Raw genomic sequence first — 115,343 nt, 5'->3', positions numbered from 1 at the left:
TACCAATCGATTTCATATATTCATGAAAACCGCCTTTTTTTACTTTTCTAATCACCATCGTTCTCAATACTTTACCTGCAATTAAATCTTGATAATAGATATTTTGTGCTTGCATAGAAGCATCCACTTTTGCTGTAAAATCTTCTAAACTTTTTGGTTCGTTTTCAAATTCTATAAACCACTCGTGATACGGCAAACCGCTTTCTGGATTTACTTGCGGAGCAACGGTAAACTCACTAATATTTATTTCGGTTCCCTTGATGGAATCGTTCAATGCTTTTTCTACTTCTTTACCGATAACGTGTTCGCCAAAAGCAGAAATAAAATGTTTGATTCTTCCTGTAACTTTAATTCTGTAAGGTTTTGTTGATGTAAACTCAACAGTGTCACCAATATTATACCCCCAAAGTCCGGCGTTTGTATTTAAAATAATGACATAATTCACGCCCATTTCCACCTCTTTTAATGAAATTCTTGTTGGATGTTCATCATAAAATTCTGTTGCAGGAATAAACTCATAAAAAATTCCTGAGTTTAATTGCAACAACATTCCTGGTTCTGTTTGCGAATCTTGATAGGCGATAAATCCTTCTGAAGCTGGATACAATTCTACGTAATCAATTTTTTTACCAATCAAACTTTCAAACTTGTTTTTATACGGCTCAAAATTTACGCCGCCATACACAAAGAAGTTAAAATTTGGAAAAATCTCTGCAATAGGTTTTCCTGTTTTTTCGATGAGTTTTTCAAAATACATTTGTACCCAAGACGGAATTCCACTAATAACCGTCATATTTTCATCAACCGTTTCTTCTACAATGGCATTTACTTTGGTTTCCCAGTCTTCAATACAATTGGTTTCCCAACTTGGCAATCTGTTTTTCAATAAATATTGCGGAATATAATGCGCTACAATTCCGCTTAATCTTCCTAATTGAATTCCGTTTTTGGTTTCTAAAACTGGACTTCCTTGTAAGAAAATCATTTTTCCGTTTACAAAACTTGCATCCTTTTTTTCTGCGATATAAAACAGCAACGCATTTTTTGCCGCTTTGATATGTGTTGGCATTGATTCTTTGGTAATCGGAATGTATTTTGCGCCAGAAGTTGTGCCAGAAGTTTTGGCAAAATAAATTGGTTTTCCTTTCCAAAGAACATCTTTTTCACCGGCAACAATTCTATCAACATATGCTCTTAAACCTTCGTAATCTTGAACTTTTACTCGGTTTTTAAAATCCTCGTAATTTTTAATGGAAGAGAAGTCATGATCTTTCCCAAAAGCAGTATTTTTTGCTGATGAAATTAATTTTTTAAATACTTTTTCTTGAGTTTTATGTGGTTTTTTTGCCCATTTATAAACTTGCTTTGTAGCTTGTTTGGCAAAGGGTATTGCAAAAATAGATTTGAGGCTCATTTATTTAAAATCTATATAATTCAACGGATTTACTGGATATCCATTATACCATAATTCAAAATGTAAATGCGGTCCGGTTGTTAGTTCCCCGGTAGAACCAACTGTTGCAATTGCTTCTCCAGACTTTACAAAATCGCCTTGTTGTTTTAACAGAGTTCCGTTGTGTTTGTACACAGAAATAAATCCTGTTCCGTGTTCAATTATAAGAACATAACCTGTTTCTGCAGTCCATTCAGAAAAGATAACTCTACCATTTTCAACAGCTTTTACTGGTGTACCGGTAGCCGCGACAATATCCATTGCAAAATGTTTGTCAGTAATATTAAAATCTTGTGTAACATTTCCTTTTAAAGGTGCAAAAAACACCATGTCTATTTTATTTTCTGCTTTATCAAACAAAGGAAAACGATCTTTACTTTCTATCTTTTCTCTAAACAAAGAATCTGTTTTAGAAGCGTCTAATTTTTTTTCATCAATTGAAGAAATGCTTACTTTTTTTAATGAATCAAAATCTATTTCTGTGATTGGGTCATCACCAGATAGAATCGGAATTAAAATTTTGGTGTAATTTTCTATTAATTGCAGTCTGTTTTTTATAGAATCTGTTTCGTATAAAAGTCTTGAAGCATCTTTTTTTAACTGTGTAGAAGCATATCCAGGAATGTATTCTCTAATTGGTGTATATGCAATTAAAACAGTGGTTAATGCGATTAAAACTATAGAAAAAACACCGCTTAACACAAAGATATTTAAGATCGTTAGCTTAAAAGACAAGCGCTCTTCAAAAGTGTCTTCGTTTAAAACAACCAATCTAAATTTATTGGTTATTCGTTGTCTAAACTTGCTTTTCTTTTTGTTATTTTTTGCCACAGATTTATTTCTTTGAATTACAAATATACAACGAAAAAATAGGGAAACTATTTTCTGTAAAAATTCATCTCATCAATATACTTCCAAACAGCTTCAGTTAACATTGGTTGTATGTTTTTTTTCTCTTTGATTCCGTTTCTAATATGTGTTGATGAAATTTCGATTATTGGTGAATCAATTTTATGAATTTTTGGGTGATTATCAAACTGCGTTTCTACGGTTCCAGCAGAGATTCTTGGATACACATACAAATGATGATGTTCTAAAATGATTTCATAATTTTTCCATTTATGAAAACTTTTTAAATTGTCTTCGCCCATAATCAAACTAAAAGAATGTTGCGGATATGTATCTGAAATGTGCGCTAAGGTATGTACTGTATAGTTTGGCTGAGGCAAACTAAACTCAATATCAGTTGGTTTAATTTTATCGTAGTCTTTTGTTGCTAAATGTGCCAATTCTAACCGATGATGGTTGTCTAACAACGTACTTTTTTTCTTAAAAGGATTGTGTGGCGTAACCACCAACCAAATTTGGTCTAAATCAGAATTTTCTACCAAATGATTGGCAATAATTAAATGTCCAACATGAATTGGATTGAATGTTCCAAAGTATAAACCTATATTCATTTTTAAAATGATTTGTCACCTTGAGCGGAGTCGAAAGATCTCGACTCCGCTCGACCTGACATTAAATTTTATTTTATTCTTGTATTCCTAAATACTCACTCATTAAATCTTCTGCTTCTTTAAAAGCAACATCTAAATCGTAGTTTTTAATAATTTTATCAAACTGAGGTGCGGTTGCTAACTCTATAGATGCTTTTGCAATTCGCATATTAATTTTATCGTCGCTTTCTGTTTTACGTTTTTTTAAACGTATTTTCAACTCATCAATACTTGGTGGTTTTACAAAAACAGCTAAAGTTTTCTCTGGAAATTTCTTTTTTATTCGCAATCCACCAGCAACATCAATATCAAAAATTACGTGTTTTCCTTTTGCCCAAATTCGTTCTACTTCACTTTTTAAGGTTCCGTAAAAATTATCTCTATAGACCTCTTCCCATTCTAAAAAATCTTCATTTTTTATATGTTGTTTAAAATCCTTTAGAGACATAAAATAATAATCTTTTTCGTGTACTTCTTCGCCTCTTGGTTCTCTAGAGGTTGCCGAAATAGAAAATTCTAAATTGAATTTTTCTTGTGCTAATAAATGACGAACAATGGTTGTTTTACCAGAACCTGATGGTGCAGAAAAAACAAATAATTTACCTTCAAAATCTGACATATAATTTATTATTTGTCGTGCTGAACCTGATTCAGCATCTTTTTTTTATTAATAATGAGAAGCTGAAACAAGTTCAGCTTACTTAAAGCTTTGCTTAAAGTACGTTTAAGATTTGCTCTTTAATTTTTTCCAACTCGTTTTTCATTTGAATCACCGATTTTTGCATCGAAGCAAAATTTGCTTTAGATCCTGTGGTATTGATTTCTCTTCCAATCTCTTGAATGATAAATCCTAATTTTTTTCCGTTAGAATCCTCGCTATCTAACTCTTGTAAAAAGTACTCTAAATGATTTCCTAAACGAACTTTTTCTTCATTAATATCTAATTTTTCTAGATAATAAATCAACTCTTGTTCAAAACGATTTTCATCGATTTCTACTTTTAAATCTGCAATCGATTTTTGCAATTTCTCTCTTACATTTTTGATACGTTCTTCATCTAAAGCGTGTACTTCATCCAGATATTTTTTGATGTTTAAAATTCGTAATTTAAAATCTTCCTCTAAAGAAGCAGCTTCATCTATTCTGTATTGAATTGTTTCTTTGAGCGCTTCATCAATACTTGTGTTGATTAATTCCCACTCATTTTCGTCTAATTCTTCGCGTTCTGTTTTTAACGCATCTGGCATTCTTACTGCCATTTTTAGCAATTCAACATCTTCTTTATCATTTGTAAACAACACGTTTCTTAATTGCTGAATATAATCTGAAACTACATTTTTATTGATGACTGTTGTGGTTTCATCCGAAGTCATTTCTACATAAATAGAAAAATCTATTTTACCTCTTACCAAACCAGAAGCTAATTTTTTTCTAACTGCTAGTTCTTTTTCTTTGTAATACGACGGAATTCTAACGTTTAAATCTAAATTTTTGCTGTTTAGCGTTTTAATTTCTATCGTCACTTTTTTTGTTGGCAATTGTAATACGGATTTCCCGTAACCAGTCATAGATTGAATCATTCAATGCTTTTTTAAAATATTGCAGCAAAGGTACATAAATATTTAAGGAATCATTCTTGCTAAAAATGTAAATAAGCTAGGTAAATTCATACTTTTATTTTATCCACAAATACACGGATTTTTAGTTTTATTTGTGAATTCGTAGCTAAAACCACAGAACTTATTTTGTTTTCGTTATTTTTACATTTTAGAAATTATAGCAACAGAATTTGCAAACAAACACACATATTTTAGTTATCAGATTATCTGCAATGGGCGATGTTGCCATGACAATTCCTGTAATTAGAGCTTTGGTTGCACAATACCCAGAAATTAAAATTACGTTTTTATCTAAATCTTTTTTAAAACCGTTGTTTGATGACATTCCGAATGTACATTTTTACGCAGCTGATGTAACAAACACCCACAAAGGCATTTTAGGTTTGCACAAATTATATAAAGAATTAAAGCAATTAAACATTACACATATTGCGGATGTACACAATGTGTTGCGTTCTAAAATTTTGCGTAGTTTTTTTAAATTTTCTACAAATAAAATTGCTGTAATTAATAAAGGAAGAAGCGAGAAAAAAGCCTTAACAAGAGTAACAAATAAAGTTTTTAAACAGTTAAAAACATCGCACGAACGTTCTGCGGATGTTTTTAGAAAACTCGATTTTCCGGTTGATATTTCAAGTCCAACCAAATTAGAAAAACCGAATTTGAAAAATTCTGTTCTCAATTTAATCGGAGAAAAGAAAAATAAGTGGTTAGGAATTGCGCCTTTTGCAGCATATGATGCTAAAATGTATCCGTTAGATTTAATGGAAAAAGTAATTACTGAATTATCTAAAAATTATACCATTTTACTTTTTGGTGGCGGAGAAAAAGAAGTTGCTCTTTTATCAAAAATTGAAGAAAAATTTCCAAATTGCATTTCTCTTGCTGGCAAATTAAATTTAAGTGAAGAATTAAATGCAATTGCACATTTAGATTGCATGTTGGCAATGGATTCTGGAAATGCTCATTTTGCAGCAATGTTACAAATTCCGACGATTACACTTTGGGGAGCAACGCATCCTTTTGCAGGTTTTGCACCTTTTAATCAACCAAAAGAAAATTGCATGTTACCAAATTTAGAGAAATACCCGAACATTCCGTGTTCTATTTATGGAAATAAAATTTGCGACGGATACGAAGATGTAATGCGAACCATTTTGCCAGAAAATGTGATTAAAAAAATAGAAACCATATTAAATTAAAATTCTTAAAAAAATACTTATGATACTTCATTACTTGGAAGAAACCAATTCTATTTTAAATACTTTTATTGCAGAAATTAGAGATGTTACTATTCAAAAAGATTCGCTTCGTTTTAGAAGAAATATTGAAAGAATTGGAGAAATTTTAGGATATGAATTAAGTAAAAATTTAAAGTATTCATCAAAAAATATTACCACTCCGTTAGGCACAAAAGATAGTTTTTTACCTACAAACGATATTGTTTTAGGTTCTATTTTACGAGCTGGTTTGCCTTTACATCAAGGATTGTTGAATTATTTTGATGACGCAGAAAATGCGTTTATATCGGCTTATAGAAATCACCCAAATAACGATGCAGAATTTGAAATTGTTGTAGAATATTTTGCAGCTCCATCAATTGATGATAAAACCTTGATTTTAGCCGATCCAATGTTGGCAACTGGTCAATCTTTAGTTTCTGTTTATGAAGCTATACAGAAATATGGAAACCCAAAAGAATTGCATCTCGTTTGTGTAATTGGCGCTACAGAAGGCATTGAATTTATCAAAAATCATTTTCCAGAAAACACGCATTTATGGATTGCTGCTATTGATAATGAATTAAATGACAAAGGATATATAGTTCCTGGTTTAGGTGATGCTGGCGATTTGTCGTTTGGATCTAAACTATAAAATGTATTGCAAAAGAAAGTAGTAAAAACAACACCAAAACACTGTTTACTATTGATTTCTTTTGAACGGATTGCACCCAATTTGCTATGATAATTGTAGACGGAATTAAAAATGAAATGATTTCTACTCCGTTCTTTTTTTCTACCAAGGAAACAAATACGATAGCAATTACTAAATGGAGTAACAACAACACCCAACTTCTTTTAAACCTATTGCTTACTGAAAGTATTTTTCCTGTTCTTAACACTATTGAAACACTTGTAAAAACAGCGAATAATAATAAAAACAATTCGTAATAATTGGTTTGGTAAAAACTAAAATCAATCGTAAAAACAACATCAAATAATTGATAAAAAGTTGTTAGATCTTCCGTCCAAAAAAGATAGGTAAAAAACAGAAAAAGGGGTGTTACAAATCCCAATATCGGAATAAAAATAGTTCTAATAGTGATTTTAACAAACAAAAAAACTGCTGCATAAAGCAAGATAAAATAGATACTATATAATGGGGAAAATATAAATAAAACACCTAACCAGAGTCCGCTATCAAATAATTTCTGAAACACAAACTTTAAGGTTCGTAAACTATACACTCTTCTAAAAAACAAAAACAATAATACGTAAACAATAAGAATCGAATATTCTAATATTAAAGATTCTAGAAAGCCTAAACTAATTACAAAAAGCAAAAAAGCATACGAGTTATCTTTTGTTAATTTATTTTTAGAAACGATAAAGTTAAACATAATGAAGAACACCAAAAACAAAGGGAAAGTTAACAAAAAACTGAAAAAATCATTTAAGTTTAACTCAACGTTTTTAGCCACAATAAAATCTAAAATATAGTAACTTAAAAAAAGCACTATAATTAAGATGAAATTTACTGGTTTTGATTTGCCGAAAAAATTGGCTAACATAATTAGTTTTTATATTTTTGCAATGTAAAGATACTTAAGTTATGATAGCAAGCAATATTTTTAGATTAATTGGTGATTTTTTTAATTGGGCTTTTGCTCCTTTTGAAGCATTGCGTTTAAACGATCTAAGTTGGTGGGTTTCGAACGTAGTAAACTGGCTGTTTATGATTGTTTTACTAGTATTGTTCGCATACTGGATGAAAGAATCTGCTCGCTTTAAAAGAGAAGGAATCGAAGATTCTGAAGAATAACTAGTTACTTTGGGAAGCAAAAACAAACTAAAACGTTTTCATGAAAATGAAACGTTCTCTAATGTTGTTCAGCCAAAAAGAGAAGAAATCTTAAATGGTTTTTCTCTAAAAGGCAAATGGAAAACATTTTTTAAAAACGATAATCCTATTGTTTTAGAACTTGGTTGTGGTAAAGGAGAATATACAATTGCTTTAGCACAGAAAGATGCAACTAAAAATTTTATCGGAATTGATATTAAAGGTGCGCGTTTTTGGCGTGGCGCAAAAACTGCATTAGAAGAAAATTTAACCAATGTTGGTTTTATTAGAACGCAAATAGAATTGATAAACGAACTATTTGCAGAAAATGAAGTTGATGAAATTTGGATTACTTTTCCAGATCCACAGATTAAATACAAACGTACAAAACACCGTTTAACAAACTCAGCCTTTTTAAAAAAATACCATCATATTTTAAAAGAAAATGGCGTGGTAAATTTAAAAACCGATAGCGAGTTTATGCACGGCTATACCTTAGGTTTATTACATGGCGAAGGGCATGAAATTTTACATGCAAATCACGATGTGTATAAAAACACGTATTCTCCAGAAGAAGTAATTGGCACACAAACCTTTTACGAAAAACAATATTTAGAAAAAGGAAAACCAATCACTTTTATTCAATTTAAAATTAATTATTCATAATTCTAGTCGTTAGCACAGTATTAAGTAGATTCAATTTATTTGATTGAAATTCCTATCTTCACGGTGTGAACAAAACAGATAATTTTTTTGAAAAAGTATATAAAACCGCTCGGTTAATTCCGTACGGAAGAGTTACAAGTTACGGAGCAATTGCAACCTATTTAGGCGCAGCAAGATCTGCAAGGATGGTTGGCTGGGCAATGAACAATGCCCACAATCAGAAGGAAGAAGTTCCAGCACATCGAGTGGTAAACCGAAAAGGATTGTTGACCGGAAAACATCATTTTGATGGCACAAACTTAATGCAACAATTACTAGAAAACGAAGGAATTGTTGTTGTTGACAATCAAATTCAAGAGTTTACAAAAGTGTTTTGGAACCCAAATGAAGAGTTATAGAAAAGCTTTATCAAACTTATCCCCTTTCCAATAATTAAAACTTTTTTTGTTGATTGGCACTTTCTTTAAAAAGCCTTTTTCAACTAACATTTCAATATCTGTCCTTGCCGTTTGATTGGTAACCGAAAATATATTTTCAACCTCTTTAATTGTAAAAAACTTATTTCCTTTTTTCTCAATTCTATATAAAATTTCAGCCTGACGTTCGTTAATCCCTTCAAATTGTAAAAATTTAGACAATTTATTTTCTTCTTTTTTCTTTTTTGCAACATATTTTTTCAAATCTTCAAACGCCGTCATTAACACTTTTACTTGATAGTGAATAAAATACGTCACATCCATATCATCAATTTCTGTGTACAAATATGCTTTTTCATATTGCGTTTTTGTTTTCATTATTACTCTAGAAATTGATAAATATTCTGTTAACCAATAGCCATTTTTTAATAAATACCAATAAAAAATAGCTCTTGCTGTTCTTCCGTTTCCATCTACAAAAGGATGAATATAACCAATTAAGAAATGTAAAATACTAGCTTTTACGATGGGATGAATAAAATCTTCTTTGGGATTATTATTGAAAAAACTTACAAACGATTTCATTAAATCCTTTAACTCTTCAAAGTTTGGGGGTGTATGTACAATTTCTCCTGTAATTTCATTCACCACATTTACATCGTTACTTTTTCTAAAAACACCTACATTTTCTTCTTCTAACGTATTTTCTGTGACTAAACGATGTAATTCAAACAATTTTTCAATAGAAATTTCATCTTCTTTATGATCACTAATGAATTGAATAGTTTTAAAATTATTCAATATCATTTGTTCAGAATGCGTTTTTGGCTTTCTGTTTTTACGCAACATTTCTTTCGCTTTCACACGCGTTGTGGTAGCTCCCTCTATCATTGAAGAAAACACTGCTTCTTCCATCAAAGCATTTTTTAAATATTGTTGTTTTTCTAAATCAGATAATAATTGTTCTTTTTGTAAGCCTGCTCCAAAATTGAAATCTAAATAATGGAGTTTTTGCTGGAGAAAGTCATTAATATTATAAAAATAAAGTGTAGATTTTATGTTTGTTCCTATGCTTAATATTTTCTTATTTAGCCCTCTTACCAATTTTGCCGTTCCCCAGAGTATTCTTGAGGTTAAATTTCCTTGATTTAAGTATTTAACTTTATCCCAATATAAATATTCACTTTGAATTTTTTTAAAAGTACTTGATGTTGAAGACATTATTCTTATAACATCTAATTCTTTCATTTCTTTTGATTGACTAACTCTAGGTCCCTTCTCTAACATATTTCCTAATTTTTATAAAATTTACAAATAACTACAAATATACGTTTTATTCTAGTATTTCCTAATTTTTTAAAAACTAGGAAATAATTACAAATAAGTTTCTTTGATTCTTCCATCAATAAACACATTACAACTTCTTTATTATCTGAACTCTAAACACTATATTTGTAGTTTAGAATTAATCCTAATTAATATTTCAAAATGAGCTTTAAAAAGCAAGATATATACAAGGTATTAGAAACAATAACAGCACCCGGAGAAGGAAAAAGTTTAGTTGAAAATGAAAACATTACAAATGTTGTAACTTTCGGAAACGAAGTACTTGTTGATGTAACAATCAGCAATCCGTCTTTACAAGCTAAAAAAAGAGTAGAAAGCGAAATTATAAACGTGTTACGCTCAAAAGTTAGCAAAGATATTGTTGTAAAAGTAACCGTAAAAGCAGTAGTTCCTAAGAAAGAAAATCCAAATCAAATCAAAGGAAAAGAAATTCCGAATATTAAAAACATTATTGCTGTTGCTTCCGGAAAAGGGGGTGTTGGAAAATCAACCATAACCGCAAATACTGCAATTACATTAGCAAAAATGGGATTTAGCGTGGGTGTTTTAGACGCTGATGTTTATGGCCCATCAATGCACTTAATGTTTGATGTTGAAAAAGAAAAACCACTTTCAGTAAACGTAAATGGTCGTTCTAAAATGAAACCGGTAGAAAATTATGGCGTAAAATTATTGTCTTTAGGATTTTTTACAAATCCAGATCAAGCAGTAATTTGGCGTGGGCCAATGGCTTCAAAAGCACTAAATCAATTAATTTTTGATGCAGATTGGGGAGAATTAGATTTCTTATTGATTGATTTACCTCCAGGAACCGGAGATGTACATTTATCAATCGTACAAGCATTGCCAATAAATGGGGCGATAATTGTAAGTACGCCGCAAAATATCGCTTTAGCTGATGCTAAAAAAGGAGTGGCGATGTTTCAACAAGAAAGCATCAATGTTCCTGTATTAGGAATCATAGAAAACATGGCGTATTTTACTCCAGATGAATTACCAAATAATAAATATTATATTTTTGGAAATGGCGGAGCAAAAAACTTAGCTGAAGATATTAACACACAATTTTTAGGAGAAATTCCTTTGGTACAAAGTATTCGAGAATCTGGTGATGTTGGTCATCCAGTTGCATTGCAAACAAACACACCATTAGAAAAAGCTTTTTCTGACACTACTAAAGAAATGCTATCTCAATTAGTAAAACGAAATGAAAATTTACCACCAACAGAAGTTGTAAGAATTACAACGATGAGTGGTTGTAGCACAAAATAAAAAATTATGACAGCACAAGAAACGCTTACAAATGTGGAGAAAGCTCTAGAAGAAATTCGCCCTTTTTTATTAAGTGATGGCGGAAATATAAAATTATTATCTATCGAAAATTCAATTGTAAAAGTGCAATTAGAAGGCGCTTGTAATGGCTGTTCTGTCAATCAAATGACGTTGAAAAATGGTGTTGAAGCAACCATCAAAAAATATGCTCCACAAATACTAGAAGTAGTGAATGTAAGCTAACTGATAAAAATCAGCTTTTAGAGTTTTTACAAGCATTATTTTTACACGATTTTTTTAAAGAAATGATTACAACAGATATATTAATTATTGGTGCTGGACCAACTGGATTGTTTACAGTTTTTGAAGCTGGATTGTTAAAACTAAGATGTCATTTAATTGACGCATTACCGCAACCTGGCGGACAATGTTCAGAGATTTACCCCAAGAAACCTATTTACGATATTCCGGGTTTTCCAGAAATTTTAGCTGGCGATTTAACAGATAATTTACTAGAACAATGCAAGCAGTTTGAACCAGGTTTTACACTTGGAGAACGCGCTGAAACAATTGAAAAAAAAGAAGATGGTTCTTTTATTGTTACTACAAATAAAGGAACAAAACACAAAGCACCTATTGTAGCAATCGCTGGTGGTTTAGGAAGCTTTGAACCAAGAAAACCTCCAATTCCAAATATTGCAAACTTCGAAGATAAAGGAGTCGAATATATGGTTCGTGAACCAGAATTATACAGAGATAAAAATGTGGTAATTGCTGGTGGTGGAGATTCTGCTTTAGATTGGAGTATCTTTTTAACAGATGTTGCAAAATCTGTAACTTTAGTGCATAGAAGAAACGAATTTAGAGGTGCATTAGACTCTGTTGACAAAGTACAAGAATTAAAAGATGCTGGGAAAATTAATTTAATTACTCCAGCAGAAATAACAGGAATTACCGGAGAAAACCATGTAACTGGAGTTGTTATTTCTAAAAAAGACGAAGAAGATACTGTTTTAGAAGTCGATCATTTTATTCCGCTTTTTGGATTAGCTCCAAAACTAGGTCCAATTGCAAATTGGGGATTAGAAATAGAAAAAAATGCGATTAAAGTTAATAACGCGTTAGATTATCAAACAAATATTCCTGGTATTTATGCAATTGGTGATGTAAACACCTATCCTGGAAAATTGAAATTGATTTTATGCGGATTCCATGAAGCAACCTTAATGTGTCAAAGCGCCTATCAACGTATCTTTCCTGATAAAAAATATGTAATGAAATACACCACTGTTGGCGGTGTTGATGGTTTTGACGGAACGAGAAAAGAAGCTCCTAAAGCGGTTGTAAAGAAAATAAATTAAGAAATAGCAAGAATGATTTTTGGCTTCATAAAATCCTTAAAATAAACTTGACTAATACCTAATCCCTATGAAAGACGTTACAATTAAAATTACTGATAGAGAAGGAATCCTTCACGAAATTATTGCTCCAACCGATATGGCGATGAATTTAATGGAAGTGGTTCGTTCTTATGAATTAGCTCCAGAAGGAACCATTGGTGTTTGTGGCGGAATGGCAATGTGTGCATCATGTCAGTGTTATGTGAACTCAGATCATGAATTACCAGAAATAGGAATTGACGAAGATATGATGTTGGCAGAAGCTTTTCATGTTCAAGAAAATAGCCGATTGGGTTGTCAAATTCAAATCACTCCAGAAATGGATGGCTTAGAAGTAGAATTAGCTCCAGAAAGTTAAAACTTCAAAGACTTTCTGTATATTTGTAAAGCAATCAATTTAAAAGCTCTAAAAAAATGTATTTAAACTTATTGTCACACTTAAAGCATTTGATAAAACGCAATCCTGAATGAGTATTAAATGTATAAATTTTTAAATGTAACAATTCGGCGAACGAAAATTGCTACATTGTATTTATTAACTCACTAATACATTAACAAAATGCCGTTTTATCATAAATTAGGGAAAATTCCACCAAAAAGACATACGCAGTTTCGCAAAAAAGATGGAAGCTTATATTACGAGCAGCTATTTGGAACCATTGGTTTCGACGGAATGTCTACCAACAGTTATCACGAACATAGACCTACAATGGTCAAAGAAATTCGCAAGCAATATTCTGTTGCACCAAAAATTGCAAAAGCAAATAACATTCAATCATACAGATTTAGAGGTTTTCAAGTAAAACCAGAAAACGATTATTTAGAAAGCAGAAAAGTTGTGTTAACAAATGCTGATTGTAACATTATTTTATCTGCCCCAAAAAAATCAACCAAGGAGTATTTTTATAAAAATACAGATGCCGACGAAGTAATTTTCATTCATAAAGGAACTGGAAAACTAAGAACACATCTTGGAAACATCGATTTTAAATACGGAGATTATTTAGTAATTCCGCGTGGAATTATTTACAAACTAGATTTTGATGATGAAAATAATAGACTTTTTATTGTAGAATCTTATCACCCTATTTATACTCCAAAACGCTATAGAAATTGGTTTGGTCAGCTGTTAGAACATTCGCCTTTTTGCGAACGTGATTTAAGACGTCCAGAAGAATTAGAAACCCATAATGAGTTAGGCGATTTTTTAATCAAAGTAAAAAAACAAGGCGAAATTATTGAAATGGTTTATGCCTCACATCCTTTTGATGTGGTTGGTTACGATGGCTATAATTTTCCGTATGCGTTTTCAATTCACGATTTTGAACCAATTACAGGTAGAATTCATCAACCACCACCAGTACATCAAACATTTGAAACCAATGCATTTGTGATTTGCAGTTTTGTACCACGTTTGTATGATTATCATCCAGATTCAATTCCTGCACCATACAATCACAGCAATATTGATTCAGATGAAGTTTTGTATTATGTAGATGGCGATTTTATGAGCAGAAACGATATTGATCAAGGTCATATTTCTTTGCATCCAGCCGGAATTCCACATGGTCCGCATCCAGGTGCAACAGAAAGAAGTATTGGTCATACAAAAACAGAAGAGTTAGCGGTTATGGTTGACACTTTTAAACCATTACAAGTTACTGAAGAAGCAATGAAGATTGCAGATGAAGATTATTTTAAATCCTGGCTCGAATAGACGAAGATAGAATCAAGAAAAGAGATTATGAGCGTTAGAAAAAGACATAATTACAAGAATCTTAAAGTTTGGAATTTAGGGATTGAGATTGTAGATGATGTTTTTAAAATTACGAGTGATTTCCCGAAGAAAGAAAAATTTGGATTAATTTCTCAAATTAATAGATGCTCTATTTCTACTCCAAGTAATATTGCAGAAGGCTCTTCAAGAACAGATAAATCTTTTTCTCATTTTATTGACATTGCTTTAAATTCTTCATTCTAACTTAAAACACAATTAATAATAGCATTTAAAAGAAAATATATTTCAAAAGAAAATTTAACAACATTGAAAAAGGTTCAAGAATTTCAAAAAATGACCATGAGTTTTCAAAACAAACTCTAATCAGTCTTTTTTCTATTTTCTAACCCCTCTTCTCTAATATAAAACAACATGAGCAAAAAAGAAGTAAAATCAGTAAACTACGGTTTAGAAAAAATATTTGAAGGAGCACAAGATTTCCTTCCATTGTTAGGAACAGATTATGTAGAGTTTTATGTAGGAAACGCAAAACAAGCTGCGCACTTTTACAAAACCGCTTTCGGGTTTCAATCATTAGCGTACAAAGGACTAGAAACCGGATCTAGAGATTCGGTAAGTTATGTGTTGGTACAAGACAAAATTCGTTTGGTTTTAACGACTCCGTTGAACAGTAAATCGATTATTAACGATCATATTGTAAAACATGGAGACGGAGTAAAAGTAATTGCGCTTTGGGTTGATGATGCAAGATCTGCGTATGAAGAAACTACAAAACGTGGCGCAAAATCGTATTTAGAACCAACGGTAGAAACGGATGAACATGGAGAAATTGTAAAAGCAGGAATTTACACGTACGGAGAAACAGTACACATGTTTGTAGAACGCAAAAACTACAATGGAACATTTATGCCTGGTTTTAGAAAATGGGAATCTGACTACAATCCGACACCAGTTGGATTAAAATACATTGATCATATGGTTGGTAATGTGGGTTGGAATCAAATGGATGTTTGGGTAAAATGGTACGAAGATGTAATGGGATTCGAAAACTTTTTATCCTTTGATGACAAACAAATTCATACAGAATATTCTGCTTTGATGAGTAAAGTGATGTCTAACGGAAACGGAAGAATAAAATTTCCAATTAACGAACCAGCAAAAGCAGCAAAAAAATCTCAAATTGAAGAATATTTAGATTTTTATGAAGGAGCTGGTGTACAACATATTGCCGTTGCAACAGATGACATCATCAAAACTGTGAGTCAGTTAAAAGCACGCGGAATTGAGTTTTTACCACCACCACCACAGGCTTATTATGACGATATTCCAAATAGATTAGGAGCGCACAGAGATATGATGAAAGAAGATATCGGCGAATTGCAAAAATTATCGATCATGATTGACGCTGACGAAGAAGGGTATTTATTGCAAATTTTTACAAAACCTTTAGAAGACAGACCTACATTGTTTTTTGAAATCATTCAAAGAATGGGAGCTCGTGGATTTGGAGCAGGTAATTTTAAAGCATTGTTCGAATCTATTGAAAGAGAACAAGCAAACAGAGGAACGCTGTAAACCTTCTAATATCCTGCAAGGTTTTTAAAACCTTGCAGGAAAACAAGAATAACATGAAAAAAGACGATTTATTAAAAGCCATAGAGCAGAAATACGAAAAGCTTGGCGTTCCTTTAGAAACCATGTTGGAGGGTTTGTTACACAGCACACCAATTACCTATTGGGATTATATACAAACTGATGCTTTATTGGGATTGCAAATTCCGAGAACCACAGAAAAAGATGAAATGGTTTTTATTATGTATCATCAAGTAAATGAATTGTTGTTTAAAATGGTTTTGTGGGAAATTGACCAAATATCATTATCAAAAAAACCAATTACAGCAGAAAAATTCTCAAAACACCTAATGCGGATTAGCAGGTATTTTGACATGCTATGTAATTCGTTTAGCGTGATGGGAGAAGGAATGGACGTTGAGCAATATTTAAAATTTAGAAATACATTGGCGCCTGCAAGCGGATTTCAAAGTGCGCAATACCGTAAAATTGAATTTGCTTCTACAGAACTCATCAATTTAATTGATGTACGATACAGAGATACCATTGATCGGAATTCCTCTTTTAGAAATGCTTTTGAACATTTGTATTGGCAAGCTGCAGGGAAAAATCATCAAACCGGAGAAAAATCAATCTTGATAAAACTGTTTGAAAAAAAATACATGGGAGATTTTATCGATTTTATGGAAGATTATAACGAATGTAATTTGTCTAAAAAGTTCAAACAACTTCCTGAAGATGTGCAAAAAAAACCAGAATTGATAAAAGCAATGCGTCATTATGATTATACTGTTAATGTTAAATGGGTTTTAGCTCATTACAATGCGGCAGGAAAGTATTTAGGCGGTGGCGATAAAGATTTGGAAGCTACTGGCGGAAGTAATTGGCGAAAATACATGCATCCAAAATATCAACGAAGAATCTTTTTCCCTTATTTATGGTCTGAAGAGGAGCTTAAAAACTGGGGAACTTTATAAAAATTATGAACTATTTAACGGAAGCTGTAAGAGAAATCAAGCAGCTTTTTTGTTTTTGGAATAGCTATTGTCATTCCTTTTTTATATGTTTGAGAATATGAAAAAAATTACTTTCCTTTTTATTGCATTTTTTATTGTACTTAATTCCTCTTCCCAAGAAAAAACCACCGTTTTTAAAAAAGGAGAATGGCTTCGTTATAAAATGAGTTATAGCGGTTTTTTGAAAGCTGGAAATGCAACATTAACTGTAGACACAGATACAATTAAAGGCAAAGAAGTGTTTCATGTTACTGGAAAAGGTTGGACAACCGGAGTTATAAAATGGTTTTTTGATGTTGATGACACCTACCAATCTTATTTTGATAAAGAAACTATTAAACCTTATGTTTTTAAACGGAATATTAACGAAGGTGGTTATGTAATAAACAGAGAAATTAAATTTAATTACGAAACCAAAAAAGCTACTGTTTTAGATTTTAAATTACAAACGACTGAGACTTTTGATATCAACAACGTACAAGACATGATGTCTTCATTTTACTATCTAAGAAATCAAGATGTTAGTGACTTAAAAGTTGGTGATGAAATTGCTTTAGATATGTTTATGGATTCTCAAATTTATCCTTTTAAATTACTCTATTTAGGGGAAGAAATATTAAAAACAAGTTTTGGAAAAATTAAGAGTTTAAAATTTAGACCAATGGTACAAGCTGGTAGGGTTTTTAAAGAAAACGAAAGCCTTACGATTTGGATTACTGCAGATGAAAACAAAATACCTATAAAACTAAAAGCTTCTTTAGCAGTTGGGTCTTTAAGAGCAGAATTAGATGCCTATAAAGGTCTTGCAAATTCTTTTAAAATTATATACGATTAAATTGTATTTTTGCGTTTAAGTCTCGTATAAAATTTACTTCTTTTGAAAAAAATACTATTTCTTTTAATAACACTCATCGTCTTTAATTCTTGTAAAGAGGACACTCCTGAAAATATTGAGGAAATTAAAACAATACCCGAACCAAAAGTAGTTTATGAATATGGTTATAAGCTAAACGATTATAAAGTAATAAATGACACCATTAAAAAAGGGGAAAGTTTTGGAGTAATTTTAGACCGACATCACGTAGATTACCCAATAATTAATAAAATTGCATCAAAAATTAAAGATACTTTTGATGTTAGACGTGTAAGAGCAGGAAAACCATATACTATTTTAGCCGCTAAAGACTCAACAGAAAAAGCGCAAATTTTTATTTACAAAAACAACAAATCGGTAGCAACTATTGTAGAATTTAACGACTCTATCATCCATAGTTTTAAATACAGAAAAGAAATTAAAACAATAGAAAAAGAAGTACACGGTAAAATTTACTCTAGTTTTTCTCAATCTATGGATAGTTTGCATCTAACCCCAAATTTAACAAATAAAGTTGCAGACATTTATGCCTGGACATTAGACTTTTTTAAACTTCAAAAAGGAGATACATTTAAACTTATTTATGAAGAAAAATTTATAGATGATTCGACTTTTGTTGGATATGGAGAAATCAAAGCAGCTCTTTTTACGCATAACAATAGAGATTTATATGCTTATAGATTTGTACCTGATGAAAAAAAAGGACTTGTAGAATATTATGATGAAGAAGGAAATATGTTGCGAAGACAATTTCTAAAATCGCCTATTAAGTTTCAGTACAGAATATCATCAAGATATAATCTAAAAAGAAAAATTGCACTATACGGAAGAGTAAAAGCGCATAAAGGAACAGATTTTGCCGCTAATTATGGCACACCAATTATGGCAACAGCTAGCGGAGTAGTAACTGAATCTGCATATAGAAAAAGAGGAAACGGACATTACGTTAAAGTAAAACACAACAACACATACACCACTCAGTATTTACACATGAGTCGTAGAAATGTAAAAAGAGGGCAATTTGTAAAACAAGGAGACATTATTGGCTTTGTTGGTTCAACCGGAAGCAGTAGTGGAAATCATGTTTGTTACCGATTCTGGAAACACGGAAAACAAGTAGACCCTTTTAAACAAAAATTACCTGCAGCGGCACCTTTAAAAGAAAGTTTAAAACCAACTTTTTTAACACATATCATTCCTTTAAAAGAACAATTAGAAAACATTAATAATTATAATTCTTTAGATTTAAAAATGGATTCTAACAACATCACTTCTAAAGATTAACAATAAATCAAATGGCATTAAAAAATACGAACCCAACTAAAACCAATGCTTGGAGAAAGTTAACTTCGCATTTTGCTGATATAAAAGACATTCACCTAAAAGAATTCTTTAAAAAAAATGCCACAAGAACTTCTGATCTTTCACTTTCTTTTGATGATTTTAATGTAGACTATTCTAAAAACAGAATTACACAAGAAACCTTAGATTTGTTAATAGAGTTGGCCAATGAAGTTAATTTAAAAGATGCCATAGAAAAATATTTCTCTGGCGACATTATAAATACCACAGAGAAAAGAGCCGTTTCACATACAGCATTAAGAAATAATTCAGCTAAAGAAATTCTAGTTGAAAACAGAAACATTCAATCAGAAATTAAGACTGCATTAAATAAAATGAGTCTTTTTACTGACAAGGTCGTTTCGGGCAAATGGAAAGGTTTCACAGGTAAACCTATTACAGATGTTGTTAATGTCGGAATTGGCGGTTCTGATTTAGGTCCAGATATGATTGTTGAGGCTTTACAGTTTTACAAAAACCATCTGAATATGCATTTTGTTTCTAATGTTGATGGAGATCATATTTCTGAAGTTATCAAAAAACTACACCCAGAAACAACATTGTTTGTAATAGTTTCTAAAACATTTACCACGCAAGAAACCCTTACAAATGCAACTACACTAAAAGAATGGTTTTTAACATCAGCAACCAATAAAGACATTGCAAAACATTTTGTAGCTGTTTCATCAAACATAAAAAAGGCCACTGAATTTGAAATAGACACCAAGAATATTTTTCCTATGTGGAATTGGGTTGGAGGTAGATTTTCTTTATGGAGCCCTGTTGGTTTATCAATAAGTCTCTCAGTTGGATTTCAAAATTTCAAAGCTTTGCTTAACGGAGCATCAGAAATGGATGCACATTTTAAAAACACAGCGTTTGAACAAAACATTCCAGTAACCTCTTCTTTAATTAGCATTTGGTACAATAATTTCTTTGGATGCGAAACCGAAGCTATTTTACCCTATTCTCATTATTTAAAAAAACTTCCTGAATATCTACAACAAACAAGCATGGAAAGTAATGGGAAAAGTGTAGATAGAGACGGAAATAAAATTGAGTATCAAACAGGTGCAATCATTTGGGGAAATGTAGGCACGAATATGCAACATGCTTTTATGCAGTTAATACACCAAGGTACAAAGTTAATTCCGACAGAATTTATAGGTTTTAAAGAATCAGTATCGGATTTAACAGAACATCACAAAAAGTTAATGGCCAACTTTTATGCACAAACTGAAGCATTGGCTTTTGGTAAAACGGCAGAAGAAGTGCATTTAGATTTAAAGTTCAATAACCACCTTAACGAAATCTCTACATTGCTTCCTTATAAAACTTTTCATGGCAACAAACCTAGTACTGCTATTTTAATTGAAAAATTAACTCCAAATTCTTTAGGTAAATTAATAGCACTGTATGAACATAAAGTTTTTGTTCTAGGGGTTATTTGGAACATCTTTAGTTTTGATCAATTCGGAGTAGAGTTGGGCAAAGAATTAGCTAACAAACACCTAAATAAAATTTAATTTTTTATTCAAAAAGAGTCAATCTAGAATTTTTAACATTTACGTTCCTTATTGTTAACAACCTTGTTGATATTTAATAAGCTATTTTACAAGCTGTTTTACATTATTTCACTAATTTGTACCGTCTTAATTTTATGTTAATACTTAACATTAAATTAACATTACAACTGTAAAAATTCAGGATTTTTGCAAAACATTTAATAACTTAAAATTTCAAAATGAAAAATTTTAAAAATTTATTATTAGTAGTGTTGTTTTTTGCAACAGCTGCTGTTTTTGGTCAAACCAAAATAACTGGGAAAGTAGTTGATGAAACCAACCAACCTTTGCCAAGTGCAAGTGTTATGGTAAAAGGAACACAAAATGGTACTTCTACCGATTTTGATGGAAACTTTACGCTAACTGCAGATTCAAATTCTGGAGTAATTATAGTTTCTTTTGTTGGTTACAACAAAAAGGAAATATCTTTCTCTTCAGCTAAATCAAATTTAGGAACAATCCAATTAACTGAAGACAGTTCTGTTTTAGATGAGATTGTTGTTACTGCAACATCTTTCGCTATTGATAGAAAAACTCCAGTTGCGGTTTCTACAATTAAAGCTGCGGATATTGAAAGAAAATTAGGAACTCAAGAATTTCCTGAAATTTTAAAATCAACTCCAGGAGTTTATGCTACAAAAAGTGGTGGTGGATTTGGAGATTCAAGAATTTCTTTAAGAGGGTTTAACTCAGAAAACGTAGCTGTATTAATTAACGGTGTACCTGTTAACGATATGGAAAACGGTAGAGTTTATTGGTCTAACTGGGCTGGGCTTTCTGACGTAACTTCTGCAATGCAGGTTCAAAGAGGGTTAGGAGCTTCTAAAGTTGCGGTACCATCTATTGGTGGAACAATCAACATTGTTTCTAAAACAACAGATATTAATAAAGGAGGAAGTATCTCTATGACACATGGAAACGATGGTTACCAAAAAGTTGGAGCTACTGTTTCTACAGGATTGATGGATAGTGGTTTTGCTGCTACTGTTTCTTTATCTAAAACTTCAGGTGAAGGATATGTTGATGGAACACAATTTGACGGATACAATTACTTTGTAAACTTTTCTAAGCAATTTAACGACAAACATAAATTAGCATTCACAACTTTTGGGTCTCCACAAAGACACGGACAAAGACAAAACAGAAGTACAATTTCTACTTATAGAAATGCTCAAAGCGGAATCAAATTTAACCCAGATTGGGGGTATAAAAATGGTCAAGTAACTCATATTGAAGACAACTTTTACAATAAGTCTCAAACATCTTTAAACCATTACTGGACAATTAGTGATGACACAAGTTTATCTACTGCAATGTACGTATCATTTGGTACTGGTGGTGGTGGTGGAACTGCTGGAACAAACACTGATTTATTCAATGTTCGTTTAGGTGGTAATGACCAACCTGTAAACTTAGACAATATTGTTAACATTAATAAAGGAAACGGAGCTTTAGGTTCTGAGGCAATTTTAAGAGCTTCAAGAAACGACCATAACTGGTACGGAATATTATCTACTTTTAAAACAAAATTATCTAGTAGTTTAGATTTTGTTGCTGGTATAGATCTTAGATCTTACACAGGAAAACACTTTAGAGAGGTTACAGATTTATTAGGAGGTCAGTATTTCTTTGACAACAGCGACATTAATAACCCAAACGCAGCATTAAAAGTTGGAGACAAGTACTCTTACTTTAATGATGGTGAAGTAGGATGGCAAGGTTTCTTTACTCAATTAGAGTATGACCAAGATAATATTTCTGCATTTATTTCTGTTTCTGGATCTAATACATCTTATAGAAGAGTAGATTATTTTCAATACACACCTGCAAACAACGCAACAGATAAGTATAACTTTTTCGGATACGGTGTAAAAGGAGGTTTGAACTACAGATTAAACGATACACATAACGTATTTGCTAACATTGGTTACTTTGAAAAAGCAGCTGGTTTTGATGCGGTATTCCAAGGATTTGATAATGATCACATTAATGCTGATGCTGAAAATCAAAAAATCTTTAGTGTTGAGTTAGGATACGGAATTAGAACTGAAAAACTTAGAGCTAACGTAAACGTTTATAGAACTGAGTGGAACGATAGAACATTTACAAGAACTGTTCAAGGAATTGGTACAAGTCCAGATTTTATTGCAAACTTATTAGGAGTTAATGCATTACACCAAGGGTTAGAAATTGATTATACTTACAGATATTCTGACAATTTAACATTCACAGGAATGGCATCTTTAGGTAACTGGAAATGGAATAATGACTTAGATAATGTTCCAATTTTTGATGACAACCAAAATCAAGTAGATACTGTTAATTTACCAATTAAAGGATTGCGTGTTTCTGATGCGGCTCAAACTACTGCTGCATTAGGTTTAAATTACAAATTCTGGGACAAAACAAGTTTGACATTTGATTATAACTATTTTGGAGACATGTATGCTCAAGTAAATGTTTTAAACTACATCGGAGCAACAACAACTCCTTCTGATACTTGGAAAGCACCAGACTATCACTTATTTGATGCAAGTTTACGTCATGGTATCAAGATTGGTGATTTTGACACAACTTTTACAGCACGTGTAAACAACTTATTCAATACAGAATATATTTCTGATGCTTTAGATGCTTCTGATCCATTAGTGTGGTATGGAGCTGGTAGAACTTTTAGCCTTAGTGCAAAAATTAAATTTTAAAAAACAGAATCATGAAAAAAATATTTTTATTATTAACAGTATTTTCAATGGTATTTACTTCTTGTAACCCATTGGAAGATATCTATGAAGAATTAGATGCTAATGCAACCGTTATTTCTGGTGAAGCAGTTTTCACGTTAACAGACGCAGATTATACTGATTTAGGTTTAAGTTTTGGGAATTTTAGTTCATTAGATGATGCTAAAACTAAATTACCTAGCTTTTTGTCAAAAAAATTCCCTGTTTGGGGTAAAGAATCTTTAGCGGCTGTAACTTTTAAGTTATACAACCCTAAAAGAACTGAAAAAAGTTTAAAAATATATGAAGTTACCCCTGCAGATTATGTCGCTGGTGGACATACATATGGAAACTTTGATAGTTATTCTGATATTTCTGATTTTTTAGACTCAAAATATCCTGCAGCACCAGATAGAATGTTGGTTAATCTAACCTATGAATATTACGCTGGCACAACAAAAACCTTAGAAAATGGGTTTATAATTGTAAATGGGAAATGGGAAATGGCTACCGGAATTACGGATGCTGAATACACTGCAATGGGAGAAGCTAGAGCTCAATTTGATAGTGAAACAGAAGCATTACAAAAAATTCCAGTGTATGCAGGTACTAAATTTCAATATGAAAACAAAAAAGCTGGAGATATTGAAGGCATTATGTACAAATTATATGTGACAGATACTCAAGATGTTGATGAGGATGGTAGAACAGACGACAAAACTGTATACAGTTTTGTAACCTACGTAATCTTTGACGGTGTAAACTGGTCTAATTATGATAACATCATTAATGAAACAATTAAGTTTGGACATAATGGTACAAACTGGGTTCCAGATAATACAATTAAATATACTTTAACTGGCGCAGATTATACTTTAGTTGGTAATGGTCGTTACGGAAATTTTGATGTTAGAGCTGGTAAAGATGAAGAAGATGAAAGTGTACGTATTAGTAAAATAAATACCATCTTATTAAACAACTTTCCAAATGATGCTGAAGGACAAAAATATATTGTTTCTTACAACATTTATAATGGAGCTAACGGAGTATGGCAATTAGCTGTTATTAAAACTAACGGAGCTTACGTTAAACAATAATATCAAAATAATTTTACTATTTTAAAAAACCACCTCAATTGAGGTGGTTTTTTTTTGATTAAAATTAGTACATTTACATAAACTAAAAACGAAGTAATCATGATGAAAGAAATTCACTCATATTGGGCATATTTAGTACTATTAATGTTGTTATTAGCGGTTGTAAATGCTTTTATAGGATTATCCCAAAAGAAAAAATTTACAGATAAAGATGTTCGTGTTGGCTTATTCACATTAATTATCTCTCATATTCAATTATTAATAGGTTTAGGTTGGTACTTTATGAGCCCTGCATATAAAGCATTAAAAGCAGATAGTTCTATTGTAATGGGAGACTCAACTTCAAGATTATTAGCTATAGAACACCCTTTAATAATGGTAATCGCTATTGTGTTGATTACGATTGGTTGGTCTAAACATAAAAAAAAATCAGAAGACGCTGCTAAATTTAAAACCTTTACCATCTTTTACGGACTTGCCCTAATATTAATCTTAGCAAGAATCCCTTGGAATCAATGGTTTCAATTTTAAAAATAAATCATCCTAAGTTTTCTTAGGTTTTTTTTTAAAATAATAAAAATGAAATTACTAAGTCATCTTTTATCTCCAATTTTTGCATTAGCATTTTTTGGATTATTAATAACCTTTCATCCTTTACAATGGATTGGGTTGCGTTTATTTGGATACAAAGGACATAAATTTGTTGTTGATGTATTGAACTTTTTTCTAGTAAAATCATTATTAATACTAGGCATTGTAGTTCGCATAAAGAATGTATACAAAATTCCAGAAAACACATCTGTTATTTTTGTATCTAATCATCAAAGTACATTTGACATCCCTCCTTTTGGATGGTTTTTTAGAAAAAATCACCCAAAATTTGTGGCTAAAATTGAATTAGGAAAAGGAATTCCGAGTGTGTCCTTTAATTTACGAAACGGAGGAGCTGCTTTAATCAATAGAAAGGATGCAAAACAAGCATTAACAGAACTTGGAAGGTTTTCTAAAAACATCAACAAAAATAAATGGGGAGCAATTATTTTCCCAGAAGGAACAAGAAGTAGAACTGGAAAACCAAAACCATTTTCTACAAACGGCTTAAAAATGATTACCAAATACAATAAAGATGGCTATATTGTTCCGGTTACCATAAACAATTCTTGGAAAGTTTTTAAATATGGAAAGTATCCTTTTGGATTAGGAAGTCCGATTACTTTTACAATTCACAAACCTATAAAAATAGATTCTTTGCCTTTTGAAGACTTAATAAAAGAAACAGAATCACAAATAATTTCACATATAAAATAACAATATGTCTATACATAATATTAGAAGAGAAGTAATGCTTACTCTAGAAAAAAACATTGATACTTTTGTAGATAAATTTTTAATAACACCAGAAAAAATTTGGCAACCAACAGATTTTTTACCCAATTCTCAAAAAGACACTTTTATCGATGAAGTAAAAGAAATTCAAGAAATTTCTAAAGAATTAGATGATGATTTTTGGGTGGTTTTAGTTGGAGACACTATTACTGAAGAAGCATTGCCAACCTACGAATCTTGGTTATTAGATTTAGACGGTGTTTCTCAACAACCTGATAATGGTTGGGCAAAGTGGATTAGAGCTTGGACTTCTGAAGAGAATAGACACGGAGATGTATTGAATAAATACTTGTATTTATCGGGAAGAGTAAATATGCGAGAAGTAGAAATTACTACGCAACATTTAATCGCTGATGGATTTGATATTGGAACTGCGACAGATCCATATAAAAACTTCATTTACACAAGTTTTCAAGAATTAGCTACGTATATTTCACATAATAATGTGGCTAAAATTGCACGTAAAAAAGGACATAAAGCGTTGGCTAAAATGTCTAAAATTATTGCTGGTGATGAGATGCGCCATCATATTGCATATGCAGAGTTTGTTAAAGAAATTTTTAAAATAGATCCTAGTGAAATGATGTTGGCTTTTCAACACATGATGAAGCACAAGATTGTAATGCCTGCAATGCATTTAAGAGAATCTTTCGGAGAAAAAGGAAGTGTTTTTGATCAATTCTCAACGGTAGCACAAAGAGTTGGTGTATATACAGGTTTTGATTATGTAGATATTTTAAAGAAGCTAAATACTACTTGGGAAATTGACAAAATAACTGATTTAACTCCAGAAGCAGAAAAAGCAAGAGATTGGTTGTTAAAACTACCCGAAAGAATGTATCGAATTACAGAAAGAATTGTTGTTCCAGATACAAAATACAACTTTAAATGGATGAATCCAGTAGTATAAAAAAAAGAGCCTTTTTAAGGCTCTTTTTTTAGTTGATAGCAAACTGATCTTTATCATCTAAGAAAGGTAATTTTGTTCTAAGGTGTATCAATTCATTTTTACTTAATGTTGCGTAGATAATTTTCTCTTCATTTTCTACAACTTCGGTAATTTCATTCCCTAAGAAATCAACTGCCATAGAATCACCATTGTATTCATATGCATTTGCATCTACACCAACTCTATTTACACCAACACAATAACTCATGTTTTCAATTGCACGTGCCTTAAGAAGTGTTTGCCAAGCGTTAATTCTTGGCTTTGGCCAACTTGCAACATAAATTAATAAATCATAACTTTCTACATTTCTAGACCAAACCGGAAAACGCAAATCGTAACAAATTAAAGGGCAAATTTTCCAGTCTTTATAAGTAACAATCAATTTAGAAACCCCAGAAGCATATTCTTTATGCTCTCCTGCCAAGGTAAACGTGTGTCGTTTATCATAATGTTCAATGTTACCATTTGGATGCACAAATAACATTCTATTATAGTATCTTCCTTTTTCATTTATGATGATACTTCCAACAATTGCTGCATCAAAATATGCTGCTTTTTGTTGCATCCAACCAACAGTTTCTCCATTCATTTTTTCTGCCAAAGGTTTTGGTTTCATAGAAAAACCCGTTGTAAACATTTCTGGTAAAATTATGACATCAACATTCTGAAGATCTCCCAATAAAACATCTAGTTTAGCCTTGTTTTCCTTGACGTTTTCCCAAACTAAATCTTTCTGAATAATGGCTATTTGTAAATCGGTTTGCATAAAAATAATTTTCTAACAATATAATAAAAATAATAGGTTCTTTTTGTACATTGTTTGTTCTAAAAATTGGCTTCCTAAAAATGCAGACTTTTATTACAGAAACATTACACTCCGTTTTAACGAAACAAAAATCGTTTGAAAACACCATTTTTGTGTTACCGTCGCAAAGAGCAGGCGTTTTTGTAAAAGAAGCTTTAAAGGAAACTATTAATGTCGGTTTTTTACCAACTATCTTTAATATAGAACAATTTATTGAAGAAGTTTCTGGATTGCATAAAGTGGATTCTATTCAGTTATTATTTCATTTTTATGCTGTGTATAAAAAAATAGAAGCTGAGCCAGAAGATTTTGAGACTTTTATTTCTTGGGCATTTACAGTTGTGCAGGATTTTAACGAAGTAGATCAACATTTAATCAATCCTAAAGAGATATTTCCGTATTTAAGAGATATTCAGCGTTTAAAAAATTGGTCTGTTAAAAAGCCTTTTGAAGAAACAAAAATGGTGAAAAATCATTTTTCTTTTTTAGAAAAATTAGAAGTTTACTACACCGAATTTTATACATTTTTACTGGAAAAGAAAATTGGTTATCAAGGTTTAATTTACAGAGAAGCCACTAAAAACATTGAAACTTATATCGAAAAAAACAAACATAAAAAGTATGTTTTTATGGGTTTTAATGCGCTAAACAAATCCGAAGAATATTTATTTCAAGAATTGTTGTCTGCAGGAAATATGGATGTGTATTGGGATATTGATAGTGCTTTTTTAAAAAACAAACATCAAGCAGGAACATTCATCAGGAAATATAAATCTGAATGGAAATATTACATCAACAACCCGATTGCTACAGTCTCATCGAATTTTGAATTGGAAAAAAACATTGAAGTTATTGGCGCTTCAAAAAACACCACTCAAATTAAATATGCTGGAGAACTTATCAATAAATTACCAAATCACAACAAAACTGCCTATGTTTTGGCTGACGAAAGTTTGTTACCAATCACATTAAATTCATTGCCAATAAAGGTTGAAGCGGTAAATATTACCATGGGTTATCCGCTAAAAGATATTCCGACTACTTCGTTATTTTTAGCTATTTTCCAGTTGTTTTTAACGCAAGAAAAATTGAATAGAACACAAGCAGCACAGTTTTATTACAAAGATGTATTGCAATTTTTTAAACATGCTGCCATTCAGCCTTTATTAATTGAAAACGGAAAAAATCTATTAGACAAAATTTCTCTAAAAATAGCAGAAGACAACGATGCATTTATCAGTAAAAATCAAATTGAATCTTTTTTATTGCCTTTAGAAAAATCTACAAAAGATGTTGTAGTTGATGTTTTTAACCAGATTGAAAACAGCCAAGATTTTATCAACCGAATTTTGAATTTAATTGTCCTTTTAAAAGAAAAAGCAGCGCCTTTAGAAAAAGAATATTTATTTCGATTTTATACTATTTTTTCGCAATTGCAAACCTTTCAAAACGAATATCATTTTCTAAAAACATTTAAAACCATTCATCAATTATTCAATCAATTATTAAACACAGAATCTATTTCTTTTAAAGGTGAACCACTACAAGGATTGCAGTTAATGGGAATGTTAGAAACGCGCGTATTGGATTTTGAAAATGTAATTATAACGTCTGTAAATGAAAATATTTTACCAAAAAACAGTTCGCAAAACACCTTTATTCCGTTTGATGTAAAAATCGAATTTGGTTTGCCAACATACAGAGAAAAAGATGCTATTTTTTCGTATCATTTCTTTAGATTATTGCAACGTGCAAAAAATATATACTTATTATACAATTCTGAAAGTGACACTTTTGGAAGCGGAGAAAAAAGCAGGTTTATTACACAATTATTGCATCTAAAAAACGGAATTAAAGAACATCAAATAAGTCCGAAAGTAACCACAGAAAAAACCGAACTTAAAGTAATAGAAAAGACACCTGAAATAATTTCTACGCTAGAAGAAGTTGCAAAAAATGGGTTTTCTCCTTCTGCATTGACTGGATATTTATACAATCCATATCAGTTTTACACACAAAAAATATTAAAACTAAAAGAATATAACGAAGTCGAAGAAACTGTTGCTTCTAACACCATGGGGACAATTATTCACGATACGTTAGACGCTTTGTATCAACCCTATATTAACAATTATCTTAAGTTAGAAAACTTTAAAGACATGTTTGCTAAAGTAGATGATTTGGTTTCGTTTTACTTTAAAAAACACTTTCATAATTCTGATATTTTCACTGGAAAAAATAGGTTGATTTTTGAAGTTTCTAAAGATTATGTCAACCGGTTTTTAGAAAACGAAAAGCAATTGGTTTCAGAAAAAAATCAATTAAAAATTATTGCCACCGAAGAAAATCTAGAAACCTCTTTAGAAATTGATGGTTTTGACTTTCCAATTAAAATTAAAGGACAAGTTGACCGAATTGATGAGTTAAATGGCGTTACAAGAATTATCGATTACAAAACTGGTAAAGTAGAAGCTGCCAATTTAAAAGTAAAAGATGTTTCTACTATTGCAGACGAAAAATATAGCAAAGCAATTCAGGTGTTGTTGTACGGTTATATGTATTCTAAAAGCAATGCAACGCACGCAAAAATTGAAAGCGGAATCATTTCTTTTAAGAACCTTAAAAGCGGATTGATAAAAGTTGATTTTGGTAAAAAAGACTACGAAATTACAGAAGAAAGAATTGCTGATTTTATGATTTCAATCAAAGAAATCATCAAAGAAATTTTTGATATTTCAATTCCGTTTATCGAAAAGGTACATGAAAAACACAGTGTGTAAAGTTATTGCTTCCCTCCTAAAACTAATAAAGGAACATTACAATGAAACTCTTCTTTTAGAATTGTATTCTTTTCCCACAGCTTTGTGAAAAATCCCCTTTTACGTCTAAAAACACACAACATATCTGGTTGATGAGATTGAAAATGTTCTAAAACTCCTTGAAAAGTAGTGGCGTTTTCTGTAATTGTTAACGAAGATTGTAAACTCTCTAATGCTGAATCTAAAATCAAATCTTCATCTGTATAACTTGGTGTTTTAACCAACAATAAATTAATCACGGGATTGAATTTATCCTTTATAAATTGTAAAGGTTTTAAAACATCCTTTTTGTTTACAATACCTGTTTTAAAAGCTGTTAAAACAGAGTTAACTGGTTTAAAAACATAAGCTTCTGGAATAATTAAAACAGGAATATTAGATTGTTTTACAACACTACCAGAAGTGCTTCCTAAAAAAACTTCTTCTTTTATAGAATTGCTTTTTGGCCCCATTACAATTAAATCGACTCCTATTTCTTTTTGTACAGATTCTATAGAATCTAACACATTTCCTTTCGCAGTAATTAATTGAATATCTTTTCCTTTTCTATTTGCAGCATTAATTATAGAACGCATGTACAAATTAGATTCACGCTCTAAAATTCCATCAATATTTATAATTGTTCCTGCTTTTGGTTGTACATTATATGCCCTAAGCACAAAAATATTTGCATCTATTTCGCAAGCTAAATCAATGGCATATTGCAAGGTGTTTATTGAGTTTTCTGAAGAACCGATTGGAACAAGTATATTTTTCATGTAAGGTTTTTTATGATTAGAGAAAATTACACAAAATAAATGAACTGCAAAAGCACTTTCTTAAATCTCTCTTTTTTATCATTTATAAGAACATTAATAGTAGTATTTTTGAAGCGATTTTGAAAACAGATATTAGCTTAAAAAAAATAAATAAATTGGCTTTTCCTGCTTTGGTTGCCGGAATTGCAGAACCACTACTTTCTATTACCGATACGGCAATCATTGGAAATATAGAAAACAATGCGATAGAATCTTTGGCCGCAGTTGGAATTGTGGGCGCGTTTATTTCTATGTTAGTTTGGGTTTTTGGTCAAATTAGAAGCGCTATTTCTTCCATCATTTCTCAATATTTAGGAGCTAATAAATTAGGTGAAATAAAATCCTTGCCAGCACAAGCTATAACAATTGTTGTTGTACTCAGTGTATTCGTAATAGCTATTTCGTACCCGTTTTCAGAAGTCATTTTTAAATTTTACAATGCTTCTGGTGTTATTTTAGAATACTGTGTTGAATATTTTAATATTCGGATTTTAGGCTTTCCATTTACACTTTTTACCTTTGCAGTTTTTGGAGTTTTTAGAGGCTTACAAAACACTTATTACCCAATGATTATTGCAATCACTGGCGCAATATTAAACATTATTTTAGATTATCTTTTTGTGTACGGGTTTTCAGACATTATACCTGCAATGTATATAAAAGGCGCAGCGTATGCGAGTGTAATTGCGCAAATTACAATGGCAGTTTTATCTGCAATTTTGTTATTGAAAAAAACCACAATTCCTTTAAAAATTATCTTACCAGTACATCCAGAAATAAACCGATTACTAGGTATGATATTCAATTTATTTATTAGGACATTGGCTTTAAACTTGGCCTTGTATTTTGGAACGGCCTATGCAACTTCTTATGGCAAAGAATATATTGCGGCTTATATTATCGGTTTAAATTTATGGTTATTAGGTGCTTTTATGATTGATGGATACTCTAGTGTTGGTAATATTTTATCGGGAAAGTTATTGGGTCAGAAAGATTATAAAACTCTCATCAAACTGAATAGAAAATTATTAAAATACGCCTTTGTTTTGGGGAGTACTTTTATTCTTTTAGGAGTTATTTTCTACAAGTCAATCGGAACACTATTTACCAAAGAAACCGCTGTTTTAGAACAATTTTATCTAGTGTTTTGGGTCATTTTAGTGATGCAACCATTGTGTGCTATGACCTTTATTTTTGATGGGATCTTTAAAGGTTTAGGAGAAATGAAATACTTGAGAAATGTATTAATTTTTGCAACCTTAGTTGGTTTTATTCCGACTCTGTTACTTTTCGATTCTTTAAACTTTAAATTGTATGCTATTTGGATTGCCTTTACGGTTTGGATGTTTTTTAGAGGTATTTTTTTATTTTTTAAATTTAACAGAAAGTTTTCTCCACTTGCACAAAAGCAGTAAATTTGAATACTTATACTCAATATTATGACAACGAAATCTACTGAAGGAAGTTTATACACCAATATTGTAAACAGAATTGCTACAATAGAATTTGGTCATCCGGCAAGTAATTCGTTTCCGAGTGTTTTATTAGATCGATTAACAAAAGAGTTGCAACGTATTTCTATGGTGGATGAAGTGAATGTTATCATTTTAAAATCTGAAGGAGAAAAAGCATTTTGTGCAGGCGCATCTTTTGATGAATTGGTTGCCATTGATAACTTTGAAGACGGAAAAAAATTCTTTTCTGGATTTGCAAATGTAATCAACGCGATGCGAACCTGTTCTAAATTGATTATTGGAAGCGTACAAGGAAAAGCAGTTGGAGGTGGCGTTGGAATCATTGCTGCCTGTGATTATGTGTTGGCAACCGAGGCTGCTTCAATAAAGTTATCAGAATTAACAATCGGAATCGGACCTTTTGTGATTGCTCCTGCTGTTGAAAGAAAAATTGGCGTTGCTGGTTTGGCAGAATTAACGTTGGCAGCAACAGAATGGAAAAATGCGTATTGGGCAAAAGAAAAAGGATTGTTTGCAAAAGTCTTTGAAACCAAAAACGAACTGACGAAAGAGACTGAAATTTTAGCAGAAAAATTAGCCTCTTACAATCCAGATGCCATAACAGAGATGAAAAAAGTGCTTTGGGAAGGAACGCAAAACTGGAATAACTTATTACTAGTAAGAGCAGAAATTACTGGAAAATTAGTGCTTTCTAATTTCACAAAAAAAGCGTTATCAAAATTTAAAAAATAAAATTATGGGCGGAGATTATTTATTTTTAGGATTGGCAATCGTATTAGCAATCATGTATTTTTACAACAAGTTTAAAGCAAAGAAAAGATAATAACATGAGCACAATAAGAATTACAAAACAATTCAATTTTGAAACCGGTCATGCATTGTATGGTTATGATGGCAAGTGTAAAAATGTTCATGGACATTCTTACAAACTTTCTGTAACCGTCATTGGAAAACCAATATCAGACAGTTCTCAGGTTAAATATGGTATGGTGATTGATTTTTCTGACTTAAAAAAAATTGTGAAAGAAGAAATTGTTGATGTATTTGATCATGCAACAGTTTTTAACCAAAACACACCACATATCGAATTGGCAAAAGAATTAAAGGATCGTGATCATCATGTTATTTTGGTTGATTATCAGCCAACCAGTGAAATGATGGTGATTGATTTTGCTTCAAAAATTAAAAAGAGATTGCCAAAAAACATCAACTTATTTTCGTTGCGTTTGCAAGAAACAGAAACTTCATTTGCAGAATGGTTTGCTAGTGATAACTAGTCAATCTAATAATTAAACAATAAAATTTAATGTAACAATTATTAAAATACTTCGCTTAGACTTTAACAAAAATATCACTTTCCGTTAAAAGTATTCATAGTATTTGCCATTCCAACAGTTCCGAAAGACGTAATTACATTACAAGAAACAGGCAATCTTTCTATCAATTGACTTTCTTCTTCTTTGCTCCATTTACTTAGCACAAAATCTACTTGTCTTCCTTTAGAATAATCTGCGCCAACTCCAAATCGGAATCGTGGATACGTAGTTGTATTTAATTTTTCTTGAATATCTTTCAATCCATTATGTCCGCCAGCAGAACCTTTCCCTTTTAATCTGATGGTTCCAAAATCGATATTTAAATCATCTGTAACAATTAAAATATTTTCTATGGATATTTTCTCTTTATCCATCCAATATTTAACTGCTTTTCCGCTCAAATTCATGTATGTGCTTGGTTTTAGCAGAATAAAAGTTCTTCCTTTAAAACGAAAATCAGCAATGTCTCCTAATTTATCCGTTTCAAAAGTAGTTTTAAAATCTTTTGCCAATTCATCTAGTATTTTGAAGCCAATATTATGACGCGTATTCTCATATTTTTCTCCGATATTCCCTAAACCAACAATTAAAAATTTCTTCATATTTTACAAAAATAAAAAAAGCGCTACAATAAGTAACGCTTTTTTAATATTTAGAATATTTTATATCTATTCTGTTGCTGCTGGAGCTTCTCCTTCTGCTTCAGTTTCTTCTTCATCCTCCTCGATTTCTGCAGTTGCATTACGAGACATTCTTACTTGTACAACAACTGTGTTTGCTGGATGTAAAAATGTACAGTTATTACTATCAATATCTGTAACAAATAACTTACTTCCAATTTTCAATTTAGAAATATCTGCATTGAAAAAATCTGGCAAATTTCCTGGTAATGCTTTTACTCTTAATTTTCGTTTTGGGAAACGTAAAGATCCTCCGTTTAAAACACCCGGTGCTTTCCCTACTAAATGTACAGGGATTTCCATAGTAACTTCTTTATCATCAAATAATTGATAAAAATCTATATGTAAGATTTTATCTGTTACTGGATGAAACTGAATGTCTTGTAAAATAGCGGCTATTTTCTTACCATCTAATTCAATCGTTGCTGTATAAACGTTTGGAGTATACACAAGATTTTTAAATGCAATTTCTGCTGCTGAAAAATGCAATGGTTTGTCTCCTCCGTATATAACGCAAGGAACCTGACCAGCATTACGTAAGGCTTTCGTTGCTACTTTACCTACGCTTTCTCTTTGAGATCCTTTGATTGTAATTGATTTCATTACTTTTATTTAATTATTATTTGTTTACATTAAAAATTGTCCGCTGATGCTAGTATTGTCTTGGACTTTGTGCATAACATCTGCGAATAAAGGGGCGCAAGATACAACTTTTATTTTAGAACTTGTCCTTTTTAAAGGAATTGTATCAGACACTATTAATTCGATTAAACTTGACTTTTCTATACGTTCAATTGCTGTTCCAGAAAGCAATGGATGTGTACAAATTGCTCGGACACTTTTCGCGCCTCTTTCCATCATTAAATCGGCAGCTTTAGCTAGTGTTCCTCCGGTATCAATCATATCATCAACCAAAATTACATCTTTACCCGTTACTTCACCAATCAATTCCATATGAGAAATTACGTTGGCTTTTTTACGTTGCTTATAACAAATTACTACATCAGAATCTAAGTATTTAGAATATGCATACGCTCTTTTAGATCCACCCATATCTGGAGATGCAATCATTAAATCTTCTAGTCCAAGTGATTTTACGTAAGGTAAAAAAATTGTTGATGCAAATAAATGATCTACTGGTTTTTCAAAAAACCCTTGAATTTGATCTGCATGTAAATCCATCGTCATAATTCTTGTTGCTCCCGCTGCTTGAATTAAATTAGCAACTAATTTTGCGCCAATAGCAACTCTTGGTTTGTCTTTTCTGTCTTGCCTTGCCCAACCAAAATAAGGCATTACTGCAGTTACGTGTCTTGCCGATGCTCTTTTTGCAGCATCTATCATTAGCAACATTTCCATCAAATTATCTGCTGTTGGAAACGTAGAACCTATAATAAAAACGCGTCTTCCACGTATAGATTCTTCAAAAGCTGGCTGAAATTCCCCATCACTAAAATGAGTCACTGTTACTTTACCTAATTCTACGCCATATTCTTTGGCTATTTTTTCTGCTAATTCTACACTTTGAGAACAGGCAAATATCTTTGGATTTAATTGACTTGAAGGCATTTAGTTGTGTTTTGTTATAAGTTAGTGTGTTGTGTGCTGCAAAAATAAAAATATTTAATGAGATGAGTTGTTTTTTTTGCTTTAATACTGATTTTATTTTTTAAATTTGCAATCCGATATTTTGCTCGAGTGGCGGAATTGGTAGACGCGCTGGATTCAAAATCCAGTTCTTTCGGGAGTGTGGGTTCGATTCCCACCTCGAGTACAAAAAACCTCAACTAAAAAGTTGAGGTTTTTATTTCTATTAAATTTTATTAATACGAATCTTTCATCCAATTATACGGTTTGCGTTTTACCCACATTCCGCGTGTAAAATCTGGAAAATCTTGTGGTGCTCCGTTGTTTTCAATTGACGCTTCAGAAAGGGGTGTAATTGCGCTCCAAGCAGCAGCATCATAAGCATCTAAAGGTGGTGCAATATTACGTTTTGCCGATTCTACAAAAGCATTAATCACAAAGAAATCCATTCCGCCATGGCCAGCACCTTGTGCGTGTTCTCCAAATTTTTTCCAAAGTGGATGATCGTATTTTTCTAACCATTCTTTAGATTCGTCCCAACGATGTGGCTCCGATTTTCCTTCAATATACATTCTATCACCATCTTTTTCCCAAAGTCCTTCTGTTCCTTGAACTCTAAATCCTAAAGAATACGGTCTTGGCGAATTACAATCGTGAGTTACAATAATAGTTTCGCCATTTGTTGTTTCTATAGTTGAAGTAATAATATCTCCTTGCTTCCATTTTAATTTTGCATTTGGATGTTCTTTTCCTCCGTTATCAACAATATATTTGTTTAATCCTCTTGCTTTTGTTGCATGAGATGTTAGTGACATAAATCGGTTTCCTCTGTTTACATCACACATTATTGCCATTGGTCCAACTCCATGTGTTGGATACACATCTGCATTTCTTAATAATGAATGTTGTGTTCTCCAAGCAGATTCTGAAATTCCTTTTTCTCCAAACTCCACTCCTTTTCCGTAAGCAGATTTTCCGTCATTAAATTTTACAAAACGTAAATCGTGTTGATATCCACATCTAAAATGTAACAATTCTCCAAATACATTTTGCTTTACCATGTTTAAAACAGCCAAAACATCTCTACGATAATTTACGTTTTCAAGAATCATCATATGCGTTCCTGTTTCTTCGTGTGTGTTTACCAAATCCCAACATTCTTCCATTGTATTTGCCGCAGAAACTTCTAAACCTGCGTAAACTCCTGCCAACATTGCGTCTTTCGCCATACGCGTATGCCACAACCAAGGTGTAGAAATAATTACAGCATCAACATCATCTAATGCTAATAAATTCTTATAATCTAGATCGTTTTTACCAAAAATTTTAGGCTTTTTTTCTCCTGCTTTATCAATTCTATCTAAGGCCATTTTAATTCTTCTAGAATCAATATCACAAATTGCAGTGACCAAAACATCATCTCTTAACAACACATTGTTTAAGTGATTGGTTCCTCGCAAACCAACACCAATTAATCCTACCTTTAATTTTTCTTCTTTATAAGGATTGTTTGATGCAAAAGATAAACTTGGAGACATGGCTATTCCTGTACCAATAATTGCCGATTTTTTTATAAAATCTCTTCTAGAACTCATATTATTTTAATTAGTTAATAATTGTGTAAAATATTTTCAAACTCTTCCAAATTTATAAATATTATTTTAGGTTTAAGAATACTGAGCATATCTTTTTTATATATTTGATTTTCTAAAAATATTTTTAATGGACGAATTTCTTTTATATGTAAAAATGGGACTAAATCATGTGTTAGATTTTTCTGCATACGATCATATTCTTTTCTTAATTGCGCTCGCTGTTATTTTTGAATTTTATCAACTAAAAAAAGTGTTGTGGTTAATCACATTATTTACAATTGGACACAGCTTAACTTTGGCCTTATCTGCGTATGGAGTTTTAAAAATTGATGTTGTAATTGTAGAGTTTTTAATTCCGGTTACTATTTTTATCACCGGAGTAGTAAATATTTTTAATTTAGGAAAAACAGCAAACAGCAAAGACAATATCAACTTGATTTTTGCTTTAATTTTTGGCTTGATTCATGGTTTAGGATTCTCTAATTATTTTAGAATGATGATTGGGCGTGAAGAAGATAAATTAATGCCCTTATTAGAATTTGCCTTAGGAATAGAACTGTCGCAAGTAATTATTGTTTTAGGAATTTTAATTGTTGGTGCTTTAATGCACTCGGTTTTTAAAGTTTCTAGAAGAGATTGGATTATGGTTACCTCGTCTATTGTAATTGGTTTTGTAATACCAATGATGATAGAGCGTGTTTTTTGGTAAAAAATTAACGCTTCAACTTTATAAAAGAAACTACATTAGCTACATGAATAAAAAGCAACATAAATACGATACTGCTTATATAAAAATGGCTCTAGAATGGGCAAAATTATCGCATTGCGAACGCAAACAAGTTGGCGCTTTAATTGTAAAAGACAGAATGATTATTTCTGACGGATTTAACGGAACGCCAACTGGTTTTGAAAACTTTTGCGAAGACGAAGACAATTACACTAAATGGTATGTATTACACGCAGAAGCAAATGCTATATTAAAAGTAGCTTCTTCTACACAATCTTGTAACGGAGCAACATTGTACATAACGATGTCCCCCTGCAAAGAATGTAGTAAGTTAATACATCAAGCAGGAATAAAAAGAGTTGTGTATGCACATGCTTATAAAGACGATACAGGGTTGCGATTCTTAGAAAAAGCAGGCGTAGAACTAATGCAGTTAACAAATGAAAGATAAAAATTATTTACCACTTTACTTTGCTTTTGCAATTGTAATTGGCGTTTTAATAGGAACTTTCTTTAATGGAAGTAATTCCTCTAACAGCTTCTTTGCAAAAAAATCTTCGAACGAAGTAAAAATAAAACGCTTGATTGATTACATCCAAAGAGATTATGTAGATAGTGTAGATACTGATAATTTATTAGACGGTGCAATTACACAAATCTTAGGTAAATTAGATCCACATTCTGTATACATTCCAAAAGAAAACCTGCAAGAAATCACTGAAAATATGCAAGGTAATTTTGTAGGAATTGGTGTTCAGTTTAGAATGATAAAAGATTCTATTACGGTAATTCAACCCATAAAAGGTGGACCAAGTATTAAAGCAGGAATTAAAGCCGGAGACCGTATTTTAATGGCAAATACAGATACTTTATTTGGTAAAAAATACAATACCAATGCCATTCCTAAATTTTTAAAAGGAAAAACAAACACAACTATTGATTTGCAAGTTTATAGAAAATCGAACGATTCTTTATTTACAATTTCTATAAAAAGAGGAAAAGTTGCCATTAAAAGTGTCGATGTTTCTTATATGATAAATGACTCTATTGGTTATATTAAATTAGAGCGCTTTGCAAGAACATCGTACAAAGAATTTAAAACGGCTTTAACAACACTTCAAGAAAGAGGAATGACAGATTTAGTGTTAGACCTTAGAGGAAATGGTGGCGGATATGTAGATATTGCAACTAGTATTGTTGATGAATTTTTAGAAGACGGAAAATTAATTGTTTTCACAAAAGATAATAAAGGCAATGTAGATGAATCGCATGCAACAAATCGTGGCGCTTTTCAAAATGGCGGATTGTATATTTTAATCGACCAAAATTCTGCATCGGCTTCAGAAATTGTTGCGGGTGCTTTACAAGATAATGACAGAGGAACAACCATTGGAAGACGTTCTTTTGGTAAAGGTTTGGTGCAAGAAGAATTAGATTTAGGCGATGGTTCTGCTGTGCGTTTAACAATTGCACGTTATTATACACCAACTGGTAGATCCATTCAAAAACCGTACGAAAAAGGCAAAAAAAGAAACTATTCTAGAGATTTAAATAATAGAATTGAAAACGGAGAATTACTAAATAAAGATAGCATAAAAGTGGTTGATTCTTTAAAGTTTACAACGCCAAAAGGAAAGATTGTTTATGGCGGTGGCGGAATTATTCCCGACGTTTTTGTTGCGGTTGATACAACATCCTATTTAAACACTTTTTATTTTAATACCATTCAGAACTTTGCTTTTGATTTGGTGGATGTTAACAGAAAAGAGTTGTCAAAAAACAGTTTAGATAATTTTATTGAAAATTATGACATCAACAAACCATATAACGAGTATTTAGAAAACATCAACAGTACTTTAAAAGATTCTAGAAGACGTTATGCTAAACGATTTAAACCTTCAAAAAAAGTTGAACAAACCATAAAAGAATATTTAAAAGCTACCATTGCAAGTCAAATTTACGGCGACGATGGTTTTTATAGAGTGATTCAATCTGATGATAAAATGCTGCAAAAAGTGTTAGAGTTGGAAAGTAACAATTAATGCCGTTTCTTTGTGACAATGAATCTTGAAATTCCAAAAAACAAAAAAGTATACTTTGCTTCCGATCAGCATTTAGGAGCGCCAACAGCAGAAGCTAGTTTTCCGAGAGAACAAAAATTTGTTGCTTGGCTTGACGAAATAAAAGATGATGCAGCTGCTATTTTTTTATTGGGCGATTTATTTGATTTTTGGTTTGAATATAAAACCGTTGTTCCAAAAGGATTTGTAAGAGTTTTAGGGAAATTAGCAGAAATAAAAGACAGCGGAATTCCGATTTATTTTTTTGTGGGAAACCACGATTTATGGATGAAAGATTACTTTGAAAAAGAATTGAACATTCCTGTTTATCACAAACCTCAAGAATTTACATTTAACAACACTACTTTATTGATTGGTCATGGCGATGGTTTGGGCCCGGGAGACAAAGGGTATAAACGCATGAAAAAAGTGTTTACTTTTCCCTTATTTCAATGGATGTTTAAATGGTTGCATCCAGATGTAGGAATGCGATTAGGGCAATATATGTCGGTTAAAAACAAATTGATTTCTGGCGAAGAAGATGCTGTGTTTTTAGGCGAAGAAAACGAATGGTTGGCACAATATTGCAAACGCAAATTAGAAACCAAACACTACGATTATTTTGTATTTGGTCACAGACATTTACCTTTAGATATTCAGTTATCAGAAAATAGCAAATACATTAATTTAGGCGATTGGATTGGTCATTTTACCTATGGTGTTTTTGAAAACAACAAACTTATTTTAAAGAAGTATAACTAACTCCAAATTTATTTTTTAAAAACGATATCGTATAACTTTTTACAGGTCTTCAAAAAAATCACACGGATTCGCTTTTAACGCCTCAGCAATTTCTAATAATCGGAGTACACTTAAACTAGTATATCCTTTTTCTACTTTAAAATACCCATTTGAAGATAAATACAAATCAAGAGCTAAGCTCTTTTGTGTAATTCCTAACTCTTGTCTTTTCTCAATTATTCGTTCTAAAACTTTAGCAGCTTTCTTTTGAGGTTTTTCTTTTTCCATAACATTAAATAGCTTTTTTATCAAATTTAATAAAAAAAATGAAAAAAAACATTCCATTTTGGAATAGCACTTTGTGGGATTTCATTGCAATAGAAATGATTATTCCAAAAAGGGAATTAAAATATTTGGAAAATAAAAAATCAATTTTAAACTTTACAATGCAAAAAAGAAAAACCTTAATAGAGATTGCTATGAAAAAGAAAGTCTTCTAAGGTCAACTTTTTAAGGAAAACATCTTATGTAAATGTTTCACTTAAAACCAACAATTTATGACTTAGCTATACTTAACAATAAAAAGAGAAAAACCTTTAGAAGTAAATTTTCTTACAAGTTTTTAGAGTTATAGACTTGTTTATTCATAAAAAACTCAAATTTTAAAAATAAAATAACGAGTAAATTTTTACTCACAAAATATATTAATTATGAAAAAAGTACTATTAATAATAGCTATCATTTTTACAGCAAATACCTTTGCATCAGTAAAAACAGCTAATGAAAAAAAAGTAGATTTAAAAGAAAATCTTGAAATTATATATAGTTTTAATAAAGAATTCAAAGAATGTGAAATTAAAATTAAAGGCACGTTTGATGGTAAAAAAATTGACGTTGTTGTAACAGTTGAAGCAGAAAACTGTGCTAAAGCTGCAGGTTCTTTACTAAAGGGTTTTACAGAAAAAACATAATAAAATAGATATGAAGAAATTAGTTTTAACAATATTCTTTGCCTTTATATTTTTAGGCGGAATAACAGCCGCAAATTCAAATTTACTTGAGATTTCGGATAAGATTGAATTTTGCAACAAAGAACCAAGACCTTGTACGGTAACTATTAAAGGTGTCTTTGATGGTATAGAGGTAGATATAGAAGTGACTGTTGATGCCTCATGGTTTGAATGTACTTTTTTAAAAAGTGGAGTTAAAAAGGCTATAGAGGAATCTTTAAAACAATAAAAATAAAGAGTAGAACTTTAAAATAAAGTTCTACTCTTATAATTGAATAAATTTGATATGATAAATAAAACAATTATTTTAGTTTTAACACTAATTACTCAATTGATTTACTCACAAGAAAAGGCAACTATTATTGCTAATTACACTTATATTAATAAAGGCTTAAATGAGGTTTCTATAGCAAAATTATATATTAAAGGAAGTGAATCATTAACTGTTTTTTATAAAATTGATTCACTCTCTAATAAAAACAATTTTGATGATGAAGAATCTTTTAACATTAATATTGATGGTAATGATAAAATTGGAAAGCAAGTATATAAGAATTTAAATGAAAGAAAAATTATTTTTAGAGATGTGTATTCGAAAGAAGGAAAACTAAGACCATGTATTGTCGAAGAAAAGACTCCAAATTTTGTTTGGGGTTTTGGCCATGGCGTTGAGGTTAAAAAAATTGGGAAATATGTTTGTAATTTAGCTAAATTAAAGTTTAGAGGTAGAGAATATGAAGTGTGGTTTACAACAAAAATACCAATAATTCATGGTCCATGGAAGTTTTATGGATTACCTGGCTTAATTATTGAAATGAAATCAATAGATGGGAACATTCATTTTCTACTTAATAGCATAAAAGAATCTAATAATATATTAGATTACAGTATTGTAAAGCCAAATAACGGAGATAAAATTCTTTTTAAAGATTATATAACATATAAAAACGAGGCTGTGAATGATTTTATTAAAAAACTACAATCAACACTACCAAGAGGAGCTAAAATCAAAGTAAATTCTAACGAAGATTATAATATTGAGAAGGTCTTTGAAGAAAAAAACTAAATATATCAAGTTTTAATGTTAAAAGAATGGAATAATTTTAGATATATAATTGGTGTGCTTTTATGGTTTTCATTTTGCGGGTTTTTGCAAGCTCAATATATAGTAAAAGGCAAAATTATAGATACACAAAATAATCCAATTTCTTTTGCTAATATACTTGCTAAAAAAGACAGTACGTCAATAATAAACTACGCTTTTTCCAATGATAATGGAGAGTATTTTTTAAAAATAAACAAAAAAGGCAACTTATATTTAAATTTTTCCACAATAAGTCACATCTCAAAAATTATACCTATTGTCTTAAACGATTCAATAAAGGAATTAAGAATAGATGTAATTTTAAAAGAAAAGTTAAATCAATTAGATGAGGTAATTATTAATGCGGAAAACCCAATTATAGTAAAAAAAGACACTATTTCTTTTAAAACAAAACATTTTACAAATGGCACAGAACAAACCGTAGAAGACTTATTAAAAACCATTCCTGGGTTAAATATTGATTCTAACGGAACCATAAAGGTTGGCAATCAAGAAATAGAAAAATTAATGATTGACGGAGATGATTTGTTTGAAAAAGGATACAAAATACTTTCTAAAAATATGCCTGCATATCCTATTGAAACAGTCGAAATTTTAAAAAATTACTCCAATAATCGCTTGTTAAAAGGAATTGAAGAAAGCAATAAAGTTGCTTTAAACCTTAAACTAAATAAAAAAGCTAAACGAATATGGTTTGGCAATATTAAAATGGGTTCAAGTTTAAAAAACAGGCACGAGCTACTTGGTAATTTAATGAACTTTGGAAAGAAAAATAAATTTTATTTTCTTACAAACTTAAATAACATTGGTGTTGATGCTACTGGCGATATTGAAAACCTAATTAGACCTTTTCGTTTTAACGAACCCGCCAGTATTGGCGATAATCAACAAGTAGGTAAACTTATTGGTTTATCAACAAGTTCTTTAAATTTTAAAAAGAATAGAACTAATTTTAATAATGCTGAATTACTTTCTTTAAACGCCATTTTTAATCCTACAAAAAAAATAAAAATAAAAACACTCGGTTTCTTTAATTGGGATGAAAATAGCTCTTTTAGAAATTCTGTTGATAACGTTACTGCCAATGGAATAAGTTTTACAAATAAAGAAAATTTTAATTTACTAAATAAAAAAAATATTAGTTTTAGTAAACTAGATTTTGCATATATTATCTCGAAAACTAAAATACTTGAAAGCACTACAAAATATAACGATGGCAGTACAAATGGACAATCTAATTTAGTATTTAATGGAGCATCAACTATTCAAAATTTACAATCTAACAATAGCCTTTTCGATCAAAAAATAACCTATTCAAACAAGTTTAAAGACAAAAAAGTATTTTTACTTACTGGTCGATTTATTGATGAGAAAACACCTCAAAACTACACTATCAATCAATTCTTTTATCAAGATTTATTTCCAACATCAGCAAATGCAAATAATGTAAAACAACTGAGTGAAAACCAAATGCAGTTAGCAGGTTTTGAAGCGCATTTATTAGACAGAAAGAAAAACGGGGATTTGCTAGAATTACAGTTTGGTAATATTTTTAGAAAAGATAAATTAAATACAAGCTTTACTTTATTTGAAAATACTACGCTTTTAGAAACCCCAAATGGTTTTCAAAACAACACCAATTATCAAACCAATAATCTATATCTAAAAACAAAATATCGTTACAAAATAAAAGATTTTGCACTAACTGGAAAATTAGGTTTTCATCAAATTTTTAATCAATTAAAATTTGATGGTTTTTCAAAAAAAGAACATCCTTTTTTTATAAACCCAAGTATTGGGCTTGATTGGAAGATAAATGGTAAAAATAAAATTACATCTTCTTATTCATACAAAACAACAAACGCAAAAACATTAGACACTTACAACAACTATGTGTTAACTGGTTTTCGTTCCTTTTCTAAAGGAACTGGGAATTTTAATCAATTAAAGGCTTCTTCATTCTTTTTAAATTATCAACTAGGAAATTGGAGCGACCGTTTTTTTGCTAATACTTTTGTTTTTTATAGCAAAAATTTTGATTTCTTTTCAAACAATAGTTTGATCAAACAAAATTTTACACAGTCTGAAAGAATAGTAATTAAAGATCGAGAATTTATCAGCATCAATTCAAAATTAGATTATTATTTTAAATTTATATCTTCTAACTTAAAACTAGATATAGGGTTTTCAAAATCAAATTATAAAAATGTAATAAATAATTCTAATTTGCGAGAAGTAAAATCTAAAAACTACAATTATGGTTTAGAATTTCGATCTGGCTTTAAAGGAATGTTTAATTATCATATTGGCACAAAATGGACGACGAATAAAATAGAAGTTAGTGCAATAAATAATTCTTATACAAACAATGAAAGTTTTTTAGATTTGTTTTTTGTCTTTAATAAGAATTTTGACATTCAACTACAATCTGAACGTTATTATTTTGGAGATTTAGATACTGAAAAGAATTATTATTTTTTAGATTTTGATATGAGATACACAATTAAAAAAGATAAATTAACATTAGGGCTGACAGGTAAAAACTTATTTAATACATCATCTTTTAGAAATTTTTCAATTAGTGATATTGGAACATCAACAACGGAATATAGATTGTTAGAACGATTTGTGCTTTTAAAGGTGGAATATAGGTTCTAAAAAAATTGAACATCAATTTATACAATTAACTCACTACTTTATTTGGTTCCTTTACTGTTAAAATGGAATCTTTTAACAATCTTGAACAACTATATTTCACAATACTTTAACCAAACCTTTAGCATTCTTTTAACAAGAAAAAAATCGCTATTATTGTAGCTTTGTTTCCAATAAATTTTTATCAAACTTAAATTACTAAAATGATAGAGCAACAAATGAATGTAGATGTAAGAGCAATCAATGAAAAGATTGAAAGAGAAAGTGCCTTTATTGACATTTTAACCTTAGAAATGAACAAGGTTATTGTCGGTCAAAAAGACATGGTAGAAAGGTTGTTAATTGGCTTGTTAGGAAACGGACATATTCTTCTTGAAGGTGTTCCGGGTTTGGCAAAAACATTAGCAATTAACACATTATCTAAAGCGGTTCAAGCTTCTTTTAGCAGGGTTCAGTTTACGCCAGATTTATTACCTGCGGATGTTGTTGGAACGATGATTTACAACATGAAAGAGAACGATTTCATGATTAAAAAAGGACCAATTTTCGCAAACTTTGTATTGGCGGATGAGATTAACAGAGCGCCAGCAAAAGTGCAATCTGCTTTGTTAGAAGCCATGCAAGAGCGTCAAATTACAATTGGTGATGAAACCTTTAAGTTAGACGAACCTTTTTTAGTAATGGCAACACAAAATCCGGTAGAACAAGAAGGAACGTATCCTTTACCAGAAGCACAAGTTGACCGTTTTATGTTAAAAGTGGTAATTGATTATCCAAAAATTTCGGATGAGCAAACCATTATGCGTCAGAATTTAAACAACGATTTTATTACTGTAAATCCTGTAGTTTCTGTAGCGCAAATTTTAAAAGCTCGTGAGGTTGTTAATGAAGTTTATATGGATGAAAAAATTGAAAAATACATTCTAGATATCATTTTTGCAACACGTTATCCAGATAAATATAACTTACCTAACTTAAATGCTTTGATCAGCTTTGGAGCTTCTCCTCGTGGAAGCATCAACTTGGCAAAAGCAGCAAAATGTTATGCTTTTATCAAACGTAGAGGTTATGTAATACCAGAAGATGTTAGAGCTGTTGTGCATGATGTTTTGCGTCACAGAATCGGAATTACTTACGAAGCTGAAGCAGAAAACATCACTTCAGAAGATATTATAAACAGCATCATTAATGAAGTTGAAGTACCATAGACAATTATCATTGTTCAATTAACAATTATCAAAAGTTTGAATTGATGATTGTTAACTGGTTATTGTTGACTGATTATTGATAATTGTTCCCTGAGAATTGAAAAATGGATACAAAAGAAATACTTAAAAAAGTACGAAAAATAGAGATTAAGACACGTCGGTTGTCTGATCATATTTTTGGTGGCGAATATCATTCGACTTTCAAAGGTCGTGGTATGACGTTTTCTGAAGTACGTCAATATCAATATGGCGATGATATTAGAGCTATCGACTGGAATGTTACTGCGCGTTACAACGAACCTTATGTGAAAGTTTTTGAAGAAGAACGAGAATTAACCATGGTTTTAATGGTAGATATTTCTGGTTCTGAATTCTTTGGAACAAATCAACAATTTAAAAGAGACACCGCAACCGAAATTGCAGCAACATTGGCTTTTTCTGCAATTCTAAACAATGACAAAGTGGGGCTGATTTTATTTTCTGATCAAGTAGAATTATACATTCCGCCAAAAAAAGGAAAAAGTCATGTGTTAAGAATTATCAGAGAATTGATTGAGTTTAAACCAAAAAGTAAAAAAACGAACATCAATGAAGCGTTGAAATTTTTATCAAACGTGCTAAAAAAGAAAGCAATTATTTTTCTGTTGTCTGATTTTATGGATGATAATTATGAACAAACTTTAAAAATTGCAGGAAGAAAACACGATGTTACAGGTATCAAAATTTTTGACAAGCACGATGCTGAAATTCCGAATTTAGGAATGGTACCCATGCAAGATGCAGAAACTGGAAAAACACAATTGATAAATACAAGTTCTAAAAATATTAGAAGAAATTACAAAGCAAATGCGTTGCGGTTACACGATTATTATACAAAAACGTTTAGCAAATCTGGCGCAGGAACAATTACAACTCGTGTGGATGAAGATTATGTGAAAAAATTATTAGGCTATTTCAAACACAAAGGATAAACAATAAAAAAATGTCTCCACGAGCAGAATTGAGAGGTTATTTAGGTCTCGACTCCGCTCGACCAGACAAAACGAAAATGAAACAAAAATTATTCTACATATTATTATTATTTTCAGTTGCAACATTTGCACAAAGCATCCCTGTTGTTAAAGCAGAAATTGACACGACTAGTATTAGAATTGGCGAGCAATTTGAGTTTAAAATAACGGTGAACGACACTGCAAATGTGATCATTCCTAAACTTGAAAACCTAACTGGTTTAGAAATTATAGAAGATAAAAAAATTGATACGTTAAAAAATCAATTGATCAAAAAATACATTTTAACAAGTTTTGATAGCGGCGCTTATTACATTCCGCAACAACAAATATTTATCCGTCAGAAATTATTTTTAACTGATTCTTTGTTGATAAATGTTGCAACAGTTGCCATAGATACCACAAAACAAAAAATGTTTCCAATAAAATCGATTCAAAAAGAACCGTATCAGTTTGATGATTTTAAACCGTATGTATGGTATGTTTTAATTGCATTCATTATTCTTGGATTGATTTTATATTTCGTTCTAAGAAAGAAAAAAGAAGTTGTTGAAGAAGAAATAATTCCTGCTTTACCACCATATGATGAAGCGATTCAGAAATTACATGAATTGGATGAGAAATTATTGTGGCAAAACAATCAGGTTAAAGAATATTACAGTGAACTAACAGAAATTGTAAGAGGGTTTATTGAGCGAGAACTAAAAGTGCCAGCCTTAGAATCTACCACAGACGAGTTGATAGAAATCTTAACCGATTTTAATGATTCGAAATCAATTTCTACCACAAAAGAGAACATTAAGAAATTAAGAGATTTGTTAAGAGAAGCAGATTTGGTAAAGTTTGCAAAATCGAAACCAATGTCTGAACAAATTGAAGCACATAGAAAAGAAGCTGAAGAAGTTGTGAATGAATTAAAACCAGAAGCAATAAAAATTCCTGAAACTAAAACTGAAGATGATGAACTGGAGTAATTTTGAGTTTCATAGTCCAGAGTTTTTCTGGTTGTTTGCACTAATTCCGTTTGTGATTCTTTGGCGTGTTTTGGTTCGTAAAAGAAGTTCGGCAACATTAACAATTCCGAGTGTAAAAGGTTTTAAAGCAGAGCAATCAATCATAAGTAAATTAAAACCAGTGCTATTTATAGTAAGAATAAGTGCATTGTGTCTTTTAATTTTAGCATTGGCAAGACCAAGAAATGTTGCTGTAAGTAAAAAAACAAAAACAAACAGAGGAATTGATATTGTAATGGCAATTGACGTTTCTGCAAGTATGCTGGCAAGAGATTTAAAACCAAACAGATTAGAGGCTTTAAAAGTAGTTGCTACTGATTTTGTGAATCAAAGACCAAATGATAGAATCGGAATTGTTTTATACGCTGGAGAAAGTTTTACGCAAACTCCAATTACAAGTGATAAAGGAATTGTAAAAAGAACCATTTCAGAAATTAAATGGGGACAATTAGAAGGCGGAACAGCAATTGGAATGGGATTAGGTTCTGCCGTAAACAGATTGAAAGAAAGTAAAGCAAAAAGTAAAGTCATAATTTTATTGACAGACGGAGTAAATAATTCTGGATTTATCGACCCAAAAACAGCTACAGAATTAGCAAAAGAACTGTCTATAAAAGTATATACCATTGGAATTGGAACAAACGGAATGGCAGATTTCCCTGCTTTTAAAGATCCAAGAACTGGTCAATTGCAGTTCAGAAAACAGCAAGTAGAAATTGATGAAGAACTGCTAAAACACATTGCAAACGAAACGGAAGGAAAATATTTTAGAGCAACAGACAACACAGAGTTAAAAGCAATTTACGACGAGATTAACAAGTTAGAAAAAACAAAAATAGAAGAATTTAAATACTATAATTATCAAGAATTATACAGAAGTTTAGTGCTTCTAGCATTAGGGTTATTCGTTTTAGAATTTTTATTAAAAAACACACTATTTAAAAGTTTTATATAATCGTGTTAAAATTGAAAAATTAAAACATTGAATGATTTAAAACACAAATTGAAATACAATTATTTTTTTAAATCATTCAATCATTAAATCTTTGAATTACAAAAAATGTATCAAATAGAAGAACCAATATATTTTTATTATTTAGCAATTATTCCGGCAATAATTGTAATATTTCTATTGGCTTTGTGGTGGAAAAAAAGAACTCAGAAAAAATTTACAGATTCTGTTTTATTAGAAAAATTAGCTCCAAATACATCTACTTTTAAATCTGTTTTAAAATTGGTGTTTTTAGTAATTGGGTTAAGTTTTTTAATTATTTCTTTGGTAAATCCTAAAATGGGAACCAAATTAAAAACAGTAAAACGAGAAGGTGTCGATGTTGTTTTTGCGTTGGATGTTTCTAAAAGTATGTTGGCAGAAGATATTGCGCCAAACAGATTAGAGAAAGCAAAACAAATTATTTCTAAAATTATTGATAAATTAGGAAGCGATAGAGTTGGTATTATTATTTATGCAGGAAATTCGTATCCGCTTTTGCCAATAACAACAGATCATGCGGCTGCAAAAATGTTTTTACAAAATGCAAATCCAGATATGGTTTCTAGTCAAGGAACAGCCATCAACGAAGCATTGAATTTGGCGAAAACCTATTATAATAATGATGAACAAACCAATCGTTTTTTAATTATTATTTCTGACGGAGAAGATCATCAAGAAGACACAAAGCAGGTTGCCCAAAACATGTCTAAAGAAGGCATAAAAGTATATACTATTGGTGTTGGAACAGAAAAAGGTGGGCCAATTCCGATGAAAGTTAGCGGTTCTTTAATTGGTTATAAAAAATACAAAGGAGAAACCGTAATTACTAAAAGAATGCCAGAAATGTTAGAAGCAATTGCAAATGCAGCTAGCGGAAGATATATGGATGGAAACAAAACCGAAAAACCAGTTGATTTTATTGAAGAACTAATTGCAAATGCACAAAAAAACGAATTTGAAACCAAACAATTTTCTGATTATAAAGACCAATTTCAATGGTTTATCGGACTCGGAATTTTCTTTATATTCATTGATGTTTTCTTTTTAGACAAGAAAACAAAATGGGTTAAAAAAATCGATTTATTTAACGAGCATTAAACACAAAATTATGAAAGTACATTATTCATTTTTACTATTTCTGATGTTTTTTACATCACTTTTAACCGCTCAAGAAGTTAAAGATTCTATCTCATTACAAAGAGAAGCAAGAAGTTTGTTAAGAGAAGGAAACGAATTATATCAGCAAGAAAAATATACAGATGCAAGTGTGTTGTTTAAAAAAGCATTAGAAAAAAACTCGACTTATAAAAAGGCAAGTTATAATTTAGGGAACGCTTTGTATCAACAAAAAAACTTTAAAGAAGCGGTTCCGCAATACGAAGTTTCTGCAAAAAGTGCTGAAGATAAATATACAAAAGCTGAGTCTTTTCATAATCTTGGAAATGCTGCAATGGAGCAAAAACAATATCAACAAGCGGTAGATGCTTATAAAAATGCATTGAGAAACAACCCGAATGATGACGAAACTCGTTATAATTTAGCCGTTGCTAAAGAATTGTTGAAAAAAGAAAACGAGAAAAATAAAGATAAAAAAGACGACAAGAAGGACGATAAGAAAAAGGATAACAAAGACAAAAAAGACAATAAAGATAAAAAAGGCGACAAAGATAAAAACGACGATAAAGGAGATCAAAAGAAAGACGATAAGAAGGACGACAAAAAGAACGATAAAAAAGACGGAGATAAAGACAAGGATCAAAAAGAAAAGAAAAATCCAAACGATCAAAAAAATAATCCGCAAAATCCTAAGCCAAAAAAAGGAAATATGACGCCTCAACAGATTAAACAATTGTTAGAAAGTTTAAACAACGAGGAAAAGAAAACCCAAAAGAAAATGAATGTTAAAAAATCTAAAGGAACTAAAGTTAAGCAAGAAAAAGATTGGTAATTTCTGTTTTAATTTTTTCTAAAAGATATTATTTTTGACGATCAAAAAATGAAGAATAAACATATTTACATATTTCTATTTTTGAGTTGTATAGCTCAATCTATTTTTGCTCAAGCAGCCTTTAAAACTACTGTGAGCAAAAGTAAATTAGGCGTTAATGAACGCTTTAGAATTGTATTTTCTATTAACAAACAAGGAGCTGATAATTTTTCGCCGCCAAGTTTTAAAGATTTTAAAGTTGTTGCAGGTCCAAGTCAATCTGTAAATCAATCTTGGATAAACGGGGATGTAAGTTTTTCGCAATCATACACCTATGTTATTGAACCAAAAGCTGTTGGAACGTTTTCAATTTCTGGAGCAACAATTCAATTAAACGGAAAAACACTGACGTCAAATTCAGTGAAAATGAATATCCTAAAAGCAGTAGATGTTCCTCCAAATCCAAACGACCCAAATTATATTGCGCAACAAAACGTGCATTTAGTTGCAGAAGTTTCTAAAACGCAACCTTATGTTGGCGAAGGAATTTATGTAGAATATAAATTATATGTAAGCGAAAATATTAGTGTTAAAGATTTTTCTGTAACCGATACTCCACAATATATTGGCTTTTGGAATCAAGATATAACAATTAATAATTTACAGATTAAAAGCGGAATTTATAACGGAGAAAACTACCGATATGTAGTGCTAAAAAAAGCATTATTGATTCCTACTAAATCTGGCAAATTATTGATTGAACCTATGAAAATGGACATCTTAATTGGTGTGCCAACTGGAAGAGGAGATTTCTTTGGAAATCCGATTACTAGAAATATTACCAAAGTATTTTCATCAGCAAAAAGAGAAATTAACGTAAAACAATTGCCGTTAGAAAATAAACCTGAAAACTTTAATGGTGCTGTCGGTGAATTTGACTTTGCAGTTACTTCTAGTAAAAATGATTTAAAAGCAAATGAATCTTCACAAATAAAAGTTGCTGTAACCGGAAAAGGAAATTTAAAATTATTTGAACTTCCAGAAATTGAAACTCCAAAAGAGTTAGAAATTTATACACCAGAACACAAAGAAGCTATTAAAACCACGTTAAGCGGAATTCAAGGTTCTGTGTACAATTTATACACCGTTGTACCGCAATTTAAAGGAAAGTATAAAATCCCGAAAGTATCGTTTTCATATTTTAATCCGTCAGAAAAAAAATACAAGACCCTTACAACAGAAGATTTGTTTGTAAATGTTTTAGAAGGAAAAGAAATTGTTACCACAACAACTACTATTGCTAAAAAAGATGTTGCCGTAACTGGAGCAAATTTTAGATATATTCAAACTAAAAGTAATTTTGAACCGTCACAAAAAGAAGATTTCTTTAAATCAACTTGGTTTTATTTGTTGCTTTTACTGCCATTAATTGCAATTCCAATTGGAATTATGGTTTACACCCTTTTATCAAAAAGAAATAGTGATCTTGTTGGAGTAAAACAGCGAAAAGCAGATAGACTGGCAAGAAAATATTTATCGGTTGCAAAAAAACAATTAGGGAATAAAGAAAAGTTTTATGTCGCTTTAGAAAAAGCGTTGCACAATTATTTAAAAGCAAAACTACAAATAGAAACTTCTGATATAAGCAGAGATAATATTATCGAAATTCTAAATTCTAAGCATATTGATGATGCTACAATTAATGGATTTATTGATGTATTAAATAATTGTGATATTGCTCGTTACACTCCAATTACTGTTGTAATGATGAATGATGATTTTGAAAAATCGATAAAAGTAATAACCGCATTAGACAAACAATTATAAACAGATGAAAAAACTATTTTTCTTTTTATGCATACTGTCTTCAACAATTTTTGTTGCGCAAACAAATACAAAAATATTGTTTGATAATGCAAACCTTTTATACAAAGAGGGCAAGTTTGAAGAAGCAATAAAAATCTACAAAGAAATAGAAGCAAAAGATTCGATTTCTTCTACTTTGTATTATAATTTAGGGAATTCTTATTACAAATTAAATAAGGTTGCCAGTACAATTTACAATTACGAAAAAGCATTGTTATTGGATCCTTTGAATAAAGATGCTGCAAACAATTTAGAGTTTGCAAAAAGAATGACAATTGACAATATTGAAGAACTTCCTAAAACATTTTTACAACGATTAGAGATTAATTATTTACAAAAATTATCTTACAATCAGTGGGCAATATTAACAATTGTGTTTTCGTTTTTAGCTGCTGTATTATTTTTGCTTTTTTACTTTTCTACCATTTCTAATAAAAAAAGAATTTACTTTTTAACCAGTATTTTATCTTTTTTCTTACTGATTATTTCGCTGTTTACAACCTATCATCAATATCAAAAAGCAATCAATACTAAATACGCAATTGTGTTTTCAGCTAAAACACCTGTTAATAATGCTCCTACATTAAATTCTGATGTTGTTTTTGAATTACATGAAGGCACAAAAATTAGTGTTTTAGATGCTGTAGACAATTGGAAGAAGATACAATTAGTAGATGGAAAAATTGGATGGATTTCTGCCGATGATATTAAAATGTTAACAGATTAATAACACTCATTTTTTTTTAAAAACATATCTTTGCAAGAACTATAAAATTATCAACAATAAAAATGAACAAAAACAAAATAGCTGTTTTTTTTTCAATCGTATTTCTAACATTTATTATCGCTCCAACCATAATATCTGTTATTGATAGCTCTGTTGATATTTCATTTATTTACTCAAATTCTGAAGAAGAACCTGGAACTCAAAAAGGAGAAAAAGAAAAAGTAGTTTTATCTCCGATAAAAATCAATGAATTTCTTTTTTCTTCAATTAAAAGAGTTAGTGCTTTATCGCACATTAACAAAAACTACACGAAACCGTATTTAAACATGGTTTTTCCACCTCCAGAAATTGTTTAATTTCAAATTAAACTTATTCTCTATTTTTCAAGAGAATAAAATTCAATTATAATTTTTTTATCAATAACCTCAAACAATTATAAGAGGTTAAAATACATATAATATGTTCAAAAATATTAGAGGTGACCTTTTTGGTGGTATTACTGCTGGAATTGTTGCATTACCCTTAGCGTTAGCATTTGGAGTTAGTTCTGGGCTTGGTCCAAGCGCAGGGTTATACGGAGCTATCTTTTTATCTTTTTTTGCTGCTTTCTTTGGCGGAACAAACACACAAATTTCTGGACCAACAGCACCAATGACAGCTGTAAGTATGGTTGTTATAGCTGGAATTATTGCAGCAAATGATGGTGATCTTTCTAAAGCTTTACCTGCAATTTTAACTGTCTTTTTATTAGCCGGGTTAATGCAAATTGGTTTAGGTGTATTAGGAATTGGAAAATACATTCGATACATTCCATACCCTGTAGTTTCTGGGTTTATGACAGCCATTGGAGTAATTATATTAATAACTCAAATTTTACCTTCTTTAGGATATTATCCTAAAGAGGATGTAAATTTTGTAAATCAATTTAAACCACAGGCAGAAGAAATCATTTTAGAAAACATCTTAAAAAAAGAAGCAGGAGAAGGTATTTTAGTTTTAGAAGATTTTAAAGAAACTATTAAACGCGCTGGACAAATTACTCAAAGTGATATTCTTAAAGAATCTCAAACCCTAGCTTCGAAGGAAGCTTCTGGAGTTTTAGGAGCAATCAAAGTGCTACCAAATGCTTTAAAAAATAGTAATTTACTCGAAGTACTTCTGGCTTTAGGAACTATAATAATAATCTATGGTTTTAAACGAATAACGACCAAAGTACCAAGCACTTTAGTAGCGTTGCTCGTAATGTCTGGAATTGCAGTTGGTTTTGGATTAGATTATCGAGCAATAGAAACAATTCCTGGTGGTTTTCCAATTCCGAATTTATCAATCTTTACTGGATTTAGTATTGGAAGTATTACGCCTTATCTCTTTACTGCTTTAACATTAGCGCTATTGGGAGCAATTGATTCACTTTTAACAAGTGTCGTTGCAGACAATATGACAAAAACCAAACACAAGCCAAATAAAGAATTAATTGGACAGGGAATTGGTAATAGTATTGGAGCTATTTTTGGAGGTTTACCTGGAGCAGGTGCAACAATAAGAACAGTGGTAAACATTAATTCTGGTGGAAAAACAAAATTATCAGGTATGGTTGCTGGTGTTATGTTGTTAATTATTTTATTAGGCTTAGGGCCAATCGCTTCTAAAATTCCGGCAGCAGTTTTAGCAGGAATCTTAATAACTGTTGGTATTGGAGTAATGGACTACAAAGGATTAAAAGCGATTCCTAGTTTGCCAAGAGATATGAAGATTGGACCTTTTAAATTAAGTTCGGAAGTACTAATAATGCTAGTTGTATTATTATTGTCTACATTTTGGAACTTGGTATATGCAGTAGGAATTGGATTGATAATTGCCTCGCTAATGTTTATGAAAAAAATTGGAGATTTGGCTGCAGAACGCTCTGATGTAAAATCATTGAAAAAAGAAAAAAACTGGGCAGATGAAACTGACTTTCCTGAAGAATTAAAACAGTCTGTTTTTATCAAACATATAAAAGGTCCGTTATTTTTTGGAACAACAAGTGATTTTCATAGCTTAGCACAACAAATTCCAAATAATGCAACAACAGTTGTAATTCGTTTGGGAAGAATGCAGTATATGGATCAATCTGGATTGTATGCCATGGAAGATGTGCTTCAGGAGTTAAGTAATAAAGATATTCAAGTTTTATTTGTAAACTTGCTGCAGCAGCCAAAATACATGATGGAAAGAATTGGGATTATTCCTGAATTAATAACAAAAGAACACATTTTTAAGTCTTTTTCAGACTGTACAAACTGGATTAAAGAACAACAATTAAAAAAATAAATTATGCCACATAGAAATAAAGCAATTACAAAAGAACAACAAGATCAATTAACACCAATGAAGGTGTTACAAGATTTTATAGAAGGAAATGCTCGTTTTATTAGAGATGAAGTTCATACAATTGACCACAAGGCGTTAATTTCTCAAACTACTGATGGCCAACACCCAAAAGCAATTGTGCTTTCCTGTATAGATTCGAGAGTTCCTGTAGAGCTAATCTTTGACCAAACAATTGGAGATGTTTTTGTAGCTAGAGTTGCAGGTAATTTTGAAAACACTGATATTTTAGGAAGTATGGAATACTCTTGTAAAGTAGCAGGAAGTAAATTGGTTTTTGTTTTAGGACATGAAAGTTGTGGTGCAGTTAAAGCTGCCTGCGACCATGTTGAACTTGGTAATATTACATCATTACTAGAAAATATAAAACCAGCTGTAAAATTATCTGAAACACAAATTAAAGGGAAATATAATTCTTCCAACAATGAGTTTGTAAATAAAACAATTGAAAATAACGTTAGCTTAACTATTCAAAGAATTAGAGAAAAAAGTCCAATTCTAAATGAAATGGAAGAAAACGGAGAGATTAAAATTGTTGGTGGAGTTTATCACATTAGTAGCGGAAAGGTTACCATGTTATAAACACAATTATTATATAAAAATAAAAAAGGTTTGCAATTGCAAGCCTTTTTTATTTTACTTCTTTAATTATATTATCAATAGCATCTTCTTCAACGCCAACTTCTGTTACAATTGTTGGAAAAATAGTCGGCGCAATACTTTTTACTGGTTTGTACAAAATAGATTCTTCGACAGTTTTTTTATCAACTAACCTAATGGTAGCGTTTACATTATCAAAAAAAATAAAAACAATACTTAATAGTAACCCTATTTTTACCAAACCAAAAATGCCGCCAAAAATTTTATTGACAATCCCTAAAGCTGCTAAATCTGCTAACTTTGTCAAAAATTTCCCTAATAAACTCACAGCGATTACAATCAAAATAAAAGTAATAGCAAACGCAGCTAAAGAAATTTGTTTATTTGACCATGAAACACTTTCTTTTAAGAAATCTCCTATAAAATAAGAGAAATGAATAGACCCCCAGACACCACCTACCAAAGCTACCAAGGACGCAACTTCAACAAAAAACCCTTTCATTAATCCTCTTGCAAATCCAAATACTAAGAATACGGCAATTACAATATCAAAAACATTCATGCAGCTTTATATTTTTTATCTGCGCTAACTTACTAAAAAAGAACCAAAATATTATAGATAGTGTGTATCTTTGTTCTTTACCTATAATTTTATGAAAGAAATTACCTCTTTAAAAGAAAAATGGAACTTATTAGTTGATAATTTATCAACGCAATTTGCAGATGGAGATACATTAAATATTGATGCCATTATTTATTTAATTGGAGTTCAAGAATTAGGACAGGGGCAAAGAAAATTTAAGAAAGACGAAAAGGTTAACTTAATGCATATTGCTATTTGCAAGTTGCTAGAACCTTATGGATATTACGAGTTTGAATTTTATGATGATGATGGCTGGCCACATTACAAGGCAAAAACAGAATTACCAAATTTAAAACCTGGAGAACAATCTGTACTGATGAAAGAAGCCATCGTTTCTTATTTTGAAGCCTTAGATTTTATTAAGTAACAGCTAGTTTTCGAATCATAACCGATAATAATTTTGGAAAAAAGCGTTTTACATAAACTGCTAGTTTTTCTTTAAATCCGGCAATATAAACTTCTTCTTTTTTGGTATATATTGCTTTTGCCATCTTTTTTGCAAATCGATTTGGTGCTATTCCGTTTTGTGTTGCTACATCCATTTTATTTTGTGCAGATCCATCGCCAGTTAAAGCATTTATAGAAACATTGGTGTTTACAAAACCCGGACAAACTAACGTAACAGTAATATTATTTTTGTGGTTTTCGGCTCGTAAACTATCAAAAAACCCATGCAACGCATGTTTAGAAGCTGCATAACTTGAACGTAAAGGGGTTCCTATTTTACCAACAATACTTGTCGTTACAACAAATTGTCCGTTTTTATTTTCAATAAAATGAGGCAATACTGCTTTTGTTAACGCAACAGTTCCTAAATAATTGATGTCCATAATTCGTTTATCAACTGCAATTGAAGTTTCGCTTGCTAATGATCGCTGACTAATTCCGCCATTATTAACCAAAATATCTATTCTTCCAAACCAGTTTATTGCTTCAGAAACTTTTGTTTCTATACTCGCATATTTCTCTAAATCTAACGGTAAAATTTTAACTGTTTCTGAGTTTTCACATTCTTGTTTTACAGCCAATAGTTTTTCTTTGTTTCTTGCTGATAAAATGAGTTTTGCATCTAATTTAGAGAGCTGTATTGCTAATGCTTTCCCGATTCCAGATGATGCTCCTGTAATCCAAACAACTTTATTTGTGAAATTCATGTTAATAATTTTAAAGCAATGTAATTATTTTAAGTTATAAATAGTAATTTTGGAACGTTTCTTGAAATTTCTCAAGAAATTAAATCACATTTAATGAAAAAAATATTTTTACTACTCGCTCTCGTTTCATTTAGTTTACATGCTCAATTTAAAATTAGTGGAGAAATGAATCCGTCTGGAGAATATACTTGGGTTATTTTATATAAAATTGAGGGCGCAAGACAAGTATTTATAAAAAGTGAAAAAGTTGCAAAAGGAAAATTTTCTTTTAAATTACCAGCAAATGCAAAAACTGGAGCATATAGAGTAAATTACAAAACTGAAGGAAGCGGCTTTGCAGATTTCTTATTTAATAAAGAAGATGTTGCTTTTACTTTTGATCCAGAAAAGGCAGAAGAAACCATTCGTTTTTCTAAATCTACCGAGAATAAATTATATCAAGAATACATCAATACTGTTTCTACACAACAATATAAAACCGATTCTTTACAAATAGCATATTTAAAAAATCCGCAAGAAAAAACAGCTAGTTTATATAAAACTCAATTGGCAAAAATAGCAGCTTTACAAAAGCAATATTTGGCAAAATCTAAAGGTAAAATGGTGTATCATTTTATCAAAGCTACCAACAGATATAATAATCCGGTTATAGCAAAAGATCCTCAAATGTATTTAAAATCAATTAATGATCACTTTTTTGACACAATTGATTTTGGCAATCAAGCACTTTATAATTCTACTTTTTTAGTTGATAGAATTACAGATTATGTTTTTTATATGAACTATTCTGACGACCCAACAAAGCAAAGAACATTACATGATACCGCGGTAAAAAAAGTTTTATCAAGAACAAAGAATCAAACATTTAAAAAAGATATTATTGAGTTTTTAATAACACAATTTGTAAATGCAAATAATATTGAATTTGCAGATTATGTATTAGATTCTTACTATAAAAAACTCCCCAAAAGTCTTCAAAGCACTGAATTTACAGTTAATTATTTAGAAAGAACAGCTGTAGGAATTGGAAGAATTGCACCAGAAATTACTTGGAATACAAATGGTAAAAACTATAAACTATCTACCATTAACGAAGCAAACAATTATGTGTTGGTTTTTTGGAGTACTGGTTGTGGGCATTGTTTAAGAGAAGTTCCGCAATTATATGAATTTACAAAAGATGTTAAAAACTCAAAAGTAATTGCTTTTGGAATGGAAATCAACGATAGCGATTGGAAAAAACACACCCAAAAATATACGAATTGGCATCATGTTTTAGGCTTAAAAAAGTGGGAAAATACAATTGCAAGAAAGTATCAAATCTATGCTACACCAACTTATATAGTGTTAGATAAAAACAAGAAAATTATTGCAAAACCAGAAACTCTAGAAGAACTTAAACAAATTATTAAGTATATAGAATAAGGTTTTAAAAATGTAAAAAAGCGTCTTTTAAATGCTCTATTTGAAAGGCGTTTTTTTGTTTTACAATTGCAATAATATCAAAGCGAACTTCTACATCTAAATCGTTTTCTACCACAAAATTATCCATCGCTGAAACTAGTAATTTTATTTTTTTAGGGTTGATAAAATCTTGTGGATTTCCAAAATCAGAAGTAGAGCGTGTCTTTACTTCTACTGCAGCTAAAATGTCTTCTTTTTGAACAATAATATCTACTTCAGCTTTTAAAAATCGATAATTACGAGCAATAATTTTGTAGTTGTGTTGCACTAAATAATCAACCGCTAATTGTTCTCCTTTTTTACCAAGTATATTATGCTCTGCCATTTTTTATTCATCAAAAACAACAGTAGAAATTCCTTCTTTGGTAACATTCATTTCTACAGTTCTTCCAAAAATTAACGCTCTATTATCTGGTTCGTGTCCAGCAGGAAAATGAAACAATACAGGAAAATCATAATCAGCAACAACATCTAAAATTAATTGTTCCATAGAACTTCCCCATTTTAAAGAGTTTGTTTTTATCTTAGAAATATCTCCAACAATAATTCCTTTGCAATTGTCAAAAAAACCAGCACGTTTTAAACTTTGTAACATTCTATCCATACTGTATTTATACTCGCCAACTTCTTCTATAAATAAAATTTTACCATCAGCATTCATTTCGCTTTCTGATCCTAACATCGACGCTAATAATGAAAGATTTCCGCCAATCAATTCTCCTTTTCCAATTCCTTCTACATTCTCTTTAACAGAAACCAAACTGTAGCTTAATTGCTCTCCAAAAATTGATTTTTTAAACGACTTTAGCGTTTCTACAATCTTTTCTGCATCATCGCCTAAACTTGTTCCCATCATTGCATGAATCGTTTCGTAACCCAAAACATTTAAATGAGAATGCAAAGCAGTAATATCAGAATAACCGATTACCCACTTTGGACTTTCTATAAACTTTGTATAATCTAATCTGTCTAAAATTCGAACTGTTCCGTAACCTCCTCTACCAGCCCAAATTGCTTTTATATTTGGATTGTCCATTGCTGTTTGAAAGTCTTCTGCTCTATTTTCATCAGTTGCAGAAAAATGACCTGCGGTATCAAACAAATGTGTTCCGTACACAACATGTAAGCCCCAACTTTCTGCCAATTCTTTTGCTTTGTCGATAACGTCTTTTCGGTCTGTTAAAATTCCAGCCGGAGCAACAATTGCAATGGTATCACCTTTTTGTAAATACGGAGGTGTAATTAAATTAGTGTTTGTATTTTCTTGTGCTTGTGTTTGATTGTTCGTAATAACTAACGAGAATAATACAATCAATAACAGTTTTGTTGCTTTCATAAAAAAAATGATTTTTGTAAATGTATCTATTTTTGATGGCTTAAAAAAATGAGTTTTCGTTGCTTTTCCGTACTTTTGCATTTCGAAAATCTGTCCAAAACAGGTTTTTAAACAAAATCAATAAGATAGAAATGAATACTCCAAAAAGATATACAATTACTGCTGCTTTACCTTACACAAACGGACCTGTACATATTGGTCATTTGGCTGGTGTTTATGTTCCTGCAGATATTTACGCACGTTATTTACGTTTAAAAGGCGAAGATGTTGTTTTTGTTTGTGGATCTGATGAACACGGAGTACCAATTACTATCAAAGCAAAAAATGAAGGAATAACTCCACAACAAGTAGTTGATAAATACCACGAAATTATAAAAACTTCTTTTGCCGATTTCGGAATTTCTTTTGATAATTACTCAAGAACCTCGGCGGAGATTCATCATAAAACGGCTTCAGGTTTTTTCACCAAATTGTATAATGATGGAGAATTTATTGAAGAAGTAACAGAGCAATTGTACGATGCAGAAGCAAATCAATATTTAGCAGACAGGTTTGTAGTTGGAACGTGTCCAAAATGTGGCAATGAAGAAAGTTATGGCGATCAATGTGAAAGCTGTGGAACAAGTCATAATGCTACCGATTTAATCAATCCAAAATCTTCAATTACAGGAAATGTACCATCTTTAAAAGAGACTAAACACTGGTTTTTACCGTTGGATAAACACGAAGCATTTTTAAAAGAATGGATTTTAGTAGAGCATAAAAAAGATTGGAAACCAAATGTATTAGGACAAGTTAAATCTTGGATTGATGATGGTTTACGACCAAGAGCAGTAACTAGAGATTTAGATTGGGGAATTCCTGTTCCGATTGAAGGAGCAGAAGGAAAAGTATTGTATGTTTGGTTTGATGCTCCGATTGGTTACATTTCTGCAACCAAAGAATGGGCAGAAAAAAACAATGCAAATTGGGAAGATTATTGGAAAAAAGAGGACACTAAATTGGTGCATTTTATCGGGAAAGACAACATCGTTTTTCACTGTATTATTTTTCCTGCGATGTTAAAAGCTCATGGTGATTATATTTTACCTGAAAATGTTCCTGCAAACGAGTTTTTAAATTTAGAAGGAAACAAATTATCGACTTCTAAAAATTGGGCGGTTTGGCTGCACGAATATCTAATCGACTTTCCAGAAAAACAAGATGTATTGCGGTATGCACTAACTGCAACTGCTCCAGAAACGAAAGACAACGATTTTACTTGGAAAGATTTTCAAGCAAGAAACAACAACGAATTGGTTGCCATTTTTGGTAATTTCATCAATCGTGTAGTTGTTTTATCGAATAAATATTACAACGGACAAGTGCCAACCGCAGGAGAATTTTCTGAAGTTGATGAAGAAACGTTGGCTACTTTAAAAGAATTTCCGAATGTGATTTCTAGATCCATTGAACGTTATCGTTTTAGAGAAGCATCACAAGAATTGATGAATTTAGCACGTTTAGGAAACAAATATTTGGCTGATGAAGAACCTTGGAAAGTAATCAAAGTTGATGAAGAACGTGTAAAAACAATTATGAATGTTGCCTTGCAAATTGCAGCCGGTTTAGCCGTTTTATCAGAACCTTTTTTACCATTTACTTCAACAAAATTAAAAGGAATTTTAAATATTGATGAAACATTAACTTGGAATAATGTTTCAGAAAACGATGTATTGCTAAACGCCAATCATCAAATCAATAAAGCAGAGCTGTTATTTGCGAAAATTGAAGACGAAGAAATTACAGCACAATTAAACAAATTACAAGCTACAAAAACAGCAAACGAAAACGCTAAAAAAACAGTAGAACCTCAAAAGGAAATCATCGAATTTGATGATTTTACCAAATTAGATATTCGTGTTGGAACCATCTTAGAAGCAACAAAAGTCCCGAAAACAAAAAAATTATTGCAACTAAAAGTAGATGTTGGCATCGATGTAAGAACCATCGTTTCTGGAATTGCAGAAAGTTTTAATCCAGAAGATATTATTGGACAACAAGTTACTGTTTTGTGCAATTTAGCACCAAGAACATTGCGTGGAGTTGAAAGTCAAGGAATGATTTTAATGACGGATACACCAGACGGAAAATTGGCTTTTGTAGAACCAGCTGAGAAAATTAAAAATGGTGGACAAGTAAGTTAACGGCTTAAAGTTGTAGCTTTTTCTCGTATAATTTCTCCGATTGTTTTATTTTTAATTTTACTTTCTAACCAAGAGAGAATATCTAAATACAAGAAAGCTCTTTTTTCGTAAGGATGGTTTTCAAACTTCTGTAAACGCGCATAAATTTTCTTAAATTCCTTTTTAATTTGATGCGGATATACATCACTTAAAGCTTTTATCGAAACAATAAATTCTTTTTGAACTGCTTGTAGGTTTTGCATTTTCAACAAGAACTTGTACGTGTCTTTAAACTGTCTTTCTAAATGATAATCCATGCCACACTCGTAATGAGCAATCAAATTCAACACTCTTGCAAAACACTGTAAATCTTCTGCTGCTTGTAGGTTTTTAGAATCTATAATCTTTGTTAAATAAGTGATGCTTTTTCTGTTTTCTCCCATTCCAAAATACAAACAAGCAATTTTATAATATAAAATCACAATATGATGATCGTCTAATCTGGTTGCGTATTTTTTAATCTTTTGCTCAATTTCTTTGACCAAATATTCTCCTTCGCTAAAAGTGCCTTCTAAGAAATGTAAATGCAATTGATTGGCTGTAAAATATTGAAAAATTAACAGTTCTGTATTGCTATTTATCGGTATTTGCTCTTGCTTAATTTCTTCTTTAAAATAATTGAGTTCTTCTTTAAATTTCGAATAGTGTTTTAGAAAAAAAAGCGATTCTAATAAGTAGTTTTTCCCTTTTAAATAAAACACTGGATGTTGAGAAATTGTTTTTGTATTTTCTTTAAATAATTGCATCCATTTATGTGCATATTTATAGCACATTAAAAAATCTTGCAGCAAAAAACTTTTCCAAACATAGGCTTTATACAACCACAATTTTTCTCTAAACCCGAGTGTATTCATATCAAATTCTGGCACACGAGCATTAAAATACGAAATCACTTTTTCAATCTCTTCGTCGTTTCTTGCTGGTCCTGATTTTAATAAAATACTATATAATTGCAAAGACAAATTAGACAATTTACTTGTAATTACATTTTGCTTACTCAACTCTTTAGCTTGTTCAGAAAGTTCATCGGCTCTTGTGCTTATACTTCTTGTAATGTATTGTGTTTCAATAACTTTTTCGAGTTCAACAATTTCATAAGCACTGTTTTTTTCCTCGTTTTCAATCGCCATTGATTTGGCTTTTTCCAACAATTTTAAACTCTGTTTGTACAAACCTTTTTGATATAAAACAGTAGCAAAATCTAATTGCTCTCTTATCTGAATTCTGATATTTTGATGCGAAGGATTTAAGCGTAAACTAATTAAGATTTGACGATACAAATGTGCTTTTAAATTTGATAATTGCTGCTTGGTTACAATTCCGCTTTCTAAAATTTGCTGCTCATCGTAGTTTTTTAATTTTTCAAAAAACTTGAATAATGAGAAAAATTTAGCATCAGTATTTCCGCCTAATCGACCTACATATAAATTGAATTGTCTTTTTTCTGATTTAGACAAGGATTTAATCAATACAAATAATGCATCGTTCTGATTATTGACCAACGTAGATGATTTACCCATAACATTCTGTTTGTCAGAATTTTATTAATTAAATAATACATTTAAACATCGTAAAGAAAGAATAAGAATCTCCTTACTTAGAAAACCCAATATATAAATTTGAATTAGATAAAAAAACTATTAGTAATCATGCAAGATCATAAAGTCCAAATTTTTGATACTACGCTTCGAGATGGCGAACAGGTTCCGGGTTGTAAATTAGATACAAATCAAAAATTGGTAATTGCCGAACGTTTGGATGTGTTAGGCGTAAATGTTATCGAAGCCGGTTTTCCAGTTTCTAGCCCGGGTGATTTTACATCTGTTTCAGAAATTGCTAAAATTGTAAAAAATGCAACAGTTTGCGGACTAACAAGAGCTGTAAAAAATGATATTAAAGTTGCTGCTGAGGCTTTAAAACACGCTAAGTTTCCACGAATTCACACAGGGATTGGAACAAGTGATTCTCATATTAAGTTCAAATTTAATGCTACTAGAGAAAAAGTAATTGAGCGAGCAATTGATGCTGTTTCTTATGCAAAGTCTTTTGTAAATGATGTAGAGTTTTACGCAGAAGATGCTGGAAGAACTGACAATGTTTTTTTAGCGAAAGTTTGTGAAGAAGCAATTAAAGCTGGTGCAACAGTTTTAAATATTCCTGATACAACTGGTTATTGTTTGCCTGAAGAATACGGAGCAAAAATGAAATATTTACGCGAACATGTAAAAGGAATCGAAAATGTAATTCTTTCGTGTCATTGTCATAACGATTTAGGAATGGCAACCGCAAACTCAATTGCTGGCGTAATTAATGGCGCTCGTCAAATAGAATGTACCATAAACGGAATTGGAGAACGCGCAGGAAATACTGCTTTAGAAGAAGTTGTAATGGTATTGAAACAACATCCATATCTAAATTTAGAAACCGATATCAACACCAAATTATTATACGACACAAGTTTACTAGTTCGAGAAAGTATGGGAATGCCTGTACAACCAAACAAAGCAATTGTTGGTGCAAATGCATTTGCGCATAGCTCTGGAATTCATCAAGACGGCGTTATCAAAAATAGAGAAACCTACGAAATTATGAATCCTGAAGATGTTGGAGTAACCGAAAGTGCCATTGTTTTAACTGCAAGAAGCGGAAGAGCTGCATTGGCTTACAGAGCCAAAAAAGTAGGGTATGAATTGACTAAAATTCAATTGGATAAAGCCTACAATTTCTTTTTACAAGTTGCAGACAGACAGAAAGAAATTCATGATAACGACATCCATTTAATCATGAAAAATGTGGATACATTTTCTAAAATCGCAATTGCCTAATGGGAAAAACATTATTTGACAAAGTTTGGGATGCACACGTTATAGATACCATTGAAAATGGTCCACAAATTTTATACATCGACAAACACTTAATTCATGAAGTTACGAGTCCGCAAGCTTTTAACGAATTAGAACAACGCGGAATTCCAATTGCAAGACCCGATAAAATTGTGGCGACGGCAGATCATAATACACCTACCGAAAATCAACATTTGCCAATTAAAGATGCTCTTTCAAGAAAACAACTAGAGCAATTGTCTGAAAATTGTAAAAAGAATAATATTCCGTTGTATGATTTAGGTCATAAAAACAACGGGATTGTACATGTTATTGCTCCCGAATTAGGAATTACGCAACCAGGAATGACAATGGTTTGTGGTGATTCTCACACTTCAACTCATGGCGCTTTTGGAACCATTGCATTCGGAATTGGAACCAGTCAAGTTGCACAAGTTTTTGCGAGTCAGTGTTTGTTATTAGAAAAGCCAAAAAGTTTGCGAGTAAACGTAAACGGAAAACTAAAAAAGGGTGTTTTACCAAAAGATGTGATTCTTTACATCATTGCAAAACTCGGAACGAATTCTGGAACAGGATATTTCTGTGAATATGCAGGAAATGTCTTTGAAGAAATGACGATGGAAGGACGGATGACGGTTTGTAATATGAGCATAGAAATGGGAGCAAGAGGCGGAATGATTGCTCCTGATAAAACTACTTTTGAATATGTAAAAGGAAAAGAATTTGCTCCGAAAGGAGATGAATTTGATAAAAAAGTAGCCTATTGGAAAACATTGCCAACCGATGAAACTGCTGTTTTTGATCAAGAGTATTGGTTGGATGCTGCTGATATTGAGCCGATGATTACCTACGGAACAAACCCTGGAATGGGCATAAAAATCACAGAAAATATTCCGAGTTTTAATGATGCTTCATTTGAAAAATCATTAGAATATATGAACTTTAAAAAAGGAGAATCTTTACTCAATAAAAAAATAAACTATGTCTTTATTGGAAGTTGTACAAACTCTAGAATTGAAGATTTTAGAATTGCAGCAAACTATGTAAAAGGCAAACAAAAAGCAGCAAATGTGAATGTTTGGTTAGTTCCAGGATCGCAAAGAGTTGCAAAACAAATTGCAGAAGAAGGTTTACAAACAATTTTTGAACAGGCTGGTTTTTCCCTAAGACAACCAGGTTGTTCAGCTTGTTTGGCAATGAATGATGATAAAATACCGGAAGGAGAATATTGTGTTTCTACATCCAACAGAAATTTTGAAGGTAGACAAGGGCAAGGTTCTAGAACAATTTTGGCAAGTCCCTTAGTTGCTGCAGCAACTGCTGTTGAGGGAAAAATTATTGACATAACAAAACAATTTGAAAACATATTATAAATTAAAAAGATACTCGCTTTCGCGAGCATAAAATGGAAAAATTTATACAATTAACATCAAGAGCAATTCCGTTAGCCACAGAAAATATTGACACCGATCAAATAATTCCTGCTCGTTTTTTAAAAGCAACCGACAAGTTAGGTTTTGGCGATAATCTATTTAAAGATTGGCGTTATCATAAAGACGGAAGTGTCAATGAAGAGTTTCCGTTAAATGACACAACATACAGTGGAAGCATTTTAGTTGCAGGGAATAACTTTGGATGTGGCTCTAGTAGAGAACACGCAGCTTGGGCTTTAGTTGGCTACGGATTTAAAGTAATTGTTAGTAGTTTTTTTGCTGATATTTTTAAAGGAAATGCACTAAATAACGGACTGCTTCCTATACAAGTTTCGGAAGATTTTTTAAAGAAACTAATCGTTCATTTACAAGAAAATGCGACATCAGAAGTAACCGTTCATTTAGAAAAGCAATTTTTAGAATCAGAGATAGGAACTGCTACTTTTGAAATTGATGCTTATAAAAAAACCTGCATGATTCATGGATATGATGATATTGATTATTTAATCAGCAAAAAAGATAAAATAACTGCATTTGAAAATCAAATGTTATAAAGCAGTTCCGATTGCGTTAGCGATTGAAGTGGCATCCTTTTAATGTCAGTTCGAGTTCGCAAAGCGAGTATCGAGAACAAATTAAAAGATAGAACGAAAAGCGCGACCCTTGTGGGAACGCCCAAAATATAAGAAACAATGAAATATACAATTGCAGTAATTCCTGGAGACGGAATTGGACCAGAAGTAACCGCGCAAGCAAAAAAAGCATTGAATGCTATTGCCGATGTTTACAATCACACTTTTCTTTACAAAGAAGCACAAATGGGAGCCTGTGCCATTGACGCAACTGGAAATCCGTTGCCAGATAAAACACTTACAATTTGTAAAAAGTCTGATGCCATTTTATTTGGCGCCATTGGTCATCCGAAGTATGATAATGACCCGTCTGCAACCATAAGGCCAGAACAAGGATTGTTAAAATTACGCAAAGAATTGGGTTTGTTTTGTAATGTTAGGCCTGTGAAAGCGTACAAGCAATTAATTGCAAATTCGCCTTTAAAAAAAGAAATTATTAGCGGTACAGATATTTCTATTTATAGAGAATTGACAGGCGGAATTTATTTCGGAATTAAAGAAATAAGTGATGATGGGCAAGTAGCTTTTGACGGCTGTTCGTATTCAGTTGAAGAAATAGAACGCATTGCACATTTGGCCTTTAAAGAAGCGCAAAACAGACGCAAAAAACTAACCTTGGTTGATAAAGCAAATGTCTTAGAAACTTCAAGATTATGGAGAAAAACGGTTACAGCAATGGCGAATCAATATCCAGATGTAGCGTTAGATTTCTTATTTGTTGACAATGCTGCCATGCAACTCATTTTAAATCCGAAACAATTTGATGTGATTTTAACCGAAAATTTATTTGGCGATATACTTTCTGATGAAGCTAGTGTTATTGGAGGCTCTATCGGATTGTTAGCTTCTGCATCCGTAGGAAAAAAGAATGCGTTGTTTGAACCCATTCACGGTTCGTTTCCGCAAGCAGCCGGAAAAGACATTGCAAATCCGTTAGCCTCTATTTTATCTGCTGCGATGTTGTTAAAACATTTAGGTTTGTTTAAAGAAGCAAAAGCCATAGAACGAGCTGTAGAAAAATCGTTGGTTTTAGGAATTACAACAGAAGATATCAAAGGAAAAAATTCTTTTTCTGCATCAACATCTAAAGTAGGAGATTTTATTGCAGATTATATTGAAAATCAAAATGATAACAACCTTAATTTTTCAAATATTCACATGGGACAAAGTACTATAATTTAATTTTACAGTTTTTTTTAAATCTAAAAGAGCATTTCCATTTTAAAGGAAATGCTCTTTTTTTATTTGGGAAACTTAGCTTTAATTTTATCCAAACATAAATGATGGATACTTCCAAGGTGTGTATGCTTTTTTGATGTATCTGGCTCATACGTTCCATTTTCTACTTTTGCACCAATTTCTTTATATGCATCTCTATATGTCATTCCGTTTTCTACCAATGTATTCATGTTATCAACCGTAAATAAGAACTTGTATTTTTCATCATTCGGTTTCACTTCTTTCACAATAATTTGTTTGATTGCAAAATCGAAAATCTCTAAAATGCTTTTTACTTCTTCAAAAGCAGCAATCATATTTTCTTTTAACAGTTGAAAATCCCTATGATAACCACTCGGTAAGTTATTGGTAATTAGAATCATTTCTGATTGCAAAGCCTGAATCTTATTGCATTTTCCTCTGATCAATTCAAATACATCTGGATTTTTCTTGTGGGGCATAATGCTGCTCCCTGTGGTTAACTCATCCGGAAAAGAAATAAAATTAAAATTCTGACTCATATACAAACAAATATCCATAGAAAAACGTGCCAACGTATTGCACAATCCGCCCAAAGCTGCAGCAATAGTTCTTTCGCTTTTACCCCTACTCATCTGGGCTGCAACTACATTGTACTTTAATGTTGAGAAGCTCAATTCTTTAGTTGTAAATTCTCTATCAATCGGAAAAGAACTTCCGTAACCAGCTGCAGAACCTAACGGATTTTGATCTACAACTTTATAAGCTGCTTCAAGTAAATACACATCATCTATCAATACTTCTGCATAAGCAGAAAACCATAACCCAAATGAAGACGGCATAGCAACTTGCAAGTGTGTATAACCTGGTAATAAATTTCCTTTATACGTTTCTGACAAGTTTAATAAAGTATCAAACAGAATATTTGTTTGCTGAATTACGTCAGAAATATTCTGCTTATAATACAAATGCAACGCTACCAAAACTTGATCGTTTCTAGATCGTGCTGTGTGAATTTTCTTCCCAACATCTCCATATTGTTTCGTCAATTCAAATTCGATTTTAGAATGCACATCTTCAAAGTTTTCTTCAATAACAAATGTGTTATTTTCAATTTGTCGTAGCAATTCTTCCAAGCCTTCTTCTAATTGTTGTAATTCCATAGCATTGATAATTTCAATGTTGTGCAACATTTTAGCATGCGCTAAAGAAGCTAGTACATCGTATTTTGCAATATGTATGTCTATTTCTCTATCGTTTCCAACTGTAAATTGTTCTATTTTTTTGTCGATTGTAATTCCTTTGTCCCAAAGTTTCATATTATACTATTTTTTCTAAAAGTTGAATATAAATTTTAATGCCCTCTTCAATTTCTTTGATGAAAACAAATTCATCTGCAGAATGTGATCTCGTACTATCTCCTGGCCCTAATTTTAAAGAAGGGCAACTTAACACTGATTGATCTGATAAAGTTGGAGAACCATAAGTGGCTCTTCCTAAAAAAATTCCCGCTTGTACCAATTCGTGCTCTAAAGGAATGGATGATGAGTTTAATTTGGTTCCTCTTGGAATAATACTATTGCAAGGCGACTCATTTTGTAAAATAGTTACAATTTCTTGATTAGAATATTTATCATTTACACGAACATCAACCACCAACTTTACTTCAGAGGGAACGGCATTGTGTTGTTTCCCTGCGTTGATTTGTGTCACAGTCATTTTTACAGCTCCCAACGTTTCTGAAGTTTTTTTAAACTGGTATTCTTGAAACCATTTTAACACATCAATACTGTTATAAATAGCATTATTTGCATTTGGATGCGCAGCATGACTCGGAGTTCCTTTTACCACAGCATCAAAAACAACCAACCCTTTTTCTGCAATTGCTAAACTCATTAATGTGGGTTCGCCTACAATGGCTACATCAATTTTAGGAATGATAGACAACATACTATTTAACCCATTTTCTCCACTTGTTTCTTCTTCTGCCGATGCAACCAATATCAAATTGTATTTCAAGGTTTTTTGCTGATAAAAATGAGTAAATGCTGCCAATAATGAAACCAAACATCCACCGGCATCATTACTTCCCAAACCGTATAATTTTCCATCTTCAACAATTGCTTTAAACGGGTTTTTGGTATAACCATTATTGGGTTTTACGGTGTCGTGATGTGAGTTTAACAACAAAGTTGGTTTGTTTTTATCAAAATATTTATTGATAGCCCAAACATTATTTTCAGTTCTTTTAAAAGGAATCTTATTGTAGATAAACCAATTTTCTAGAAGCACTGCTGTTTTATCTTCTTCGGATGAAAAAGATGGAGTTTCAATCAGTTTCTTTAACAGCTCAATTGCTTCGAATGTTAATTTTTCTATCATCTTTGTATGGTTGTATATTTTGTTTTTTTATGAAAAAGCATCTCGGGTTTACCAATACAAACCTTGTGTACTTGATTGTGTAAGGCATGAAAACAGTTGTTTAATTTTGGTAACATTCCGTCAAAAATTAATTGAGCATCTAACAGCTCTTTATAGGTGTTGGAATTGATATTTTCTACAACCGAATCATCATCATTTACATTTAATAAAACACCCTTTTTTTCAAAACAGTAATACAATTCTGTTTGATAGGACTTTGCAAAAGCAATGGCTAATTCTGATGCAATAGTGTCTGCGTTGGTGTTAAGCAACTGTCCATTTTTATCATGCGTAATAGCACAAAAAACTGGAGTAATGTTGTTTTCTAGCAGTATTTCTAAAACATCAACATTTACATGTGTTACGTCGCCTACATAACCGTAATCTATTGCATTAACGGATCTTTTTACAGAAATAATTGTATTGCCGTCTGCTCCAGTAAACCCTATAGCATTGCACTTATTTTTTTGTAATTCGGCTACCATATTTTTATTAATTTTTCCTGCATATACCATCGTAATAATGTCTAAAGTTTCAGCATTCGTTTTTCTTCTTCCATCGATCATTTCAACCTTCACATTCATTCTTTTAGCGATTTCAGTTGCTAATTTTCCGCCACCATGCACCAAAATTTTTGGTCCTTTTATTGTAGAGAAATTCATTAAAAATTCTTGTAATGCAACTGTATCATCAATACTATTTCCACCAATTTTTATCACTTTTAACGTTTCCATAACTATAAATTTTCTAAGATGTTTTTCAGGACAATTTGTGCTGCGTACGTTCTGTTATTTGCTTGATGAGTAACCACAGATTGTTCGCTGTCTAAAACCTCATCTTCTACCACAACATTTCTTCTTACCGGTAAACAATGCATAAATTTTGCAGCTCCTAACTTTTCTTTAGTCATCATCCAACTTGGATCTTGAGAGCTAATTTTCCCATAGTCAGAATAATTACTCCAGTTTTTTACATACACAAAATCAGCATTTTTCAAAGCCTCTTCTTGGTTGTGATTTATTGGAATATGTTTTGTGATTTCTGGATCTAACTCGTATCCTTTGGGATGGGTTATCAAAAAATCCACATCGATTTCTTGCATCATTTTTACAAATGAGTTGGCAACTGCATGTGGCAATGCTTTTGGATGCGGTGCCCAAGACAATACCACTTTGGGTTTCTTTTTTGTTTTTAATTCTTCAATAGTAATAGCATCGGTTAACGCTTGTAATGGATGTGCGGTAGCACTTTCCATATTTATCACAGGAACTGTAGCGTATTTTACAAAGCTATTCAGCACAAATTCTGATGCATCTTTTTGTTTGTCAGTCAATGTTGGAAATGCTCTTACTGCAATTATATCTGCATATTGAGAAACCACTTGTGCTGCCTCTTTTACATGTTCAGAAGAATTCATATTCATAATGGCTCCATCTTGAAATTCTAAGTTCCATGCATCGTTTACATTTAAAATCATGACTTGCATTCCTAAGTTTTTAGCTGCTTTTTCTGTACTTAATCGGGTTCTTAAACTCGAATTAAAAAAGAGCGTCACTAAGGTTTTATGTTTGCCTAATTTCTTAAATTGAAACGGATTCTGTTTCATAAGAATTGCTTCTTTGATCGTTTCAGGAATATTTTTAAGGTCGTTTATGTCTATATATTTTTTCATTATAATTCAGTTTTTAAAGCATCAAAAAACACATCGATATGCTTTTTTTTAATTGTTAATGGAGGAAGAATTCTTAATAAATTTGGATTGTTGGAACTTCCTGTAAAAATATGGTGAGTAAAAATTAAGTTGTTTCTCAATTCTGCTATAGAAAAATCAAACTCCAATCCTAACATTAAACCTCTACCTTTTACTTTTTTTATCTGCGAAATTGATGTTGATTTCTCTATAAAATAATCAGAAATTTCTGTTACATTCTGTAGTAAATTCTCCTTTTTAATTGCTTCTATAACGGATAATGAAGCTATACAAGCCAAATGATTTCCGCCAAAGGTTGTTCCTAACAAACCGTAAGAAGCCTTAATTGATGGGTGAATTAAAATTCCGCCAACCGGAAACCCATTTCCCATTCCTTTTGCCATAGAAATAATATCTGGAGTAATACCATGTTTTTGAAAAGCAAAAAAATCGCCTGTTCTTCCAAAACCAGATTGCACTTCATCTACAATAAATAATGCATTGTGTTTTTTACATAGTATTTCCAGTCCTTTATAAAATTCGGTAGTACTTTCATCTAGTCCGCCAACTCCTTGAATACACTCAATAATCACAGCACAAACATCTCCTTTTTTTAAGGCTTTTTCAACCAAAAGCAAATCGCCTAACTCAAAAAATTCAATGTCATGTTGGGCATTTATTGGTGCAACAATTTTTGCATTGTCAGTTACTGCAACTGCTGCTGAGGTTCTACCATGAAAAGAATTTTGAAAAGCAACAACCTTCTTTTTATTGGTATGAAATGAAGCTAGCTTTAAGGCATTTTCATTGGCTTCTGCTCCCGAATTGCACAAAAACAATTCATACATTTCACAACTAGAAATTTCACCTAATTTCTCAGCCAATTCGGTTTGTAGCGGATTTTGAATCGAATTGCTATAAAACCCTAACTTGCTTACTTGCTCGCTAATGTTTTTTACATATTTTGGATGCGAATGTCCGATAGAAATCACAGCATGTCCGCCATATAAATCTAAATATTCAGTTTCGTTTTCATCATATACAAAAACGTCTTTGGCACATACTGGAGTGATATCAAATAATGGATAAACATTAAATAAATTCATAATTGTACAGTTAAAAAAAGTTAGCTTTTAAGTTCAATCCATCCGTTTCTTCAAATCCAAACATCAAGTTCATATTCTGAACTGCTTGTCCAGATGCACCTTTTAGTAAATTATCAATACAACTTGTAATCAATAATTGGTTGTTATGTTTATGTAGATGTAACAGACATTTATTTGTATTTACAACTTGTTTTAAATGAATTTCATCATCAGAAACAACGGTAAATTTGGCGGTTTCAAAATACTTTTTATAGAGCGTTTTTGCTTCTTCTAAACTTCCTTCAAACTGGGTATACATGGTTGCAAAAATTCCTCTTGAAAAATTCCCTCTATTCGAAATAAAATAAACCGATGCGTTATTTTCAAGTTGATGAAGTGTTTGATTTATTTCTCCCAAATGTTGATGTGTAAATGCCTTGTAGTGTGAAAAATTATTGTCTCGCCAAGTAAAATGTGTGGTTTCAGACAATGAAGTTCCTGCCCCTGTTGCACCAGTAACAGCATTTATATGCACTTCATTTTGCAGTAACTTTTTTAACGCTAATGGCAATAATGCTAATTGAATTGCTGTTGCAAAACACCCAGGATTTGCGATATACTTTGCTTTCTTAATGGCTTCTTTTTGCATTTCTGGCAATCCGTATACAAAAGGTATGTTCTTAAAAACTGCCTCTTGTGACATTCTAAAATCATTGCTTAAATCTATAATTCTAGTCTGTTCAGAAAAGTTATTTTCTTCTAGAAAAACTTTAGAGTTTCCATGACCTAAACATAAAAATAACACGTCAATAAACGGATTAATTGTGTTGGAAAAACACATGTCTGTGTCGCCAACCAAGTCTTGATGAATGCTACTAATTTTATTGCCTGCATTTGATGTACTATATACAAAATCTAAAGCTACTTTTGGATGCTGTAGTATAATTCTTATCAATTCTCCAGCCGTATATCCTGCACCCCCAATAATTCCTACTTTTTTCATAATTCGTTATTTACCTGTTGATAAATTTTGTTTTGATTGGCTACAATTTTTATAAACCCTTTTGCCTCATCGGCCGTCCAACCTTTATTCTCTTCTCCATAAGTACCAAATTTTGCATTCATTAAATCATGCTTTGAAGAAATTCCATCTAACATAAAGTGATACGGTTTTAATGTTACAAAAACATCTCCTGAAACGTTTTCTTGACTACTTTCTAAAAAGGCTTCAATATTTCTCATTACAGGATCTAGATACTGACCTTCATGCAAATGCATTCCGTAAAAACTTGACAAATATTCTTTGTGCTGCAATTGCCATTTTGTTAATGTGTGCTTCTCTAATAAATGGTGGGCTTTAATAGTTATTAATGCCGCTGCTGCTTCAAAACCAACTCTTCCTTTGATTCCAACAATGGTATCGCCAACGTGAATATCTCTACCAATTCCGAATGCAGAAGCCCTTCTATTTAAAGTTTCAATGGCTTCAACTTGATTTGTTTTTTCATCATTTATAGCAAGTAATTCTCCTGTTACAAATGTGAGTTTCACTTTTTCTTCTCCTGTTTCTTCTACTTGTGATGGATAGGCATTTTCTGGCAATGATTTTTCTGAAGTTAAGGTTTCTTCACCTCCAACACTTGTTCCCCACAATCCTTTATTTACAGAGTATTTTGCCTTTTCCCAAGACATGTCAATACCGTTTTCTTTCAAGTATTCGATTTCATCCTGTCTTGATAATTGCTGATCTCTAATGGGTGTAATAATTTCGATTTCTGGTACTATTGTTTGAAAAATCATATCAAAACGAACTTGATCATTTCCAGCTCCTGTACTTCCATGAGCAATATATTTTGCATCGATACTTTTAGCATAATTTGCAATTTCTATTGCTTGAATGATTCTTTCTGCACTAACAGATAAAGGATACGTATTGTTTTTTAACACATTACCAAAAATTAAATATTTTACTACTTTTTGATAGAATGTGCTTTTTGCCTCAATATTTTTATAGGTTGCAACACCCATTTTATATGCATTGCTTTCTATAATCTGAATTTCTTTTGTAGAAAACCCACCCGTATTCACACTTACTGCATGAACTTCAAATCCTGCTTTTGATAAACTTACTGCGCAATAAGAGGTGTCTAATCCTCCACTATAAGCGATTACTAATTTTTTCATTTTTTGTCTTTTTTTAGAAACATATTTTCTTTGATTCTTTTTAATCTTTGGAAAACTTTTTCTTTTACCTTGGTTTTATTTTTTTTATCATTTGATATTGGATCGTATAGCATACCTGTACACAAACACATTTTTTGCTCTGTGCGTTGTAAAACATCATAATTCTTACACGTTTGACAACCGTTCCAAAAAGATTGATCTTCTGTGAGTTCTGAAAATGTTACAGGCTTATATCCTAACTCGCTGTTCAGTTTCATCACTGCCAAACCTGTAGTAATTGAAAATACTTTTGCATTCGGAAACTTTGCTCTTGAGTGTTCAAAAATTGTTGCTTTAATTTTTTTTGCAAGACCAATTCCTCTGTAATCTGGATGTACAATTAATCCTGAGTTAGCAACAAATTTTCCATGACTCCACGCTTCGATATAGCAAAAACCCGCAAACACCTCACCGTCTAGTGCTATTACAGCATTGCCATTTTCTATTTTGGTTGTAATATATGCTGGTTTTCGTTTTGCTATTCCAGTACCTCGAACCTGTGCTGCTTCGTCAATAGTTTGACAAATAATTTCTGCATATTTAATATGCAATTGATTGGCAATAACAACTTTCATTGAAATTGATTTTAAAATTGATACTCTAGTTTAAAATGATGTTGTGAGAAGAGAACTGGACACACCTAAGTTCTAAAAATTATGCGCCCAAAGGGCGACGTAGAAAAGTAATACGCGTAAAATTCCTGTTATTGGAAACAATAACTAAAGAAAGAATTAATATGAAAATAAATGTGTACAATGAAAAAAAATAAAATATACGAATAAAAGAGATTGCTTAGTTCTATGTTACTTAACAGCGGCGCTGTAAGCGGATAAAACTACTAAAAGCAGTAAAACGTATTTTATTTTTAATTGAAATCATGCTGCAAAACTACAATAAATTATTTATTAAAAAACAAAAAAATATTAATGACTAATAAAATTAGATTTTTTACTCTTTAGTAAATCAGACAAAATTGTGTCATTTGCTTCAGTATCTCTAAAAGCAACCAAAGTTCTAATTGAAAAAGTTCGCAATGCATCATAGACACTTAAAGTACTTACGGCAGAATCTTTTCGCCCTACAAAAGGCAACACATCTGGCCCGCGTTGACATTTAGTATTGATATTTACTCTACAAACTTGGTTGACCAACGAATCTATTAAAGGTGCTAAAGAATTAGGATTGTTGCTAAACAAACTTACTTGTTGCCCGTAATTAGAGTTTGAAACATAGTCTAAAGGTTCTTGAATGTTTTTAAAAGATAAAATCGGAACCACCGGTCCAAACTGTTCTTCATGATACACATTCATTGTTTCATCTACTGGATATAAAATTGCTGGATTCACAAAACTTAAGGTGGTTTCTCCACCATTTTTATTCAGAATTTTTGCGCCTTTTGATTGTGCGTCTTTAATTAGTTCTTGAATGTATGCTGGTTTATTTGGCTCAGGTAAAGGCGTAATATTTACCTTTTCTTCCCAAGGCAAACCACAAGTTAATTTTTGTACTTCTTCTACAAACTTCTGATTGAATGCTGCCACAATATCTTCGTGTACAAACAATATTTTTAAAGCCGTACAACGTTGTCCATTAAAAGCCAACGAACCTAAAACACATTCTTTTACAGCCAAATCTAAATCGCAATCTGGTAAAATAATTCCAGGGTTTTTAGCTTCTAATCCCAACACCAAACGCAATCTGTTTTTCTTTGGATGGTATTCTTGTAAAATATTTGCCGATTTACTATTTCCTATCAAGGCCAAAACATCTATTTTTCCTGATTTTAAAATCGGAGTTGCCAAGGTTCTTCCGCTTCCGTAAATGATGTTTACAACCCCTTTTGGGAAACAAGTTTGAAACGCTTTTAATAATGGAGATAATAATAAAATTCCGTGTTTTGCCGGTTTATAAATGGTGGTATTTCCCATAATCAACGCCGGAATCAACAAACAAAAAGTTTCGTTTAACGGATAATTATACGGACTTAAACACAATACAACGCCAAGTGGAGCACGACGAACTTGCGCTAAAATTCCACTATGATTTTTAATCTCCGAATGTTTTTGATCCATTTCTCTTAAAGTAGTAATGGTATCTTCAATATATTCTACGGTTCTATCAAATTCGTTACACGATTCGTCATACGGTTTTCCAATTTCCCACATTAACCAATTCACAACTTCATCTCTGGTTTCTAGCATCATTTTGGTGAAATTTTCAACACAAGAAATGCGCTCTTCAACTTTCATTGTTGGCCATTCTCCTCTTCCTTTATCATACGCATCACAAGCAGATTCTAAAGACTCTAATGCTTCTTTTTCTTGAAGATTTGGAATTGTTCCTAATAAAGTTGGTTGTAATTTTCCATCTTTATTTTCTTGATAAATTGGGGAAAAAACCGATGTTGTTGCTCCTTTCCATTCTTTTAATTCGCCATTTACCAAATAGGTGTTTTGATTGTATGGCTCTTGAATGCTGTGTTTCTTTGGAATGGTACTATTTGTAAATATGTTTTTCAATGAAATAATTGCTTAAATTTTATGCAAGTTATATCAAATATTGAAATAAATCGGGTTTATCGTTTAAATAATCTCCATAGAAATTCTTGTTTTTCATTCTTTGGATTAAGGGACTTAGGTCGTTTTTGTCTTTAATTTCTATTCCTACAATTGCAGGTCCATTCTCCCGATTGTGCTTTTTAGAATATTCAAAATGAGTAATATCATCTTCTGGGCCCAAAATATCTGCAACAAATTCTTTTAAAGCTCCAGCTCTTTGCGGAAAACGAATGATGAAATAATGTTTTAATCCTTCATACAACAAAGCTCTTTCTTTAATTTCTGCCGTTCTAGTGATGTCGTTATTAGATCCACTTATCACACAAACTACATTTTTGCCTTTAATTTCATCAGCAAAAACATCTAACGCAGCAATTGTTAAAGCGCCTGCAGGCTCAACTACAATCGCATCTTTATTGTATAAATCTAAGATGGTTTGACACACTTTTCCTTCATCAACTGTAATCATTGCTTCTAAATTTTCTTTACAAATTTCAAAAGTCAAGTCGCCAACTTGCTGCACTGCTGCACCATCTACAAATTTATCAATGGATTTTAGACTCACATTCTTGTTTTTCTCAAAAGCTGTTTTCATTGACGGAGCACCCAAAGGCTCAACGCCTATAATTTTAGTTTTCGGAGATAACATTTTAAAAACTGTTGACAGACCAGCAGCTAAACCTCCACCACCAATTGGAACAAAAACATAATCTATTGATGCATTTGTCTGTTCAAGAATTTCTAATCCAACAGTTGCTTGCCCTTCAATAATTTTTGGATCATTAAACGGATGTACAAATGTTTTCCCTTGTATTTCACATGCCAATGCTGCTTCTTTTTGAGCGTCATCAAAAGTATCTCCAACTAATTTTACAGTTACATATTTTCCTCCAAACATGGCTACTTGTTCTAGTTTTTGTTTTGGCGTTGGAGTTGGCATAAAAATAGTTCCATGAATTTTTAACTTATGACACGCAAATGCAACACCTTGCGCGTGGTTACCAGCGCTGGCACATACAATTCCGTTTTCCAATTCTTTTATTGATAAGGAACTAATTTTATTGTATGCTCCACGAATTTTATACGAACGTACTTGCTGTAAATCTTCTCTTTTCAATAGAATATTTGCATCAAATTTTCTAGAATAATTAATGTTTTGAGACAAAGGAGTTACCGTAACTACCTCTTTTAATGTAGTTACAGCACTCTTTATATCTTCTAATTTCGGGTAATATGTTATTGTTTGTACGTTCATTTTTTGTTTTCCAATATGCTATTTCGAAATGGGCTTTTTGGCGATTGAGAAATCTGTTAATAATTAATAAGATTTCTCGTCGCTTATACTTCGTTCTGTCGAACTAACAACTGATTTAAAGTTGTATCATCGCTGTCATTGAGGCTCTTAAAACGGCTCCAACTTTTTCTACTTCGTGTTCTCTAATCGCTTTATTTATGGCAATTAATTCTTTATTATCTACATCATTTCCTAAGCTAAACTTTTTACCAATCACATCGGTTTTTACCGTTTTCATAAAGTCAGTTAACAAAGGTTTACACGCGTGATCAAACAAATAACAGCCATATTCTGCGGTATCAGAAATTACACGATTCATTTCGTACAATTTTTTACGAGCAATGGTATTGGCGATTAACGGAGTTTCGTGCAACGATTCGTAATAGGCAGATTCTGCTATAATTCCAGATTCGGTCATCGTTTCAAAAGCCAATTCAACTCCAGCTCTTACAAAAGCGACTAATAAAGTTCCATGATCAAAATATTCTTGCTCTGGGATTTCTTGTTTTGTAGCAGTTGTTTTTTCAAATGCCGTTTCTCCAGTTGCCGCTCTCCAGGTTAATAAATTTTTATCATCATTTGCCCAATCTTCCATCATGGTTTTAGAAAAATGACCAGACATAATATCATCCATGTGTTTATGGAATAACGGACGCATAATGTCTTTTAATTCTTCAGAAATTTTAAAAGCTTTTATTTTTGCTGGATTCGATAAACGATCCATCATGTTGGTAATTCCGCCATGTTTCAACGCTTCGGTAATCGTTTCCCAGCCATACTGAATCAATTTTGCAGCATAACTTGGTTCAATTCCTTCTGCTACCATTTTATCAAAAGACAAAATTGCTCCGGTCTGTAACACACCACATAAAATGGTTTGTTCTCCCATTAAATCCGATTTTACTTCTGCCACAAAAGACGATTGTAACACTCCAGCTTTATGTCCGCCAGTTGCAACAGCATAGGCTTTTGCCTGTTCCAATCCTTTTCCTTCAGGATCATTTTCTGGATGCACTGCAATCAATGTTGGTACACCAAATCCTCTTTTATATTCTTCTCTAACTTCTGATCCTGGACATTTTGGCGCGACCATGATTACGGTTAAATCTTTTCGAATTTGCATGCCTTCTTCAACAATATTGAATCCGTGAGAATATGATAAGGTTGCTCCTTTTTTCATCAAAGGCATTACAGCATTTACAACATTTGTATGCTGTTTATCTGGCGTTAAATTCAATACCAAATCTGCTCTTGGCACCAACTCTTCGTAAGTTCCCACTGTAAATCCGTTTTCAGTTGCGTTTAAAAAAGAGGGTCTTTTTTCTGCAATTGCTTGTGGTCTTAGGGTATAAGAAATATCCAACCCAGAATCTCTCATATTTAATCCTTGGTTTAATCCTTGAGCTCCACAACCAATAATTACAATTTTTTTTCCTTTTAATGCCGATACGCCATCTTCAAATTCTGAAGATTCCATAAATCTACATTTTCCTAATTCTGTTAATTGATCTCTTAATGATAACGTGTTAAAATAATTTGTCATTTTTGTTTTATTAAATAAATGTCCTCGACCTAAGAGTATTGGACATTAAATTGGTAATTTTTTTGTTTTGATGCAAAACACATCCAATCGAGCTATTGTTCTGCAATTAAAATGCGGCTAGCATTTCTGAAATATTCATGGGTTCTTTGCTTACTGATATTCTTCCCGATCGTACAAATTGCATTAATTTATAAGGCTTTAAATCTTGATATAATTGTTCTGTTTCGTGTCTTCTTCCTGTTTTTTCAATCACAAAAAAATCTTTAGAAACCGTTACAATATTTGCATGATTTTCTTTGATAATATTTTGTATTTGAGAAGTTTCTAACAATGAATCTAAAGCCACTTTATACAGTGCTGTTTCTTGATAAATGGTTTCTTCATCGGTATGTGCAAAGGCTTTTATAACTTCTATTTGCTTCTCTAATTGTTTTACAATTTTTTCTGCTTGATCTGCTGTCATTGTTGATACAATAACAAATCTGTTTACATTTTCAATTTCTGATTGAGACGTTGTTAAACTTTCAATATTGAAATGTCTTTTCGAAAATATTGATGAAACTCTGTTCAATAAACCGATATTATTTTCTGTATATACCGATATGGTAAATGATTTTTGATCTTCCATAATTATTAACTTAATCTGATGTCTGAAACTGATGCTCCAGTTGGAATCATTGGAAACACATTGTTTTCTTTTTCTACACACACTTCTAAGAAATACGAATCTTTAGAAGCGATCATTTCTTTAATTGCTGATGTTAAATTTTCTCTTTTTGTAACTCTTTGAGCGTCGATATGATATCCCTTTGCGATAGCCACAAAATCTGGATTTGTCATTTCTGTTGATGCGTATCTTTTATCAAAAAACAACTGTTGCCATTGACGAACCATCCCTAAAAACTCGTTGTTTAAAACCACAATTTTCACGGCCGCTTTCGTTTGAAAAATGGTTCCCAATTCTTGAATGGTCATTTGATAACCACCATCGCCAATAATGGCAATTACTTCTCTTTCTGGTGCACCCATTTTAGCACCGATTGCTGCTGGCAATGCAAATCCCATCGTTCCTAATCCGCCAGAAGTAATATTGCTTTTTGTTTGATTAAATTCTGCATATCTACATGCAAACATTTGGTGCTGACCAACATCAGAAACAATCACGGCTTCTCCTTTTGTTACTTGGTTGATTTCTTTCAACACTTCGCCCATTGTAATACCTTCTTTCGTTGGATACAATTCATCTTTAATTACTTTATCAAACTCTATAGCATCATAATCTCTAAATTCTTGCAGCCAAGATTTATGTAATTTTTTATCCACCAAAGGCAATATTTTTACTAATGTTTCTTTTGAGTTTCCTAAAACGGCAACATCCGTTTTTACATTTTTATCAATCTCTGCAGGATCAATATCAAAATGAATCACTTTTGCTTGTTTTGCATATCTCGATAAATCTCCAGTTACACGATCGTCAAATCGCATTCCGATAGCAATCAACACATCACACTCATTTGTTAATTTATTTGGCCCATAATTTCCGTGCATTCCAACCATTCCAACATGTAATGGATGTTTAGATGCTAAAGCAGACAAGCCTAAAATTGTGCAAGCAGATGGAATTCCTGTTTTCTCAATCAATGCTTTAAATTCAGCTTCAGCTTCTCCTAAAATTACGCCTTGACCAAAAACAATCAGGGGTTTTTTTGCAGTATTTATCAATTCTGCCGCAGCTAACAACTGACTTTTATCTACATCTGGAACCGCTTTATAACTTCGGATGGATGAACATTTTTTATATTCAAAATCAAACGTATCAAACTGAGCGTTTTTTGTAATATCAATTAAAACAGGTCCTGGTCTTCCAGAACGAGCAATGTAAAATGCCTTTGCCAACACTTCAGGAACTTCTGCTGCTGCTGTAATTTGATAATTCCATTTTGTAACCGGAGTAGAAATTCCGACAATGTCTGTTTCTTGAAAAGCATCAGATCCTAATAAATGTTTTCCTACTTGACCAGTGATACAAACCATTGGCGTAGAATCTATTTGTGCATCGGCGATCCCTGTTACTAAATTTGTAGCTCCAGGCCCAGAAGTTGCCAACGCCACACCAACTTTTCCTGTAACTCTTGCAAAACCTTGTGCGGCATGCGTTGCGCCTTGTTCATGTCGTACTAAAACGTGCTGTAATTTGTCTTGATATTTATACAACTCATCATAAATTGGCATAATTGCTCCGCCCGGATATCCATAAATTAAATCAACTCCTTCTGCTAATAAGCATTGTATTACGGCTTCTGCACCAGAAATATGTTGCGTATTTTGGTGCTTTGTTTTCGTTGTGGTTTGTGTGTGTGTTTCCATAACTCTATTTTTAAAATGCATCTGTTACACATCCTTTTGATGCTGATGCTACTGTTTTTGCATATTTGTATAAGACTCCTTTGGTGTGTTTTAAAGCTGGACTTTCCCAATTTGCTTTTCTTTTAGCAAGTTCTTCATCAGAAAGCAACACATTAATTGAATTGTCTTCCGCACTAATTTTGATGATATCGCCAGTTTTTAACAAGCCAATGACTCCTCCTGATTGTGCTTCTGGCGTAATATGACCAACCACAAAACCGTGTGTTCCTCCAGAAAATCGTCCGTCAGTTATCAAAGCAACGGATTTTCCTAAACCTGCTCCCATAATTAACGACGTTGGTTTTAACATTTCTGGCATTCCTGGCCCGCCTTTTGGCCCAACATATCGAATAACAACCACATCTCCTTTTTCTACTTCTCCGTTAGAAATCCCTGTATTTGCCTCTTGTTCTCCGTCATATACCACCGCTTTGCCTTCAAAAAGTAATCCTTCATTTCCACTGATTTTTGCTACAGCTCCTTCTGACGCAAGATTTCCATATAAAATTTGAAGATTTCCTGAAGATTTTAATGGATTGTTCTTTGGATGAATGACATCTTGCTCGTCATCAAAAGAAAGGGGTTCAACATTGGCTAAATTTTCTGCCAAATTTTTTCCTGTAACCGTTAAACAATCACCATGTAAATAGCCATTGTCCAATAAATATTTCATTACTGCAGGAGTTCCACCCACACCATGAACATCTTCCATTAAATATTTTCCGCTTGGTTTTAAATCGGCAATTAACGGAGTTCTATCACTTACACGTTGAAAATCTTCTAAAGAAAAATCGATGCCAGCAGCATGAGCAATTGCCAAAAAGTGTAACACCGCATTTGTTGATCCACCTAGTGCATTTACAAGTGCAATAGCATTTTCTATTGATTTTTTAGAAATAATATCCAAAGGTTTTAAATCTAATTCTAACAAGTTTTTAATTGCCAAAGCAGTTCGTTTACTTTCTGATAATTTATTCGGGTTTTCTGCAGGAATTGATGAGTTATAAGGCAAAGAAAACCCCATTGCTTCAATGGCAGAAGCCATGGTATTTGCAGTGTACATTCCGCCACAAGCTCCAGCTCCAGGAATCGCTCTTTTAATAATTTCTTTGTATTCTTTTTCGTCAATTTCTCCAGCCACTTTTTGTCCGAGTGCTTCAAAAGCCGAAACAATGTTTAATTTTTTTCCTTTGTATTTTCCTGATGCAATTGTTCCACCGTACATCATAATTGATGGACGGTTTAAACGCAACATCGCTATGACTGCTCCTGGCATATTTTTATCGCATCCAACAACAGAAACCAATGCGTCATAACTTTGAGCATTCATCACAGTTTCGATAGAATCTGCAATAATATCTCTAGAAACTAAGGAATAATTCATTCCTGAAGTTCCCATTGAAATTCCGTCTGAAACACCAATTGTATTGAATCCTAATCCAACTAAACCATTGATATTGCATTCAATCTTTACTTCTGAAGCTAAATTATTTAGATGCATATTACACGGATTTCCGTCGTAACCAGTACTGGCAATTCCTACTTGTGCTTTTTGCATATCTTCATCAGTCAAGCCTACTGCATACAACATAGCCTGTGATGCTGGTTGTGATTCGTCTTGCGTTAATCTGCTACTGTGTTTATTGAGTTTCATTGTTCTTTCTTCTATTATTTAAGGAGTTCGAAATTAGATGTTTGCGTCATATTTCGATGCTTTGATTTTTTTATTTACTTATATTCATTTTGATATATTTTAACATAAATAACTGATTTACTGGCTTCTATATCACTTTTTTTTATGGCTTCCAATTAAAATTGTTTATAAAAAAACCTGTATCAGTTGATACAGGTTTATGCTTTTATTGGCAATGACTAACTGTATCAACTCGGTGGTGAGCTAATAATGACAATAATTGTAATAATAATGTTGTTGCTAAAATTCATTTTTAAATTTATTTCATAAAAAAAGCCTTCCGAATTCGGAAGGCTTTTATAATATTTTAAAATTATAGATATACTTCCTTATCGTTGCTTTTGAATTGCAATGATAATAATAGAAATGATATTGATAATTTGTGTGTTCATTTTGATGGGACAAATATCTAATTTTATTTTTATTAAACAAGTAAATTCTTAAAAAAGAAAAAAGAGCACCAAAATGATGCTCTTCTCTTTTCATAGCAAGATTTTTTTATTGCTTGCCACCCAACATTAACATTTCATTACAAACAATTTCTGTGATGTATTTTTTAGTGCCATCTTTATCTTCGTAACTTCTTGATGTTAATTTCCCTTCAATAGCAACTTCACTTCCTTTTTGCAAGTATTTTTCAATGATTTCTGCTGTTTTGTTCCATGCAACAACATTATGCCATTGTGTGTCTGTTACTTTTTCGCCTTGTGCGTTTTTGTAAGTTTCATTTGTAGCAATAGACATTTTTGCTAATTTTTTACCACTTTCTAACGTGATGATTTCTGGATTGTTTCCTAAGTTTCCAATCAACTGTACTTTGTTTCTTAACGTACTCATAAGATAAGGTTTTAAACACTTCGACTTTGCTCAGTGTAAGTTTATAATCATTTTTGTCAATTCGATTTGACATGGCAAAGATGCGATGCCTTCCAAATTTTATTCGGTTTAAAAGCGCTTACTTTCGTATGTAAACGCTTGTAGTCGTTTGTAAATGTTTTTTAGTATCTTTATAAACATCAAAAAAATAAAGCAATGGAAATAAAGAAATGTTTAGAATGTGGCGAAAAAATAGTGGGGAGAATTGATAAAAAATTCTGTACAGATTATTGCCGTAACTCTTACAACAACAAGGTAAATACAGAAAGTAAAAACCTTATTAGAAATACCAATAATCGCTTGCGGAAAAACTTTAAAATTTTATCAGAATTAAATACAACAGGTAAAACAAAAGTGACAAGAACTAAGTTATTTGACAAAGGGTTTGATTTTCATTTTTTTACTTCTATTTATAAAACCAAAACCGGAAACGTCTATTTTTATGTGTACGATCAAGGATATTTGGCCTTAGAAAATGATTATTTCTTATTAATCAGACGGGAATAAAAAACCTTATCAATTTAAAAATAAAACGATTATCTAAAAATTAGTACATTTATAAAAACCTATCAACTAATGAAAAAATATGCTCCGATACTTTCTTTTCTAATCATAATCTCTGTAATTTATTGGAGTTTTGCTGACATGAAACCTTCGTATTCTGAAAATAAAACAGCTTCTGAAACTGAGTTTTCTATCGACAATGCATTAAAAAATTTAAAAGAAATTTCTAAAACAGCACATTATACAGGTTCAGAAGATCATCTGAAAGTTCAGAATTATATTGTTAACGAACTTAAAAAATTAGGATTACAGCCAGAAATTCAACATCAAGTTGCTATTAATAACAAATGGAGAGCAGCAACTAATACTGCCAATATTATTGCAACGATTAAGGGAAGTGAAATTGGAAAATCATTGGTCTTGTTAACACATTACGATTCAAATCCACATTCTTCTTTAGGCGCAAGTGATGCCGGTTCTGGAGTGGTAACAATTATAGAAAGTGTAAGAGCTTTTTTAGCACAACACAAAACACCAAAAAACGATATTCATATTGTAATTACGGATGCAGAAGAGTTAGGCCTTCTAGGAGCAAAAGCCTTTGTTGATAAGCATCCATTAGCAAAAAATGTTGGTTTGGTTTTAAATTTTGAAGCTCGTGGAAGTGGCGGACCAAGTTATATGTTGATGGAAACCAACGGTAAAAACAGCAAATTATTAACTGAATTTTTAAAAGCAAAACCAAATCATCCGGCGGCAAATTCTTTAATGTATAGTGTGTATAAAATGCTACCAAACGATACAGATTTAACTGTTTTTAGAGAAAACGGAAACATAAACGGTTTCAATTTTGCTTTTATTGGAGATCACTTTGATTATCATACAGCACAAGATTCTTTCGAAAGATTAGACCGAGAAACCTTATTACATCAAGCAGATTATCTAATGACATCTTTAAATTATTTTGCTTTTTCTGATCTTTCAAATTTAGATAGTACTTCCGATCATGTATACACAAATTTTCCGTTTACGAAATTATTGTACTACCCTTTTTTATGGATTTTACCTTTATTAATTGGCGCAATTGTGTTGCTATTTGTTTTGCTTTTCTTCGGAATTGCTTTGAATAAAATAACGATAAAAGGATTATTAAAAGGATTTACACCTTTTACAATTTCGTTGGTTGCGTGTGTCGGAATATCAATTTTATTGTGGAAAGGAATTCTTTTAATTCATCCTCATTATAAAGATATTTTACACGGATTTACCTACAACGGATATGAATATATCGCCGCATTTGTATTGTTAAATTTGTGGTTATTATTTAAAATCTACAGACCCTTTTTAAAAAATAATACTGGAGCAGATTTAATAATTGCTCCAATTCTATTTTGGCTCATCATTAATGTACTTATTTTTATATATTTAAAAGGAGCGGGCTATTTTATCATTCCTGTTTATTTTGCCTTAATCACTTTAGCTGCATTTATTTTTATTGATATTAAACGAACCACAAAAATTGCAATTGCAACCATTTTGGCAATTCCTGTATTGTTTATGTTTGCACCACAAGTTAAAATGTTTCCTGTTGGTTTGGGTTTAAAAAACCTGTTTATAAGTGGTTTGTTTTTAGTGTTAATTTTCGGGTTGATGATTCCGGTTTTTGCATCTTATAAATCAAGAAAATTATTGGTGAAATTAATTGGTATAAGCACCATTTTATTTTTTGCTTTTGCAAGCTACAAAAGTGGTTTTGATGAAAACAAGAAGAAACCAAATAGCGCCGTTTTCATTAATAATGTCGATACAAATCAATCGTATTGGGCAAGCTATGATTCAAAAATAGATACTTATACAAAGCAATTCTTAGGAGAAAATCCAACGAAAGGTAATTTCACTGGAACAACCTCTAAAAGCAAATACAATACATCTTACAAATTTCATAAAAAAACAGGAAATAGAGCGATTAATCCGCCTTTAATTTCAAAAGTAACTGATACAATTATTGGAAATTTTAGAAACATCTCATTGATGATAAAACCGCAACGCGCTGTTAATAAATTAGAGCTAATTGCAAACGATTCTATTACTTTTAATTCAATTGGCGTGCAAAATGTATTGTTAGACAAAGAAGATGAAACCGATGCGTTTAAAATAAAAAGAGGAACTATTTTAAGTTACTTTTTAGCAGCAAAAGATTCTATTTTAAAGGTAGATTTTACTATCAATAAAAATAGCATTCCAAATATTAGTTTGATCGAATCTTCGTTTGATTTACAAACCAATCCGTTGTTTAAAATTCAACCTAGAACTAACGAAATGATGCCGATGCCATTTGTTACAAATGATGCTGTAATTACACTACAAAAACTAAAATTATAACTTATTTTATTTGAGAAACACGCAGCGTATTTACCATCCCTTTTGCCTCAACCGGCATAGAGGTCAAATTAACTACATAGTCGTTTGTATTTACAAATCCATTTTTCTTTGCAATTCTGTTGATATCAACAACTGTATCATCTGTACTCACATTTCTATCATAAAAGAAAGATTTAACGCCCCAAAGCAAACTCATTTTTGCTAAAATTCTTTTTTCTGATGAAAATGCCAAAATATAAGATGCTGGTCTCCAAGCAGAAATTTGAAACGCTGTATAACCACTATTTGTTAATGTTGATATTGCAGTAGCTTTAACATCATTTGCCATTAATGCAGCATGATGACAAACTGATTTTGTAATAAAACGTTCCGTTTTAATATGTGGTGGCGCTTGTGGTACTTTTATTAAAGGCGAATTTTCGACACTTTTAATAATTTCAGTCATTTTTTCGATGACTCTTATTGGATGTGCACCAACTGATGTTTCTCCTGATAACATTACAGCATCTGCACCGTCCATAATTGAGTTGGCAACATCGTTAACCTCAGCTCTTGTTGGTACTGCATTTGTAATCATGGTTTCCATCATTTGAGTTGCAATAATTACAGGAATTCTTGCCATTTTTGCTCTTTGCACCAACATTTTTTGAATTAATGGAACTTCTTGCATCGGTATCTCTACTCCTAAATCTCCACGAGCGACCATTAATGCATCGCAATACGGAATTAATGCATCAATATTTTGAACAGCTTCTGGCTTTTCTATTTTTGCGATAACCGGAATTCTATAATCTGATTTTTGCTTGATTAAATCGTGTAATTTTCTTAAATCTTCTGGATTTCTAACAAACGAAAGCGCAATCCAATCTACATTTTGCTCAATTGCAAAAATGGCGTCTTTCATATCTTTCTCTGTCAACGCAGGTAAAGAAATTTTTGTATTTGGTAAATTCACCCCTTTTTTAGAAGACAAAACACCGCCAACTTTTACTTTTGTAGTTACTTCATTTGTTTTATTTGTAGTTACAACTTCAAAGAGTAATTTCCCGTCATCAACCAAAATTTGTTCTCCTTTTTTAACATCTTTAGGGAAGTTCTGGTAGGTCATAAATGCTCTTTCTACTGTTCCTGTACATCTTTCTGTAGTAAAAACAAATGTATCACCAGCTTTTAAAATTACATTGTCTTCCATTACACCAACTCTTAATTTTGGACCTTGTAAATCGGCTAAAACGGCAACATGTATGTTTTTTTCTTCATTAATATCTCTAATATCTTTTATTCTCGCTTTTACATTATCATTATCTGCATGAGAAAAATTAATTCTAAAAACATTGACTCCTTTATCTACCAATTCAGAAATTATTTCTTTGGTGTTTGTTGCGGGGCCTAATGTTGCTATTATTTTTGTTTTTTTATCGTTTGACATAATTTAAAAAATTAAAAAATCTTTCGATTTTAATGTGTTTAGATCAATTTTGTATGATGTAATTACTTGGTCGAGAGCATTTATCTCTTCAACTTTTTTAGCGATATAATCGGAATTAAAATCGCCTTCTAATTTTAGAAAAAAATCTACTTTTCTTTTCTCTGGGATTAAATAGGTTGTTATATCGTTTGATGGAAATAATCCTGTAGAAATTTCTTCTAAATGATTTGTGTATTGGTTAGAAATTAAAAACCAAGATTGACTAAATTTTGTATTTTCATATTCGTAGATACAAAATGTTGCATTGTTGTTTTTGTTTTCAAAATCTAAGCTAAATTTTGATTTAACAAAATTTATATTTAATTTTTGATTCAATAAATATGCTAATTTATATTCTTCTAACGTAGAATGAATTCCTATTAAAGTATAATTATTATCAGAAAAATCATTTAATTCTAGCGAATGTATCTGCAAAGCTAAACAATTTAGGGTTCTTAATCTCTATAAACTACAATTATGGCTAAATTACATATTGTTTCTGATAAAGTAATTAAAAAAAGGTAGAAACGAAGAGCTAGAAAAGTTAAGAATTTGTTATTTCGTCTTGCAATGCAAAATAAACTCTTTTAGAAGCTTGTTCTTCCGCTTTTTTCTTAGAAGTTGCTCTCCCTTTTGCTACTAAAGTACCATCTATACTGATTTTAACACTAAAATGTTTTATGTTTTCGTTTCCAGAATCTTCGTAAATATCGAAGTTGTATTGTTTTTTTTGCTTCTGACACCATTCAATTATCAACCCTTTATAACTTGTAATTTTACCTTCAAGTTTGGCAATATCTACATATGGAACTATTACATTTTCGTAAATAAATTTTTTGCAATAATTGTAACCTCTATCTAAATAAATAGCACCAATTAATGATTCAAAAATGTTTCCATAAATATTATCACCAACATTTTCTCTATCAAAATTACTTTTTACATATTTAATTAATTCTAGATCTTTACCTAGTTCATTTAAATGTTCTCTACTAACAATTTTAGAGCGCATTTGAGTTAAATAACCTTCGGTGCCTTTCGGAACTTTTTTGTACAAATAAGAAGCAATTATGGAGCCTAACATAGCATCACCTAAAAACTCTAAGCGTTCGTAATTTAAAGGATTTCCTTTGTCGTCTTTTAACTTTAAAGATCTATGGGTAAATGCTTTTTTGTAAAAGCTTAACTTCTTCGGAGAAAAATTTAGAAGTGCTTTTAGCTCGTAATAGAAACCCTCATCTTCTTTTTTTTGGGGGTTTACAATTTTACGAATAAAATTCATGCAGTATTAATCAATTTTTTTTAGCGCAACACAAGCATTATGTCCGCCAAAACCAAATGTATTGCTCAATGCAATTTTAACATCTCGCTTTTGCGACTTATTAAACGTGAAGTTTAGCTTGCTATCAATTTGATCATCATCTGTAAAATGATTAATGGTAGGTGGCACTTCGCCTTTATTGATTGCTAAAATCGAAGCAATTGCTTCAATTGCACCAGCGGCTCCTAATAAGTGTCCAGTCATTGATTTTGTAGAATTGATATTGATGTTATAAGCATGCTCACCAAAAACTTCTAATATTGCTTTAGATTCAGCAATATCTCCTAACGGAGTAGAAGTTCCGTGCATATTAATAGCATCTACATCTTCTGGATTAATTCCAGCATCTCTTAAACAATTTAACATTACATTTCTTGCTCCTAACCCTTCTGGATGTGGTGCTGTAATATGGTGTGCATCAGAAGACATTCCTCCTCCAATAACTTCAGCATATATTTTTGCTCCTCTAGCTTTTGCATGTTCGTATTCTTCAAGTATTAGAGCTCCAGCTCCTTCTCCTAAAACAAATCCTTCTCTATCTTTATCAAACGGTCTAGATGCAGTTTCTGGACTATCATTTCTTGTTGATAGTGCGTGCATTGCATTAAACCCTCCCATTCCAGCAATGGTGACAGCAGCTTCAGAACCACCAGTTACGATCGCATCAGCTTGTCCTAAACGGATGTAATTTAAAGAATCTATAATAGCGTTTGATGAGGATGCACAAGCAGAAACTGTTGCGAAATTTGGTCCTCTAAAACCATGTTTAATAGAGATTTGCCCAGGTGCAATATCAGAGATCATTTTTGGTATAAAAAATGGATTAAATCTTGGTGAACCATCTCCGGCAGCAAAGTTTAACACTTCGTTTTGAAACGTTTCTAGTCCTCCAATTCCTGAACCCCAAATTACACCAATCCTATCAGGATCATGATCTTCTGAGTTTAAACCAGAATCAGCAATTGCTTCATCTGATGCAACCATTGCGTATTGAGTGAAACGATCCATTTTACGGGCTTCTTTTCTATCAATAAAATCGGTTGCATTAAAGTTTTTCAATTCACATGCAAAACGAGTTTTGAACTTAGTAGCGTCAAAATACGTTATAGGCGCAGCTCCGCTAACTCCGTTAACTAAACCGCTCCAATATTCTTGTATATTATTACCAATTGGTGTTAACGCACCAAGTCCAGTTACAACAACTCGTTTAATTTGCATATGAAAATTACTTTTTAGCTTCTTCTATATAGCTTACTGCTTGACCAACTGTACCAATGTTTTCTGCTTGGTCGTCTGGTATTTGGATATCAAATTCTTTTTCGAATTCCATAATTAATTCCACAGTATCTAAAGAATCTGCTCCTAAATCGTTTGTAAAGCTAGCTTCATTTGTTACTTCGTTATCGTCTACTCCTAATTTGTCTACGATAATAGCTTTTACTCTTGATGCAATGTCTGACATAATTTTCTAAGTTTTAAAATTTAAATCGGGGACAAAAATACGAATCTTATTATTTAATTCTACTTTTTCCGCAAAAATTGTTGAATCTAAATTAAAAAAAATCTTTAAACTTTTAGCAAACTAAACAATATTGTTAATAATTATTCCTTTTTTTGTAGTGAAACAAATCAATTTAAAATGAAAAGAATTGCCATTTTTGCTTCGGGATCAGGCTCTAATGCAGAAAATATCATCAACTATTTTACTCTTAATAAAACGGCAATTGTTAGCAAAGTTTTTTGCAATAACCCCAATGCAAAAGTTTTTGAACGTTGTAAACGATTACAAATTGATGCTGTTTTGTTCTCAAAAGAAGATTTTTTTAACACGAATGTTGTCTTAAATCAACTTAAAGAAGTTGCAGATTACATTGTACTCGCTGGTTTTTTATTAAAAATTCCAACTACTATTATTGATGCTTATCCAAATAAAATTATCAATATTCACCCTGCATTATTACCAAAATATGGCGGAAAAGGGATGTACGGAATGCGCGTACATAATGCTGTAAAAAAAAATAAAGACTCTGAAACCGGAATTACCATTCATTTTGTAAACGAAAATTACGATGAAGGAGCAATTATTTTTCAGGCAACCACAAAACTAGAAGATTCTGATGCTGAAGAAGATATTGCTCAAAAAATTCATACTTTAGAGTACAAACATTTTCCGAAAGTAATAGAATCGGTGATTTTAAAATAAATGGCAACAAAGAAGCAAAAATATTATGTGGTTTGGACAGGTAGAAAAAAAGGTGTTTTTTCTTCCTGGGACGATTGTAAAAAACAAATTGATGGTTTTGAAGGTGCACAGTACAAGGCTTTTGCTGATAAAAAAGAAGCGCAATTAGCATACAATAAAAACTACTTTGCTTATAAAGGTAAGAATACAAAAAAACCTACGTTAACGGAATCTGAAAAAAAGAAATTTGGCAAACCAATTTTAGAAAGTATTTCTGTAGATGCTGCTTGTAGTGGAAATCCTGGGAAAATGGAATATCGTGGCGTATTAACGCACAACAAGCAACAAATTTTTATCAAAGGTCCATTTGAAAAAGGAACTAATAATATTGGCGAATTTTTAGCGCTTGTTCATGGGTTAGCTCTTTTAAAAAGCAAAAAGAAAGAAGATATTCCTGTGTATTCTGATTCTAAAATCGCCATGAGTTGGATAAAAAAAAAGCAATGCAGAACCAATTTGGTTTTTGATGCTTCTAACAAAGAATTATTAGAATTGATAAAACGTGCCGAAAAATGGCTTCAAGAAAACTCATTTAAAAACCCCATTTTAAAATGGGAAACCAAAGCTTGGGGAGAAATTCCTGCAGACTTTGGAAGAAAGTGATTTTATTTTATTTCTACTAAACTAAATAGTAAGTCCATAAATCCTTTTAATTCTATTGGTGGATTTCCATGATCAAAAACTTGCGAAATATATAGCGTATTATTTACTTTAAATTTTAGTGTAGCATGTAAAGCTTTATCTAAAATTCGATTCTTAGAAGGAGGATTAAAATTTTCTATTTTCTCAACATCAAATTTAGTAGCAAGTCCTATAATTTCTTTCCAAGTGTCGGAAGACATTTTTAATTTTTTAACCGTATTATTCTCGTGATAGATTATTGAATCTGAAGTAATTTTAAATTCTATATTTTTACCTCGAGTAGAAGCTTCATAGGTAACTTCTTTTAAATCGAGTAACTTTTGAGCAGTACAATTCATAAAGATGAGTAAGAAGAACAAATAACTTGTGAATTTCATTTTTTAAAGATAAGAAAAGCGCCATGATATATGGCGCTTTATTATTAACTACTCAATTAATTACCAACAAAAGAAGCTTTAGGCCCTCCAGCAGTAAATAATGCTCTCATTCTGTCATTTTGACCATTTGTAAACATGTACATACAGTCGTCATAAACATAGTCCATATAGTTCATTGTCATATCTGCAGATTTACAATGTACTGTTGGGTAAGTTGGACAACCTCCATTAGATCTGTCTGAGCTTGGAGTATCTGCAACAAAATCATCTTGACGACATCTTCCATCTCCCCAAATGTGACGTAAGTTTAACCAGTGACCAACTTCATGTGTAGCTGTTCTTCCGTCTCCATAAACTCCGCTTGTTTCTCCAAAATAATCATTCCCAATTACAACACCATCAGTAGCTGCAGCTCCTCCAGGAAATTGTGCATATCCTAAAATTCCACCACCAATGTTACAAACCCATACATTTAAGTAACTCGAAGGATCTGTTGCATCGATTCCTCCTTGTCCAGAATCTTTCATAGCATCATTTGTTCCCCAAGTTGATTTAGAAGATACTTTTCTATTAACTCCAGCTAATGTAAAAGTGATATTTACATCTGCTACTAATCCAGAAAACTCTGCTGGCGCATTTGGGGTATTTGGATTGTTGTTATTAAAGTCTTCATTTAAGATTGCTATTTGAGAATTAATTTGAGCTTGCGTAACATCTCCTGGATTATCCTCTAATATATTTATAATTACAGGGATTGTAATAGCACCTGTGTATGGAACTGGATCTGTTCCACCGCCACCATTTCCGCCACCACCACCTGGCTTTCCTTTAGCTGAGATAGATTTTCGCGTAGCATATTCAATATCATACATTTTTTTGAACAAGCCTGGGTTTTCATCAAGTTTCTGATTTAAAACTTTCATTGAATAACAGTTTCTAGAATTTGATGACTTTGACAAAAGATCTGTTCCTTGCTCTGTGTACACAAAAAAGTCACTCATATCAATTTTAGACTGTTGTTGCTCAACTACTTCTTCTGTTGAGTCTTGACACGATGCAAAGCCTATTAGAGCGAATGCAAAAAGTAAAATGATTTTTTTCATTTTGTAAAAATTTAAATTAATTAATAATTAGTTTTTGAATTAAATGTTGATTTTTAAACATGGTGAGAGTTTGTTTAATTTTTAATTCATTTACAATTTTAAGAAAATTTTAACATTTCTACAATCCCCATAAACCGTGAAATCCACCTCACGGAAAACCGTGAGATGAGACTCACGGTTTTCCGTGAGGTAAAACATTTAAAGCATTCATTATGAAGTGTTTAAGAAAAACGAATAGTATTCAACTATTTTTTTTGAAAAATAAAAAAGGATTTAAGGAAACGTCAAAAAATAGTATTCTAGTAAAAAAAGTAACTTTTTACAATATACTAACTCAACATCATCACAGCTTTTTTTACAGCTGCAATAAAAACATCTATTTCCTCTTTTGTGTTGTAAAAAGAAAACGAAGCTCTCACGGTTCCTGGAATATTATAAAAATTCATGATTGGCTGTGCGCAATGATGTCCGGTTCTAACGGCAACTCCTAATTTATCTAGAATTACTCCAATATCATACGAATGAACTCCTTCTACATTAAAAGAAATAACGGCGGTCTTTTTTGATGTTCCGTAAATTACAACTCCATCAATTTCTTGTAACTTATTGGTTCCATATTGTAATAATTCTTCTTCGTAAGCAGCAATTTCATCAAATCCAATAGCGTTCATATAATCTAATGCAACTCCAAAAGCAATTCCGCCACAAATATTTGGGGTTCCTGCTTCAAATTTATGTGGCAAACCTGCATAGGTCGTTTTTTCAAAAGTTACGGTTTCAATCATTTCTCCTCCACCTTGATATGGCGGTAATTTTTGTAGCCATTTTTCTTTTCCGTAAAGAATTCCAACTCCAGTTGGACCACAAATTTTATGTGCAGATGCAACATAAAAATCGACATCTAATTCTTGCAAATTTGGTTTTATATGTGGCGTTGCTTGAGCGCCGTCAATTAAAACTGCAGCGCCAACTTTATGTGCTTTTTCAATAATTTCTTTAATAGGATTGATCGTTCCTAGTGCATTTGAAACATGATTACAGAAAACCATTTTTGTTTTTGACGAAAGGATTTCATCAAATGCATTCATATTTAATGTTCCGTTTTTCAACATCGGAATCACTTTTAAAACAGCGCCTGTTTTTTCGCACAACATTTGCCAAGGCACAATATTAGAATGATGTTCTAAAGCAGAAACAATAATTTCATCTTCTTTTTCTAACAATTCAGAAAAACCAGCAGCAACCATATTTATTCCGTGTGTTGTACCTGCAGTAAAAATGATTTCATAGGCTTTTCCTGCATTAAAATGTTTCTGAATTTTAAGTCGTGCTTCTTCGTATTTGTCAGTAGCTTCTTGACTCAAAGCATGAACACCGCGATGAATATTTGCATTGTAATTACTATAATAATCTACAATGGCATCAATCACAATTTTTGGCGTTTGCGATGTAGCTGCATTGTCAAAATATACCAAAGGCTTGCCATTAACTTGTCTTTGTAAAATTGGGAAATCTGCTCTAATTTTTTCTACTGGAAACATCATCTTGTGTATTGAAATACAAAAATAACTTTTGTAAGTGAGACATCCATATAACAAGCGTTAAATTATTATATTTACTGCTACTATTTTATATTTTTTTAAATGAAAATTCTAAAAAGAGCCTTATTATTACTTATTTCTATTTTATTAATACTTATTGTCTACAATTATCCAAAATTAAATATCATTGCTGGATATTCTGCAAAAAGCATGAATTCATCTGTGTTTTTGGCTGAAAGAACCATGCAATTTACAGACAGTACAGACAATAATTTTTCTCCAATAAATTTAGGTTCAGACAAAGTTAACAAAGGTCTAAAAACAAGCTCGGCTTCCGTTTTTGGATTATTAACCAGAACTGCAATTTATAGAGAAGGTTTAGGAAGTGTTTTAATTACTGATGATTTTGATACCACATTAAAAGTAAAAACTCCAAAAAGAGCACAACCAAATAATACGATTGCTTTTCCGTTTGGAAATGCAGACCAAAAAGATTCGATTTTAACAAATGTAAATTACAATAAGCTAACTAAAACTGTTGCAAATTTATTTACAAACAACACGCAAACAAGAGCTGTTGTTGTAATTCATAAAAACCAAATTATAGCGGAGCAATACGACAAGGGTTTTACAAAAAACTCACGTATTTTAGGTTGGTCGATGACCAAAAGTATTATGAGTACTGTGTACGGAATTATGCAAACACAAGGGAAAATAAATGTGTTTGATAAAGCGCCAATTGCCGAATGGCAAAATGATGATAGAAAAGAAATTACCATCAATAATTTATTACAAATGAATTCTGGTTTAGCTTGGGATGAAAATTACAACGAAATTTCTGACGTTACCAAAATGTTGTTTCTAGAAAAAGACATGACGAAGATTCAAGCTAAAAAACAATTTGTTGGTAAGCCAAACCAAACCTGGAATTATTCTTCTGGAACAAGTAATTTATTATCAGGAATCCTTAGAAATACATTTAAAACACATCAAGAATACTTAGATTATTGGTATGCCGAATTTATTGATAAAATTGGTATGAATTCTATGCTTATTGAAACTGATATGACAGGAAATTATGTTGGTTCTTCGTACGCTTGGGCAACACCAAGAGATTGGGCAAAATTTGGATTACTTTATTTAAATAAAGGAAACTGGAACGGCGAACAACTTTTCGATGCTACTTGGGTTGATTATATTACAATACCGACAAATGGTTCTGACGGAACATATGGCGGACATTTTTGGTTAAACGCAGAAGGGCAATTCCCTGATGTTCCTATAAATATGTTTTATGCAAGCGGATACCAAGGTCAGTTTGTATTTGTTTTTCCTGACCAAGATTTAGTTGTCGTTCGAATGGGACTTGCTCATATTGATATTAATGAGTTTTTAAAGGGTGTTTTGGAAAGTATCAAAAAATAAAAGTTAGATTTTTTGACTCTTGGATTCCTGGGTTATAACGTAATTTCATTTCGAGCAAAACGAAGCGTAACCGAGAAATCTAAACTATAATTTACAACTCTTTATCTCTCCCAAAACTTTATAGACATGGTAAAATATTTATTTCCTCCTCTTTAACAGCCCAACTGCAGCAGCTATAATTCCTAATGCAATTGTAATATAAGAATCTGTGTTTTCTTGTGTTTTTACTAAATCTAAATCTCCAATAGAAACTTGAGTCTCTGGCTGAATTAATGTGTAAATTCCGTATCCAATTAATAGGATTCCCGCAATTAACAAGACGGTTTTAATACTTTTATTCATGTTGTTTTGTTTTTATATACTGCTTCTCAAATATAACAAAAAACCACGCAAGTTGCGTGGTTTATGTTTTATGCAAAAACAACTTTGTTGTTTATAAATCAAATCCCATATTAACACCTAACTTTGTAGCAATCAACTTTGTAATTCTAGATTTTACTTCCGGAATTTTTACACTTTCTAACACGGTGTTTGCAAAAGCGTACATCAATAATGCTTTTCCTTCTTTCTTTGGAATTCCACGTTGTTGCATGTAAAATAAAGCGTCATTATCTAACTGACCTATGGTACAACCATGAGAACATTTTACATCATCAGCAAAAATCTCTAATTGTGGCTTTGCATTAATGGTTGCTTTATCACTTATTAAAACATTGTTGTTTTGTTGATACGCATTTGTTTTCTGCGCTTCTTTTTCTACAATTACTTTTCCGTTAAAAACACCTGTAGAACGTTCGTCAAAAATACCTTTATAATCTTGATGACTTTCACAATTCGGCTCAATATGATTTACCAAGGTATGATGATCTACATGTTGTTTTCCTTCAATAATTGTAATTCCTTTTAAAATAGAGTTGATGTGTTCTCCTCTTTGATAAAAGTTTAGATTATTTCTAGTGATATTTCCTCCAAACGAAAATGTGTGTACAGAAACTTCGCTGTTTGTTTTTTGTTCGATATAAGTGTTGTCAACTAACGAAGCATTGTCTTTGTCGTTCTGAATTTTATAAAAATCTACCGTTGCATTTTTTGCTGCAAAAATTTCAGTAACAACATTTGTCAACGCTGCATTTTCCGTTAAACTTTGATGACGTTCTATAATTTGAACATGTGCATTTTCTTCAACCACAAGTAAGTTTCTTGGCTGAACCATTGTTGCTACATCATTTCCTGTTGTAAAATTGATGATCTGAATTGGTTTTTCTACCTCAACATTTTTCGGAATATGTATGTATGCGCCTTCGTTTGTAAAAGCCGTATTTAAAGACGTTAAATTGTCTTGCTTTGCAACTTTATTAAAATAATTTTCAATAACTGCAGTGTATTTTGATTTTGACAAAGCTGAAGAAAGTAAGCAAATATCTTTTCCATCGTGAGTAACATCAGAAAGGAATGAACTGTATTTTCCGTCAATAAAAATAATTTTATAGGTGTCTATATCATGAATAAAATACTTCTTAACATCTGCAAATTCAATCGAATTTTCTTTGTTTGGAAAAATGCTGAAATCGTTTTTTAAAACTGAATTTAACGACGTGTATTTCCATTCTTCTAACTTCTTGGTTGGAAAACCTAAGGTATCGAAATTCCGTAATGCTTCTGAACGAATATCGTGAATTGCGGTATTCACATTGATATCGTTTTCAAATGCTACATAAGATTCTATTATTTTATCTTTTAATTCCATTCTTTTCAGTTTTCGGTTTTCAGTTTCAGTAAGCAGTTGTGAAAACTGTTAACTGTTACTGCAAACTAATTTAAACAAGTTCCTTTTTAATCCAGTCGTATCCTTTTGCTTCTAGTTCTAAAGCTAAAGAAGCATCACCCGTTTTTACAATTTTACCATCGTATAAAACATGTACAAAATCTGGAACAATGTATTCTAATAAACGTTGGTAATGTGTAATCACAATTACTGCGTTATCTTTAGATTTTAGTTTGTTTACGCCGTTTGCAACAATTCGCAATGCATCAATATCCAATCCAGAATCCGTTTCGTCTAAAATTGCCAATTTTGGCTCTAACATTGCCATTTGAAAAATCTCGTTACGTTTTTTTTCTCCTCCAGAAAAACCTTCATTTAAAGAACGTGATAAAAACTTACGATCTATCTCTAACAATTCTGATTTCTCACGAATCATTTTTAACATGTCTTTAGCAGGCATGTCTTCTAAACCTTTTGCTTTACGAGTTTCGTTAATTGCAGTTTTGATAAAGTTGGTAACAGAAACTCCAGGAATTTCTACTGGATATTGAAAGGATAAAAACACACCGTTATGCGCTCTTTCTTCTGGAGCTAATTCGCTAATATCTTCTCCGTTTAATTCAATAATTCCGTTTGTAACTTCATACTCTTCTTTTCCAGCAACAATATTTGCCAAGGTGCTTTTTCCGGCTCCATTTGGCCCCATGATTGCATGAACTTCTCCTGCTTTTACTTCAATATTCAATCCTTTTAAGATTGCTTTATTGTCTATGCTTGCGTGTAAATTGTTAATCTTTAACATTTTCCTAATTTGTTTATCTGTTTATACGTTAAACTGTTTAAACGACTCAACGTATAAACAATTAAACAATAAAATTTTATCCTACTGACCCCTCAAGAGAGATTTCTAATAATTTTTGTGCTTCTACGGCAAATTCCATTGGCAACTTATTGAGCACTTCTTTACTAAATCCGTTTACAATTAATGCAATTGCTTTTTCTGTATCAATTCCTCGTTGATTACAATAAAACAATTGATCTTCTCCAATTTTACTTGTTGTTGCTTCGTGTTCTATTTGTGCTGTTTTATTTTTTGCTTCTATGTACGGAAACGTGTGTGCTCCACATTCATTTCCCATCAATAAACTATCACACTGCGAAAAGTTACGTGCATTTTCTGCTCTAGAGTTTATTTGCACCAAACCTCTATAAGAGTTTTGTGATTTTCCTGCGGATATTCCTTTTGATATAATGGTCGACTTGGTATTTTTACCCAAGTGAATCATTTTAGTTCCAGTATCTGCTTGTTGATAATGATTTGTTACTGCAATTGAATAAAATTCTCCAACTGAATTGTTTCCTTTTAAAATACAAGAAGGATATTTCCACGTTACAGCAGAACCCGTTTCTACCTGTGTCCAAGAAATTTTTGCATTTGTTTCACACAAACCTCTTTTAGTTACAAAGTTAAAAACACCACCTTTTCCGTTGGCATCTCCAGGAAACCAGTTTTGTACGGTAGAATATTTTATTTCTGCATCATCCATAGCAATAAGCTCAACAACAGCTGCGTGCAATTGATTTTCGTCTCTACTTGGTGCCGTACAACCTTCTAAATAACTCACGTAGCTTCCTTTGTCTGCAACAACTAAAGTTCTTTCAAACTGTCCCGTTCCACCTTCATTAATTCTAAAATAGGTTGATAATTCCATCGGGCAACGAACACCTTTTGGAATGTAACAGAAAGATCCGTCAGAAAAAACTGCCGAATTTAATGCTGCATAAAAATTATCTGAAGTAGGAACAACAGTTCCTAAGTGTTTTCTTACCAATTCTGGATGTTCTTGAATTGCTTCAGAAATTGGCATAAAAATAATGCCTTTTTCGCCTAATGTTTTTTTGAATGTTGTAGCAACTGAAACAGAGTCAATAACAATATCTACAGCAACATTTGCCAAACGTTTTTGTTCTTCTAAAGAGATTCCAAGTTTTTTAAACGTCTCTAATAAATCTGGATCAACTTCGTCTAAAGAATTTAATTTTGGTTTTTGTTTCGGAGCAGAATAATAGGCAATTTCCTGAAAATTAGGTTTCGGATACTTCACATTTGCCCAATCTGGCTCTTCCATTTTTTCCCAAACTCTAAACGCTTCAATTCTCCAATCAGTCATCCATTGTGGTTCGTTTTTCTTTTTAGAAATAGCACGAACTACATCTTCATTTAACCCTTTTGCAAAGGTTTCGCTGTCTAATTCTGTATAAAAACCATATTCGTACTCTTTGGTTTTTAGCTCTTCTCTTAAATTATCTTCTGTGTACTTCATAATCATTTAAAGATTGAAAAATTAAAAAATTTAATAAATCTCACTTCTTTTTAAATAGTTAATGAATTTTGATAATTGCTTTGAAATATCTTCAACTGCTATTATTAATTCTTTCACTTCTTTATTTTCCAGGTATCCTAGTTGTTCACAAATCCTTAATAAACTTCTAACTTCTCCGCTAGAGCCTTACCTTATATATAAGAATTTCACAAATTGTTTGTTTGACTATAATTCAAAACCTTCTGCAATATTTATCGGAATCGAAATTGCTGCTCTTTGAATTTGGTTTTTTACATTATAATCAAAATCTGACTTTGAACTTGTTATTTTATTTATGATGATTGAAAATTCAAATGCTTTTTGATACACTTCTAAATCTTCAAATCGGTTCATTTTTCAATCCTTTAATTTTTGAATCTTTCAACAGTTTTTACAACGAAAAACTCTCCCCACATCCACAAGTTCTATTCGCGTTTGGATTGTTAAAAACGAAACCTGTTCCGTTTAATCCTCCAGAATATTCTAGTGTTGTGCCAACCAAATACAAGAAACTTTTTTTATCAACAATAATTTTCACCTCATTGTCTTCAAAAACTTTATCATCTTCGGCTTGATTCTTATCAAACGTTAAATCATATGATAAACCTGAGCAACCTCCACTTTTTACACCAACGCGCACAAAGTCTTTGGATGCGTCAAAACCGTCATCAGCCATTAATTCTATGACTTTTTTCTTCGCGATGTCTGAAACTTTTATCATAATTCTTATATAGATTAAATCCAAATTAGGTGCAAATATAACTACAAAATCTGATTTTCAAAGCCTTTTAACATGAATAAAACTGATTGTTTGATTGGTAAAATTAATACCTACTTCTAAAGTTGATTTAAGAAAACATTCTTTTGTTAATGAACTGTTAAAAAAACGCTATAAACTTTGTAAACAAGGAATTAAACTTACTTTTATTCCGTCACTAAAACAAACCAAATGAAACGCATTTTTACTGCAATCGTATTTTTAATAGCAACTCAAATTACCGCACAACAAAAAGCATGGCCAGAAGATTTAATTACTGTTCCTGTAAAGACTAATTACCAAAAAACTTCTACTTATGCAGAAGTGATGTCTTTTATTGCTGCATTGCAAAAAGAGTCAGATTTATTGCATGTAGAATATATGGGAACCAGTAAAGAAGGAAAAAAGATTCCCATGGTAATTCTGGCAAATCCAAAAATTACAACACCTGCTGAAGCAAAAGCTTCAGGAAAACCTGTTTTATACATTCAAGGAAATATTCATTCTGGAGAAGTAGAAGGTAAAGAAATTGTGCAGCAGATTATGCGCGATATTTTATTAGGCGATAAAAAGCATTTATTAGACAACCAAATTTTAATTTTTGCACCGATTTACAATACAGATTCTAACGACAAAATGAAACAAGGAAGAAGACCTTCTCAAGAAGACAGTCCGGTTGAAGTTGGAATTAGAGCTAACAGTCAAGGATTGGATTTGAATAGAGACGGAATTAAAATGGAAGCGTTTGAAACCGCAGGATTAATTCAAAATGTAATCTTAAAATGGGATCCAGAAATGTTGGTAGATTTACACACCACAAACGGAACTTGGCATGGTTACGGAATTACCTACGCACCAAGTTATCATTATGCTGGCGAAAAAGCTCCGTATGATTTTACTTGGAACCAACTTTTACCTGAAGTAACTAAAAATATTGACAAAAACTACAAGGTTAAAATTGGTCCTTACGGATATTATTCTACCAGACAAGGCTGGCCACCAACTTCAATTTATACGTACAATCATCACCCAAGATATATTGTAAACCAAATGGGCTTGCGAAATAAAGTCGGAATTTTAAGTGAAGCTTTTGCACACGATCGTTTGTATGAACGAATGAACGGAACCTATGGTTTTGTTGCAGAAATCTTAGAATTTACAAATAAGTATGGTAAAAAAATGGCAGCAATTAATGCGAAAGCAGAAAAAGACGCCATTCAAAATGTAATTGATAACGCTGGAAAAGTTGAAAAAGGTGTCCGTTTTAAAATGGTTGCTTTGGATGAAAAAATAGAAAATTACAGAACCTACGATTACATTCCGTATGTTAAAAAAGACGGAAAGAAAGGGTATTTGCGTTCCGGAAAAATTATTGATGTGCCAAATGTGACCAACTTATCAAAATTTGATGCAACAGTTAATACAAAATTACCTAGAGGTTATTTTTTACCAAAATCTATGATATCAATTGTTAAACATCTAAGAAAACAAGGCATAAAAGTTACCGAATTAAAAAGTCGTAAAAGAGCAATAGGAGAAGTATTTATGGTTGATAAATTAAACAATGCTAGACGTAAATTTGAAGGACACAATATGGCAACTGTAGAAGGAAAATATGTAGCAAAAACACAAACTTTTAGAAAAGGTGATTTTTGGATTGACATGGCGCAACCTTTAACCAACTTAGCTTTTTACATGCTAGAGCCACAATCTGATGACGGCTTAGTCTCATGGAATTTCTTTGATGATTATTTAAAAGAACAGGGTGTAGAAACAAAAACGGTTGCATATCCAGTTTTTAAATATTATTCGGTTAGATAAACCAAAAACTATGTCTGTTAGAGCGGAGTCGAGAACTATAAGTTACTCGATTATTATATAAATTAGGTTTCGACTCCGCTCTAACAGACAGAAGATTAAAACATCTTTTCATGCTTTAAAAACAAATAGAATTGCTGTATCTTTGCGGCATGATTGAAGATAAAAACCAAGATAAAACCTCACTTTCTGAATTAGGAGAATTCGGATTGATACACCATTTAACAAAGCATTTCAACACCAAGCATGCATCAACAGTAAAAGCTGTTGGAGATGATGCTGCGGTTTTAGATGCATCAGAAAAGCAAACTTTAATTACAACCGACTTGTTAATTGAAGGTGTGCATTTTGATTTGAGTTATATGCCGTTAAAACACTTAGGTTACAAGGCGGTAATGGTTAATTTATCGGATGTTTATGCAATGAACGGAACCGCAGAACAAATTACAGTTTCAATTGCAGTTTCTAATCGTTTTCCGCTAGAAGCAATTGAAGAATTGTATGCGGGAGTTCAATTGGCTTGCGAAACATATAACGTAGATTTAATTGGTGGCGATACCACTTCATCAACAACTGGAATGTTGATTTCAATTACTGCAATTGGCAAAGCAAATAAAGAAGATGTTGTGTATAGAAATGGCGCAAAAGAAACCGATTTAATTGTAGTTTCTGGAGATTTAGGCGCTGCTTATTTAGGATTACAAGTTCTAGAAAGAGAAAAACAAGTTTTTAAAGTTGACCCAAACAATCAACCAGATTTAGATAATTACACGTATTTAATTGAACGTCAATTAAAACCAGAAGCACGTAAAGATGTTGCTGGATTGTTAAAAGAATTGGAGGTAAAACCAACTTCTATGATTGATATTTCTGACGGATTATCATCAGAAATTATGCACATTTGCTCGCAATCTAAAGTTGGGTGTAAATTGTATGAAGATAAATTTCCATTAGATCCGCAAGTAATTTCTACTTGCGAAGAATTTAACATGGATTCTACAATGATTGCTTTAAGTGGCGGCGAAGATTATGAATTGTTATTTACAGTTCCTATTGCTGATTTTGATAAGATAAAAGGAAATCCTAATTTTTCTATTATTGGTCATATTACCGAAGAAAAGCAAGGAATGAATTTAGTAACACGCGCAAACCAAGAAATGGAATTAAAAGCGCAAGGTTGGAATGCCTTAAAGGAAGAGTAGAAGCACACTTTTGATTAACATTGCTATATAAGAATAGTGCGGTTTTGTGTGCGAGGATTTTCCTGCAGAAAATCAGAAGTAACAAAACCGCACGGAATCTTAATTAAGTACTAAACTAAGCATTATTTTTATATGGTGTTGGGCACGTTTTTTATTTATTTACCTCTTATTTTCTTTACTATTTCTTTCCAGTTATACTTTCCTTTATTTGTATTATTCCATTCCTCAACATCAGAAAGCATCTCGTCAATTTTGTTTTTTTCAATCCATTTGCCATTTACAAAGACACCTGCAATTTTACGAGTATTATTAATGTCATCTAAAGGGTTTTCATCTAACAAAATCAAATCTGCAAACTTTCCTATTTCTATTGTCCCTAATTTATCGCCGATTTCAAGCCATTCAGCTCCTAATCTTGTTGCAGAAGCCAATGCCTCTTCATTAGTCAATCCAGCTTCTACTAATAACTTCAATTCGTCGTGAAGTGAAAATCCCCATACAATTCCTGAAGTTCCTGCATCTGTTCCTGCAACCATTGGAACGCCTTCTTTTTTAAAAGCCTTAACAATCTTAAGATGAAAGTCAACGAGTTTATCGAAGTAAGCAATACGTTTGGCATTTGTGCCTTGGTTGTATTGATTGGATACAATCCATTTACTCTGCATCAGTGGATGGACAAATTTAAAACTTTTAAGGTTTCGGACACTATCAAGAGAACGTGCTTGTTTTGCTATATAAACAAGATTAGATAAATTAGGAATTAACCAAGTACCATTTTCTTTTGCTAAACGCGCAAACTCTTGTGCTTTTTGTAAGCTGAAGTCTTCAGCTTGTTTTGATAATTCTTCTGCGTGAGCGATTAATCCAAAGTGAGGAACAAAAAAATCATTGGCAGTCTTTCCCTCAAATGCATTAGGAATGTGTCCAACAACTTTCATTCCCTGTTTATTTGCCTCATCAATGATCGCTTTATAGGTTTCAATATTTAATTGAGAATATACTTTTATAAACTCATAGCCTTCACCTTTTGCAATTCTAACAGTTTGTCTTCCTTCAGAAGGTGTTTTTGCAGACATATTTGCATTGTTTCCATCAATTAATGCGGCTAAAGCGATTCTTGGACCTATTACATCGCCTCTTATTATTTCGTTTCGTTGCCCAATATGTTCTGCTCTTGCACTTAATTCAAATACTGTAGTAACACCATTTGCTATGTAAAGTGTCATAAAATTTTGTGTATCAAAATGTATTGCTGGACCTCTTGTAGGATAGGATTTATATGGGCCATCTGCTAGATTATGAACATGCATATCAATTAGACCTGGTATTAGCCATTTTCCTTTTCCGTCAATGATTGTTGCGTTATTGGGAATTGGCTTGTTGATTGTTTCTATTTTCTTGTCTTTGAGAACTATCGTAGCATTTTTTATGAGTTCATTTTCCTTTGTCATAGAAATGATATTCACATTTTTGATGGCATAAACAGTTTCTTGTTGAGATGATTGTTGTCTCTTTTTTGTAGGTCTTTTTTCGCTGCAAGAAGTAAAAATTAAAATTAATACTAATAGTTGAAATTTTTTCATGATTATATTTTTTGTTTGTATTTACAAGACACAAATATCAATCTAACGTTACATTAACCCTCAATTGTATAAGTCTCAATGCACGCAATAAGACTATTTATTATTAAAACTATTTATGTATTCTGAAGGTGAATAGCCTGTTGAATTTTTAAAAACACGATAAAAACTGCTTTTTGAGTTAAACCCACATAATTCACCTATGGCAGTAATTGTATATTGAAGTACTTTGTCTGTTACTAGCATGTTTTTTGCTTCTTCAACACGATGGTAATTCACTTTATCATAAAAGTTTGTCTTTAAAACATCATTTAAAAGGGCTGACAATTTTCTGCTACTAATTTGCATTTCTTGAGATAAATCATTCAAGGTTAAGTCCTTTCTTAGATGAACTTTTTCTTTCTTGAAAAGTTTGTTCAAATTAGATTTTAACACCATCACCTCTTCTGGTTTAATTATTCTTTGAGTGTTGTTAATTTTAGACAGTAGAGTATCATCAGAAGTAATTTCAGTCAAAAATATAGTTGTTTGGGTTAGTCCGAAATATCCTAAATATCCCATAGCCGTAATGACAAAAAAAACTGTAATATAAGCATCCCATTCTACATTATAAACAAAAAATATTTCAGAAAATGTTATAATTAAATCAATACTCAAAGCTATCAAGAATAAAATTATAAATTTCTTAATCCATACAAAATCCTGCTCCCTAAAAGTTGAAAAAAACTGTTTCAATCTTGGTTCATATTTATAGAAAATATTTAATGACATTAATAAGTAAAGAATTCCATAACTGTCTTTTATCAAAGCTAGATTTATATGCTTATTTATTATTTGTAGGTATGGAAATATACTTTTATCAGTTGCATCGTTTATGGAAGAAGGTATAATATAAAAAAGTAGGTAAAGAATAAAAGGTATGAAATGTGCAGAATGTTTTGTTATAAAATTATTTTCGCTTTCAAAAAGTGATTTTACGTATAGGTATATCAGTACAGCTAATAAAAATCTTGAGCCATTTTCTAGTATAAAAGTTGGTGTTAATAGAAACTTTAAATTGTGAAGCAAGCCATAAAAATGAATTATGGTAAAGAGAATAAAAAACCAAAATACAATTAGTATTTTCTTTGGTAATTGAGTGTTATTTGTTTTAAATAATTTTAAAAGTATAATTATGTTTAAAACAATACCTACAATTAAGATAAAATCAATAATTAGTTCCAATATAATAAATTAGTATTTAGATTAAAATATATGAGTTTTGTTGAATCGCTGTAAATTGTGCCTAACTAATATACTATCGAACGATTTAATACTGAAACAAGTTCAGCATAAATGTTTTATATCAGAAGTTAAACGAAGTTAGCTAAATTTTTAAAGTAAGTCAAGTTTAGCAGCTTTTTACAAATTGTTTTAAGGCATCAATCAGCTCAACTTTATTTTCAATATGACTCATATGGCCGTCATTAAAAATAACCGTTTCTAAATGGTTGTTTTTAGCTTCTTTTATAGATGTTTCAAAGTCTAACACCGGGTCCTTTTTTCCAATAATTAAGAGCTTTTTACAAGGTAATTCTTGTAAAACAGGTTCTCTATTTGGTCTTATCTTCATCCCTTCTTGGCAGGCAATATACCCTTGAAGCGTTGTTTGTACTGCCTCCTTCAAAGCTATCTTTAATTCATATTTATAGGTATTTCTACTTTCTTCACTAAACAAATTGGTAAAAGACATTTGCACCATGTTTTTAAAGTGCTTCTGCACTAACTTATTTGCTCTTGTTCTTAACGTTTTTCTTTCGTTATCATCAGCCAAAGAAGTAGAATTCATCAAACACAAACCTTTTACTTTCTGTAGATTTTTTTCTGCAAATGCCAACGCAACATATCCGCCCATAGAATGTCCAATTAAAATTGATTTACGAATTCTCAAATGTTTTAAAACAGCTTCAACCGCTTCTGCCATCAATTCCATAGAATGAACATAACCCATACATTCTGTGTTGCCATGACCTAATAAATCGATACAAATAACTTTATTTTGTTTAGAGAGTTCTTTGGCAACAGAATTCCACATTGTAGAATTCTCTAAAAAACCATGCAAAAGCACTATTGCAGCACCTTTTCCTATTGATGAAAAAGAAATTTTCGTGTTTTTATAGTAGATATTATTTTGCATTGAACAAAAATATGTATCTTTATTGAGGTTATTTAAATTAAGTTTTAAAATGTTTACATCTCCCTTTAGAAATATTACATTAAAAGCTGAAAAGAAACTAACGTTTAGTCTCTTTTACCTTTTCATAATAAGCGCTGTTGTTTTAAGATATTTTAATATGTATTTAGATAATGCAGCTGCTCCTTACGGAATTTTCTCCTTTGAATTGGCCGGAAGTCTTGATAAATCTGTCGAAATTATCAACTCATGGTCTCCGTTAGCAAAAACATTTGCAGGTTTAAACTTAGGCTATGATTTTCTTTTCTTACTAATTTACACATTGTTTATTTCACTTTTAATTCACAAAATAAACGAGCGTCTATGGACTGGAAAAGCTTTTTATAGAATTGGGGAGCTTTTAATTTGGTCTATGTTTATTACAGCTATTTTTGATGCAATAGAGAATGTAGCATTGATAAAACTATTAATTGGAAGCTATAAAGAATATTGGGCTTCTGTTGCTTACTTTTTTGCTATTTCGAAATTTATGTTGATTGGCATTTCTTTGCTATACCTTATTTCAAATACCGCTTTATTACTTTTCAAGAAATCTTCTTAAGTTGAATAAAACAAAAGAAATTTTAATCGTTGGATTTGCCTTATTCTCGATGTTTTTTGGCGCTGGAAATTTAATTCTTCCTCCTTTTTTAGGCGTTCAATCTGGCGAAAGTTGGAGCTTAGTAACACTTGGTTTTTTTGTTACAGCAGTTATTATTCCGATTTTCGGAATTATAGCACACGCACGTTTACAAGGAACCATGTTCGATTTTGGCAAAAAAGTGTCGCCAACATTTAGTTTGGTTTACTGTTTAATTGTTTACGCAATTTCTATTACGCTACCAGCACCAAGAACTGCTTCTGTAACACACGAAATGGCAATTGCTCCGTTTTTTGGAACTTCATCTTTACTAACAAGCACTATTTATTTTGCGTTGGTTTTTGTGTTTGTAATGAATCGTTCTAAAATTTTAAACCTCATCGGAAAATTCTTAACTCCATTTATCATCATCATTTTATTAGCTGTTATTTTTGTCGGAATTACAACAAGTCCAGATGTTATAAATCCAACAAGTTTTAAAACTCCATTTGTCAGTGGTTTATTAGAAGGTTATCAAACTTTTGATGCTATTGGAGCAATTGTAGTTGGTGGTGTTCTAGTAATTTCTATGAACTTTAAAAAAGGAACTTCTTTTGAAGTAAAAAAAGAACTGATTTCTAAAGCTGGAATTGTAGCCGGAATTGGCTTACTAATTATTTATACTGGCTTAATTTATAACGGAGTTTACTTTAGTAGTTCTTTTGCAGAAAATGCAACAAGAACAGAAATCTTAACGAGTATAAGTACACAAACTTTAGGAAATATCGGTACTGCTTTTTTAAGTGTTTTAGTCGCTTTGGCTTGTTTTACTACTGGAGTTGGAATTGTAACCGGAACTTCAGATTATATTAAAGGACTGTTTAACAACTCACAAAAAGCATATAGAATAACGGCAATTATTGGTTGTGGATTGGGAGTTTTAATTGGCCAGTTTGATGTGCATTATATTATAGTTATTGCGCTCCCAGTATTAATGTTTATTTACCCAATAACCATCATTTTAATTTTACTAAATGTGCTACCAGAAAAATTAGCTTCTCCAACTGTTTTTAAAACTGTAGTTGGAGTTACCTTTTTGTTTAGCATTCCAGATTTTTTAAAGTTTATTATCAACCCAGAAAAACTTACAGGAATTCAAAGTTACATTCCTTTATCTGAACACAGTTTGGGTTGGGTTTTACCTGCAGTTCTTATATTTATAGTGGTGAATATTTTTAAAAATTTCACAACAAAAACTGCGTAATTGG

111 protein-coding genes, 1 tRNA gene and 1 pseudogene (1 of these 113 only partly in view) are annotated in these 115,343 nt (G+C 31.7%); 62 read left to right on the top strand and 51 right to left on the bottom strand.

Features of this window, described 5'->3' with window-relative positions; translation table 11 throughout:
• From ACEWL1_RS04570 to ACEWL1_RS04550, 5 genes are all read right to left on the bottom strand, one after another.
• On the bottom strand, positions 1–1,414 hold the 5' portion of the coding sequence (locus tag ACEWL1_RS04570; RefSeq protein ID WP_409232098.1) for a GH3 auxin-responsive promoter family protein. It extends 83 nt beyond the left edge of the window; the window shows 1,414 of its 1,497 coding nt (coding positions 1–1,414); the start codon lies at positions 1,412–1,414; the stop codon falls past the left edge of the window.
• Positions 1,415–2,284 (bottom strand): M23 family metallopeptidase, encoded by an 870-nt coding sequence (locus tag ACEWL1_RS04565; RefSeq protein WP_409232097.1) that lies wholly within the window; start codon positions 2,282–2,284, stop codon positions 1,415–1,417.
• Positions 2,285–2,331: 47 nt separating this feature from the next.
• A complete protein-coding gene (gene nadD / locus ACEWL1_RS04560; protein WP_409232096.1) occupies positions 2,332–2,913 on the bottom strand; it encodes a nicotinate (nicotinamide) nucleotide adenylyltransferase in 582 nt (193 codons plus the stop codon).
• A gap of 73 nt (positions 2,914–2,986) precedes the next feature.
• Complete coding sequence (gene gmk / locus ACEWL1_RS04555) at positions 2,987–3,571, bottom strand: guanylate kinase (RefSeq protein ID WP_409232095.1); 585 nt, start codon at positions 3,569–3,571, stop codon at positions 2,987–2,989.
• 94 nt (positions 3,572–3,665) lie between these two features.
• A complete protein-coding gene (locus ACEWL1_RS04550; protein WP_409232094.1) occupies positions 3,666–4,532 on the bottom strand; it encodes a YicC/YloC family endoribonuclease in 867 nt (288 codons plus the stop codon).
• Positions 4,533–4,741: 209 nt separating this feature from the next.
• Between ACEWL1_RS04550 and ACEWL1_RS04545 the strand changes: the two genes are divergently transcribed.
• Positions 4,742–5,773, top strand: a complete 1,032-nt coding sequence (locus tag ACEWL1_RS04545) for a glycosyltransferase family 9 protein (RefSeq protein ID WP_409232093.1) — start codon at positions 4,742–4,744, stop codon at positions 5,771–5,773.
• Positions 5,774–5,792: 19 nt separating this feature from the next.
• Positions 5,793–6,446, top strand: a complete 654-nt coding sequence (upp, locus tag ACEWL1_RS04540; protein ID WP_409232092.1) for a uracil phosphoribosyltransferase — start codon at positions 5,793–5,795, stop codon at positions 6,444–6,446.
• On the opposite strand, the gene ACEWL1_RS04535 is transcribed toward upp, so the two are convergent.
• Positions 6,436–7,191, bottom strand: coding sequence for a hypothetical protein (locus ACEWL1_RS04535; protein WP_409232091.1), 756 nt, complete (start codon positions 7,189–7,191; stop codon positions 6,436–6,438). The two genes, upp and ACEWL1_RS04535, sit on opposite strands and share 11 nt — an antisense overlap.
• Positions 7,192–7,403: 212 nt before the next feature.
• Between ACEWL1_RS04535 and ACEWL1_RS04530 the strand changes: the two genes are divergently transcribed.
• From ACEWL1_RS04530 to ACEWL1_RS04520, 3 genes are all read left to right on the top strand, one after another.
• On the top strand, positions 7,404–7,613 hold the full coding sequence (locus ACEWL1_RS04530; RefSeq protein WP_409232090.1) for a DUF6341 family protein: 210 nt from the start codon (positions 7,404–7,406) through the stop codon (positions 7,611–7,613).
• Positions 7,614–7,622: 9 nt separating this feature from the next.
• Entirely contained in the window at positions 7,623–8,297 is a 675-nt protein-coding gene (trmB, locus tag ACEWL1_RS04525; protein WP_409232089.1) for a tRNA (guanosine(46)-N7)-methyltransferase TrmB, read from the top strand.
• 65 nt (positions 8,298–8,362) lie between these two features.
• Entirely contained in the window at positions 8,363–8,695 is a 333-nt protein-coding gene (locus tag ACEWL1_RS04520) for an MGMT family protein (RefSeq protein WP_409232088.1), read from the top strand.
• On the opposite strand, the gene ACEWL1_RS04515 is transcribed toward ACEWL1_RS04520, so the two are convergent.
• A complete protein-coding gene (locus ACEWL1_RS04515; protein WP_409232087.1) occupies positions 8,690–10,000 on the bottom strand; it encodes a Fic family protein in 1,311 nt (436 codons plus the stop codon). The genes ACEWL1_RS04520 and ACEWL1_RS04515 overlap by 6 nt on opposite strands.
• Positions 10,001–10,201: 201 nt before the next feature.
• On the opposite strand from ACEWL1_RS04515, the gene ACEWL1_RS04510 reads away from it, so the two are divergent.
• From ACEWL1_RS04510 to ACEWL1_RS04435, 16 genes are all read left to right on the top strand, one after another.
• On the top strand, positions 10,202–11,332 hold the full coding sequence (locus tag ACEWL1_RS04510; RefSeq protein WP_409232086.1) for an Mrp/NBP35 family ATP-binding protein: 1,131 nt from the start codon (positions 10,202–10,204) through the stop codon (positions 11,330–11,332).
• Positions 11,333–11,338: 6 nt separating this feature from the next.
• Positions 11,339–11,575 carry a NifU family protein gene (locus ACEWL1_RS04505; RefSeq protein ID WP_409232085.1) on the top strand — a complete coding sequence of 79 codons (237 nt, stop codon included), beginning with the start codon at positions 11,339–11,341 and terminating at the stop codon, positions 11,573–11,575.
• 62 nt (positions 11,576–11,637) lie between these two features.
• Positions 11,638–12,693 carry an NAD(P)/FAD-dependent oxidoreductase gene (locus ACEWL1_RS04500; RefSeq protein WP_409232084.1) on the top strand — a complete coding sequence of 352 codons (1,056 nt, stop codon included), beginning with the start codon at positions 11,638–11,640 and terminating at the stop codon, positions 12,691–12,693.
• A 67-nt stretch (positions 12,694–12,760) separates the two neighbouring features.
• Positions 12,761–13,090, top strand: coding sequence for a 2Fe-2S iron-sulfur cluster-binding family protein (locus ACEWL1_RS04495; protein WP_409232083.1), 330 nt, complete (start codon positions 12,761–12,763; stop codon positions 13,088–13,090).
• 201 nt (positions 13,091–13,291) lie between these two features.
• On the top strand, positions 13,292–14,449 hold the full coding sequence (locus ACEWL1_RS04490) for a homogentisate 1,2-dioxygenase (protein ID WP_409232082.1): 1,158 nt from the start codon (positions 13,292–13,294) through the stop codon (positions 14,447–14,449).
• A gap of 27 nt (positions 14,450–14,476) precedes the next feature.
• Positions 14,477–14,713, top strand: coding sequence for a four helix bundle protein (locus ACEWL1_RS04485; RefSeq protein ID WP_409232081.1), 237 nt, complete (start codon positions 14,477–14,479; stop codon positions 14,711–14,713).
• A 168-nt stretch (positions 14,714–14,881) separates the two neighbouring features.
• Complete coding sequence (gene hppD / locus ACEWL1_RS04480) at positions 14,882–16,045, top strand: 4-hydroxyphenylpyruvate dioxygenase (protein ID WP_409232080.1); 1,164 nt, start codon at positions 14,882–14,884, stop codon at positions 16,043–16,045.
• A gap of 53 nt (positions 16,046–16,098) precedes the next feature.
• Positions 16,099–17,019 (top strand): tryptophan 2,3-dioxygenase family protein, encoded by a 921-nt coding sequence (locus tag ACEWL1_RS04475; protein WP_409232079.1) that lies wholly within the window; start codon positions 16,099–16,101, stop codon positions 17,017–17,019.
• Between the two features lie 97 nt (positions 17,020–17,116).
• On the top strand, positions 17,117–17,893 hold the full coding sequence (locus ACEWL1_RS04470; RefSeq protein ID WP_409232078.1) for a DUF3108 domain-containing protein: 777 nt from the start codon (positions 17,117–17,119) through the stop codon (positions 17,891–17,893).
• 42 nt (positions 17,894–17,935) lie between these two features.
• Positions 17,936–19,216, top strand: a complete 1,281-nt coding sequence (locus tag ACEWL1_RS04465) for a peptidoglycan DD-metalloendopeptidase family protein (protein WP_409232077.1) — start codon at positions 17,936–17,938, stop codon at positions 19,214–19,216.
• Positions 19,217–19,227: 11 nt separating this feature from the next.
• Positions 19,228–20,799: a glucose-6-phosphate isomerase gene (pgi, locus tag ACEWL1_RS04460; RefSeq protein WP_409232076.1), complete on the top strand. Its 1,572-nt coding sequence runs from the start codon at positions 19,228–19,230 to the stop codon at positions 20,797–20,799.
• Between the two features lie 218 nt (positions 20,800–21,017).
• Complete coding sequence (locus ACEWL1_RS04455; RefSeq protein WP_409232075.1) at positions 21,018–23,540, top strand: TonB-dependent receptor; 2,523 nt, start codon at positions 21,018–21,020, stop codon at positions 23,538–23,540.
• 11 nt (positions 23,541–23,551) lie between these two features.
• Complete coding sequence (locus ACEWL1_RS04450) at positions 23,552–24,655, top strand: hypothetical protein (RefSeq protein WP_409232074.1); 1,104 nt, start codon at positions 23,552–23,554, stop codon at positions 24,653–24,655.
• Between the two features lie 102 nt (positions 24,656–24,757).
• A complete protein-coding gene (locus ACEWL1_RS04445; RefSeq protein WP_409232264.1) occupies positions 24,758–25,186 on the top strand; it encodes a hypothetical protein in 429 nt (142 codons plus the stop codon).
• 48 nt (positions 25,187–25,234) lie between these two features.
• Positions 25,235–25,963, top strand: a complete 729-nt coding sequence (locus ACEWL1_RS04440) for a lysophospholipid acyltransferase family protein (protein WP_409232073.1) — start codon at positions 25,235–25,237, stop codon at positions 25,961–25,963.
• Between the two features lie 4 nt (positions 25,964–25,967).
• Positions 25,968–26,951, top strand: a complete 984-nt coding sequence (locus ACEWL1_RS04435) for an acyl-ACP desaturase (protein ID WP_409232072.1) — start codon at positions 25,968–25,970, stop codon at positions 26,949–26,951.
• Between the two features lie 28 nt (positions 26,952–26,979).
• Here the strand turns inward: ACEWL1_RS04435 and ACEWL1_RS04430 are convergent, their stop codons facing one another.
• Positions 26,980–27,756, bottom strand: coding sequence for an amidohydrolase (locus tag ACEWL1_RS04430; RefSeq protein ID WP_409232071.1), 777 nt, complete (start codon positions 27,754–27,756; stop codon positions 26,980–26,982).
• An 80-nt stretch (positions 27,757–27,836) separates the two neighbouring features.
• Here ACEWL1_RS04430 and ACEWL1_RS04425 point away from each other — a divergent pair, with 80 nt between their 5' ends.
• The gene (locus ACEWL1_RS04425) at positions 27,837–30,575 is read left to right on the top strand and encodes a PD-(D/E)XK nuclease family protein (RefSeq protein WP_409232070.1); all 2,739 of its coding nucleotides are present in this window, start codon (positions 27,837–27,839) and stop codon (positions 30,573–30,575) included.
• Positions 30,576–30,577: 2 nt separating this feature from the next.
• On the opposite strand, the gene ACEWL1_RS04420 is transcribed toward ACEWL1_RS04425, so the two are convergent.
• Positions 30,578–31,372: a universal stress protein gene (locus tag ACEWL1_RS04420; RefSeq protein ID WP_409232069.1), complete on the bottom strand. Its 795-nt coding sequence runs from the start codon at positions 31,370–31,372 to the stop codon at positions 30,578–30,580.
• A gap of 119 nt (positions 31,373–31,491) precedes the next feature.
• On the opposite strand from ACEWL1_RS04420, the gene ACEWL1_RS04415 reads away from it, so the two are divergent.
• The 3 genes from ACEWL1_RS04415 (at position 31,492) to ACEWL1_RS04405 (ending at position 34,163) form a co-directional block, all read left to right on the top strand.
• A complete protein-coding gene (locus ACEWL1_RS04415) occupies positions 31,492–32,826 on the top strand; it encodes an MATE family efflux transporter (protein WP_409232068.1) in 1,335 nt (444 codons plus the stop codon).
• A 24-nt stretch (positions 32,827–32,850) separates the two neighbouring features.
• Positions 32,851–33,618 (top strand): enoyl-CoA hydratase/isomerase family protein, encoded by a 768-nt coding sequence (locus ACEWL1_RS04410; protein WP_409232067.1) that lies wholly within the window; start codon positions 32,851–32,853, stop codon positions 33,616–33,618.
• A gap of 95 nt (positions 33,619–33,713) precedes the next feature.
• The gene (locus ACEWL1_RS04405; protein ID WP_409232066.1) at positions 33,714–34,163 is read left to right on the top strand and encodes a 6-pyruvoyl trahydropterin synthase family protein; all 450 of its coding nucleotides are present in this window, start codon (positions 33,714–33,716) and stop codon (positions 34,161–34,163) included.
• A gap of 74 nt (positions 34,164–34,237) precedes the next feature.
• Here ACEWL1_RS04405 and pth read toward each other — a convergent pair whose 3' ends face one another.
• The 3 genes from pth to ACEWL1_RS04390 form a co-directional block, all read right to left on the bottom strand.
• A complete protein-coding gene (pth, locus tag ACEWL1_RS04400) occupies positions 34,238–34,804 on the bottom strand; it encodes an aminoacyl-tRNA hydrolase (RefSeq protein ID WP_409232065.1) in 567 nt (188 codons plus the stop codon).
• Positions 34,805–34,870: 66 nt separating this feature from the next.
• Positions 34,871–35,485: a 50S ribosomal protein L25/general stress protein Ctc gene (locus tag ACEWL1_RS04395; protein WP_409232064.1), complete on the bottom strand. Its 615-nt coding sequence runs from the start codon at positions 35,483–35,485 to the stop codon at positions 34,871–34,873.
• A gap of 24 nt (positions 35,486–35,509) precedes the next feature.
• Positions 35,510–36,451 carry a ribose-phosphate pyrophosphokinase gene (locus ACEWL1_RS04390; RefSeq protein WP_409232063.1) on the bottom strand — a complete coding sequence of 314 codons (942 nt, stop codon included), beginning with the start codon at positions 36,449–36,451 and terminating at the stop codon, positions 35,510–35,512.
• Between the two features lie 123 nt (positions 36,452–36,574).
• Here ACEWL1_RS04390 and ACEWL1_RS04385 point away from each other — a divergent pair.
• A tRNA-Leu gene (locus ACEWL1_RS04385) sits at positions 36,575–36,656 on the top strand.
• 49 nt (positions 36,657–36,705) lie between these two features.
• Here ACEWL1_RS04385 and ACEWL1_RS04380 read toward each other — a convergent pair.
• Positions 36,706–38,064, bottom strand: coding sequence for a Gfo/Idh/MocA family protein (locus ACEWL1_RS04380; protein WP_409232062.1), 1,359 nt, complete (start codon positions 38,062–38,064; stop codon positions 36,706–36,708).
• 127 nt (positions 38,065–38,191) lie between these two features.
• Here ACEWL1_RS04380 and ACEWL1_RS04375 point away from each other — a divergent pair, with 127 nt between their 5' ends.
• From ACEWL1_RS04375 to ACEWL1_RS04360, 4 genes are read left to right on the top strand one after another with little or no spacing between them, the layout of a single operon-like run.
• Positions 38,192–38,773, top strand: coding sequence for a HupE/UreJ family protein (locus ACEWL1_RS04375; RefSeq protein WP_409232061.1), 582 nt, complete (start codon positions 38,192–38,194; stop codon positions 38,771–38,773).
• A gap of 43 nt (positions 38,774–38,816) precedes the next feature.
• A complete protein-coding gene (locus tag ACEWL1_RS04370) occupies positions 38,817–39,242 on the top strand; it encodes a deoxycytidylate deaminase (RefSeq protein ID WP_409232060.1) in 426 nt (141 codons plus the stop codon).
• Positions 39,232–40,833, top strand: a complete 1,602-nt coding sequence (locus tag ACEWL1_RS04365; protein WP_409232059.1) for a S41 family peptidase — start codon at positions 39,232–39,234, stop codon at positions 40,831–40,833. Before ACEWL1_RS04370 ends, ACEWL1_RS04365 begins: the two co-directional genes overlap by 11 nt.
• Positions 40,834–40,851: 18 nt before the next feature.
• Positions 40,852–41,613, top strand: coding sequence for a UDP-2,3-diacylglucosamine diphosphatase (locus ACEWL1_RS04360; protein ID WP_409232058.1), 762 nt, complete (start codon positions 40,852–40,854; stop codon positions 41,611–41,613).
• Positions 41,614–41,652: 39 nt separating this feature from the next.
• Here the strand turns inward: ACEWL1_RS04360 and ACEWL1_RS04355 are convergent, their stop codons facing one another.
• Positions 41,653–41,880, bottom strand: coding sequence for a helix-turn-helix domain-containing protein (locus ACEWL1_RS04355; RefSeq protein WP_409232057.1), 228 nt, complete (start codon positions 41,878–41,880; stop codon positions 41,653–41,655).
• A gap of 38 nt (positions 41,881–41,918) precedes the next feature.
• Here ACEWL1_RS04355 and ACEWL1_RS04350 point away from each other — a divergent pair, with 38 nt between their 5' ends.
• The 16 genes from ACEWL1_RS04350 to ACEWL1_RS04275 all read left to right on the top strand — a co-directional run bounded on the left by ACEWL1_RS04350 (position 41,919) and on the right by ACEWL1_RS04275 (position 58,059).
• Positions 41,919–42,092 carry a hypothetical protein gene (locus ACEWL1_RS04350; RefSeq protein ID WP_409232056.1) on the top strand — a complete coding sequence of 58 codons (174 nt, stop codon included), beginning with the start codon at positions 41,919–41,921 and terminating at the stop codon, positions 42,090–42,092.
• Positions 42,093–42,302: 210 nt separating this feature from the next.
• Positions 42,303–42,563 carry a hypothetical protein gene (locus ACEWL1_RS04345; RefSeq protein ID WP_409232055.1) on the top strand — a complete coding sequence of 87 codons (261 nt, stop codon included), beginning with the start codon at positions 42,303–42,305 and terminating at the stop codon, positions 42,561–42,563.
• Positions 42,564–42,573: 10 nt separating this feature from the next.
• Positions 42,574–42,831: a YajG family lipoprotein gene (locus tag ACEWL1_RS04340; protein WP_409232054.1), complete on the top strand. Its 258-nt coding sequence runs from the start codon at positions 42,574–42,576 to the stop codon at positions 42,829–42,831.
• 57 nt (positions 42,832–42,888) lie between these two features.
• Positions 42,889–43,668 (top strand): GLPGLI family protein, encoded by a 780-nt coding sequence (locus ACEWL1_RS04335; RefSeq protein ID WP_409232053.1) that lies wholly within the window; start codon positions 42,889–42,891, stop codon positions 43,666–43,668.
• 15 nt (positions 43,669–43,683) lie between these two features.
• Positions 43,684–46,365, top strand: a complete 2,682-nt coding sequence (locus ACEWL1_RS04330) for a carboxypeptidase-like regulatory domain-containing protein (RefSeq protein ID WP_409232052.1) — start codon at positions 43,684–43,686, stop codon at positions 46,363–46,365.
• 215 nt (positions 46,366–46,580) lie between these two features.
• Complete coding sequence (locus ACEWL1_RS04325) at positions 46,581–47,570, top strand: AAA family ATPase (protein ID WP_409232263.1); 990 nt, start codon at positions 46,581–46,583, stop codon at positions 47,568–47,570.
• A gap of 104 nt (positions 47,571–47,674) precedes the next feature.
• On the top strand, positions 47,675–48,541 hold the full coding sequence (locus tag ACEWL1_RS04320; protein ID WP_409232051.1) for a DUF58 domain-containing protein: 867 nt from the start codon (positions 47,675–47,677) through the stop codon (positions 48,539–48,541).
• A gap of 77 nt (positions 48,542–48,618) precedes the next feature.
• The gene (locus ACEWL1_RS04315; protein WP_409232262.1) at positions 48,619–49,554 is read left to right on the top strand and encodes a hypothetical protein; all 936 of its coding nucleotides are present in this window, start codon (positions 48,619–48,621) and stop codon (positions 49,552–49,554) included.
• Complete coding sequence (locus ACEWL1_RS04310; RefSeq protein WP_409232050.1) at positions 49,541–50,548, top strand: vWA domain-containing protein; 1,008 nt, start codon at positions 49,541–49,543, stop codon at positions 50,546–50,548. The genes ACEWL1_RS04315 and ACEWL1_RS04310 overlap by 14 nt, the downstream gene beginning before the upstream one ends.
• 105 nt (positions 50,549–50,653) lie before the next feature.
• Positions 50,654–51,685 carry a VWA domain-containing protein gene (locus tag ACEWL1_RS04305; protein ID WP_409232049.1) on the top strand — a complete coding sequence of 344 codons (1,032 nt, stop codon included), beginning with the start codon at positions 50,654–50,656 and terminating at the stop codon, positions 51,683–51,685.
• A gap of 10 nt (positions 51,686–51,695) precedes the next feature.
• On the top strand, positions 51,696–52,535 hold the full coding sequence (locus tag ACEWL1_RS04300; RefSeq protein WP_409232048.1) for a tetratricopeptide repeat protein: 840 nt from the start codon (positions 51,696–51,698) through the stop codon (positions 52,533–52,535).
• An 81-nt stretch (positions 52,536–52,616) separates the two neighbouring features.
• A complete protein-coding gene (locus ACEWL1_RS04295; protein ID WP_409232047.1) occupies positions 52,617–54,341 on the top strand; it encodes a BatD family protein in 1,725 nt (574 codons plus the stop codon).
• A gap of 4 nt (positions 54,342–54,345) precedes the next feature.
• Positions 54,346–55,107, top strand: coding sequence for a tetratricopeptide repeat protein (locus tag ACEWL1_RS04290; RefSeq protein WP_409232046.1), 762 nt, complete (start codon positions 54,346–54,348; stop codon positions 55,105–55,107).
• A 62-nt stretch (positions 55,108–55,169) separates the two neighbouring features.
• Positions 55,170–55,463 (top strand): hypothetical protein, encoded by a 294-nt coding sequence (locus ACEWL1_RS04285; protein ID WP_409232045.1) that lies wholly within the window; start codon positions 55,170–55,172, stop codon positions 55,461–55,463.
• 103 nt (positions 55,464–55,566) lie between these two features.
• Entirely contained in the window at positions 55,567–57,420 is a 1,854-nt protein-coding gene (locus ACEWL1_RS04280) for a SulP family inorganic anion transporter (RefSeq protein ID WP_409232044.1), read from the top strand.
• Positions 57,421–57,423: 3 nt separating this feature from the next.
• Entirely contained in the window at positions 57,424–58,059 is a 636-nt protein-coding gene (locus tag ACEWL1_RS04275) for a carbonic anhydrase family protein (protein WP_409232043.1), read from the top strand.
• Between the two features lie 49 nt (positions 58,060–58,108).
• Here the strand turns inward: ACEWL1_RS04275 and ACEWL1_RS04270 are convergent, their stop codons facing one another.
• The gene (locus tag ACEWL1_RS04270) at positions 58,109–58,639 is read right to left on the bottom strand and encodes a CvpA family protein (protein ID WP_409232042.1); all 531 of its coding nucleotides are present in this window, start codon (positions 58,637–58,639) and stop codon (positions 58,109–58,111) included.
• Positions 58,640–58,730: 91 nt separating this feature from the next.
• Between ACEWL1_RS04270 and ACEWL1_RS04265 the strand changes: the two genes are divergently transcribed.
• Positions 58,731–59,087: a hypothetical protein gene (locus tag ACEWL1_RS04265; RefSeq protein ID WP_409232041.1), complete on the top strand. Its 357-nt coding sequence runs from the start codon at positions 58,731–58,733 to the stop codon at positions 59,085–59,087.
• Here the strand turns inward: ACEWL1_RS04265 and ACEWL1_RS04260 are convergent.
• Positions 59,080–59,874 (bottom strand): SDR family oxidoreductase, encoded by a 795-nt coding sequence (locus ACEWL1_RS04260; protein ID WP_409232040.1) that lies wholly within the window; start codon positions 59,872–59,874, stop codon positions 59,080–59,082. The two genes, ACEWL1_RS04265 and ACEWL1_RS04260, sit on opposite strands and share 8 nt — an antisense overlap.
• Positions 59,875–59,967: 93 nt before the next feature.
• Here ACEWL1_RS04260 and ACEWL1_RS04255 point away from each other — a divergent pair, with 93 nt between their 5' ends.
• Positions 59,968–61,299 carry a thioredoxin-like domain-containing protein gene (locus ACEWL1_RS04255; RefSeq protein WP_409232039.1) on the top strand — a complete coding sequence of 444 codons (1,332 nt, stop codon included), beginning with the start codon at positions 59,968–59,970 and terminating at the stop codon, positions 61,297–61,299.
• Positions 61,300–61,303: 4 nt separating this feature from the next.
• On the opposite strand, the gene ACEWL1_RS04250 is transcribed toward ACEWL1_RS04255, so the two are convergent.
• Positions 61,304–61,663: a YraN family protein gene (locus ACEWL1_RS04250; protein WP_409232038.1), complete on the bottom strand. Its 360-nt coding sequence runs from the start codon at positions 61,661–61,663 to the stop codon at positions 61,304–61,306.
• A gap of 3 nt (positions 61,664–61,666) precedes the next feature.
• Positions 61,667–62,674 carry a S66 peptidase family protein gene (locus tag ACEWL1_RS04245; RefSeq protein ID WP_409232037.1) on the bottom strand — a complete coding sequence of 336 codons (1,008 nt, stop codon included), beginning with the start codon at positions 62,672–62,674 and terminating at the stop codon, positions 61,667–61,669.
• Between the two features lie 131 nt (positions 62,675–62,805).
• Between ACEWL1_RS04245 and metG the strand changes: the two genes are divergently transcribed.
• Positions 62,806–64,860, top strand: a complete 2,055-nt coding sequence (metG, locus tag ACEWL1_RS04240) for a methionine--tRNA ligase (RefSeq protein WP_409232036.1) — start codon at positions 62,806–62,808, stop codon at positions 64,858–64,860.
• Here the strand turns inward: metG and ACEWL1_RS04235 are convergent.
• Complete coding sequence (locus ACEWL1_RS04235) at positions 64,857–66,419, bottom strand: hypothetical protein (RefSeq protein WP_409232035.1); 1,563 nt, start codon at positions 66,417–66,419, stop codon at positions 64,857–64,859. The two genes, metG and ACEWL1_RS04235, sit on opposite strands and share 4 nt — an antisense overlap.
• 129 nt (positions 66,420–66,548) lie before the next feature.
• Between ACEWL1_RS04235 and ACEWL1_RS04230 the strand changes: the two genes are divergently transcribed.
• The 4 genes from ACEWL1_RS04230 to leuB all read left to right on the top strand — a co-directional run bounded on the left by ACEWL1_RS04230 (position 66,549) and on the right by leuB (position 70,989).
• Positions 66,549–67,724: a 2-isopropylmalate synthase gene (locus tag ACEWL1_RS04230; protein WP_409232034.1), complete on the top strand. Its 1,176-nt coding sequence runs from the start codon at positions 66,549–66,551 to the stop codon at positions 67,722–67,724.
• Complete coding sequence (gene leuC, locus ACEWL1_RS04225) at positions 67,724–69,115, top strand: 3-isopropylmalate dehydratase large subunit (protein ID WP_409232033.1); 1,392 nt, start codon at positions 67,724–67,726, stop codon at positions 69,113–69,115. Before ACEWL1_RS04230 ends, leuC begins: the two co-directional genes overlap by 1 nt.
• Positions 69,116–69,147: 32 nt before the next feature.
• Positions 69,148–69,729 carry a 3-isopropylmalate dehydratase small subunit gene (leuD, locus tag ACEWL1_RS04220; RefSeq protein ID WP_409232032.1) on the top strand — a complete coding sequence of 194 codons (582 nt, stop codon included), beginning with the start codon at positions 69,148–69,150 and terminating at the stop codon, positions 69,727–69,729.
• A 138-nt stretch (positions 69,730–69,867) separates the two neighbouring features.
• Positions 69,868–70,989 carry a 3-isopropylmalate dehydrogenase gene (leuB, locus tag ACEWL1_RS04215; RefSeq protein WP_409232031.1) on the top strand — a complete coding sequence of 374 codons (1,122 nt, stop codon included), beginning with the start codon at positions 69,868–69,870 and terminating at the stop codon, positions 70,987–70,989.
• A 59-nt stretch (positions 70,990–71,048) separates the two neighbouring features.
• On the opposite strand, the gene argH is transcribed toward leuB, so the two are convergent.
• The 15 genes from argH to ACEWL1_RS04140 all read right to left on the bottom strand — a co-directional run bounded on the left by argH (position 71,049) and on the right by ACEWL1_RS04140 (position 88,754).
• Positions 71,049–72,323, bottom strand: coding sequence for an argininosuccinate lyase (gene argH, locus ACEWL1_RS04210; protein WP_409232030.1), 1,275 nt, complete (start codon positions 72,321–72,323; stop codon positions 71,049–71,051).
• A gap of 1 nt (position 72,324) precedes the next feature.
• Complete coding sequence (locus ACEWL1_RS04205) at positions 72,325–73,386, bottom strand: M20 family metallo-hydrolase (protein ID WP_409232029.1); 1,062 nt, start codon at positions 73,384–73,386, stop codon at positions 72,325–72,327.
• Positions 73,383–74,159, bottom strand: coding sequence for an acetylglutamate kinase (argB, locus tag ACEWL1_RS04200; RefSeq protein ID WP_409232028.1), 777 nt, complete (start codon positions 74,157–74,159; stop codon positions 73,383–73,385). The genes ACEWL1_RS04205 and argB overlap by 4 nt, the downstream gene beginning before the upstream one ends.
• A 2-nt stretch (positions 74,160–74,161) precedes the next feature.
• Positions 74,162–75,097 carry a Rossmann-fold NAD(P)-binding domain-containing protein gene (locus ACEWL1_RS04195; RefSeq protein WP_409232027.1) on the bottom strand — a complete coding sequence of 312 codons (936 nt, stop codon included), beginning with the start codon at positions 75,095–75,097 and terminating at the stop codon, positions 74,162–74,164.
• Positions 75,097–76,221, bottom strand: coding sequence for an aspartate aminotransferase family protein (locus ACEWL1_RS04190; protein WP_409232026.1), 1,125 nt, complete (start codon positions 76,219–76,221; stop codon positions 75,097–75,099). Before ACEWL1_RS04190 ends, ACEWL1_RS04195 begins: the two co-directional genes overlap by 1 nt.
• A 10-nt stretch (positions 76,222–76,231) precedes the next feature.
• Positions 76,232–77,203, bottom strand: a complete 972-nt coding sequence (argC, locus tag ACEWL1_RS04185; RefSeq protein WP_409232025.1) for an N-acetyl-gamma-glutamyl-phosphate reductase — start codon at positions 77,201–77,203, stop codon at positions 76,232–76,234.
• Positions 77,200–78,384 carry an argininosuccinate synthase gene (locus tag ACEWL1_RS04180; protein WP_409232024.1) on the bottom strand — a complete coding sequence of 395 codons (1,185 nt, stop codon included), beginning with the start codon at positions 78,382–78,384 and terminating at the stop codon, positions 77,200–77,202. Before ACEWL1_RS04180 ends, argC begins: the two co-directional genes overlap by 4 nt.
• Positions 78,381–78,998: a GNAT family N-acetyltransferase gene (locus ACEWL1_RS04175; RefSeq protein WP_409232023.1), complete on the bottom strand. Its 618-nt coding sequence runs from the start codon at positions 78,996–78,998 to the stop codon at positions 78,381–78,383. Before ACEWL1_RS04175 ends, ACEWL1_RS04180 begins: the two co-directional genes overlap by 4 nt.
• Positions 78,999–79,346: 348 nt before the next feature.
• Positions 79,347–80,942, bottom strand: a complete 1,596-nt coding sequence (locus ACEWL1_RS04170) for an NADP-dependent glyceraldehyde-3-phosphate dehydrogenase (RefSeq protein ID WP_409232022.1) — start codon at positions 80,940–80,942, stop codon at positions 79,347–79,349.
• 28 nt (positions 80,943–80,970) lie between these two features.
• The gene (ilvA, locus tag ACEWL1_RS04165) at positions 80,971–82,236 is read right to left on the bottom strand and encodes a threonine ammonia-lyase IlvA (protein WP_409232021.1); all 1,266 of its coding nucleotides are present in this window, start codon (positions 82,234–82,236) and stop codon (positions 80,971–80,973) included.
• A gap of 115 nt (positions 82,237–82,351) precedes the next feature.
• A complete protein-coding gene (gene ilvC / locus ACEWL1_RS04160; protein WP_409232020.1) occupies positions 82,352–83,818 on the bottom strand; it encodes a ketol-acid reductoisomerase in 1,467 nt (488 codons plus the stop codon).
• Positions 83,819–83,924: 106 nt separating this feature from the next.
• Entirely contained in the window at positions 83,925–84,446 is a 522-nt protein-coding gene (ilvN, locus tag ACEWL1_RS04155; protein ID WP_409232019.1) for an acetolactate synthase small subunit, read from the bottom strand.
• Between the two features lie 5 nt (positions 84,447–84,451).
• Positions 84,452–86,185: a biosynthetic-type acetolactate synthase large subunit gene (gene ilvB, locus ACEWL1_RS04150; protein ID WP_409232018.1), complete on the bottom strand. Its 1,734-nt coding sequence runs from the start codon at positions 86,183–86,185 to the stop codon at positions 84,452–84,454.
• 10 nt (positions 86,186–86,195) lie between these two features.
• A complete protein-coding gene (gene ilvD, locus ACEWL1_RS04145; RefSeq protein ID WP_409232017.1) occupies positions 86,196–87,878 on the bottom strand; it encodes a dihydroxy-acid dehydratase in 1,683 nt (560 codons plus the stop codon).
• Between the two features lie 537 nt (positions 87,879–88,415).
• Positions 88,416–88,754 (bottom strand): single-stranded DNA-binding protein, encoded by a 339-nt coding sequence (locus ACEWL1_RS04140; protein ID WP_409232016.1) that lies wholly within the window; start codon positions 88,752–88,754, stop codon positions 88,416–88,418.
• A 195-nt stretch (positions 88,755–88,949) separates the two neighbouring features.
• On the opposite strand from ACEWL1_RS04140, the gene ACEWL1_RS04135 reads away from it, so the two are divergent.
• Positions 88,950–89,300 (top strand): hypothetical protein, encoded by a 351-nt coding sequence (locus ACEWL1_RS04135; RefSeq protein WP_409232015.1) that lies wholly within the window; start codon positions 88,950–88,952, stop codon positions 89,298–89,300.
• 69 nt (positions 89,301–89,369) lie between these two features.
• Positions 89,370–91,679, top strand: a complete 2,310-nt coding sequence (locus ACEWL1_RS04130) for a M20/M25/M40 family metallo-hydrolase (RefSeq protein WP_409232014.1) — start codon at positions 89,370–89,372, stop codon at positions 91,677–91,679.
• A 1-nt stretch (position 91,680) separates the two neighbouring features.
• Here ACEWL1_RS04130 and pyk read toward each other — a convergent pair whose 3' ends face one another.
• The 5 genes from pyk to ACEWL1_RS04105 all read right to left on the bottom strand — a co-directional run bounded on the left by pyk (position 91,681) and on the right by ACEWL1_RS04105 (position 95,930).
• Positions 91,681–93,108: a pyruvate kinase gene (gene pyk / locus ACEWL1_RS04125; RefSeq protein WP_409232013.1), complete on the bottom strand. Its 1,428-nt coding sequence runs from the start codon at positions 93,106–93,108 to the stop codon at positions 91,681–91,683.
• Between the two features lie 3 nt (positions 93,109–93,111).
• Positions 93,112–93,582, bottom strand: a complete 471-nt coding sequence (locus ACEWL1_RS04120; RefSeq protein ID WP_409232012.1) for an IPExxxVDY family protein — start codon at positions 93,580–93,582, stop codon at positions 93,112–93,114.
• 109 nt (positions 93,583–93,691) lie between these two features.
• Entirely contained in the window at positions 93,692–94,429 is a 738-nt protein-coding gene (rnc, locus tag ACEWL1_RS04115; protein ID WP_409232011.1) for a ribonuclease III, read from the bottom strand.
• Between the two features lie 6 nt (positions 94,430–94,435).
• The gene (gene fabF / locus ACEWL1_RS04110) at positions 94,436–95,686 is read right to left on the bottom strand and encodes a beta-ketoacyl-ACP synthase II (protein ID WP_409232010.1); all 1,251 of its coding nucleotides are present in this window, start codon (positions 95,684–95,686) and stop codon (positions 94,436–94,438) included.
• A gap of 7 nt (positions 95,687–95,693) precedes the next feature.
• Positions 95,694–95,930, bottom strand: coding sequence for an acyl carrier protein (locus tag ACEWL1_RS04105; protein WP_068702406.1), 237 nt, complete (start codon positions 95,928–95,930; stop codon positions 95,694–95,696).
• Positions 95,931–96,107: 177 nt separating this feature from the next.
• On the opposite strand from ACEWL1_RS04105, the gene purN reads away from it, so the two are divergent.
• Together purN and ACEWL1_RS04095 are read left to right on the top strand one after the other, a co-directional pair.
• The gene (purN, locus tag ACEWL1_RS04100) at positions 96,108–96,671 is read left to right on the top strand and encodes a phosphoribosylglycinamide formyltransferase (RefSeq protein ID WP_409232009.1); all 564 of its coding nucleotides are present in this window, start codon (positions 96,108–96,110) and stop codon (positions 96,669–96,671) included.
• A complete protein-coding gene (locus ACEWL1_RS04095) occupies positions 96,672–97,313 on the top strand; it encodes a ribonuclease H1 domain-containing protein (protein ID WP_409232008.1) in 642 nt (213 codons plus the stop codon).
• A 2-nt stretch (positions 97,314–97,315) separates the two neighbouring features.
• On the opposite strand, the gene ACEWL1_RS04090 is transcribed toward ACEWL1_RS04095, so the two are convergent.
• The 3 genes from ACEWL1_RS04090 to ACEWL1_RS04080 form a co-directional block, all read right to left on the bottom strand.
• A complete protein-coding gene (locus tag ACEWL1_RS04090; RefSeq protein WP_409232007.1) occupies positions 97,316–97,729 on the bottom strand; it encodes a hypothetical protein in 414 nt (137 codons plus the stop codon).
• A 56-nt stretch (positions 97,730–97,785) separates the two neighbouring features.
• Positions 97,786–98,832 carry a zinc metalloprotease gene (locus tag ACEWL1_RS04085; protein ID WP_409232006.1) on the bottom strand — a complete coding sequence of 349 codons (1,047 nt, stop codon included), beginning with the start codon at positions 98,830–98,832 and terminating at the stop codon, positions 97,786–97,788.
• Between the two features lie 329 nt (positions 98,833–99,161).
• Entirely contained in the window at positions 99,162–100,373 is a 1,212-nt protein-coding gene (locus tag ACEWL1_RS04080) for an aminotransferase class V-fold PLP-dependent enzyme (RefSeq protein WP_409232005.1), read from the bottom strand.
• A gap of 102 nt (positions 100,374–100,475) precedes the next feature.
• Between ACEWL1_RS04080 and ACEWL1_RS04075 the strand changes: the two genes are divergently transcribed.
• On the top strand, positions 100,476–101,798 hold the full coding sequence (locus ACEWL1_RS04075) for a serine hydrolase domain-containing protein (protein ID WP_409232004.1): 1,323 nt from the start codon (positions 100,476–100,478) through the stop codon (positions 101,796–101,798).
• 138 nt (positions 101,799–101,936) lie between these two features.
• On the opposite strand, the gene ACEWL1_RS04070 is transcribed toward ACEWL1_RS04075, so the two are convergent.
• From ACEWL1_RS04070 to ACEWL1_RS04045, 6 genes and pseudogenes are all read right to left on the bottom strand, one after another.
• Complete coding sequence (locus tag ACEWL1_RS04070; protein WP_409232003.1) at positions 101,937–102,140, bottom strand: hypothetical protein; 204 nt, start codon at positions 102,138–102,140, stop codon at positions 101,937–101,939.
• A gap of 91 nt (positions 102,141–102,231) precedes the next feature.
• Complete coding sequence (gene sufD, locus ACEWL1_RS04065; RefSeq protein WP_409232002.1) at positions 102,232–103,545, bottom strand: Fe-S cluster assembly protein SufD; 1,314 nt, start codon at positions 103,543–103,545, stop codon at positions 102,232–102,234.
• A gap of 70 nt (positions 103,546–103,615) precedes the next feature.
• Positions 103,616–104,365, bottom strand: coding sequence for a Fe-S cluster assembly ATPase SufC (gene sufC / locus ACEWL1_RS04060; RefSeq protein ID WP_409232001.1), 750 nt, complete (start codon positions 104,363–104,365; stop codon positions 103,616–103,618).
• Positions 104,366–104,441: 76 nt separating this feature from the next.
• Positions 104,442–105,887, bottom strand: coding sequence for a Fe-S cluster assembly protein SufB (gene sufB / locus ACEWL1_RS04055; protein WP_409232000.1), 1,446 nt, complete (start codon positions 105,885–105,887; stop codon positions 104,442–104,444).
• A 30-nt stretch (positions 105,888–105,917) separates the two neighbouring features.
• Positions 105,918–106,280, bottom strand: a pseudogene (locus tag ACEWL1_RS04050) (four helix bundle protein).
• A 37-nt stretch (positions 106,281–106,317) separates the two neighbouring features.
• Positions 106,318–106,647, bottom strand: coding sequence for a HesB/IscA family protein (locus ACEWL1_RS04045; protein ID WP_409231999.1), 330 nt, complete (start codon positions 106,645–106,647; stop codon positions 106,318–106,320).
• A gap of 228 nt (positions 106,648–106,875) precedes the next feature.
• On the opposite strand from ACEWL1_RS04045, the gene ACEWL1_RS04040 reads away from it, so the two are divergent.
• Together ACEWL1_RS04040 and thiL are read left to right on the top strand one after the other, a co-directional pair.
• A complete protein-coding gene (locus ACEWL1_RS04040) occupies positions 106,876–108,504 on the top strand; it encodes a M14 family metallopeptidase (RefSeq protein WP_409231998.1) in 1,629 nt (542 codons plus the stop codon).
• A 149-nt stretch (positions 108,505–108,653) separates the two neighbouring features.
• Positions 108,654–109,703: a thiamine-phosphate kinase gene (gene thiL / locus ACEWL1_RS04035; RefSeq protein WP_409231997.1), complete on the top strand. Its 1,050-nt coding sequence runs from the start codon at positions 108,654–108,656 to the stop codon at positions 109,701–109,703.
• Between the two features lie 155 nt (positions 109,704–109,858).
• Here thiL and ACEWL1_RS04030 read toward each other — a convergent pair whose 3' ends face one another.
• The 3 genes from ACEWL1_RS04030 to ACEWL1_RS04020 all read right to left on the bottom strand — a co-directional run bounded on the left by ACEWL1_RS04030 (position 109,859) and on the right by ACEWL1_RS04020 (position 113,459).
• Complete coding sequence (locus ACEWL1_RS04030; RefSeq protein ID WP_409231996.1) at positions 109,859–111,286, bottom strand: amidohydrolase family protein; 1,428 nt, start codon at positions 111,284–111,286, stop codon at positions 109,859–109,861.
• A gap of 93 nt (positions 111,287–111,379) precedes the next feature.
• Entirely contained in the window at positions 111,380–112,507 is a 1,128-nt protein-coding gene (locus ACEWL1_RS04025; protein ID WP_409231995.1) for a helix-turn-helix domain-containing protein, read from the bottom strand.
• A 166-nt stretch (positions 112,508–112,673) separates the two neighbouring features.
• The gene (locus tag ACEWL1_RS04020) at positions 112,674–113,459 is read right to left on the bottom strand and encodes an alpha/beta fold hydrolase (protein ID WP_409231994.1); all 786 of its coding nucleotides are present in this window, start codon (positions 113,457–113,459) and stop codon (positions 112,674–112,676) included.
• 157 nt (positions 113,460–113,616) lie between these two features.
• Between ACEWL1_RS04020 and ACEWL1_RS04015 the strand changes: the two genes are divergently transcribed.
• Together ACEWL1_RS04015 and brnQ are read left to right on the top strand one after the other, a co-directional pair.
• Positions 113,617–114,057: a hypothetical protein gene (locus tag ACEWL1_RS04015; RefSeq protein ID WP_409231993.1), complete on the top strand. Its 441-nt coding sequence runs from the start codon at positions 113,617–113,619 to the stop codon at positions 114,055–114,057.
• 1 nt (position 114,058) lies between these two features.
• A complete protein-coding gene (brnQ, locus tag ACEWL1_RS04010) occupies positions 114,059–115,339 on the top strand; it encodes a branched-chain amino acid transport system II carrier protein (RefSeq protein ID WP_409231992.1) in 1,281 nt (426 codons plus the stop codon).
• The last annotated feature ends 4 nt before the right edge of the window (positions 115,340–115,343 follow it).

It is taken from the genome of Polaribacter gochangensis, assembly GCF_046224025.1.
GTDB classification, from domain to species: Bacteria; Bacteroidota; Bacteroidia; order Flavobacteriales; family Flavobacteriaceae; genus Polaribacter; species Polaribacter gochangensis.
This window is presented reverse-complemented; position numbering and strand designations above follow the sequence as displayed.

Coding starts and splice junctions, on each gene's coding strand:
- leuC (WP_409232033.1), top strand. CDS start 67,724: ATGGGAAAAACATTATTTGACAAAGTTTGGGATGCACACGTTATAGAT.
- ACEWL1_RS04315 (WP_409232262.1), top strand. CDS start 48,619: ATGAAACAAAAATTATTCTACATATTATTATTATTTTCAGTTGCAACA.
- ACEWL1_RS04140 (WP_409232016.1), bottom strand. CDS start 88,754: ATGAGTACGTTAAGAAACAAAGTACAGTTGATTGGAAACTTAGGAAAC.
- nadD (WP_409232096.1), bottom strand. CDS start 2,913: ATGAATATAGGTTTATACTTTGGAACATTCAATCCAATTCATGTTGGA.
- ACEWL1_RS04395 (WP_409232064.1), bottom strand. CDS start 35,485: ATGAAATCAATTACAATCAAAGGATCTCAAAGAGAAAGCGTAGGTAAA.
- ACEWL1_RS04320 (WP_409232051.1), top strand. CDS start 47,675: ATGGATACAAAAGAAATACTTAAAAAAGTACGAAAAATAGAGATTAAG.
- ACEWL1_RS04305 (WP_409232049.1), top strand. CDS start 50,654: ATGTATCAAATAGAAGAACCAATATATTTTTATTATTTAGCAATTATT.
- ACEWL1_RS04230 (WP_409232034.1), top strand. CDS start 66,549: ATGCAAGATCATAAAGTCCAAATTTTTGATACTACGCTTCGAGATGGC.
- ACEWL1_RS04335 (WP_409232053.1), top strand. CDS start 42,889: ATGATAAATAAAACAATTATTTTAGTTTTAACACTAATTACTCAATTG.
- ACEWL1_RS04105 (WP_068702406.1), bottom strand. CDS start 95,930: ATGTCAGACATTGCATCAAGAGTAAAAGCTATTATCGTAGACAAATTA.
- leuD (WP_409232032.1), top strand. CDS start 69,148: ATGGAAAAATTTATACAATTAACATCAAGAGCAATTCCGTTAGCCACA.
- ACEWL1_RS04255 (WP_409232039.1), top strand. CDS start 59,968: ATGAAAAAAATATTTTTACTACTCGCTCTCGTTTCATTTAGTTTACAT.
- ilvN (WP_409232019.1), bottom strand. CDS start 84,446: ATGGAAGATCAAAAATCATTTACCATATCGGTATATACAGAAAATAAT.
- ilvB (WP_409232018.1), bottom strand. CDS start 86,185: ATGGAAACACACACACAAACCACAACGAAAACAAAGCACCAAAATACG.
- ACEWL1_RS04040 (WP_409231998.1), top strand. CDS start 106,876: ATGAAACGCATTTTTACTGCAATCGTATTTTTAATAGCAACTCAAATT.
- rnc (WP_409232011.1), bottom strand. CDS start 94,429: ATGAATTTTATTCGTAAAATTGTAAACCCCCAAAAAAAAGAAGATGAG.
- ACEWL1_RS04085 (WP_409232006.1), bottom strand. CDS start 98,832: ATGAAAAAAATCATTTTACTTTTTGCATTCGCTCTAATAGGCTTTGCA.
- ACEWL1_RS04550 (WP_409232094.1), bottom strand. CDS start 4,532: ATGATTCAATCTATGACTGGTTACGGGAAATCCGTATTACAATTGCCA.
- gmk (WP_409232095.1), bottom strand. CDS start 3,571: ATGTCAGATTTTGAAGGTAAATTATTTGTTTTTTCTGCACCATCAGGT.
- ACEWL1_RS04130 (WP_409232014.1), top strand. CDS start 89,370: ATGAAAAAATATGCTCCGATACTTTCTTTTCTAATCATAATCTCTGTA.
- hppD (WP_409232080.1), top strand. CDS start 14,882: ATGAGCAAAAAAGAAGTAAAATCAGTAAACTACGGTTTAGAAAAAATA.
- sufC (WP_409232001.1), bottom strand. CDS start 104,365: ATGTTAAAGATTAACAATTTACACGCAAGCATAGACAATAAAGCAATC.
- ACEWL1_RS04365 (WP_409232059.1), top strand. CDS start 39,232: ATGAAAGATAAAAATTATTTACCACTTTACTTTGCTTTTGCAATTGTA.
- ACEWL1_RS04205 (WP_409232029.1), bottom strand. CDS start 73,386: ATGATAGAAAAATTAACATTCGAAGCAATTGAGCTGTTAAAGAAACTG.
- ACEWL1_RS04510 (WP_409232086.1), top strand. CDS start 10,202: ATGAGCTTTAAAAAGCAAGATATATACAAGGTATTAGAAACAATAACA.
- ACEWL1_RS04485 (WP_409232081.1), top strand. CDS start 14,477: ATGAGCGTTAGAAAAAGACATAATTACAAGAATCTTAAAGTTTGGAAT.
- argB (WP_409232028.1), bottom strand. CDS start 74,159: ATGGAAACGTTAAAAGTGATAAAAATTGGTGGAAATAGTATTGATGAT.
- purN (WP_409232009.1), top strand. CDS start 96,108: ATGAAAAGAATTGCCATTTTTGCTTCGGGATCAGGCTCTAATGCAGAA.
- ACEWL1_RS04535 (WP_409232091.1), bottom strand. CDS start 7,191: ATGTTTAACTTTATCGTTTCTAAAAATAAATTAACAAAAGATAACTCG.
- ACEWL1_RS04020 (WP_409231994.1), bottom strand. CDS start 113,459: ATGCAAAATAATATCTACTATAAAAACACGAAAATTTCTTTTTCATCA.
- ACEWL1_RS04285 (WP_409232045.1), top strand. CDS start 55,170: ATGAACAAAAACAAAATAGCTGTTTTTTTTTCAATCGTATTTCTAACA.
- sufB (WP_409232000.1), bottom strand. CDS start 105,887: ATGAAGTACACAGAAGATAATTTAAGAGAAGAGCTAAAAACCAAAGAG.
- ACEWL1_RS04300 (WP_409232048.1), top strand. CDS start 51,696: ATGAAAGTACATTATTCATTTTTACTATTTCTGATGTTTTTTACATCA.
- ACEWL1_RS04450 (WP_409232074.1), top strand. CDS start 23,552: ATGAAAAAAATATTTTTATTATTAACAGTATTTTCAATGGTATTTACT.
- ACEWL1_RS04475 (WP_409232079.1), top strand. CDS start 16,099: ATGAAAAAAGACGATTTATTAAAAGCCATAGAGCAGAAATACGAAAAG.
- sufD (WP_409232002.1), bottom strand. CDS start 103,545: ATGGAATTAAAAGATAAAATAATAGAATCTTATGTAGCATTTGAAAAC.
- ACEWL1_RS04250 (WP_409232038.1), bottom strand. CDS start 61,663: ATGGCAGAGCATAATATACTTGGTAAAAAAGGAGAACAATTAGCGGTT.
- ACEWL1_RS04345 (WP_409232055.1), top strand. CDS start 42,303: ATGAAAAAAGTACTATTAATAATAGCTATCATTTTTACAGCAAATACC.
- argH (WP_409232030.1), bottom strand. CDS start 72,323: ATGAAACTTTGGGACAAAGGAATTACAATCGACAAAAAAATAGAACAA.
- ACEWL1_RS04270 (WP_409232042.1), bottom strand. CDS start 58,639: ATGAATGTTTTTGATATTGTAATTGCCGTATTCTTAGTATTTGGATTT.
- ACEWL1_RS04490 (WP_409232082.1), top strand. CDS start 13,292: ATGCCGTTTTATCATAAATTAGGGAAAATTCCACCAAAAAGACATACG.
- ACEWL1_RS04375 (WP_409232061.1), top strand. CDS start 38,192: ATGGACGAATTTCTTTTATATGTAAAAATGGGACTAAATCATGTGTTA.
- thiL (WP_409231997.1), top strand. CDS start 108,654: ATGATTGAAGATAAAAACCAAGATAAAACCTCACTTTCTGAATTAGGA.
- ACEWL1_RS04410 (WP_409232067.1), top strand. CDS start 32,851: ATGACAACGAAATCTACTGAAGGAAGTTTATACACCAATATTGTAAAC.
- ACEWL1_RS04470 (WP_409232078.1), top strand. CDS start 17,117: ATGAAAAAAATTACTTTCCTTTTTATTGCATTTTTTATTGTACTTAAT.
- ACEWL1_RS04360 (WP_409232058.1), top strand. CDS start 40,852: ATGAATCTTGAAATTCCAAAAAACAAAAAAGTATACTTTGCTTCCGAT.
- ACEWL1_RS04370 (WP_409232060.1), top strand. CDS start 38,817: ATGAATAAAAAGCAACATAAATACGATACTGCTTATATAAAAATGGCT.
- ACEWL1_RS04530 (WP_409232090.1), top strand. CDS start 7,404: ATGATAGCAAGCAATATTTTTAGATTAATTGGTGATTTTTTTAATTGG.
- ACEWL1_RS04425 (WP_409232070.1), top strand. CDS start 27,837: ATGCAGACTTTTATTACAGAAACATTACACTCCGTTTTAACGAAACAA.
- ACEWL1_RS04280 (WP_409232044.1), top strand. CDS start 55,567: ATGTTCAAAAATATTAGAGGTGACCTTTTTGGTGGTATTACTGCTGGA.
- ACEWL1_RS04245 (WP_409232037.1), bottom strand. CDS start 62,674: ATGAAAGCAACAAAACTGTTATTGATTGTATTATTCTCGTTAGTTATT.
- ilvD (WP_409232017.1), bottom strand. CDS start 87,878: ATGAAACTCAATAAACACAGTAGCAGATTAACGCAAGACGAATCACAA.
- ACEWL1_RS04290 (WP_409232046.1), top strand. CDS start 54,346: ATGAAAAAACTATTTTTCTTTTTATGCATACTGTCTTCAACAATTTTT.
- ACEWL1_RS04260 (WP_409232040.1), bottom strand. CDS start 59,874: ATGAATTTCACAAATAAAGTTGTTTGGATTACAGGAGCATCATCTGGA.
- ACEWL1_RS04265 (WP_409232041.1), top strand. CDS start 58,731: ATGAAAGAAATTACCTCTTTAAAAGAAAAATGGAACTTATTAGTTGAT.
- ACEWL1_RS04355 (WP_409232057.1), bottom strand. CDS start 41,880: ATGGAAAAAGAAAAACCTCAAAAGAAAGCTGCTAAAGTTTTAGAACGA.
- ACEWL1_RS04090 (WP_409232007.1), bottom strand. CDS start 97,729: ATGAAATTCACAAGTTATTTGTTCTTCTTACTCATCTTTATGAATTGT.
- ACEWL1_RS04325 (WP_409232263.1), top strand. CDS start 46,581: ATGAATGTAGATGTAAGAGCAATCAATGAAAAGATTGAAAGAGAAAGT.
- ACEWL1_RS04505 (WP_409232085.1), top strand. CDS start 11,339: ATGACAGCACAAGAAACGCTTACAAATGTGGAGAAAGCTCTAGAAGAA.
- ACEWL1_RS04350 (WP_409232056.1), top strand. CDS start 41,919: ATGAAAAAAAACATTCCATTTTGGAATAGCACTTTGTGGGATTTCATT.
- ACEWL1_RS04420 (WP_409232069.1), bottom strand. CDS start 31,372: ATGAAAAATATACTTGTTCCAATCGGTTCTTCAGAAAACTCAATAAAC.
- ACEWL1_RS04330 (WP_409232052.1), top strand. CDS start 43,684: ATGTTAAAAGAATGGAATAATTTTAGATATATAATTGGTGTGCTTTTA.
- ACEWL1_RS04180 (WP_409232024.1), bottom strand. CDS start 78,384: ATGAAAAAATTAGTAATCGCTTATAGTGGAGGATTAGACACCTCTTAT.
- ACEWL1_RS04380 (WP_409232062.1), bottom strand. CDS start 38,064: ATGAGTTCTAGAAGAGATTTTATAAAAAAATCGGCAATTATTGGTACA.
- pth (WP_409232065.1), bottom strand. CDS start 34,804: ATGAAGAAATTTTTAATTGTTGGTTTAGGGAATATCGGAGAAAAATAT.
- ACEWL1_RS04500 (WP_409232084.1), top strand. CDS start 11,638: ATGATTACAACAGATATATTAATTATTGGTGCTGGACCAACTGGATTG.
- pgi (WP_409232076.1), top strand. CDS start 19,228: ATGGCATTAAAAAATACGAACCCAACTAAAACCAATGCTTGGAGAAAG.
- ACEWL1_RS04045 (WP_409231999.1), bottom strand. CDS start 106,647: ATGATAAAAGTTTCAGACATCGCGAAGAAAAAAGTCATAGAATTAATG.
- ACEWL1_RS04275 (WP_409232043.1), top strand. CDS start 57,424: ATGCCACATAGAAATAAAGCAATTACAAAAGAACAACAAGATCAATTA.
- ACEWL1_RS04070 (WP_409232003.1), bottom strand. CDS start 102,140: ATGAATAAAAGTATTAAAACCGTCTTGTTAATTGCGGGAATCCTATTA.
- ACEWL1_RS04445 (WP_409232264.1), top strand. CDS start 24,758: ATGAAAGAAATTCACTCATATTGGGCATATTTAGTACTATTAATGTTG.
- ilvC (WP_409232020.1), bottom strand. CDS start 83,818: ATGACAAATTATTTTAACACGTTATCATTAAGAGATCAATTAACAGAA.
- fabF (WP_409232010.1), bottom strand. CDS start 95,686: ATGCAAATTAAACGAGTTGTTGTAACTGGACTTGGTGCGTTAACACCA.
- ACEWL1_RS04515 (WP_409232087.1), bottom strand. CDS start 10,000: ATGTTAGAGAAGGGACCTAGAGTTAGTCAATCAAAAGAAATGAAAGAA.
- ACEWL1_RS04195 (WP_409232027.1), bottom strand. CDS start 75,097: ATGAAAAAATATATAGACATAAACGACCTTAAAAATATTCCTGAAACG.
- ACEWL1_RS04135 (WP_409232015.1), top strand. CDS start 88,950: ATGGAAATAAAGAAATGTTTAGAATGTGGCGAAAAAATAGTGGGGAGA.
- ACEWL1_RS04390 (WP_409232063.1), bottom strand. CDS start 36,451: ATGCCTTCAAGTCAATTAAATCCAAAGATATTTGCCTGTTCTCAAAGT.
- ACEWL1_RS04405 (WP_409232066.1), top strand. CDS start 33,714: ATGAGCACAATAAGAATTACAAAACAATTCAATTTTGAAACCGGTCAT.
- ACEWL1_RS04175 (WP_409232023.1), bottom strand. CDS start 78,998: ATGAAAGTTGTTATTGCCAATCAATTGCATATTAAATATGCAGAAATT.
- ACEWL1_RS04455 (WP_409232075.1), top strand. CDS start 21,018: ATGAAAAATTTTAAAAATTTATTATTAGTAGTGTTGTTTTTTGCAACA.
- ACEWL1_RS04190 (WP_409232026.1), bottom strand. CDS start 76,221: ATGAATTTATTTAATGTTTATCCATTATTTGATATCACTCCAGTATGT.
- leuB (WP_409232031.1), top strand. CDS start 69,868: ATGAAATATACAATTGCAGTAATTCCTGGAGACGGAATTGGACCAGAA.
- ACEWL1_RS04080 (WP_409232005.1), bottom strand. CDS start 100,373: ATGTTTCCAGTAGAAAAAATTAGAGCAGATTTCCCAATTTTACAAAGA.
- metG (WP_409232036.1), top strand. CDS start 62,806: ATGAATACTCCAAAAAGATATACAATTACTGCTGCTTTACCTTACACA.
- argC (WP_409232025.1), bottom strand. CDS start 77,203: ATGAAAAAAGTAGGAATTATTGGGGGTGCAGGATATACGGCTGGAGAA.
- upp (WP_409232092.1), top strand. CDS start 5,793: ATGATACTTCATTACTTGGAAGAAACCAATTCTATTTTAAATACTTTT.
- ACEWL1_RS04340 (WP_409232054.1), top strand. CDS start 42,574: ATGAAGAAATTAGTTTTAACAATATTCTTTGCCTTTATATTTTTAGGC.
- ilvA (WP_409232021.1), bottom strand. CDS start 82,236: ATGAACGTACAAACAATAACATATTACCCGAAATTAGAAGATATAAAG.
- ACEWL1_RS04235 (WP_409232035.1), bottom strand. CDS start 66,419: ATGGGTAAATCATCTACGTTGGTCAATAATCAGAACGATGCATTATTT.
- ACEWL1_RS04095 (WP_409232008.1), top strand. CDS start 96,672: ATGGCAACAAAGAAGCAAAAATATTATGTGGTTTGGACAGGTAGAAAA.
- pyk (WP_409232013.1), bottom strand. CDS start 93,108: ATGTCAAACGATAAAAAAACAAAAATAATAGCAACATTAGGCCCCGCA.
- ACEWL1_RS04495 (WP_409232083.1), top strand. CDS start 12,761: ATGAAAGACGTTACAATTAAAATTACTGATAGAGAAGGAATCCTTCAC.
- ACEWL1_RS04015 (WP_409231993.1), top strand. CDS start 113,617: ATGTATTTAGATAATGCAGCTGCTCCTTACGGAATTTTCTCCTTTGAA.
- ACEWL1_RS04075 (WP_409232004.1), top strand. CDS start 100,476: ATGAAAATTCTAAAAAGAGCCTTATTATTACTTATTTCTATTTTATTA.
- ACEWL1_RS04030 (WP_409231996.1), bottom strand. CDS start 111,286: ATGAAAAAATTTCAACTATTAGTATTAATTTTAATTTTTACTTCTTGC.
- ACEWL1_RS04430 (WP_409232071.1), bottom strand. CDS start 27,756: ATGCAAACCGATTTACAAATAGCCATTATTCAGAAAGATTTAGTTTGG.
- ACEWL1_RS04435 (WP_409232072.1), top strand. CDS start 25,968: ATGTCTATACATAATATTAGAAGAGAAGTAATGCTTACTCTAGAAAAA.
- ACEWL1_RS04310 (WP_409232050.1), top strand. CDS start 49,541: ATGAACTGGAGTAATTTTGAGTTTCATAGTCCAGAGTTTTTCTGGTTG.
- ACEWL1_RS04440 (WP_409232073.1), top strand. CDS start 25,235: ATGAAATTACTAAGTCATCTTTTATCTCCAATTTTTGCATTAGCATTT.